We start from the raw sequence: 115343 nt of genomic DNA, 5'->3' as shown, positions 1-115343 counted from the left end.
ACGAACTCCACCTCGGCCACGGTTTCCTTGGCTACGACCCAGCCGTACGCGTCGAACGCGTATCCGTCGACTGGACCCGTCCGCGGGTAGTCGATGTAAGCAGCGGTGATCAGGTCATCGCTGGGGCACACGGAGATCCCGGATATCTCCACCGCCATGCGGCGATCCCGTCCCTCCTCGTCGAGCGGCAGGCACAACACCTACATCGCGTCGGAAACACCTGATCTGTCCCCGGGTCGCAGCAGCGCGGTCCGGACGACGGCTTCTTTACTGTCCAGAATTTGGAATATGACACCATTTCGGAATTCCTGGTGTCAACAGGCCGGACCTTTAAGACGCTAGGGGATGCTGCGTCGAACAAGCAGCTAGCTGAGTGACCAATCGGCATTACACAAAGCTCTTTTTCGGTAACCTACAGCGATGCAGTTTGCCGTCGCGATTGTTTCCCCTCCCAGCAATCCGACCGTCGGTGGAGCATTTCAAGAAGTCGCAGAGACCTTCCACTACGCCCTGCGAGCGCTCGGCCATGACTCTGTGCTGACCACCCGTCTCGACCTCGACGAGCGCCGCACCATCGTGTTCGGCGCAAATCACCTGGTCCACTACGGTCTGCCGGTGCCAAAAAACCCCATCTTCTACAACCTTGAGCAATTGGGTGACGACTCGCCGTGGATCGCAATGCCAGAATTCATCGACCTTTTCCGGCGTTATCAGAATTGGGATTACAGTCAAACCAACATCGAGTATCTCGCCGCCCTGGGACTGCCTCGGCCCGCCTATGTTCCGATTGGATATGTTCCCGAGCTGACACGGATCCCCCCTGCCGCCGAGGATATCGACGTACTTTTCTACGGCATGCTCAGCGAGCGCCGATACGCCGTTCTCAAGGACCTGCAGGACCGAGGTCTTCGGGTCAAATGGCTGTCGGGCGTTCTCGGGGCGAGCCGCGATGCCTGGATCGCACGCTCGAAGATTGTCCTCAACCTGCACTACTGGGAAGCGAAAATCTTCGAGATCGCGCGTGTGTCCTATCTGCTCGCGAACAGGCGAACAGTGGTCTCTGAGCGTGGTGCCGATCCGACGTTGGAGCGCGAACTCGAGGCCGGCGTTGTATTCGCGGACTACGACGAACTGGTCGATCGCTGTGTGGAGATGCTCGGCGACGAGCGCGCGCGACGCGAGCTCGCCGACCGGGGCTATCAGGCGTTCGCCGCTCGCGACCAAGCGGCCATCGTGGACCGCGCGCTGGCAGACCTCGACGGTGTCACCCACGAGACCGCAACGCGCGACGATGGGCGGATCGATGTGCGCCTCGAGGACCACGACCACAGCGCAGATCACCAGCTCCGCAACCGCAACCTGCTCAGGCATAAGTCGGAGCAGGAACGAGATCAGTTGTTGGCCAAGGTCGAACGCAATCCCGAGGATGCACGGTCGGTCTTGTTCCTAGCTCAGACCTGCTTGCAATTGGGCGACATCTATATCGCGCGTAAGTGGTATGCGCGGCGGGTTGAGATGGGCGGCTGCGATGAGGAGGTTTACTACGCGCTGCTTCGGCTCGCGGAATCGATGCAGCAACTCGGTGAACCGTGGCCCGACGTTGAAGACGCCTACTTGCGCGCCTGGTATTTTCGACCGACCCGCGCCGAGCCGCTGCTTCCCATCGCCACTGGATACCGGCAATCGCAGCGCTACCGGCTCGCTTACCTATTTGCGCAGCGCGCCGCCACAATCCCAATTCCTGATAACGACCTCCTTATCCCCGCGGAAATCGCTCAGGTTTACGCTTGGCGTGCGGCCGATGAGCAAGCAGTGTGCGCATCCTGGATCGGCAAGCACGCTGAGGCCTTCACACTGTGCCGGCGCCTGCTGGCCCGCCCCGACATTCCGGACCCCGATCGACAACGGATCGCAGCCAACCGCGACTTCTCGGTACCAGCCATGATCGAGGCCGCCGCACCCTACCCCGAAGCCGTGGTGCGATCCTTGACCACCGACCCCGGCGATGCCGAGATCACCGTCAGCCTGATCGCCGGACCAGACCGCCACGCCACCGAGCAAACCCTGAACTCGTTTCTGAACTGCTGTCGCGACGTGTCACGAGTCCGGCGCTTCCTGGTGCTCGACACTGGGCTGTCCGCCCGCGACCGCGCGAACCTACGGAGACGTTACGGTTTTCTGGAGTTTCCGCGTCGCAGATCGGGCGACGGGCCCGCAGCCCCGCTCGCGCAACTCCACGCCAAGATCAGCGGGCGGTTCTGGCTGCACCTGGGCGAAGGCTGGCAGTTTTTCGCGCCGGAGAACTTGATCACCCGCTTGACCGCGGTGCTCGACACCGAACCAAAGGTGTTCCAGGTGGGCATCAATTACGCCAACGCGGATAAGCTGACCGGCGCCAGCGCCGCCGAGCAGGCGATACGCCGGGCACCCGGCGCCGGCCGCTACTTGCTGACCGAGGCGATGACCCGCGGTCCGGTGATGTTCGACGTCGCGCGCCTGAACCGAGCCGTCGGTGTGCAAAACTGCGACCCCGATTCGCCCGCCCAACGTGGGCGATCGGCCGCCGCCGACGCCGGACTGCGCACCGCCACCCTTGATGAAGTGCTCTGTATCGCGGGTCTAGGTTTCTAGCGCTGCGAGGACCGCCCTGAACACCGCAGTCGGGGATGCACTAACGAGCTGCTAGTCGCTGGTGCCGGTCACCACTCATTTTCCGGCTCATAGTCGGAACCGGGAGATGACCCTGATCCACAACGACCAGTACACCCTCGGCTTACCGAGGGTGTACTGGTCGATCGCTCGTTGGTGCGGTTACCGCTTGGCGGTAGGCCACGGGCATTTGCCGTCGTTTTCGCCGATCAGGGTGACAACCGTCGCCTGCAGCGTCCCGCCACCATCCTTGGTTCCGGATGCGTTGATGCACTTGCCTTCCGCGATGGCCTGCGAAGTTCCTGCGCCGCCCTTTGTGTAGCGCGTCTGGTCGTTGCCATTCATGTTCATTTGAGCGGGTTTGCCGTTGCCGTCGGTAAAGGACACAGTGATGGTGTTACCCGAAACAGAAGTAACCGTGCCAATCACCGCTTGGACGGGGCCTGCCGACACCAGAGCGCCCGGTGAGCCGGACGCTATGGCCTTCGGTTGCGGGCACTTGCCGCCGTTACCCGCCGGGTTCTGTTGCACAGCTACGGCCTGGGCGGAGTTGGGGTTCGGGCCGGGCCGGTAATTAACTCTCACGCAGTTGCCGGCAGCGAAATCGCTCAACTGAGCGTTGGTGTACTCGATGATCTTGGCCGAATCGCTAACATCGACGGTGGCCTTCCCAGACTCCTGGGTGACTTGGACCGAGTTTCCAGACACCGACTCGACCAAGCCAAGAACCGTATCCTTCGCGTCCTTCGCGTTGGCGGCCGCCGGTGCCGACGTAGACGGGGATTTGGCGTCATCGTGCGACTTACTACACGCGCCCAGGGACAGCGCGGTTCCAGTCGCGACCGCAAGGATCGCGAATCCGGTCAGCCGGGCGGGCTTGAAAGTTAATTGCATTGAGAACCTTTCAATCGTCGGCCGCTTTGGCCAAGTCAGCGAATTGATCCACCAGCGGCGTTGATGAGCACCGGCGACGGCTCGCTCACAGACTACTGTGCTTATTTGCCCGATTGGGCCGAATCGTCCGGTATATCGGACGCGCGATCTCATGTCCGACAAAGGACAAACCACCCTTGTAGATGGCGCGCGGTCCGGAAAACCCACCCAGCTTCGTGCAGTCGTATCCCAGCGGCGTGCCGACCGACATATTCATCGCCGAAGTCATCTTCCCGAGCTCGTCACCTGGCTCGATCTCCAATTCCGTGGCGTTGACACCTTCACACTCTTGTTCTCGGCAATAGACGTGCACACGCTTACCGTGCTGGCGGTGTCGTCGCAACGCCTGAGCGGCTTATCCCAAACCGCAATCGAGGCTGAAGAACAGCCAATCGTTCAGCAGCTAGTCGCGTATCCCGCAATTGAACCACTCCACGAACCCGTTATGCGCCGGCTTGCGTGGCTCCTCGTACTGCTGTCGAGGCGCAGGTTCTCGCTTCACACCGCGACGGCGCGAGGGATGAACTTCGCGCCCCCATCGCAGGGCAATTCACCTGGCTTGTCCACGCTCGTCGACCATGGCTCGCACGCTGTAATAATCGCGTTTCCGCGCGCGCTATCGGTGTCGATGGTCTACTACATACCAGCGCCGTAACCATTACGTAGTCCATAAGCCCATAGAAACGAGAGGCTACCAGTGAATTTTGAAATAACGCGCGGAGCGCTCGATGTCGCCGGTTTTATGGAAGGGACGGCAAAGAGCTCCCGCTGGGTTGATATTCTCCGCCATTATGAGCGGCATCTATCAGAATTTAGGGGCTTAGATATTGAGATTCTGGAGATTGGGGTAGACACGGGTTTATCTCTTGAGCTCTGGAAACAGTATTTCACTAAAGCACGTTTTATAGGTGTTGACATTCAGCCTGCATGTAAGCGTTTTGAGGATGATCGTGTGACGATAGAGATCGGGTCGCAGGACGACCCAGATTTTTTGCTCGGATTGACGGAGCGATACAGCCCGACCATCATCATAGATGACGGATCTCATTTGGCGCACCATATCATCTTTACTTTTGAAAAATTATTCCCATCGCTGCCGCCAGGGGGTTTGTACGTTATAGAGGACATGTTCGTCCATCTCAGATCTAGGCCGAATACCTGGCTGGGAGAAACCGAGATATCTCCACCCGATTACCTTTTCGATGCGGTTCGATTTCTGTTTACCGAGAAAACTCCGCCTGTCACCGGACAAACCGCCCCCTCAATCAATCAGGGACCGCAGGGGGATCTTCGGGATAGCATAGAAGAAATTGCATTCGCCCCTCTCGGGGTTGCCTTCATCCGCAAGAATTCGGCGCCTCTTCCTATCGAGGACCGGGTCTCACTGGGCGAAGCGTACGCCCGGAGCAGGGGGCAGGCAGACCTATGGTGGAGACTTGCGGAATACACCCGGAGTAATGCAGGACCGCTTGATCGTGCCGAGGCGGCGGCACGAAACGCTATCGCGATGGCTCCGCGTTCGGCGGAAGCTTATCGCGTACTCTGCTTGACCCTCTACATGCAAGGCGACGTTAACGGTGCTATCTCCGCAGGAGCAAAAGCTGCTGAATTCGCACCAGACAACTGGATTTACGCGCATTTTCTCGGGCAGCTCTACCATTTGACACAAGATTTTTCAAAAGCCGAGGACTCTTTTAGGAAAGCCGGGGCTCTACGCGATCATGATCCGGAGATACGGCAGCGGCTAAACCAGGCTCTAGCTGCGCAGGGAAAGCCAGAAGAGTGAATGAAGTCAGGTGGACGATACTGCGGAATAACAGAACCACTGGCTCGTATCTGTAGCTACAAGGTTCGATCATCTCGCGACCGCCATCCGTCATCGATTTTAGAGGCGACTGGCCTGATCTGATTGTTTGGGCTTTTCGGTTGCGTTGGTCGAATTAGATTCGCCTCCGCTTGCCACTCACCGCGCCATAACAGAGGCGGATGGTCGCCTGAACTGGGAGTCGTCGCAGACCCATCGGGTCTGCGCTATCAATTGCGTCAGTGTGAAGTACAAGTGTCATCGATGACTGTCGGTCGAAGAGACGCAGCGACTGTTCGACGACAAGGCGCGAGATTCTTTCAGAAATCTCCGAGTGCGTTCCCTTCCGCGCGTAGACTCGTTGCAATGTGGAGAACATTTCTATTAGGCCCGCCGAATTTTTGCGAAATTGTTTACGCGACCAAGCACGAGTTCGACGCAGGCACGTTGCGGTGACCGAGCCCAAGGACATCCCTGCTGCTCAAGATCTGAATGATCGGACTGAGCAAAGCAAAGAGGTGGTGCCGAGCGAGGCTGAGCCGGCCGAAGCGCCGTCAGTGTGGCCGCAGGAGGATACGGAAGACATTGTCCCAGACATCAATCGCCGCTCCGTTCGGCAACGCTTGGCCGAGGCAGCAATATGGAGCGCACTTCTATTCGTTTTGGTCGGCGGAACCGTTTTAGCACTTGTCAACGTACTCAAGCAACCGCCGCGGCCGCCTGGCCAACCGCCCGCAAAAGGTCCCATTGATGGCACGTATCGCGTTGACCGCTATCTAGGCGAAGGCGCCACTCGTACACCAGATGGGACCGTTTCAACCCCCACACCAAAAAACAGCGTTGTCGAAACAGAATGGTGGGCTTTCCAATCCGCCTGCCCACCGCAATCGTGCATCGCGGTAGGCACACGGCTCGACAACACCACCCACACTCAGGTCGCGCCGAACATAGGCAAGCAGAAGATGCAATCGCTTCGTTTAATCAACGGGCAGTGGATCAGTGATCCCCCCAACCGCGTCTCACAGGATTGTGTAGCCGGTAAGCCGGGACATGACACGAGGCGCTCAACCATGGAATTGATGCAGCTCGCCGACGGCACATTCAAGGGTCAGGAATCCGATTTGATCGAATCGAACGAATGCGGTCGTTCCGGCACTGTGTCGACGACACCGGTTGTGGCGACGCGTCTTGGTGATTTACCTGCTGGGCTTCCACCGTTGAAAGCGAAATAGGACTCCGGCTAGTTTCGAGGCCAAGAGGCTTGGCAAGACCGCCGGGCAGGCTCATGGCGTTGCTAGTTGGTTCGGTTGCAACTTAGGAGCAATCGAGCTCGATTAACTTCGCTCACTTAACAGCGAAGTAGTGCGCCAGCTCGCGGAGCACGACGTGTCTGACCTCGCGGCGTAATCGTTCGGGGTCGCCCGCAGCGAGTCGCGTGATCGGCCCGCGAAAGATGCAGACCTTGGCCGGGAGCATTCCGCCCGGCCCGAATATGATTCCTCTCACGGCCCGCGGCGCGCCGCTATACATGCCGAGCAGCCGCCCGTCCGGAGGCTCATCCTCGACGAGGATCGCCACGTTGCCCACCTCCGCACGGAGATCGGCTGGTAAAGAGTTCAGCGCCTCGTCAATCGCAGCTTCGAATGGATCGTCGAGATCCGACTCCCGACCCGCATCCATCCGAGTAACAATGCCACAGCCAGACGAGCTAGAGCTGCAGAACAGCTTTCACCGCGCTCTGATCTGGAGGAGGCGGGGCACTCCGGCGTCCCTCGCGCCGGAGTGCTTGGTGTCAGGCCTTGATGGCGCGCATGCAGTCCCGCGCGATGGCCAACTCCTCGTTGGTCGGGACCACCAGAACGGCGATCGCCGAGGCTTCGGTGGAAATCCGCCGAGCGCCCTTGCCGGAAGCCGCGTTTCGCCGCTCATCGATCTCGATACCCAACCCCTCCAGCCCGCTCAGTGCATCCAGGCGCACCGTAGCGGCGTTCTCCCCGACCCCGGCGGTGAAGCTGATCGCATCGGTGCGGCCCAGGATGGCCAGGTACCCGCCGATATACTTACGCAACCGGTGAATGAACACGTCGTAGGCCAATCGTGCTGAGCTGTCGCCCGATTCGATCATCTGGTGCAGCCGACGGAAGTCACGCTCGCCGGCCAACCCCAGCAGTCCGGAACGGTGGTTGAGCATCGACTCGATGTCATCGACGCTCATCTCGGCCTCGCGATGCAGGTAGCTCACGATGCCCGCGTCGATGTCACCGCTGCGGGTGCCCATCACCAGGCCCTCCAACGGGGTCAGACCCATCGAGGTGTCGACAGGGCGACCGCCGGCGATCGCCGATGCGGACGCGCCGTTGCCCAGATGCAGCACAATCTGATTCAGCTTCTCCCATGGCTGGTACAAGAAGGCCGCGGCCTGCTGACTGACGTAGCGATGCGAGGTCCCGTGAAATCCGTACCGCCGAATATGCCACTTCTTCGCGAGTTCACGGTCGATCGCGTAGGTCGCCGCAGCGGCAGGCAGATCGTGAAAGAACGCGGTGTCGAACACCGCGACGTGCGGCACACTGGAAAGCATCGCGCGCGCGACCTCGATACCCTGCAAAGCGGGCGGATTGTGCAGCGGCGCAAGGACGGAAACCTGCTCGAGCTCGGCGATAACCGCGTCGTCGATGACGGTCGGCCGGTAGAAGACCGGCCCGCCGTGAACCACCCGGTGCCCGACGGCCGCCAGCCCGCAGGCGTTCAGGTCGATGCCTTGGTCGCACAACTTCTCGAACGCCACTTGCAGCGCCGCGCCGTGGTCGGCAACGCCAGACGAAGGTTCACCGATCTGCTCGACGATGCCGTCGGCCAGCGACGTGCCCGAATCAGGTTCGATCAGTTGATATTTCAGTGACGACGAGCCGGAGTTCAGCACCAACACCCGTCTAAACATGAATACCCTGAGCCTGGATCGCGGTGATCGCGATGGTGTTGACGATGTCTTCGACCAGGGCGCCGCGGGACAGGTCGTTCACCGGTTTGTTCAGACCCTGCAGCACCGGGCCGATCGCGATCGCCCCCGCGCTACGCTGCACCGCCTTGTAGGCGTTATTGCCCGCGTTCAAGTCCGGGAAGATCAGCACGGTGGCCCGACCGGCGACAGGCGAGTCGCGAAGCTTGGTGGCCGCCACCGAGGGCTCGACGGCGGCGTCATACTGGATCGGGCCTTCGACCAGGATCCGCTGTGCCCGGCTGCGCACCAATTCGGTTGCCGCCCTGACCTTATCGACATCAGCACCCGTGCCGGATTCGCCGGTCGAGTACGACAGCATGGCCACACGCGGTTCGATGCCGAATTGTGCGGCGGTCTGCGCAGCACTGATCGCGATGTCAGCGAGCTGTTCGACCGTCGGATCGGGGACGATCGCGCAGTCGCCGTAGGCCAGCACCTTGTCCGGCAGGCACATCAAGAAGATGCTGGAGACCGTCGATATGCCGGGGGCGGTGCGGATGATCTCGAACGCGGGTCGCACCGTGTGCGCGGTGGTGTGCGATGCACCGGACACCATGCCGTCGACCATCCCGTTGTGCACCAGCATGATGCCGAAGTACGACGCATCGTGGATGATCTCGTGGGCCTGCTCGACGCTGACGCCCTTCTTGGCGCGCAACTGGGCGTACTGTTCGGCGAACCGGTCACACAGGTCGCTGGTACGCGGGTCGAACACAGCAGCGCCGTCCAGGTCGACACTGAGTTCGGCAGCGCGGGAACGGATCTGGCTTTCGTCGCCAAGAATCGTCAGGTCGGCGATCCCCCGCTGCAGCACCCGACCGGCAGATTTGAGGATCCGGTCGTCGTCGCCTTCTGGTAGCACGATGCGCTTGCGATCGGAACGGGCCCGCTCGCGCAGCTGGTAGGTGAACATCTGCGGCGTGGTCACCTTGGGGATCGGAATCGCCAACTGCGCCAACAGGTCCGTGAGATCGACATGGCTGTCGATCAGTTCTAGCGCGGTGTCGATCTTGCGCTGTGAGGCCATGGTGACCCGTCCGCGGGCCGACCCGACCGCGCTGGCCGTTTCGTAGGTGCCCAGCGAGGTGGTGATGATGGGTAACCGCAGCCGCAGGCCGGCGACCAGTCTCTCGATCGATCTGTGCAATTCGAATCCGCCGTTGAGGATGATGCACGACAACGACGGAAAGCCCTCGGCCGCATGGGCACTCGCCACCGCCAACACCACGTCCGACCGATCGCCGGGGGTGACCACCGCCACGCCTTCGGCCAGCCGCTCGAGCACATGATCGGCCGTCATACCCGCGACCACGACGTCCATCACCTCGCGACTCATCAGCGCGGTGTCGCCGCTGAGCAGCGTTCCGGCGACGGCGGCCTCCAAGTCGGCCACCGTCGGCGCCACCAGCAGAGGCTCGTCGGGCACGGCGTAGCCTCTCGGAGCCAGAGGCCGCAGCGCTTCGACGATCGCGGTCAATTCCATAGGCTCACAACGGTTTGCGATCACCGCTGCGGTGTGGGCATGCTGGGCGTTCAGTTCGGCGAGGCACACTTCGACGGCTTGGGCGACTTGCTCTGCGCTGCGGCCCTTGGCCCGCACCGCCAGCACGACCGGCGCGCCGAGATTCACCGCGATGCGCGCGTTCACGCTCAGCTCGGCCGGGCTGGCCACGTCGGTGTAGTCGCTGCCGACGATGACAACGGCGTCGCACTCCGCCGCGACCGCGTGATAGCGCTCGACGATGTCGTCGATGGCGGCGTCGCGATCGGCGTGTAACTGCTGGTACGTCACGCCGATACAGCGCTCGTAGGGCAGGCCCGCGGTGGCGTGGGCCAGCAGCAGCTCCAGGATGTAGTCGCGGTCGTCGCCTGCCCGGCTGATCGGCCGGAACACCCCGACGCGGGCCACCGTCGACACCAGCCGATGCACGATCCCCAACGCGATCGTCGACTTGCCGGTGTCGCCCTCCGGCGCCGCGATGTAGATGCCGGGACTGGAAGCAGCCACGCTGCGGTCAGCCCAGCCGTCGCAACCGGGGCTCGAGGTCGTTGCGGAACAGCTCCAGGAAGCGGCGCTGGTCGTGACCCGGCGCATGGAACACCAGGTGGTTCAGACCCCAGTCGACATAGTCCTTCACCTTCGCGACCGCCTCGTCGGGATCGGAGGCCACGATCCAGCGCTTGGCGACCTGTTCGATCGGCAATTCGTTGGCCGCCTTCTCCATCTCGAGCGGGTCGTGAATGCTGGTCTTCTGTTCGGCCGTCAGCGACAGCGGCGCCCAGAATCGCGTGTTCTCCAGTGCCAGTTCGGGATCGGTGTCGTAGGAGATCTTGATCTCGATCATCCGGTCGATGTCGTCGGGATTCTTGCCCGCGGCCTCCGCGCCCTCCCGCATGGCGGGGATGAGCTTGTCCTTGTAGAGCTCCTCACCCTTTCCGGACGTGCAGATGAAGCCGTCGCCGGCGCGGCCCGCGTACTTGGCCACCTGCGGACCGCCCGCGGCGATGTAGATCGGGATGCCGCCGTCGGGCACGTCGTAGATGGAGGCACCCTTGGTGTGGTAGTACTCGCCCTCGAAATCGACCCGGTCGCCCAGCCACAGCTCACGCATCAGCCGCACCGATTCACGCAGTCGCGCGTAGCGCTCTTTGAACTCCGGCCACTCGCCTTCGTACCCGGTGGCGATCTCGTTGAGTGACTCGCCGGTGCCCACGCCGAGGAAGATGCGATCCGGGTACAGACATCCCATCGTCGCGAACGCCTGCGCGATCACGGCGGGGTTGTACCGGAAGGTCGGGGTGAGCACCGAAGTCCCCAGCTGGAGCCGCTTGGTGCGTTCACCGACCGCCGTCATCCAGGCCAGCGAGAACGGCGCGTGGCCACCCTCGTGCCGCCACGGCTGGAAGTGGTCGCTGACCGTAGCGCTGTCCATCCCGTGCTCTTCGGCGGCGACCGCCAGCTCGACGAGTTCGCGTGGCGCGAATTGTTCCGCCGACGCCTTATATCCAAGTTTGAGTTCAGCCACGATGTCGTTTCTACTCCCTCTTGTCTACGCTCTGGGGCATGGCACCGGTGTTGACGGCCGTCACCGAGCATGTGCATCTCGTCCAGGGTGGTGCGGTGAACTGGCTGCTGGTCACCGATGACTCCGGCGTGATGATGATCGACGCCGGCTATCCGGGCGATCGCGACGACGTGCTGGCCTCGCTGCGGCAACTGGGATATCAAGCGGACGACGTGCGGGCGATCCTGCTCACCCACGCCCACATCGATCACCTTGGTTCGGCAATCTGGTTCGCCAAAACCCTTGGTACCCCGGTCTATTGCCATGCCGATGAGGTCGGGCACGCCAAGCGTGAGTATCTGGAGCAGGCGTCGCCGCTGGATGTCGCGATGCGGATCTGGCGACCCCGCTGGGCGTTGTGGACGGCGCACCTGGTCCGCGACGGCGGGCTCAGCCGTGAGGGCATCCCGACCGCGCAGCCGCTGACCGCCGAGGTGGCCGCACAGTTGCCGGGTCACCCGATGGCCATCCCCACGCCGGGCCACACCGGCGGTCACTGCTCGTATCTGGTCGACGGCGTGTTGGCCAGCGGCGACGCGCTGGTGACCGGGCATGCGCTGCTCACGCGCAGCGGACCGCAACTGCTGCCCGCGATGTTCAGTCATGATCAGGACGGTTGCGTACGCAGCCTGGCTGCCCTGGCGCTGCTGGATACCGAGGTTCTGGCTCCCGGCCACGGCGACCTGTGGCGGGGTCCGATCCGCGATGCGGCCAATCGGGCAAGCGCATTGGCGCTATAACACCGGCCACATGCGCATCGGAGTCATGGGACACAACCCTTTTCAAAAACGTGGTCATATTCGATATCACCCGTCGGCACCCAGCGGTTCGGTGATACCGCATGCGTCGTCAAATCAGAAAGTCACTACATGCCCACTCGTTGAGACTCCTGAGGTTGGTGTGACGTGACGTCCCGGCTACGGCTCTTTCGCCAGCCCGAGGTGGTCTCGCAGTGTGTGGCCGCGGTATTCGGTGCGGAACCCGGCACGCTCCTGCAATAGCGGCACCACCTGGTCGACGAAGTCGTCCAGGCCGTGCGGAGTCAGGTGCGGCACCAGGATGAACCCGTCGCACGCGTCGCCCTGGATGTACTGGTCGATCTCGTCGGCGATCTGATCAGCGGTGCCCACGAACTGCTGTCGGCTGGTGACGGCGACGATCAACTCGCGGATCGACAGGTTCTCGGCCTCCGCGCGTTCGCGATAGCTGCGGGCTACCTCGAAGGGATCGCCGTGGCGGACGCGGCCCTGGGTGATGCTGATGTCGCCGGTCGGATCCTCTGTCGGCAGCGGCCCTTCGGGGTCGTACTCGGAAAGGTCGCGGCCCCAGATCCGTTCGAGCATCGCGATCGCCGTCGGACCGCTCACCTGTTGGTGTTGAATGTGCCGCGCCTTCTCGGCGGCCTCGTCAGGGTTGTCGCCGAGCACAAACGTCGCTGCCGGAAACACTTTGAGCTGGTCGGGATTTCGGCCGAAGGATGCCGCCCGCCCTTTCACGTCGGCGTAGTAGCGCTGACCGGCTTCCAGCGTCGAGTGCAGGGTGAACAGCGCGTCAGCGTAATGCGCGCCGAAGTTTCGGCCCTCGTCGGAATCGCCGGCCTGCAACAAGATCGGATGCCCCTGCGGGCCGGCGGGCAGCGTTGCGACTCCGCGCACGTCGAACTGCGCCCCGTGATGATCGACGGTCGCGACGCGGCCGGGGTCGACGTAGGTTCCGGCATCGATGTCGGCCAGCACGGCGTCGGGCGCCCAGCTGTCCCAGAAGTCGCGTGTCACGCTGAGGAATTCCTCGGCACGCGCATAGCGGTCGGCGTGGTCGAGGAAGCCGCCCCGCCGGAAGTTCTCACCGGTGAATGCGTCCGACGAGGTGACGATGTTCCAGCCCGCGCGACCCTCCGACAGGTGGTCAAGGGTGGCGAATTGCCTTGCCACCTCGAAGGGTTCGTTGAAGGTGGTGTTGATGGTTCCGGTCAGCCCCAGCCGATCGGTGACGGCGGCCAGCGCGGCCAGCACGGTGAACGTGTCCGGGCGGCCCACCACGTCCAGGTCGTAGATCTTGCCGCGATGCTCGCGCAGTCGCAGACCTTCGGCCAGGAAGAAGAAGTCGAACAGGCCGCGCTCGGCGGTGCGGGCCATGTGTACGAACGACTCGAACTCGATCTGACTGCCCGACGCCGGGTCGGTCCACACGGTGGTGTTGTTGACTCCGGGAAAATGCGCAGCCAGGTGAATAGGCTTGCGGTGCTTGCCTTCTCGGACCTTCATGTGCCGATTCCCCAACGCCGGGCCAGCAGCTCATGCGAGCGCAGCCGATCGCGGTGGTCATGGGTCACCGATGTGACGACAAGCTCGTCGGCGCCGGACAGCCGTTGCAGCGCGGACAGCCGCTCCGCGACCTCGTCCGGATCGCCGACGAATTGCGTCTCGAGTCGGTCTTTCACCACGGGCAACTGCTCGTCGGTGAGCGGTCGGGAGTCGCCCGGACGCGGATAAGGCACCGCCCCAACCCCGGTGCGGATGGAGTACACCCACTGTCCGTAGCCGGCCGCGAGATGTTTGGCCGTGGCGCTGTCTTCGGCGACGACGACATCAGCGGACACCACGACATAAGGTTCCTGGAGAGTCGCTGAGGGGACGAACGTATCGCGATATGCCTCAACCGCTTCCAGCGCAGTGGCCGGGGTGATGTGATAACTCGCGACGAACGGCAGACCGTACGTGCCGGCCAGCCGGGCGCTCTGCCCGCGGGTGCTGCCGAAAATCCACGGCCGCAGCCCGGACCGCTCCCCCGGAACCGCGTGCACGTCGAAATCGCCGGCCTTATAAGTGCCGTCGAGCATCGCGAGGATGTCGCCGAGCTGGTCGGCGAAATCCGGTGACACCGCTTCCGGCTGCTGCAGGATCTCCATCGTCGCCATCACACGCTCGGTGTCGAGCAGCCCACGCAGGTCGAACGGCAGCGGGATCACCACACCGTCGACTTCGCGCCACTGCCGCGGTGGACGATCCTTCTTGGCCGACGGCGGCTTGGGCTTGAACCCGGTGTCGCGCCGTTGCCCGCGGCCCAGGCCGAGGTCGATGCGGCCGGGATAAAACGCGTCGAGCATCCCGAAGCTCTCCACAACCGCAGCTGCCGTGGTGTGGCTCAGCTGCACGGCGGCGGCACCGACGTGAATTGTGTTGGTAGCGGCCGCGATCTGCCCGATCAACACCGCCGGCGCCGAACTGGCCACGCCGACGAAGTGGTGTTCGGCGATCCAGAACCGGCGATACCCCCACTGTTCGGCGCGCTGGGCCAGATCGATCGTGTTGCGCAGAGCCGTCGGGGCGTCACTGCCGTCGCTGATCGGCGACAGGTCCAGGATCGACAAGGGGACGGTCAAGGCTTCACCTCGGCATATCGGTTGGGCGCCACCGGCAGGCCGAGTCGCTGACGCAGCGTCTCGCCGTCGGTGTAGCCGGCGCGAAACACCTTGGCCCGCTGCAGCAGTGGCACCACGTGGTCGACGATCACCGGCAGGTCGGTGGCGTTGATGGCCGGCCTCAGCCGCGCCCCGTCGACGCCACGCCGCTGCCACTCCAGCAGCAGGTCGACCAGCTCGGCTGGGTTACCGCCGAAAATAAGTGCGTCTGAACCGAATTCGGTGTCGCCGCCGAACGTCACCACCACATCGGCGTACACCTTGAGGTGTTGGCCGCCGGCCGCCTTGACCTCATCGAGGATGGTGTCGAGTGTCGCATTGTCGGTCGGCGTGATGAAGACGAGATCGGCGCTGGCCGCCGCGAACTCGTAGATGCGTGGCGCATGCGCCAACGCGGCGACCACCGGCTGGCCCTGCGGCGGCCGCGGGGTGATCGACGGGCCTTTCACCGAGAAATACTTCCCGCGGAAGTCGACATAGTGCAGCTTGTTCCGGTCGATGTAGCGCCCGGTGGACGCGTCGCGGATGATCGCGTCGTCCTCCCAGCTGTCCCACAACCGGCGGACCACCTCGACGGCATCGGCGGCCTCGTCGAACAGCTCGTCGCCGTCCTGCGGTGCGGGGCGCCGCCCGAACAACGCTGCCTCGTGGGCGGTCGAGCTCACCCGGGGCTGCCAGCCCGCCCTGCCGTGCGAGATGTGGTCCAGGCTGGCGATGGCCTTGGACACGTGGAACGGCTCGGTGTGGGTGACGGTGGCCACCGGGATCAAACCGATGTGCCGGGTGACCGGCGCGATGCGCGCGGCGACCAGGACGGCGTCACCGCGACCGGCCAGCCGTCGCGGGCTGATGGGCTCGCGGCGTCCGGGCTGGGGCATCAGCGTGTCGTCGATGGTGAGGAAGTCCAGCAGGCCGCGCTCGGCGGTGGCCGCCAGCTCGGCCCAGTACCGGCCGCTGAGCACCGACCCGGTCCCGGGATCGGCGGCCAGCGTGCTGCGCCACGCCTGCGGATGCCAGCCGTACCCGTCGAGCGCGACCCCCAGCTGGAACTGGCCGGTCATCGCAATTCCTTGACGAAAGCGATCGGAAAGACCGGTCCGCGCGCCGCCAGCGGCTCGGCAAGACGCGTGTAGCCGAACGATTCGTATAGCGCCTCGGCCTCGGGCTGGCGGTGGCCGGTCGTCAGATACACCCGCCGGTAGCCACGGGCGGCGATGACGCTTTCCAGCTCCGCCAGCAGCGCGCTGGCCAGCCCCCGACGGCGATGCGCACTGTCGGTCCACACCCGCTTTAGCTCCGCTGTCTCGGCGTCGAATCGCTGGAACGCGCCCCCGGTGACTGGGGTGCCGTCCAGCTCGCCGATCAGAAAACCGCCGTCGGGAGGTGCGAATTCGCCGACCGGGACCGACGTCAACCAGGACATGATGGTCGGCGGCGTGCTGTCGTAGCGCTGCGCGTACTCGACGGCCAGTTCGTCGAGCAGCGGCTGGGCCCGCGCATCGTCGAACGCCACCGCCACGAAGCGGAGCCGTTGCGGCGGTGCAGTGTGTCGGGGTCGAGTCATCACTACATGTCTAACGTGTCGCCATCCGCCGCATTCCGGCTGTCAGGTCAAGACCGCGCGGACATAGCGGCCTGCGACCGGCGCCTCTTTAAGATCCTGACGACGCAAACCCGGCAGCCCGGTCGCGGTGAACAGGTCACCCAGACCCGTCACCACGGTTCTCCAGCCGAGCGCAGCCAGCGACTCCGCGGCGTCGTGATGCTCGTCGGGATAGGTGAGCTCGGCCATATCGCCGGTGAAACCGAATTCTCGCCAGCGATTCGCCAGCGCGTGTTCCTGGCTCGCGACCGGTGGTTGCCGTTCCGGCAGAAAGTCCACCGCCACGCGGCTGCCGGGCGCGCTCAACGCGTTGACGTTGTCGAACAGCCGGTCGTGGGTAGCCGGCGACAGAAACCCGATGAACAGTCCTTCGGCAATCCACACGGTCGGCTGGCCGGCGTCAAAGCCGAGCCGCCGCAATGCTTCCGGCCAGTCGCGCCGAAGATCGACACCCGCCGCGCGCCGGTGGGTGCGCGGCGTGGCGTTCAGGCCGCGCAGCGTCTGCGTCTTGAAGTCGATCACCTGCGGCTGGTCGATCTCGAACACCGTCGTGCCGGCCGGCCACCACAGCCGGTACGGGCGGGCATCCAACCCCGACGCCAGGATCACCGCCTGTCTGATGCCGGCCCGGCAGGCGTCCGTGACGAAGTAGTCGAAAAAGCGGGTGCGGACCGCGAAAAGGTCGGTGAGCAAAGCCAATCCGTTGTTATCACCGAGATCGCTCAACGCCAATTCACCGGTGGCCACCTTGGTAAAGAACTCCATCCCCACGGCGCTGACCAACGGCTCGGCGAACGGGTCGCTGATCATGCCCGCCCGGTTTGCCAGGGCCCGCGCGGTCGCCACCATGGTGGCGGTGGTTCCGACGCCGGTGGCCGGACCCCAGGTGTCGTTGTCTGTTCGGGTCACGGTCACGCCGACCTTTCACCGCGTCGCAGGAGCCGGGTCGACGCGCGCCACCCCAGCAACAGCAACGCGGTCACCGATGACGCCACGACGACGAAGCTCGCGGCGACGCCGGCGGCGGTGGCCTTCCGCAGCAGCATCCCGACCGCGACCGTGCACAGCCAGACCACCACCCCGGTGGGATAGACCGCCGTCGGCCTCCGCCAGGCCCGCGATATCAGCCACCCCAGCGCGGTGCCGCTCAGGAACGGCCACGCTGTCGTGGCGATGCCGGCGACGTCGATCCCCTCGTCGTGACTGCGGCGGCCGACCGCACAAAAAGCGAGCACGCAGGCCACATCGATGCCCAACCAGGCTGGACGACGCTCCATGCCGCGGTACCCTACGCCCGTCGCGACCGGCCGTCAGGGGTCATCATCACCGCCGGACGGCGGGGCGCTATCGCCGCTGTTTGGGACGGATACGCGCCTCGGTCGCAGTGAGCTGCACGCTGTGGCCTTCGGTGCAGTGCACCTGGGTTACCAAGGGCGCGCCGCAACCGTCGCCGTGCACCAGGTCCAGCCGTCGCGCGTCGCCCTGCAGCAGCATCCCGAACTCGACGAGGCTGACCAGTACCGGAAACAGCTGTCGGCCGCGCCCGGTGAGCACGTACTCGTAGCGGGTGCGCTGTCCGGGCGACTTGTACGGCTGCTTGGCCAGGACTCCGGCGTCCACCAATTGCTTGAGGCGCGTCGCCGCGATTTGCTCGGTGAATCCAGCCCGCTGGGCGAAATCCTCGAAACGTCTGGTGCCCCAGAATGCTTCGCGGAGCAGGATGAGCGCTGACCGGGTTCCGATGGTGTCCAGGGCACGTTCGATCGGGCAGACTTCCCGGTAGCCGGTTCTGTCACCGTCGGCCAGCCGACCCGTCAAAGTCATCGCGTCCGATGCTGTGTCCATGCCGCCACCCTACCCGCTGACCATACCTTTCCATAGCCAGATCGAGGGCCCGATGACGCTGTTGAGCAGGAAAAATGACACCAAAGACCGATGGACGCCGGCGACATATCAGCAGCCTGCTAGAGCTTGAAAGACGCAGTATCCCTTGCGATGTAGGCATTTCTCGACGACGTCATGTGGCACAAGCTGAATAGAGTATGGATGCCGCTCACCGGCGCAGGATCAGGCAGTTACTTGTCGCGGTGGCCAACAGCTTGCCGGCCGTCGTTTCCAAGGTTGCCTCGGCCAGTGCGGTTCGCCGGCCCAGGTGACGTACCGTGCCCGTGCATCGCACCGGTCCGGTGTCCACGCGTATCGCACCGAGGAAGCGCACCGACAGGTCTTGGCTGGTGTAACCCGTGCCTGCGGGGAGCAGACTATGCACCGCGCAGCCGGCGGCAGAATCCAGCAGTGTGCTGTACACCCCACCGTGTACCGAACCGATTGGGTTGTAATGGAATTCCGACGGCGTCATGCCAAACACCACGACGCCGGACTCGACCGACTCCAGCCTCATATCCAACATGTGCAGCAGCGGTGGTGCGGGCAGATTCCCGGCCTGCATGGCGCGGAGGTAATCCAGACCGGTCATTTCGGTGGCCGCCGTCGCACCGGTCAGCGGATCCTCCCAGCTGAAGGTTCGTGTGCGTAGCAGGCCATCCTGACCGCTGTCGGGTCGAGCTACGACGGTATCGGTCATGGTGTCACCTCTAACTCGGAACGGTTGGCGCGGAGGAACTCTCGCAGCGAGACAGGCGTGCGGCTGATCAGCCGGGTCAAATCGGTGAACTCGACCGACGGCGCACCCCGAGCCGCGACCGCGGCGCCGACGTTCGAGATATGCCCGGCCATCGCATGATTCACAACTCCGCCGGGATCACTCTCCGAAACGATGATGAGTTCCTCACGCCAAGTTTCGGGCGAGATCGGCTCGAAGCTGATCGGGCGTTCGAGCTCTTGGCTGAGGATCTCGGCGACCTCGTGGTGGTTGAGCAACTCCGACCCTGATGGGTAGCAGATCGGACCGTCGAACCGCTCGGGATGCAGCAGCGCGGTGACGGCGACTTCTCCGGCATCGCTGCCATTGATCCAGCCGACCGGCTTGTCGCTGAAACTGTTGCGCAGCTGGTTGTCCCGTCGGATCGAGTCACTGTGCAGCGCGAGGATGTTCTCATGAAAGATTGCGGCAACCCGCAGGATCAGCAGGTCGAGCCCACCCCAGGTCATTACTTCCTCGGCAAGCCATTGGGCACGACCGAGTTCGCTGGAATGTTGTGGATGTGCCGGCGCCATCGACATCACGACAGTCCGCACGGCGCAACCTGTTTCACGAACCGCGGCCGCGTAGTTGGCGGCCGCGGCGACGATGCCGTCGGCAACCGGGTAGGTAAAATACGCCAAGTCGACGTCCGCGAGCGCCGTGACGAGGGTGCGCCGATCATGTAGATCTCCGATCACCACTTCGGCACCCAGCGCGACCAGGGCATCGGTCCGCTCGCTTGGCGTGCGGGCCAGGATCCGCACCTGCCTGCCTTCTTCACGCAGGCGTCGCGCGACGTGCGCACCAGTGGACCCGTGACGGCCGGTAGCGCCGGTCACCAGAATGGGTGCGACTGATCCGGTCATCGAGGCTCCTCTGCTGTTGATAACCACATCGATAACCATCGATGCTGACTTTAGTATTGTCAAGTCAACAGCGAAGATCAGGTTCACTTACATGTTGGTGCACTGTGGTTTTAGATGACCGCTGCCTCAGGGGCAAACGCCAGCCGCGTCAGGAACGGAGTGGGCTGGCGTCTTCAGAAGAAGACTGATGCCAGCTCACAACTCATTTATTCCCGTCATCACGGTGATTCTTCGGCACGAAATTGGAATGGATGCTCACTTGAGTTAGTTAGAGCTAGATGTGACAGTGAATGCTCAAGAGAGGGACGGCTGATGACCACTGACTTCGCCTCGACACAGCCCACCGACGAGCAAGCGTTGCTCGTCACCGGAGCGGCCGGCCGGACCGGAGGGTACGCCGCGCAACTACTTCTCGAACGAGGGCATCGCGTGCGAGCCTTGGTTCACCGCTTCGATGACCGCGCCGCGACATTGCGCGACCGCGGCGCCGAGGTCATCGTCGGAGACCTCCACGACATCGACGCCGTCAGGAACGCCGCCAAAGGCGCCCGCGCGGCCTATTTCGTCTACCCGATCAGCCCCGGCCTGCTCGAGGCCACGACGACGTTCGCCCAGGCAGCCGCGGAGGCGGGGGTGACCGCAATCGTCAACATGTCCCAAATCTCAGCGCGCCGGGGCGCTGCGAGTGATGCTACGCGAATCCACTGGCTGGGCGAACGGATCCTGGACTGGTCACCGGTCGCTGCAACCCATTTGCGGCCAACGTATTTCGCCGAGTGGTTCACGATCTTCGGTGCGCAGAGTATTCGGGACGAAGGTGTGTTGCGTCTTCCCTTCGGCGACGGTCGGCACGCCCCGATCACGGCGGAAGACCAGGGCCGCGTCATCGCCGCGATCTTGGAGCACCCTGAGGACCACGCCGGTCAGGTCTATCCACTGTTCGGCGCCGTGGAGATGAATCACCACCAGATTGCCGAGGCCATCTCCGAAGCGTTGGGACGCCCGGTGCGCTATGAGCCGACAGACATCCCGACATGGATCGCCGGCATCAAAGCCCAGGGCTTTCCCGAATTCCTGGCCCAGCACTTGAGCAACGTCGCCGTCGACTACCGGAACGGGATCTTCGCGGGCAACAACGACCTCGTCGAACGCATCGGCGGAAAGAAGCCGACGACGGTTCAGGAGTTCATCACCGCCCATCTCGCCGCATTTAGCTGACCCGAAAGGTCAACGAGTGAGCCGACGTTCGCGGCGCTTCTTCAGACAGAAGATGTTCGGCGCGTGAATTGCTAGCGCCCAATTGACTACGGGCCGCTGAATTGTCGTTTCGCGGCGGTGTCGAGGCCCGACGTCATCGACTCGGCCGGATATCCTTTAGTAACGTGACCACAGCAGAGCAACCGCCGGAGTCACTGCTCTCGGCGATGGCGAAGGCACGCATCCCGGCAGACAACCATCCATTCATCCGCCGAGTCGCCAACGCGATCGGTATCGCTGAGTACCGCGCGGTCCTCAGCTCCGACAAACCGTACATCGTGGCCAAGAGGCGCGACGGTCAGCCGGATCTGCATATCTACCATGGCTATACGACCGGCTTCACCACCGAACAGGAAATCAACGGCGTCGCCGACAGCGGGACAGGGCGTGGGCCGAGTTCACGCACGGGGACCTGGTACGTCGAGCACCCGAAAAATCAAGTGCGCCTTGGCGGCAAACGTTCCGGCGACGTCCGGCGTGAGGGCAGCTTCTGCAGTTGCGGCATGCAGCGGTCGTTGACCGGAGTGTGCGTGAACTGCGACTAGGGATTACCGGCAGCAGCAGCCGCGCGGGCCAGTTCGGCTGTCACCGAACGTAATTGGCCGGCAGAATTCAGCCGTTCGGGGAAACCGATGCGGGTATAAGCGATTCCGCGTGGGGTGTGCACCTGGATGTCCAAGCCGTAGCGGTCGATACCGGTGCACACTGCGGTGTCGGTGTCCGGATAGCCGCCGAACGCGCGGGCCATGGCGGCCAGAGCGTCGGCGTGATCGGCGTTGAGGTGCGTGATCGCACCAGCCGCATTCGGGGTCACCGGATCCGGTGCCGCCGCGGCGTAGTCCTCGCCAGTGGCCGAATCCATTCGGCCGTAACCGCCGACCCAGCGCACCCGCTGGACGTCGAGCACCCAGAAGGTGAAGTCGCTGAAGTCGGCGAAAATCCGGCCGGCCGGAACCGCGTCGATATACGCGGTGCGGGCCGCGTCGCGCTCCACCGAAGAGGGCTCAAAGACGACGCCGGCCAAAGTGATTCGGCTGCTGTCCAGAAGATCCCCGCCGTTGCCCACCGCTACGATCGACAGGCTGGCCCGCGGGTCGCCGGCCAGATTGCGACCATGCTCGGCCAGATTCGACACACACAGCACCGGCTGTCCACCCAGCAACCCGTAGGTCACGAACGACGCCCACGGGTCGCCGTCGGCGGTCACGGTCGCCAACGTCGCGGCGTTGGTCGACGCCGCGATCGTGCGCGCCTGCTCGGCGGCTGACGGACGAGTCGAATGCGTGGGGGGCCGCAGCGGCGCAGGAGTCGACGGCGCATCGCCGGGGTCGCCATGATCGCGGGGCGTCACAACCGGCGACGCTACCGCTTCGACCGCTGCGATTACGTCGAACCGGACGCTGCGCGCATGCGCATCGAGCACCAGCGCGAAGGCGCTGGCGATGCCAACGCCGGCGAGGCCACTTCCCGACGGTGGCAGGATGAGGTGATGAGCACTGGCAAACTTCCCGACTTCAACCCGCAGGACCCCCTGGGATTGGATGGTTCACTGTCCGACGACGAGATCGCGGTGCGTGACACGGTCCGTCAGTTCTGCGCCGAGCATGTCCTCCCGCATGTCGCGGAGTGGTTCGAGATCGGCGATCTGCCGGTTCGCGATCTGGCCAAACACTTCGGACAACTCGGCCTGCTCGGCATGCATCTGGAGGGTTACGGCTGCGGCGGAGCGTCGTCGGTGCACTACGGCCTGGCCTGCACCGAGCTGGAGGCCGCCGACTCCGGGATCCGGTCGATGGTGTCGGTCCAAGGCTCGCTGGCGATGTTCGCGATCTGGCGATTCGGCTCGGAAGAGCAGAAGCAGCAGTGGCTGCCCGGCATGGCCGCCGGTGAGCTGCTCGGCTGCTTCGGGCTGACCGAACCGGACGCCGGATCCGACCCTGCGTCGATGACCACCCGGGCGCGACGCGACGGGTCGGACTGGATTCTCAACGGCCGCAAGATGTGGATCACCAACGGTTCGGTCGCCGATGTCGCCGTTGTGTGGGCCACGACCGACGACGGGGTGCGCGGTTTCATCGTCCCGACCAAGACGGCGGGCTTCACCGCCAACACCATCCACCACAAGCTTTCGCTGCGGGCTTCGATCACCAGCGAGCTTGTGCTCGACGATGTGCGCCTGCCGGACGACGCTGTGCTGCCCGAGGTGAAAGGCCTCAAGGGGCCGCTGTCGTGCCTATCGGAAGCGCGCTACGGCATCATCTGGGGTTCGATGGGCGCCGCCCGCTCGGCGTGGCAGGCGGCTCTGGACTATGCCGGCCAGCGCACCCAATTCGGCAAGCCGATCGCCGGATTCCAGTTGACACAAGCCAAACTCGTCGACATGGCCGTCGAATTGCACAAAGGCTTGTTGCTCGCGCTGCAGCTGGGCCGGCTCAAGGACAGCAGCGGCCTACGACCCGAGCAGGTCAGCTTCGGCAAGCTGAACAACACCCGTGAGGCGATCGAGATCTGTCGCACCGCGCGAACAATTCTGGGCGGCAACGGGATATCGCTGGAGTATCCGGTGATCCGGCACATGGTCAACCTGGAATCGGTGCTCACCTACGAGGGCACACCGGAGATGCATCAGCTGATCCTCGGCCAGGCCTTCACCGGTTTGGATGCCTTCCGGTGAACGCGCGCCTGGAGTACACCTCTGAGCACCGGCAGTTCCGCGATATGGTGCGCGACTTCGTGCAGCAGACCGTCGTCCCGGCCCACGAAGACTGGGAGAAGGCCGGCTGCGTGGACCGGTCGCTGTTCACCGAGGCCGGAAAGCTTGGGCTGCTGGCATTTTCGGTTCCAGAGGAGTTCGGCGGGGCGGGAGTCGACGACTTTCGTTACAACGCGATCGTGGTCGAAGAACTCCAGCGGGCCGGTGCGGCCGCCGAGGCAATCGCCTTGTCGCTGCAAAACGACATCGTGCTGCCCTACCTCACCGATCTGACCAACGCCGAGCAGAAGCAACGCTGGTTGCCGGGAGTCGTCACTGGCGAGACGGTCATCGGCATCGCAATGACCGAACCCGGCGCCGGGAGCGACCTGGCCGGGATTCGCACCACCGCGGTGCGCGACGGCGACCACTACGTGGTCAACGGTGCGAAGACCTTCATCTCCAACGGTCAGACCGGCGATGTGTTCGTCATCGCCGTCCGCACCGCGCCCGACCGGCACAAGGGCCTATCACTGCTGGTGGTCGAACCCGATACGCCGGGCTTCAGCCGTGGCCGGAATCTGGAGAAAATCGGTCTGCACGCCCAGGACACCAGCGAGCTGAACTTCACCGACATGCGGGTTCCCGTCGAGAATCTGCTCGGCGAGGAAAACCGGGGTTTCTATCAGCTGATGAACAATCTGCCCCAAGAACGGCTTTCGCTGGCCGTCGGCGCGGTGGCCGCCGCCGAAGGCGTCCTGGCCGAAACTCTCGGATACGTCAAGCAGCGAAATGCTTTCGGCTCCCCTATTTCCGGACTACAGAACACTCAGTTCGTGCTGGCCGAGTTGGCTACCGAAATCGACATTGCCAGAACCTATCTCGACGATTGCCTCGCCGAGCACCTGGACGGTGGATTGACCGCGGCCCGTGCCGCACGGTTGAAATGGTGGACCACCGAACTGCAGGTCCGCACCGCCGATCGCTGCCTGCAACTGCATGGGGGCTACGGGTACATGCGGGAGTATCCGGTGTCGCGCGCGTTCGTCGATGCCCGCATCCAGACGATCTACGGCGGGACGACCGAGATCATGAAGACGATCGTCGCGAAGGATCTCGGGATCTAGCACTGCGCTGCCTCAGGCGCTCGCGGCCATTCCGCCGATACCGGGTACGGCCTGGGCCTCGAAAGCGGACGGCATCCGCACGGCCGCCCCGACCAAGATCATCGCCGCGGCGGTCGAGGGGTCGACTTGCCACTGCGATCCGCTGCCGAATTTCAGTAGCTTGTCCCGGGTTTCGGTGTCGGTGATGAACATGATCCACACGGGTTCGTTGTTGTTGTCCATTGTATTTCCTTTTCGGCTATTCAGAGCGGGACGTGGTCGGGCACGAGGATTCGGCCGCTGTGCCGCCCTCGAAAGTCGTTTGTTTGGAATGCTTTTGCCTGCGCGATGGGTATCAGTCCGGACAGATTGGTGTCGATCTGGCCTCGGCGGAATTGCTCGTGCAGCAATTCCTTTGTCTCTTCGACGATCTTGGCGATCTGCCTAGGCTGCGCGTGGTTGAAGAAGTCCCGGCGGTTCCACCACAGCATCTTGGTTCGGTAGCGTTCGTCGGGGTATGGCGTGGCCGGAATGGCCGCCACCACCGGTCCGGAAGAACGCCAGGTGTTCAGAATGGCCGTCGCGGCCGTGCACATGCCGAACTGGAAATCCAGCATGACCATCATGTAGAAGCAGCTGCGCGCCAAGGCACTGGTGAGCAACGGATTCCGATCCGGGGCGTCGGTGACCCAACCCGCTTTCATCTCCAGCACGCCGTAGGGCACCCGATCGTCGATCATCTGCCGGACGGCCTGCTGGCCAGGTTGCCCGGCCCATTCCTCGATTGCATGTGAATCGTCGGCTGAGCGCAGCGCCTTGGCCCGCAGTCCGGCTACCACCTCTCCGGCTTCGTCGACGACGGCGCAGAACATGACAGTGTCCGCACCGTCGCGCAGCGCATCGATGTCGAGGGCGCCCTCGACGTCACGCTTGCGGTAGCTGCGGATGGCGCCGGCGGCATACTCGGCCCACAGATCGGGGTCGGCCGATGGCTGCGAAACTATGAGCGTGCCCTGGATGTCGGGGTCGTACCAGCGAAAGCCTTGCCGAAGGGAGAACCCGCCGACTGCTGTGCTCAACGCGGTGGCCTTCACCGATCTCCTCTCCGAACGTCAAACCGATGTTTGGTCATACCTGGCTATTTCATCCTTTTAGTATCTATATCACCCTTAGGAATACCAGAAGGTTTATTTCGACACAATAGACAGTCTGTTCGAATCGCTAGATGCGCCATAGCTAGCTGGGCGGTATGTAAGCCGTGCGGCGTTGCACCGCCCGGACGCCGCTGACCAGCAGCGATCGGCCGGGGTGTGCGGCCGTCCATACCCACGCAGCGTGGTTCCACGCCGGACTTGACACCTGTAAAGTCCGTCGGCATGGACAACATCAGGGGCAAAACCATCGTGATCACCGGGGCCGCCCGCGGCATCGGGTATGCCACCGCGCAGGCGCTGCTGGCACGCGGCGCCCGGGTGGTCATCGGCGACCGGGACATCGATGTGTTGGAGAGTGCCGTCGCGGGCATCAGCAGCCTCGGCCAGATCAGCGGCCATCCGCTTGATGTGACCGACAGGGAGTCGTTCGCGGCGTTCCTCGACAAAGCGCGGGCCGACGGTGGCGGCCACATCGATGTGCTGATCAACAACGCCGGCGTCATGCCGGTGGGCCCGTTTCTCGAGCAGTCGCCGCAGGCGATCCGCTCATCGATCGAGGTGAATTTCTACGGCGTGCTCACCGGCTGTCAGCTGGTATTACCGGACATGGTCAGACGGCGTGACGGGCACATCATCAACATCGCGTCGCTAGCCGGCATGGTCGCGGTGCCCGGCCAAGTCGTCTACGCCGGAACGAAATTCGCGGTCGTCGGACTGTCCACCGCGCTGTCTGACGAGTTCGCCCCGCACGGTGTCAAGGTCACGGCGGTGCTGCCGACGTTCACCAACACCGAGCTGATCTCGGGGACGACGCCGTCTTCGGCGCAAAAGCCGGTGGAGCCCTCGGAGATCGCCGCGGCGATCGTCAAAGTGCTGGACAAGCCGAAATCCCGAGTCTCAGTCCCGAGTTGGGGCAAGTCGTTCGCCGCGCTGGCCACGCTGCTGTCGGACCGCGGCCGTCGCTGGCTCAACAAGAAGATGGGCAACGATACGGTCTTTCTCCACCTCGACAACAACGCCCGCCGGGGTTATGAAGACCGAGCGCAGCACGCGACGGGCGTCGTCGAACACAAGGAGTGATCAGCGCCCGCGGGGCGCATACATGATCACTCCGACGCCGGCCAGACAGACCGCCGCACCGATCAGGTCCCACCGGTCGGGTCGAAATCCGTCCAGCGCCATACCCCACGCCAGCGAACCGGCGACGAACACGCCGCCGTACGCGGCCAACACGCGGCCGAACTGCGCATCGGGTTGGAAAGTCGCGACGAAACCGTAGGCGCCCAAAGCGATCACGCCGAGGCCGGCCCACATCCATCCGCGGTGTTCGCGAACGCTCTGCCACACCAGCCAGGCGCCGCCGATCTCCAAGACCGCAGCCAGCGCGAAGAGCAGGATCGACTTGGCGACGGTCATGGCCTACCCGACCGTTGCGGCGCTCAGGGTCCTGATGGTCTGCGATTCGTCGTTCTGAAACGCGGTTCCGTCCGGCCGCAGCAGGTCGTGGAACCATACTTTCGGGACCGCTGAGTACGGGTGCTTCCAGGAGTCCCACGGAAAGTAGGTCTGCGTCTTGCCCGCAACCAAACCCCAGTTGATTGCACCGACATTGTGCCGCTTGGCAATTGGCAGGATCGATTCGACCGTGCTGCCCTGCGGCCGGGCCATGTACTCGGTGCACAAGATGGGGCGGCCATGTGGGGTGAGCTCGCCGACGCGCGACTCGAAAGTCGACGGTCCGGCGTAGGAGTGAAAGCTGATCACGTCGGAGTTGGCCAGCTGGATGTTCTGGATCGTGGTGCGACTCGACGCGTCCGCCCACTCGCCGTCCCACACGCCACTGGTCAGCGGCTGCCGAGCGTCGACGGCACGCGCCCAGGTGAAGACCTGGGGAAGCAGGTCCGCCACCCGGTCGAGCTTGTCGCCGCGCTCGACACTGGCGTACTGCGGCGCGGGATTGTCGGGTTCGTTCCACACGTCCCAACCCAAAACCCGGTCGTCATTGCGGAATTGGGTCATCACGCCGGTGACGTAGTCCTGCAACGTGCGGGTGTAGCTCTTGTCGTCGATGCGATCAGCGCCCGGGCTCTGCACCCAGCCGGAGTTGTGCACCCCGGGGGTCGGCGCATGCTGGCGACCGACTTGGGGATGCGGATCCCAGCAGGAGTCGAACAACACGAACAGCGGCTTGATGCGATGCCGAGACGAGATGTTGACGAACTGTGCCAGGCGAGTTTGGAAGCCGCGGGCGTCCTGGGCCCACAACTGGTCGTGCAGGAAAACCCGGACCGTGTTCAGTCCGTGCAGTCGGGCCCAACCCAATTCGGTGTCGATGCGCCGCGGGTCGTAGGTGCCCGGCTGGAACATCTCGAGTTGGTTGATCGCGGTGGAGGTGATGAAGTTCGCGCCGACCGGCCACCCCTGGGCTTGATACCAGCGGTTGGCGCGGTCAGTCGACCACCTGCTGGACTCGGCGGAGGCACGCGGCGGCTCCGCCGAAGCCCGAGGCGCCTGAGCCAGAGCCGTTCCCGCCGCCAGTAAAAGGGGCAGCTTCAGAACAGTCCGGCGATACACACAGAGACGATAAGTTCCCGGAGACGCCGTTCCCGGTATTCGGCCAGCGCGTCGCGCGACTTGTTATCGCAGCGTCATCAATGCGATGCGGCCAGCATTCGTTCCAACGTCAGGGCCTGCGCGCCGGCCGTCATCGATGTCTGCCCCGAGGTGGCGACCATGGCCCACCGGCCGGGCACGACGGCGATCTCTTCGCAGGGCTGTTCTGCCGTCGAGAATTTCGATAGCAACGAGCGGATGTTCTCCGCGCTCGCCGTGGCCTCGGGGACCAGGACGCGAGTCGCCGCCCCCACACCGACAGCGGGATGGCGGGCCATGAACTCGCGCAGGAACAGTGCGCCGGTCACCTTGGGATTGATGTCCTGCACCGCGGCCACGACGGTGCCGCCGAACTTCCCGCCCAGCGTGCCGACCGCGAAGTCGACGCCGCAGTGCAACAGACCGAGCCGCTGGTGGAGGTCGTTCATCGTCGCCCGCATGCTTGTGTACAGGTTCGGGTCCAACCCCAGTCCGGCCCAGTCCGCGGCGCCGATGAACATGTTGCCCTTCCACGAGGTGCCACGCATGAACTGCAGAGTCAGCCCGTCCAGCAGCTCCCCCGAACGCACATGCGCCGACGGCGTCGTCAACACCGGTTCTCCACCGACGTTCCGCTGCAAGTAAGTGACATGGGCCTCCAGGACTTGATCGCCGCCCAATTTCCAGGCGGCGGTAGACAGTGCCTCCAGCCGCCGGCTGTCATTGAGTTCGATGTCCGGCACGATGCGTCCGCCGTTACCGCCATCGGACGGTTTCAAGCAAGCGTGTGTCAGCTCATAGCGCTCATGGAGAAGAGTTGCGGCGCAAAGGAATTCCCGAGTGAAATCACAGCGATTCGGCAGCCAAGGAACGGTATACCCCGGCAGCACTGGCAACGCCGATCCGAGTGCAAGGAACGCTTCGCTGACCTGATGCTCCCGTTCCAGGATGACCGCACCCGGCTCATCGGTCAGGTCGAGGCTCAGGGCGGATTCCACGGTCGGATGCAGCATCCCCTTGCGGTTCCACCGCGCCAGACGAGAGTCATTGGCGTCGACGCGAATTCGCTCCAGCCCGGCCATTCGGGCCAACCAGATCACCAGGACCTGGAATTCGGGCTCGAAGTCGTAGGGGCACACCACGGCCGAGGGGCGGTCGCGGAAGAACTCGATGATCTGACGCATCACCGGATCGCGGTCCCCGCCGTCGACCGCGCGGCGCAGCAGCGCCTGCGAGAGGTAGTAATAGTCGGCATCCGGAAGCGGCAGGCGAACAATGCCTTTCGCCGCAATCGCATTTCGCCATGGCCTGGTACGACCGACCACAAGGTCGCCGCTGCGGGCCAGGTAGAGGCCGCGGGTCTCCACGTAGGTGGTGAGATCGATGACCGGGCGACCGTCGGCCATCGCGGACAGGTCCGTCTCGAAACTCGATGCGTACGGCGTGGTGGAGTGCACCATCAGGCGAGGCTGGCCGTCGCCAGGCGCTGCGAATTCGACATGGTCGGACACCAGATCTGCCAGCTCGCCGGGCTCGACCGACAGCAGTTTTCGCGTCGCGATGGCGAAGTCGGTCTCGTCGAACCTCAGCGGGCCGGCGTAGCTTTGCCAAGCGATGTCACGACCGTCGACGACGACGGTCCACTCATAAAAATCGCCGGTCAGCGGATGAGCCGACGTCCGCGGCCGGCTGATGCATGAAATCACGCAAGTCTCTCCATCTCTGGCCCGGCGCAGCCAGGCAGGTAGACAGTGCGATGGGCACCGTCATACCGCTATCGAGCACACCTACTATCGCGTTACACACCGCGTCGCAGGTTGTGAAAGACCGAATCCGTCGGGAAAACTGAACGACGGCAAGGTGAACAACCGCTAGCTCAAGGCCCGATCGAGGTCGGCGATCAGATCGTCGGTGCCTTCGAGTCCGACCGAGATGCGAACGACGCCGTCGCCCAGGCCTATTGCCGCACGCCCTTCGGGCCCCATCGCACGGTGCGTGGTGGTCGCCGGATGCGTGACAAGGGATTTCGAGTCACCGAGATTATTAGAGATGTTGATCAGCTGCAGCTTGTCCAGCACGTCGAAAGCCCGTTGTTTGGCCGCGCTGTCGGGGACGTCGAGCTCGAAGGTCACGACGGTCCCGCCGCCGGACATCTGCCGCTTGGCCAAGTCGTACTGTGGGTGCGACGCCAGGTACGGATAGCGCACCCACCGCACTGCCGAATGACCCTCCAGGTATTCGGCGATCCGCTGCGCCGACGCGTTCTGATAGTCGACCCGAATCGCCAACGTCTCAAGGCCTTTGAGCATGACCCAGGCGTTGAATGCACTCATCGCCGGACCGGTGTGCCGCATCAGCTTCTGTACCGGGCCGTCGATGTACTCCTTGTCGCCGAGGATGGCCCCGCCGAGCACGCGGCCCTGCCCGTCGATGTGTTTGGTGCCCGAGTACACCACCACATCGACGCCGAGCGGAAAGCCCTGCTGGAGCAGCGGGGTGGCAAAGACGTTGTCCAGCACCACCTTCGCACCGGCGGCATGAGCGAGCTCAGTGACCGCGACGATGTCGACCAGCGACTGCATCGGGTTCGACGGCGTCTCGAAGAACACCGCCTGGGTAGGAACGGACAGCGCCTCCTGCCACTGCGACAGGTCGTCGCCGTCGACGAATACCACCTCGACACCCCAACGCGGCAGAATCTCGCTGCACACGACGAAACACGATCCGAACAGGCTGCGTGCGGCGACCAGCCGGTCGCCCGCCGCCAGCAATGCGCCCAATGAGGTGAATACCGCGGCCATTCCGCTCGCCGTGGCGAACGCCGCAGGTGCGCCTTCGATCAGTCGCAGCCGTTCCTCGAACATGGTGACGGTCGGATTGCCGTAGCGCGAATAGACGTAACGGTCGACCTCACCAGTGAAGGCCTTCTCCGCCTCGGCGGCGGAGCCGTACACATAGCCGGACGCCAAATAGATTGCCTCGGCGGTCTCTTCGAACTGCGATCGCAGGACACCGCCGCGGACCCCGATGGTGGCTTGGCTGACACCGTCGGGCAGTGGTTCCGGTGTGCGAACCGAGCGCTTGTCAGGGCGGGAGGAACTCATGTCTGCTTCCAGGGCAAACCGATTGCCCGCCAGCCACTTCCGCCGCGGTGACTGTACGCGTCGAGTTGCCCTTCGAACCCGTCGAGCACGTTGTAGGACGGCGCGATGCCGGCCTCGGTGGCAGCCTCTGCCGCCCCGATCGAGCGATTGCCGGAGCGACACAGGAACACCACGGGCCGATCGTCGCCGGCCGGGACATGCTCCAACAGGTCGGCGACGAAGTTGTCGTTGCGCTTGCCGTCGGCGCTGTTCCATTCGATGTACACCACATCGCGGCCCAAGCTAGCCAGGTCGGGAACGCCGACGAAGCGCCATTCAGCGTCGGTGCGCACGTCCACCAGCACTGCCTCGGGGTTCTCGCTGAGCAGCTTCCACGCCTGCTCGGGGGTGATATCTCCTGCGTATGGACGGTTTTGCGCTGTGCTCACCTGCGGTTTCCCCTGCTCGTCGACGAAGGTAGAAACAACAATATCTGTGCATGAACACAGGCCGAAATGCGGTCTGCGCGCCTTCGCCCTAGAGGTAGAGCGACCTGCTTGCTACGGTTCGTCGAGCGTACGCGTCCAAACCACCTCAGATTGTATCTATATTGTCGATACACGTTGTCGCGCAACGGGACTCGATGATGACCACCTTGCCAATTTACGGCACAGCGTTGTATGGTTACTTCGACACCTGCCGTCCGCTCCATCGCGGCTTCTCCGGTGGGCCCTGCGTCACAAGACCGTTGCCGGAGTGATCAGGTGGATCTATCGGCGAAAGCAGCCGGTCACGAACAAGAAGAAGACTGGCTGGCGCTGCCGAGGAGAAAGCGGCGGCGCCAGACATCGCCTGATTGTGGCTGCCCGTTCAGCGGCGCACAATTCACACCCCGAACGCGCTCTCGTACGTGCGGCCACCGCAGACCATGCTGAATCTTCACGAATACGCGGTTATCGCGCGCGGGGCGCCTTCGCCCCCCGCTCGAACTCCTTTTGTATGAATTCGATATGACCCGAAAGATTATGCGACGGAGACGGTCTCGGGATTAGTAGCGTGCGCAACGTGAATCGAACCCTCGTTGCCTTTGCGACCGCTGCCGCGCTTCTGTCGGCACCCACGGGAATTGCGTCAGCCGCGCCGAGCGCGACCATAACCATTCCCGACATTGTCAACCAGAACGCACGCGTCGCGCAGTCCAAGTTGACCAACCTGGGCCTCACGAACGTCGACTTCGCGTCGGCCACTACGAAGTATCAGAACGTGTTCAACCCGTCGAACTGGACCGTGGTTGGCGTCGAACCCGCAGTCGGCACAGCGGTTGCCGCTGGCGACCCAGTAATCCTCAAGGTCACTAAGCCGTGACCAGTCAACCGGGTGCGCCGGGCTGGTACCCCGACCCCTCAGGCCGAGGACAGCGGTACTGGGACGGCAACACCTGGGGTCCCCCGTCGCCCGACGCAGGCACCCCCAAGAAACTTCCACGCAAGCTATGGATTGGTATAGCGGTCGTCTTCGGAATATTTCTGATCGCTGCGATCAGCGATGACGGCAGCAGCAATAAGAGCGCGAGCACGTCGTCGTCGAGCAGCGCCGCCGCCGCTCTCAGCGCACCAAGTAGCACCAGCTTCCCAGCAGCCTCCGCAGCCCGAGATGGCCAGTTCGAGTTTCGCGTTTTGGGCGTTGACCGCGCGAAATCGTTCGGTGGTGAGACAGCGAAAGGCGAGTTCGTGGTCGTAACGCTGCACGTCGAGAACACCGGAAGCGACGCGAGGTCGTTCTACGGGGGCAATCAGAAATTGGTTGATACGGCGGGTCGGCAATACGCCGCCGATGGCCCAGCGATGTTCGGCGAAACCAGCGGCGACATCAACCCAGGATTTTCTATTGAGACGCATATGGCGTATGACGTCGTGCCGGGCACCGCTGTCCAGGGGTTGATTTGCCACGATTCAATGTTCTCCGGCGGCGCACGCCTCGCAGTTGTCGAGGGCGGATACGCAACCAATTGACCGCGACTTGGACACCCGAGCCCGGTCAGCTACGACGCGGCCACGGGGTGGCCCGCCGCGTTCAAACCGACCCCCCCTTCCCCATGTCGAAGGAGGCCACCCTGGCCTGCCCGATAGCTACACAGCAGCCATCAGGAAGTCCGAAACCTCACTGGCGTGGCTGCAGCCCGATGCGTGCTGGCCCGTCGATGAGTGAGCAGGGTGTGTCCCTTATCGAGCTGAAAGCACCCGTGGCGGGCAAGCGCTACCAGAGCCTGCGCAGCGCGGCCGACACCTCGCGGGCGCGGCTGCGTGCAGTCTTCACATCCGACCCGGTGACGACGGCCGCGCCCAGCGGGTGGCCCGCATCGCCATTGGGGGTGAACACCCGCACGTCGCTCTCGGGCACGCGAAGCGCATTGGCGAGCACGCCACCGAGCTCCGAACCGCTGGCCCCGTCGCTCCCGGTGTAGATCACTTCCGCGGCGCCCGGCGAAATCATGATGGTGTCGGTCGGTAAACCCAGGATGGCCCGGGCTTGCAGCTCGAATTCCGAAAGCCGTTGGGTGCGCAAGGTGACCAGGCCGCTCTCGAACGGCCGCGCGGTGACATCGCTGAAGTAGACCTCGTCGCCACGGACCATCAACTCCACCGCGAACACGCCCCGGCCGCCCAGCGACTTGGCGATGCGCGCCGCGATCGACTTGGCGGCGTCCAGCGCGAACGGGCTGAGATCTTGCGGCTGCCAGAACTCCTGCACGTCACCAATGGGCTCGCCGTGGCCGATCGGCGCGCAGAATTCGACCGTCGGACCCGTCGGCCCGATGCTGCGCACGGTCAACAGGGTCACGTGGAAGTCGACCTCGACCACCGTTTCGGCCAGCACTCGGCTATGGGCCAGCCGGCCGCCGGCGGAGACCGCACGCTGCCAGGCCGATTCGACATCGTCGGGCGTCAGGACGACCGACTGCCCCTCGCCGCCGACCGTCGCGACGGGCTGTACCCGCAACGGATATCCGGCGTGGTCCGCGATGGCCCGCAGTTCGTCGACCGATCCCGCGAACCAGAACGGAGCGGTGGGCAGGCCGAGTTCGTCGGCGGCCAGCCGGCGCAGGCCCTCCCGGTCGGCGGTCAGGCGCGCGCAGCGCGGGGTCGGAAACACTTCGGCCGAACCGCTGTCGGCTACAGCCGTCAGCGCGTCGGCGGCGATCGCCTCGGATGCCGCGACGACGACGTTCGGGTGTGCACGCCCGATCGCAGCGTTCAATTCGTCGGCGTCGGTCATGTTCAGCACCAGCGACTCGTCGGCCACGCCGTGCGCCGGCGCGTCGGCGTACCGCTCGACGGCGATCACCCGCGCGCCGAGCCGTTGCAGCGCCGTCGCCAGTTCGCGGCTGAACTCTCCGGAGCCCAGCAGCATGACCGTGGTCCGGTGGGCGTTGTCTTGCGGCTTGCCGTCAGTCACGTTGCCCAAGGATAGGCGGGCTCCTAAGGCTGACCCGGCAGCAGCCGGATCATCAGGCCGTTGGCCTCGGCCAACAGCGTCTCGCCGTCGAGCAGTTCACCACGGACGAAGGCCTTGCGGCCCTCGGTCGCGGCGACGTGACCGCGAACCACCAGCGGCGTATCCGTCGGGGTGATCTTGCGGTAGTCGACGTGCAGGAAGCCGGTGCGGCTGATCGGCCGGCCGGCCGCGTGCACGACCATGCCGAAGACATGGTCGAAAAGCAGCGGCAGCACGCCGCCGTGCACCGCGCCGTTGCCGCCGACGTGGAACCGGCTGAAGTGGCCCCGCATCTCCACCCCGTCCGGGTCATATCTGCTCATCGTCCACGGCGGTAACAGCAGGCTGCCCATCCCGGGCAACTGCGGTGAGCGGCCCGCCGGAGCCTGGCCTTCCGGAGCCTGGAACGGCGCCAGTTGGCCGGCCAGCGCTTCGGCGTGCTCGGCGGCCTCGTTCCAGAGGTCGTCGCTGGGGTCGGCGGACACCGCCAAGTCCTGCAGGCGCCGCATGGCCGCGACGAACCGACCGAACCCGGGACCCGGGCTGGCGGCGCCGTATTCCGGGAAGCCGCCGTGATGGTCGTAGTCGGGGTCGAGTTGTTCGGGGTTCTGCGGCGAATCCGTCACCGGCGGGCCGCCAGCACGTCGCGGCGGACGATCGTCTGGTCACGGCCCGGTCCGACACCGATGCACGAAATATGTGCTCCGCCAAGCTCTTCCAATCGCAACACATAGTCGCGCGCCTTCGCGGGCAAGTCGTCGAACTCTCGGGCATCCGAGATGTCCTCCCACCAGCCGGGCAATTCCTCGTAGATGGGTGTGGCGCGGTGCAGGTCGCTTTGGGTCATCGGCATCTCGTGGGTGCGCTTACCGTCGACCTCGTAGCCGACGCACACCGGCACGGTTTCCAGGCTGGACAGCACATCCAGCTTGGTCAGGAAGTAGTCGGTGATCCCGTTGACGCGGGTCGCGTAGCGCGCGATGACGGCGTCGAACCAGCCGCACCGCCGGCGCCGGCCGGTGGTCACGCCGAATTCGCCACCGGTCTTGGACAGGTATTCACCGTTCTCGTCGAACAACTCGGTCGGGAACGGGCCGGAGCCCACGCGGGTGGTGTACGCCTTGAGGATCCCCAACACGGTGGTGATCCGGGTGGGCCCGACGCCGGAACCGACTGCCGCGCCGCCGGCGGTCGGATTCGACGACGTCACATAGGGATACGTCCCGTGGTCGACGTCGAGCAGGGTGCCCTGCGAGCCTTCCAGCAAGACGATCTCGCCGGCCTCCAGGGCGTTGTTGAGCAGCAGCCGGGTGTCGGCGATGCGGTGCTTGAAACGTTCGGACTGCTCCAGCAGGGCATCGACGACGTGCGCGGCGTCCAGCGCTTTGCGGTTGTAGATCTTCACCAGCACCTGATTTTTGAATTCGAGGGCGGCTTCGATCTTGTGGGTGAGCAGCTCGGGGTCGAGGACGTCGGCGACCCGGATCCCCATCCGGGCGATCTTGTCCTGGTAGCAGGGGCCGATGCCGCGGCCGGTGGTGCCGATCTTCTTGCTGCCCATGTAGCGCTCGGTCACCTTGTCGATGGCCACGTGGTAGGGCATGAGCAGATGCGCGTCGGCGGAGATCAGCAGTCGCGAGGTGTCGACGCCGCGGTCGTCGAGGCCTTTCAGCTCGTCGAGCAAGACACCGGGATCGACCACCACGCCGTTTCCGATCACATTGGTGACGCCGGGCGTCAGCACTCCTGACGGGATGAGGTGCAGAGCGAAGTTCTCGCCGTTGGGCAGCACCACGGTGTGCCCGGCGTTGTTGCCGCCCTGGTAGCGCACTACCCACTGAGCGCGACCGCCGAGGAGGTCGGTGGCTTTGCCTTTGCCCTCGTCGCCCCACTGGGCGCCGATGAGGACGATTGCCGGCATGGCGTTTCTCCCGCTTGTTTGAGCCGCTTATGGTGTTCCAGCCGGTGACTCACATTAGCCCTGCGACGATGCGGGTACCGCAGGACCCGCTGACGAGCAGGGCAATCAGGCCCGCCCTGCACGATGCGGGTACCGCACGTCCCGCTGAGGAGCAGGGCAATTGGGCCGGCGCAGCTGTTTGCGAGGAGGAGACGGGCGATTGAGTTCTGACGTCGCCGTGGTGCTGTTCGGGGATTTGCGGGTACCGCGTGCACTGGCCGGGCTGAGGGTGGTCGATCCCAACGACCTCGACGCCGCACTCGGCTGGGCGCGACGCCTGGTGGTGGTTGGCGTCGACGCCGACCTCGCCGCGGTGCTGACCCGGCTGATGCGGGCCGAGCGACTCGACGTCGAGGTGGCTTACGTTCCGCGCCGGCGTACGCCCGCCACCAAGGCTTACCGCCTGCCATCCGGATGGCGGGCGGTTCGCCGGGCAACGCGCGGGTCAGCTCGGCGGACACCACTGATCCGCGACGAGACCGGCTCGGCGGTCGTCGGGGCGGTCCGCTGGCAACCGGCCCCCGACGCGCAGCGGCTGCACGGCGAGGCGGTCGTCGATGACACCGTGCTTTTCGACGGCGACGTCGACGGGGTGGTGATCCGGCCGACCGCGACGTTGCCCGGCCTCCGCGCCCGCGTGACGGGTTTGCGGTCGCGCCGCTGGGTGACCGGACGCGCGGCGCAGCTGGGCAGCGCCGGTGTGGCCGTGGTCCGCGATGGCGTCGCGGTGCCGCGGGCGGTGCGACGCTCGACGGTCTACCGCCACACCGAGGGCTGGTTGCCCGTCAGGTGAACGCCCGACCAGACTTCACAGCCGGTGACGGTAGTTTCGTCGCGTGAGCGCCCTTGAATCGCACCGCTCGGTGCGGCCCAGCCCGATATTCCTCGCCATCGTCGGCCTGACGGCGTTCGGGGGCACGCTGGCCTACCTGGACGGCGCCGACTCGAAAACGATGGCTTACGTGTCGGTGTTCGTCTTCGTGATCGCCGGCTGGGTTGTCTCGCTGTGCCTGCACGAGTTCGGTCACGCGTTCACGGCGTGGCGGTTCGGCGACCGCAACGTCGAGGTGCGTGGCTATCTGGATCTGGACCCGCGCCGCTACACCCATCCGTTGCTGTCGCTGGTGGTACCCGTGGTCATCACCGCGCTCGGCGGGATCGGACTACCTGGTGCAGCGGTATACGTGCAGACGTCGTTCATGACCGCAAAGCAGCGCACCCTGGTCAGCCTCGCCGGGCCGGCGGCGAACATAACGCTCGCGGTGGTGTTGCTCGGACTGACCGAGCTGTTCTTCGACCTCAAGCACCTGGTGTTCTGGTCGGGGGTGGCGTTTCTGGGCTTCCTCCAGGTCACCGCGGCGTTGTTGAACCTGCTGCCGATACCCGGTCTGGACGGCTACAACGCGTTGGAGCCGCATCTGAGCCCGGAGACCCAGCGTGCGCTCGACCAGTTCAAGCCCTACGGCTTCATGATCTTGATCTTCCTGATCTTCGCCCGCCCGGTGAACCAGGCCTTCTTCGGTTTCATCGGCTGGCTCTTCGAGCTGACCGGCGTGCCCACAGTGCCGGTGAGCCTCGGCATGCAACTGATCCAGATCTGGCACGCCTTCTGAGTCACTGAACGGGCTTTCGCCGAGATCGACGCTGGCGCGGAGGTCTCTCGCGAAAGTTCGCGCTGACGTCGATCTCGCCGACACCGAGGTCTTGCAATATATGCGTATTGACGCATATATTGTGGGCCATGGGCGCCGGCCACGATCACACCAGTAGCGGCACACCCGCACCCAGGATGGCGGTCGCCACGGCGCTGCTGTTCGGGTTCTTCGTCGTCGAACTGACCACGGCGCTCCTGATCGGGTCCATCGCGCTGCTCGCCGACGCCGGCCACATCCTCACCGACGTCGCCGCCACCTTCATGGGACTGTGCGCGTTGCTGCTGGCCAAGCGTGGCAGCACGTCGCCGGGCCGCACCTACGGGTGGCACCGCGCCGAGGTGTTCACCGCCGTCGCCAACGCCGTCCTGCTGGTCGGCGTCGCGACGATCATCCTGCGTGAGGCGATCACCCGCATCGGCCGAGCGCCCGAGGTGCCGGGCGTCCCGATGGTCGTGGTAGCGCTCGCCGGACTGGCCACCAACGCCGTCGTCGCGCTGCTACTGCGGTCGCATTCGACGCAGAGCCTGGCCGTCAAGGGCGCCTACATGGAGGTGATTGCCGACACCGTTGGCAGCATCGGTGTCCTCATCGCCGGCGTGGTCACCATCACCACGCATTGGCCGTACGCCGACGTCGTGGTCGCCGTCCTGGTCGCGATGTGGGTGCTGCCGCGGGCGCTGTCGCTGGCGCTGGGCGCGTTGCGCATCCTGTCCGAATCGTCGCCCAGCCACATCGATGTCGAGGAGCTGCGCGCCGCGCTGGGAGCCGTCGACGGCGTGACCGACGTGCACGATCTACACGTCTGGACACTGGTGCCCGGAAAGGACATGGTGACGGCCCATCTGACCAGTCGCGCAGACTCGTCGCGGGTGTTGCACGACGCTCAGGCGTTGCTGCATGCGCGCGGGCTGGATCACGCCACCATTCAGATCGAGCGGAACGAGGACGTCGGCGGGTGCGCGGCCGGCTTCTAGCTCAACCCGAGCGCGGCTCGAGCACCCGGGTCGCAATCGTCGAGTAGGTCCCGGCACCGGGCCTGTTCGTCGGTTTCACCGATCGCGTCGGCCGCCCGGGCCAGCGCGGCCACGCACCGCAGGAAACCTCGGTTGGGCTCATGCGAGTACGGCACCGGGCCGAAGCCTTTCCAGCCGTTGCGGCGCAACTGGTCGAGGCCGCGGTGATAACCCGTCCGGGCGTAGGCGTAGGCGGTGACCGCCTTGTCGTCGGCCAACGCGCCTTCGGCCAACGCCGCCCACGCGATCGACGCCGACGGGTGCGCGGCGGCGACGTCCATCGGGTTCTCACCGGCGTCCAGCGCGGCCTCGGCCTCGGGGTCGCCGGGCAAGGCGATCGGTTCAGGTCCCAACAGATCATGCATCGGCGTCATGGCGCTATTGTGCCGTGCTGCGTCTTTTCGGCCGATGCCGCCACCCGTCACCCGGCGTCGGGTCGCTAAGCTCCAATACGTATTTCGACTTCGAAGAGGACGGCAGCGCCTATGCCCAATTCATCAGGGCCAGACCCGGACGCCGAATCGGTCGAAGCCGAGGCTGAGACCGCCGTCGAACCTTCCGTCGACGCTGACGAAGAAGTCACCGAGAGCTACCAAGCGGCCGACCCGGCAACCGAAGTGATTTCGCCGTCCGCGCCCGAGCAACAGCCGCCCGCGGCGTCCCTACAGCGCGGAGAACGGCGGTACACAGCACCAGGTTTCGACGCCAAGGAAACGGCGATCATCAATGCCGCCAACGAGCCGGCCACCGAGGTCTTCGAGCCTGGCCGCCAAGACGGACTGCCGAGAACTGCTCTGCCGCAACAGATTCCGCCCCGGCTAGGCTCCAAACTGCGTCCGTCGGCGCAACGCAGTTGGGGCTGGGTGCTGGCGCTGATCCTGATCATCCTGGCGTTGGCCGCCATCGCGGTGCTGGGCACCGTGCTGCTGACCCGCAACGACGGCAAAACGCGCGCGTCACAGGAAGATCAGGTCCGCAGCACCATCCAGAGCTTCGACGCCGCGATCCAAACCGGCGACCTCACCGCACTGCGCAGCCTGACTTGCGGGAGTATGCGCGACGATTACGTCAACTACGACCAGCGGGAGTGGAGCGAGACCTACCACCGCGTCGCGGCGGCCAAGGAATATCCGGTCGTCGCCAACATCGACCAAGTTGTCGTGAACGGCAACCACGCCGAAGCCAATGTCACCGCGTTCATGGCCTACGCACCGCAGACTCGCTCGGCGCGCAGCTTCGATCTGCAGTATCGCGACGATCAGTGGAAGATCTGCGAATCCAGCACTGGCTGAATCTATTTGGAAACTGACTTGCCGTCGCAGTGCAGGTCGTTGCAGGCCTCGATAACCCGCTCGGTCATCGCCGCCTCGGCCTTCTTCAGATAGCTGCGCGGGTCGTAGACCTTCTTGTTGCCCACTTCGCCGTCGACCTTCAGCACGCCGTCGTAGTTGGTGAACATGTGCGCGGCCAGCGGGCGGGTGAACGCGTACTGGGTGTCGGTGTCGACGTTCATCTTCACCACGCCGTAGCGCAGCGCTTCCTCGATCTCCGACTTCAGCGAACCCGAGCCGCCGTGGAAGACGAAGTCGAATGGCTGGGAACCGTCCGGCAGCCCGAGCTTGGCGGACGCCACCTTCTGGCCTTGGTCGAGGATGTCCGGGCGGAGCTTGACGTTGCCCGGCTTGTAGACCCCGTGGACGTTGCCGAACGTCGCGGCCAGCAGATAGTGACCGTGCTCGCCGTGGCCCAGCGCGTCGATGGTTTTCTCGAAGTCCTCGGGGGTGGTGTACAGCTTGTCGTTGATCTCGGCCTCGACACCGTCCTCTTCACCGCCGACCACGCCGATCTCCACCTCCAGGACGATCTTGGCGGCGGCGGCCAACTTCAGCAGCTCCTGCGCGATTTCGAGGTTCTCGTCGATCGGCACGGCCGAGCCGTCCCACATGTGCGACTGGAACAGCGGGTTCTGGCCGGCGGCCACCCGCTCGGCCGAGATCGCCAGCAGCGGACGCACGTAGGTGTCCAGCTTGTCCTTCGGACAGTGGTCGGTGTGCAGGGCGACGTTGATCGGGTATTTCTCGGCGATGACGTGGGTGAACTCGGCCAGCGCCACCGCGCCGGTGACCATGTTCTTCACCCCGAGGCCGGAGGCGAATTCCGCTCCGCCGGTGGAGAACTGGATGATGCCGTCACTGCCCGCGTCGGCGAATCCTTTCAGCGCGGCATTGACGGTCTCGGACGATGTGCAGTTGATCGCCGGGAAGGCGTACTCGTTCTTCTTGGCGCGTTGCAGCATCTCCGCGTAGACATCTGGCGTTGCGATGGGCATGCGGCTTCCTTCCTGACGTGTCGCATCAGTATCGCAACACCCCCGGGGGGCCCGCAGCCCGCCCGGCAAAGGCCGGCGATCGGCGCCGGTATCTTGAACACGTGAAATCCACGAGGAAGGCCTAGTGGCTATGCCCAACATCCTCGACCCGATGTACTGGATCGGTCCCCAGGGACTGTTCGCATCGGCGGTGTTGCCGACGATCCTGGCCATCGTCTACGTCGAAACGGGCCTGCTGTTCCCGCTGCTGCCCGGCGAGTCGCTGCTGTTCACCGGTGGTCTGCTGGCCGCCCACGGCACCCTCGACATTTGGGTACTGGCGCCGGCGGTGGCGCTGACCGCGATCCTCGGCGACCAGACCGGCTATTTCATCGGGCGCCGGATCGGGCCCGCGCTGTTCAAGAAGGAAGACTCGCGGTTCTTCAAGCAGCACCACGTCACCGAGTCGCACGCGTTCTTCGAGAAGTACGGGCCTGCGGCGATCATCCTGGCCCGGTTCATGCCGTTCGTGCGGACCTTCACCCCGGTCGTCGCCGGGGTCTCCTACATGCGCTACCCCGTCTACCTGGCCTTCGATATCGTCGGCGGCGTCCTGTGGGGTGGCGGCGTCACGGTCGCCGGCTACTTCCTGGGCAACATCCCGTTCATTCACCAGAACCTGGAAAAGATCGTCCTGGCGATCCTGTTCGTGTCGATGATTCCGGCGTTCATTGCGACCGGCCGGGCGTACCTGAAGCGCAGGCGGGCCGCCAAGGACGACAAAGAGCAGCTGACCGTCGCCGACTGAGGGTTTCCGAGTCGCAGCAGGTGGTCGTGCCCTGCTCAGGTCATAGCGGTGAATGCTTGGAACAGTTCGATGATGCCTTGCCAGGCCTCTGACGGCGTCGGGTCCGGCGAGGGTAGGAACCCATAGAGGTATCCCGCGTCGGCGACTTCAGTCAACGACGGGTTCTCCAGCAGCGGAACGATTTTGTAGGTGTCGGGGTTCGCCAGATCGGCGAAGAAGTTGCTGACCCCTGTCTGCAGTCCGGCGCCCAGGGCAGTGGAGAGTTCGCCGAGATTGATGTTCGGGAGAAACCCGGCAGTGCTGACGACGTCGGCGTCGCCCGGCGCCCACCCCTGGTAGATGCTGCCGTAGCCGAGGTTCACCAGAATCCGGGTATCCGGCTCGAGCAGGTCATACAGGGGCTGTCCAAGGATTGGGATCAACCGCAGGGGATCCAGCAACGGCAAGGTCTCGGACGGGATGATGTAGTAATTGACCATGGTGTCGGCCGCTGAGGTCGGCAATTGGATGGCATTGCTGATTTGGTCCGCGGTGAGGCTCAAATACGTGCCGTGCTCGTAGATGAACCCCAGCGACGAGTTGAGATCCGAGAGCAGATCGATCGGATACCTGGGGGAATCGGCGACACCGTCGTACTCGGCGGTGTAGACGTCGGTCGGGTACAGATCGTTCGGGGTCGCGACGTTGGCCTGCAGATACGCCGGGTACAGATTGCTGGTCACGATCTCGGAGCCGCCGTTCGGATTGGCCGGATCGCCGATAAGCACGAAGTGCACGTCGTTACTCGGCACACCCTGGCCGGCTAGCTCGCGCATCACCTCGGACGAGATCGAGGCGCTCTGCGAGTAGCCGAAAACGACGGCCGGGTTCTGCGTGCTCAAGTCTCCGTTGTTGTATTCCTGCAAGATCGTGGAGTCGAGAATCTGCTCGCCCCGCGATTGCGATGTGGGACTTACGTTTTCAGGGGTGAATAGCGACTGCAATGTGCCGGTGAAGCCGCGCGGCTGCAGATACAACGCGTTGGCGGCGTCGAGGTAGAGCTGACTCGGTTGCGGAATGCTGGTTCCGCCCATCAACAACGCCGTGCCGTCCCCAAGCGGCAGATCCGCGCTGGTGTCCGCCAGTTGCACCGCATTCGTCCGGGTGGGGATCGACGTTGTTGTCGAAGGTGACAAGCCGGCCATGACGGCGGCAAAGACGCACGTTAGAAAACCGAGAGCCCGCATGTCGCATCCTTTCACGGCACCCGGACGACAGTACTACACGAGTACAATTAGACGTCGACAATTATCGGTCGGCGACGGTGTCAGGCAGGCTTGAAGCCCATCGCCACGCCGTTCATGCAGTAGCGCAAGCCCGTTGGCTGGGGCCCGTCGTCGAAGACGTGACCGAGGTGCCCACCGCAGCGGCTACACAGCACCTCGGTGCGCGACATCCCCTCGCTGTTGTCTGGCCGCTCGAGGACCGCGTTGTCCAGAGCCCGGTAAAAACTCGGCCAGCCCGTTCCGCTGTCGAACTTGGTCGTCGACGAGAACAGCGCCTGGCCACAGCCTGCGCAGGTGAAGGTCCCAGACCGGTGCTCGTCGTTCAGCGGGCTGCTGTGCGGGGCCTCGGTGGCCGCGGTGCGCAGCACGGCGTACTGCTGCGGGCTCAGCAGCTGCCGCCACTCGTCGTCGGTGTGGTTGACCTCAAACGTTTTGGCCGGACCGCTCGGAGCGCCGGTTGCGGTGACAGCGGTCAATGCGCTGGCGCCGGCGAGCACCCCGAATGCAGCGCCGAGCAGAACGTTACGTCGAGTGGTCATGGCTTCCACCATACGACTGAAATGTCAGACGGCGACTTTGAAGTCGCAGCCGGTCTTGGAGCGGACGTCGTCGACCGTCACGCCGGGATGCAGTTCGGTGAGGGTGAGTCCGTGTTCGGGCTCGACGTCGAACACACACAGGTCGGTGATGATCATGTCGACCACGCTCTTGCCGGTGATCGGCAGCGAGCACTGCTTGAGGATCTTCGGGCTACCGTCTTTGGCGGTGTGATCCATCACGACGATCACCCGCTTGACGCCCGACACCAAATCCATTGCGCCGCCGGGCCCTTTGACCATTTTGCCGGGCACCATCCAGTTGGCCAGGTCGCCGTTCTCGGCGACCTCGAGACCGCCCAGGATGGACAGGTCGATGTGGCCGCCGCGGATCATCGCGAACGAGTCGGCGCTGCTGAAGAAGCTGGATCCGGGCAGGCTGGTGACGGTCTGCTTGCCCGCGTTGATCAGATCGGGGTCGACGTCGTCCTCGGCCGGATAGGAGCCGATGCCCAGTAGCCCGTTCTCGGACTGCAGAGTGACCTTGATGCCCTCGGGAATGTAGTTGGCCACCAAAGTCGGAATGCCGATGCCCAGGTTCACGTAGTAGCCGTCGCGCAATTCGCGCGCGGCACGCCGAGCCATCAGCTCGCGAATTGGGCTGTCGCTCTTGACTTCAGCGCCGCCGCTGGTGGTGCGGAACTCGATGCGCTTCTCGAGATTGACGCTCTCGATGACGCGGTCCACGTAGATACCGGGGGTATGAATCAGGTCGGGGTCTAACTCACCGACCTCGACGAGTTCCTCCACCTCGGCCACCGTCACCGTGCCGCAGGTGGCGATCATCGGGTTGAAGTTGCGTGCGGTCTTCCGGTAGACCAGGTTGCCTGCCTTATCGCCCTTCCAAGCCTTGACGATCGCAACATCGGCGCGAATGCCTTCTTCCAGAACGTATTCCGTGCCGTCGAAGACCCGAGTGTCTTTGCCTTCGGCGAGGTTGGTCCCGAAGCCGGTGCGGGTGTAGAAGCCGGGAATGCCCGCGCCGCCGGCACGCAGCTTTTCGGCCAGCGTGCCCTGCGGCGTCAGCACCAGATCGAGTTCGCCGGCCAGCACCTGGCGTTCGAACTCCTTGTTCTCGCCGACATAGGACGCAATCACCCTGTCCACCTGGCGCGCCTTGAGCAGCAGCCCCATGCCGAAATCGTCGACGCCGGCGTTGTTTCCGACGATCGTGAGGTTCTTGACCCCGCTGTCCACCAAGGCCTGGATCAAGTTCTCCGGAATGCCGCAAAGGCCGAAACCGCCTGCGGCGACGGTGATTCCGTCCTTGAGCAGGCCATCGAGAGCCGACACGGCGTCGGGGTGGACTTTACTCATTGCTCATCCCTTCATAGGCCGCCACGGCGTGGGCTGCCTCCATCAGTGTCCAACCGGAAAGCTGCACGGATAGGTCCCGCTCGGGAATGTCCGATTCGGTCACCGCGCCGCCGACGAACTGGGCCTGCTGCCCTCCGGTCGTCGGTAGCTCGGCGGTCTCGTTCCACGACGGGCCGAAAAGCGGCAGCCCTTCCACGGTCTGGCGGTTGTCCCACGCCGCCTGCGCTGACGTCAGGACAATGTGGCGGGCCGCGTCGCGAGCCTTGACGTCGGCGGCGGAGTCGCCGGGCAGTGTCGTGGCGACAAACGCCAGGTAGCGGGCGGTGATACCGGCGAACAGCCCGCCGTCACCGCCGCCGGAGCCCCGTAGCACCCCGCCCGGGGCCATGTGTTCGTCGACCGCGGCGACCAGGCGGTGCACGCGAGGCGCGTGCCGGTCGTCATGGGTGCGGACGGCCAACTCGGTCTCCAGGCCGAGAACCACGCCTTGGCAGTAGGTGTACTGCGCGCGGACCAGCGAGCCCGCCTTGATGCCGTCGAACAGCAGGTGCGTCTCGGGGTCAATCAGCGTCTCGTCGATCCAGTCGGCCATCTGCTGCGCGCGGCGCAGCCGGTCGCCGTAACGCGCCAAGAAGATGCCCGCCGGACCGTTGGCCGGGGCATTGAAGAACTGGTCCTGCTTACGCCACGGGATGCCGCCGCCGTCCTCGGGCACCCACGCGTTGACCAGTTGGTCGTTCAGCCTCTTCAGTGCGCGCGGACGGTCCACCCCGGCGATCCGGGACCCCCGCTCCAGCGCAAGCGCCAGCCAGGCCATGTCGTCGTAATAGTTGTTGACCCAGGATCCGTTGTTACGCAATCGGTGTGAACGGATCTGCCGGTTGATCTTGATGCGCCGCTCTTCTTGCGGGTCGCGCAGTTCCGCGTCGATCAGGCAGTCCAGCAGATGCGCCTGCCACCAGTAGTGCCAGCCGCCGAACCACCGGTCGCGCCGGGTCGGCGGCCAGGCCACCACGCCGAGTTGGGTCCCCGGCAGGGCCCACAGCCGTTTCAGGTGCCGTCCGGCGATGGCGGCTTCCGCGCTGACCGCCCGGTTGACCCATACCTGATCCATGCCTGCAGATCCTGCCCTATGGGCCAGGCGCGCAAGCGGGCATCCTTCCGGGAAGTTTCAGTCCTGGAAGGATGCCCGCCGAGGGTGCAGGTCGATCATGCCTTCTCGGACGTCAAAGCCGGGACATCTCCCGCGCCATGCAGGCGTCCTCCAGATAGGAGTAGCGCTTCGGGTAGTCGCGGCGCACTGGACGACCTTTTTGCATCGAGGGAGCAAGCGCGAGCCGGACGGCGGAAAGCCGGACCCGGGTCGTCTCGAACCAGCGGCGCTTGCTCGCCGGGCGTGCCCGCAGGGCCACAGCCGTGCTGAGCGCGACCTCGCGTTCGGTGATCAGGACCGGCGCCGGCGACACCAATCGCTCTCGCATCTCGTCGAGGTCTGTGACTACGAGGTTCTCGGTGATCATTTCCATCCTCCGTCCTTGAGTTCCGTTACTGGAATCCTCGATCCGGATGGGTCCGTCGATGTCAGTGACGCACTACTGATATTTCGAGGCGTTACGCCGTGGTATCACCGGAGGGCGATCAGTAATGGAGTTGACGCGGTGTCATTCCCGGCGCTGCGGCAGGAGCGCCGCAAGTTCGTCACGGCTGGACGTGCCGGTCTTGGACATCGCTTTGTAGATGTGGCTTTCGACGGTTCGAACCGACAACGTCAGCCGTGTCGCGACATCCCGGTTGGACAGCCCTTGCCCGACAAGCATCACGATTTCCCGTTCGCGGTCGGTTAGCGGCAGTCGTTCGACAGCCTTGCACAGGGCCGGAGTGCGGGCGCCGCCACAGTGCTCGGCCAACGCCTCAGCCCTTGCCGAACATCCCAACGCCGACCCGCGTAAGTCATGGTGCCGATAGGTCAGCGCTGCGTGCGCTGCCGCGTCGACAGCAGCGATGAGGTCACCCATATTCTCGAATTCTGCTGAAACCGCAGCTAATTCGGTGCCATTGTCGTCATGCATGGCTTCAGCGAAGCGGGCCGCGATGCCGGCGCGGGGCCCTTCGACGATAGCTGAAAGTTCTCGCAATCGAGGCCCGCAGGTACGCTCCCCGAATTGCGTGGCTGTCTGTAGACACATCACTTCAGGAGCGAATTGGCCATTGTCTTTGGCTGTTTCAGCGGCAGCGAGCGAGATCGCGATTGCTTCACTGACGGCGCCCTGCCCGGCGGCCAGCCATGCCTTGGCGATCGCGTATTCGTAGTCGAGGTATCGCCAGCTGGGATGGCAGAGTTGTCCGAGTGCCCCGAACCGGGCGGCCGCCGCGTCGATTGAGCCCCGCATGGCGAGCGCCGTCGTGAGCGGAATCTGGCATCGATAACGCCAACGGTTGGAGTCGGTGGAAGCTGTTGCCGTTTCGATGGACTGGGCCAGAAGCGAAATCGCCGCGTCGAGTCGCCCGGAACCGAGGGCCACTCTGCCCAACGCAAGAGAGCCGACCTGGAAGGACTGAAATGCCTGAAACTCGATTTGACGTTCCCGTATCGTCTGCGCCGGTGCATCGGCATCGGCGATATGGCCAGCCAGAAGGAGGGCGCCGATGTGGGCGTCGGTGATGATGACGAACGAGCGGATCGGAACCGGGTAGCCGGCCTTCGCCGCTGCCGCGGCTTCGCCGGCACGGCCCGCTTCTCCAAACGCAAGGGCGAGGGCCCAGGCGGTCACCCGCTGGGCGACAAGGTCGGGCAGCTCCTGCCAGATGAACTTGCCGGCTGACTCGATGGCCGCGTGCGGCTTGCCCATCGCCGCCCAATACACCGTCAGAAATGCGTCGATACAGCTGCGAGCCGGTGGGCCTGCTGCGCGGGATGCTTCGTCGATGAATTCTTTTGCCCCTGCCGGGTCGGCCAAAGTGAAGAGCCGATTGGTGGCCTGCAGGAACGCCATCCGCCCGTACATCACGTCGGCCAACTCCCCTGTCTGGATGCCGGCGAGCAGAGCATCGGCTTCCTCGCCACGACCTGTGCACGACAAGGCATAGGCGCGAATGAGTTTCGCGTTCGCGGCCCCTCCTGCCAGGGTCGCTGCCGCCGCGAGTCGGTCGGCGAGGGGGAATTCCCACAGCCAGACCGCGCCACTGGCCGCTCGAACAAGCAGGTCCGGATCCGGCTCGAGGTCCGAGTCGATGCTGAGGGTGGCGCGGCGGACCACCACATGCATCTCGTCACGATCGTCCGACGCGGCGAGTTCGGCGGCGATCAGACCACGCAGCCGTCGTAACCTTGTGGCGGCAGCCCGATTTCGTCGAACCTCCCCGTACAGTGGGTGCGCCAACCTCGCCTCGACCCGATCGCCTATTTGAGCGAGAGCGATGAGGCCGCGGATGTCCGCCTGCTCGACCGCGGCCGAGTCGGTTATCCGGGTGAGCGACCCGAGCTCGATGGGTTCGCCGACGGCAAGGGCGTCGATCACGTCACTGACCGAGCTGGGCAAGCCTCCGATCCGGCCTTCGACAAGTTCGATCAGGCTGGGCGGCAAGATCGGATCTCCAAGCCATCGCCAGGAGTCGTCCTGCATCACAAGCCGTTCGTCGGCGACCTCCTGCTCGACGATATTGCGCAAATACAGCGGATTGCCGCGGGTCAACGTCCACAATCGATCAGCCGCCGGCGGATCCACCGGACCGCCCAACGTTGCCGAGACGAGCGCGGTTGTTTCGGCTTCCGACAGCGGTTGCAGGTCGAGGCGGTCAAGCTGCCCGCCGTCCCATAACTCCAGCACCCCCGCAGGAATCGATTCACCCTGGCGGATGGTGAGCAAAACCTTGGCAGCGCGGCGCTGAATGATCTGGTGCACAACGAATGTCGAGAGATCATCGAGCAGGGCCACATCATCGATGCCCAACACCACTGTCTTGCCAGAAGACGAGGAAGTCAGCGACGCGATTGCGTTACGGATCAATTCGAGGTTGTCGTCACCGGCAGACTCGGTCCATGAGGACAGCGCTGCCAACGGGATCGACCGCGCAGAGGACGTGCCCACTATCCACCGGACTTCGCACCCTCGCGACCCGGCAGAACTCAGCGCTTCACGCGCGATCCGGCTTTTGCCCACGCCGGCAGCCCCGCACACCACGACCCCGGCCAAGTCCGAGTCGAAAATTGCGGCTTCGATGAGCCGCTGTTCCTTCGAGCGGCCGGTCAGCGGCCACGTCAAGCGCACCCGGACAGCTTAAAAGCGCCGACCGGGTGATAGGGCGAAAGATCAGTATCCGTCTACTGGCATGTCTTCGCGGTATCGGAGCAACGATTGCGTCGCGATCAGCAACCGCAAACGCCCAGCGAGGAGCCCGTCATGGCCGTCGACACGATGTATACCCGCAGTTGCCCTGATGTCTTCGACGCGGGGTTCCCGATCCTGGCCTACGACCAGCTGGACGATCCCGAAGAGGCGCACCGACTCATCGCGGCCGCCCGCAGTCGAGCGCCGATCGCGATCGGAACCCACGGCCCGGAAATCCTGTCCTACGAGCTGGTTCGAACCGTGCTGCGCGACCCCCGATTTCGGATGCCGAAAGGGATGTTCCTTGCCGGCCAAGGCATCACGTCCGGAGCTATCTGGGACCGTGTCACCGCGAGCCTGATCAGTCTGGACGGTGAGGAGCATCAGCGCCTTCGTCGCCTGGTGTCGAAGGCCTTCACGCCTCGGGCCACCGCACGGCTGCGCTCGACGATCATCGATGTCATCACCGAACTCGTTGGACACCAGATGATCCGCGGGCGCTGCGACGTCGTGGTCGACATCGCGCGTCGATATCCAATTCCGATCATTTGCGCGCTGCTCGGCACACCGGCAGAGGACTGGGAGTTGTTCTCGGATTGGACCGACGACATCTTCAAGGCGTTCAGCTGGAACGTCGCCAGCGAGTCGGACTCCATCCTGGGGGCTTGGGCGGCGGTCGACGCCTACGTCGACGATATGGTCGCCGACCGCCGCGCCGCGCTGACCGACGACCTGATCTCCGAGCTGATCCGCGCCGAGCATGACGGCGATCACCTCAACGGCGACGAGTTGCGCATGCTGGTCGTGGGCTTACTGATTGCCGGCACCGATACCACTCGAAATCAGCTCGCGGCCTCCGTGCAGGTGCTGTGTGACAATTCCGATCAATGGGCACTGCTGGGCCGGCACCCCGAGCTGGCCGCCAACGCGGTCGAGGAAACCATGCGACACTCCCCGATCGCCTGGGGCACCCTGCGCATAGCCCTCGAGGACGTCGAACTCGCCGGAGTCGTCATCCCGGCCGGCACATTGGTCGTCGCCAACACCGCCTCGGCCAACCGCGATCCCAGCGTCTACCACAACCCCGAGCAACTCGACATCACCCGCGACGGCGCCCCCATGCAGACCTTCGGCGCCGGCATGCATTACTGCCTCGGCGCTAACCTGGCGCGGCTCGAACTCGCCGAAGCCCTGACGGTCATGACACAGAAGATGCCGAACGCCCGGCGCACCGGACCGGCGCCGTGGAAACCGTTGACCGCCATCACTGGACCCGCCACGCTGCCCATCGAATTCGACGTCACGCCAGGGCATTAGCGGATCGGCGCCCTACCACGCCTGAGCGATGTTTCCGTGTTGGCTGATCCAGGTATGCATCGCGATACCCGCCGCGACCGCGACGTTGATGCTGCGGGTCGAGCCGAACTGTGCAATCGACACGGTCAGCGGGGCCAGCGCCCGAGCATCCTCGCTGATGCCGGGGCCTTCCTGGCCGAACAGCAGCAGACAGTCGCGCGGCAGCGTGGTCTGTTCCAAACGGGCGGCGCCGGGCACGATGTCGACGGCGACCACGGTCAGGCCCGCGTCGGCGGCGAAGCTGAGCAACTCGGCGGTGTTGTCGTGATGACGCAGTCGCTGGTAGCGGTCGGTGACCATGGCGCCGCGGCGATTCCAGCGCCGTCGGCCGACGATGTGCACGGTGTCGACGGCGAACGCGTTGGCGGTGCGGACCACCCCGCCGATGTTGGCGTCGTGGCCGAAGTTCTCGATGGCGACGTGCAGCGGGTGCCGGCGGGTGTCGATGTCGGCGACGATCGCCTCGCGCGTCCAGTACCGGTAGGCGTCGACGACGTTGCGGGTATCGCCGTCGCGCAGCAACGCCGGGTCATACTTCGGATCGTCGGGCAGCGGGCCGGTCCACGGGCCGACTCCGCTTGTCCCGACGCCCCATTCGGTGGGACCGACCTCGCTTACGTCCGCGCGACGATGCGGGCCGGAACGGCCCGAGGAGGAGGCGGACGAGTCGCTCACCGGACGGTCCAGACCGCGGCGTGAGTGCCGACGACGGAGACGGTGGCGTACAGCAGCGCCTCGTTGAGGTCGCCTTGGGTGCACAACGACGCGTTGACATGCACGGCATCCAGCGACGCCTCGGGCAGGATCAGCACCGACGACCCGTAGGCCGAGCAGGCCGCGCTCAGACCGGGCGCAGGCAGCGTCGGCGAGGCGAGCAACATCATCGGCCCGCCACGGGCCGCGGACTCGTCGCGATACTTGGCCGCGATGGTGTCGGCGTTCAAGCCGAGCAGCATGTACCCGCTGCCGTTGAAGGCGGCGGGGTCGCCGAGCGAGGCCTTCGTCAGCTGGGTGCCGTCGGCGCGCCACGCGTCGACGCTGCTGGTCTTGACCACCATGCCGGTGTCGCTCTCCTTGGTCGGCAGCAGCCCGACCGGAAACGCGGCCGGGTAGGCCGCGGCGGTGTCGGCAATTCGGTCACGGGGCGAGTAGAGATACACCCCACGCACGGCGCTGCGGTCCTTGAGCGGACCGAGGCACACCGTACCGGTCAACCGCTTGCCGCCGGGCGCGGAAAGCGATTGGATGACAAGATTTTTCATGTCGTCGCAGCTACCGATCCCGGCGACTTCCATGGGGTGCGCCAGCGCGCCGTACAAGCCGAAGCGAATATCGCGGGCATCGGCATGCGGCTTGGCCGGGTCGCCCGGCGCCCCGTCGACGTCGACCAGCACGTAGTCGTCTTGCCAGCGCAGATTCGACACCGAGGTGTTCCAGCCCAACACCGCCAGCGCCTCGCCGAGTCGAGCGGTTCCCGCGCCGTACACCAGGTCACGGTGATTGCCGCCAGAGCACGCCGCGCAGAGCGCGAGCGTCGCCACCAACGCGAGAAGGCTTCGCACGACGGCTAACTCAGCCCGAGGTCCGCCAACCCCAGCACGCTGCGGTATGGAACACCCTCGGCTTCGATGGCTTCGGCCGCGCCCGTAGCGCGGTCGACCACGGTGGCCACGCCGACCACGTGTGCGCCGGCGTCCTGCACGGCGCGCACCGCCGTCAGCGCCGACGCGCCGGTGGTGCTGGTGTCCTCGACCACCAGAACGGGTCGACCCGCAATGTCAGGTCCTTCGATAAGGCGTTGCATGCCATGGGTTTTCGTCGACTTCCGAACGACGAATGCATCGATCGGGCGGCCGGGTGCGTGCATGACCGCGGTGGCAACCGGGTCGGCACCCAGGGTCAGGCCGCCGACTGACGCGTACTCCCAGTCGTCGGTGAGGTCGCGGATCAGCCGGCCGATGAGCGGGGCGGCCCGGTGGTGCAGCGTGGCCCGGCGCAGGTCGACGTAGTAGTCGGCTTCCTTGCCCGACGACAGCGTGACCCGGCCGTGTACCACCGCCAATTGGCGGACCAGGTCGGCCAATTCGGCGACTTCAGGTGCGGCCACGGCCCCGACCGAACACGCTTGTGGCGGCGCGCGCCAACGTTCGCGGCACCATCCGGCTGGCGGCGGTGATCGCTTTGTACTGCAGTCCGGGAATGATGACCACGTTGCCGCGGGCGACGTCGGACAGCGTCTCCCGGACCACGTCGTCGACCTCGAGCCACATGAACGACGGCAGCGAGGTCATGTCGATGCCGGCGCGATCGTGAAACTCGGTGTGCACGTATCCCGGACAGACGACGTGTATCCCGACGCCGGTGCCGCGCAACCCGACGGCCAGACCTTCGGTCAACGACACCACGTACGCCTTGGACGCCGAATACGTCGACCCGCGGCCGGACAGCAGGCCGGCCACACTGGCGACGTTGATGACGGTGCCGACACCGTTGTCGATCATGGCCGGCAACGCGGCGCGGGTCAGCTGCATCACCGCGGTGACGTTCACGTCGAGCTGGGACTGCAACGTCGCGGGGTCAGCGGTCCAGAAGTCGCCGGAGGTGCCGAACCCCGCGTTGTTCACCAGCACGTCGACGCCGCCCGCGAGACGTTCGGCGACCTCGGCCCGGCCGGCGGAGTCGGCGAGGTCAGCCGGCAGCACCTCGACGTTGCAGCCGCCCTCGTTGGACAATTCGGCAGCCAGCTGGTTGAGCCGGTCGGCGTTGCGGGACACCAGCACCACGTCATAGCCGTCGGCCGCGTAGCGACGAGCGAAACCCTCGCCGATTCCGGAGGTGGGCCCGGTGATCAGGGCAACGCGACGAAGCACGGCGCCAGTGTACTTAGCGCCCCGTGCGGCTCAGATTCAGCGCTGGTGATGTGAGGCCTGGTGGCCGTTTCGACTCGTCGGCGGGCGGCGGATCGGTTCCTGACGCGCCGTCGGCGGAGTGGCGGCGGCCCGCGATGTGGAACCGCTTTCATGGGTGGGGGACTCGGCGTGCCGCTGCGGCGTTTCGGCGCGGCCGGCGGGAGCCAGCGGACGGCTGGGAGCCGAATTGCGGCGTGCCGACGGTTGCGGCGCCCCGGCTGCCGGCGTGGACTGCGGCACCGGTGGCAGCACCCGCAGCAGGTCGTTGAACTGGCGCACGGTGCGCAGACCCTCGTCCCACTGGGCGCGAGTGCTGCCGATCGGCATGCTGACCAAGGTCCAGTTCTGTTCGTTCCACATGATCTCGGCGCAGTCCGGGGCGGTGTGCGCGAAGGTGACCATGCGGCGGTCGCAGGCGCGACGGGCGGCGTCCAGGTTGGTGGAGTAGACCATCCGCGGCCCGATCGCGCCGAGCAGCCAAATGTCGTTCTCCCGAGGCTCTTTGAGACCTTTGAGCCGGACGTCGACGACGACGTTGGTGCCCACCTTGCGGTGCAGGGCGATCACCGTGGCGACTTCTTCGAGGTCGAAGATGAAGACCGCCTCGCCGCGGATCTGGCCGAGCACTACGTTGCGCGCCGGGATGTTACTGCCGACGGTCGACATCACGCCGCGCTTCCAGCGCTTGAGGATCTCGGTGGATTCCTGCTCGTAGTCGAATCCGTGCGACCGTGCCCACGACTTACGGCGCCGTCCTCGTCCACGGCGGCGGTCGATGTCGACGTACAGCAACACCGCCGCACCGACGAAGCACAGCGCAGAGAGCGTGAACCAAAGGGGAACCATCGCCACGTAGCGTAACCGCTGTTAGCCCCGAAGCGGGAATGCGAGCAGGTCACAACAGAATTAAAGTTTGCTACCGCTTGAGCGTCTGTGTCGACGCCCAAGCGGTAGCCACCTTTTAACCCAACACCAGCGAGTCGCCGTCGGCGCTGACGTTGACCGGCACGACGTCGCCGTCGTGAACATCGCCGGCCAGCAACAGCTTGGCCAGCTGGTCGCCGATGGCCTGCTGCACCAGCCGACGCAGCGGCCGGGCACCGTAGACCGGGTCGAACCCGCGCTGGGCCAGCCACTGCTTGGCCGGCAGTGACACCTCCAGCGCAAGGCGACGCTGCGCCAGCCGCTTCTGCAGCTGGGCCAGTTGGATGTCGACGATGGACACCAGCTCGCCGGGCTCGAGGCCGTGGAAGATGATCACGTCATCGAGCCGGTTGATGAACTCCGGCTTGAACGCCGAGCGCACCGCCGCCATCACCTGCTCCTCGCTGCCGCCTGACCCGAGGTTCGATGTCAGAACCAAGATGGTGTTGCGGAAGTCGACCGTGCGGCCCTGTCCGTCGGTCAGCCGGCCCTCGTCGAGCACCTGCAGCAGCACGTCGAACACGTCCGGGTGGGCCTTTTCGATCTCGTCGAACAGGATCACCGTGTACGGACGTCGCCGGACCGCCTCGGTCAGCTGACCGCCCTGGTCGTAACCGATGTAGCCCGGCGGGGCGCCGACGAGCCGGGCGACCGAGTGCTTCTCGCCGTACTCGCTCATGTCGATGCGGACCATCGCCCGTTCGTCGTCGAACAAGAACTCCGCCAGCGCCTTGGCCAGCTCGGTCTTACCGACACCGGTCGGCCCGAGGAACATGAACGACCCGGTCGGCCGGTTCGGGTCGGCGACCCCGGCCCGACTCCGGCGCACCGCGTCGGAAACCGCCGTCACCGCCTTCTTCTGCCCGATGACGCGCTTGCCCAGCTCGTCCTCCATCCGCAGCAGCTTGGCGGTCTCGCCTTCCAACATCCGGCCGGCGGGAATGCCGGTCCACGCCGACACCACGTCGGCGATGTCGTCTGGGCCCACTTCCTCTTTGAGCATCACGTTGTCGCGGGCCTCGGCGTGCGGCAAGGCAGCGTCGAGCTTCTTCTCGACTTCGGGGATGCGCCCGTAACGCAGCTCGGCGGCCTTGGCCAGGTCGCCGTCGCGCTCGGCGCGATCGGACTCGCCGCGCAGCGTGTCCAGTTGCTCCTTGAGTTCCCGGACCACGTCGATCGCGTTCTTCTCGTTGTGCCACCTGGTGGTCAGCTCGGCCAGCTTCTCTTTCTGGTCGGCCAGCTCGGAGCGCAGCTTCTCCAGCCGCTCCTTGGACGCGTCGTCTTCCTCCTTGGCCAGCGCCATCTCTTCGATCTCGAGTCGACGCACCAGCCGCTCGACCTCGTCGATTTCGACTGGCCGGGAGTCGATCTCCATCTTCAGCCGGCTGGCTGCCTCGTCGACCAGGTCGATGGCCTTGTCCGGCAGGAACCGCGCCGTGATGTAGCGGTCGGACAGCGTGGCCGCGGCCACCAGCGCGGAGTCGGTGATGCGCACACCGTGGTGCACCTCGTAGCGATCTTTCAGCCCGCGCAGGATGCCGACGGTGTCCTCCACCGACGGCTCGCCGACCAGCACCTGCTGAAAACGTCGCTCCAGCGCGGCGTCCTTTTCGATGTACTTGCGGTACTCGTCGAGGGTGGTGGCGCCGACCAGTCGCAGCTCGCCACGGGCCAGCATCGGCTTGATCATGTTGCCGGCGTCCATCGCGCCCTCGCCGGTCGCGCCGGCGCCGACGATGGTGTGCAACTCGTCGATGAACGTGATGATCTGCCCGGCCGAGTTCTTGATGTCGTCGAGCACGGCCTTGAGCCGTTCCTCGAACTCACCGCGGTACTTGGCACCGGCCACCATCGAGCCCATGTCCAGGCTGACGACGGTCTTGTCCCGCAGGCTCTCGGGGACGTCACCGGCGACGATGCGCTGCGCCAGGCCTTCGACGATCGCGGTCTTACCGACACCGGGTTCGCCGATCAGCACCGGGTTGTTCTTGGTGCGACGGCTCAGCACCTGGACGACGCGACGAATCTCGTTGTCCCGTCCGATGACTGGGTCGAGCTTGCCTTCACGGGCGCGCTCGGTCAGGTCGGTGGAGTACTTCTCCAGGGCTTGGTAGGTCGCCTCGGGGTCGGGGCTGGTGACGCGGGCGCTGCCGCGAACCTTCACGAAGGCCTCACGCAGCGCCTGCGGCGACGCGCCGTGGCCGGTCAGCAGCTTGGCGACGTCGGAGTCGCCGGTGGCCAGCCCGACCATCAGGTGCTCAGTGGAGACGTACTCGTCGTCCATCTCGGTGGCCAAGTGCTGCGCGGTGGTGATGGCCGCCAGCGAGTCACGGGACAGCTGCGGTTGCGTGTTGGAACCGCTGATCTGCGGCAACCGGTCCACGAGGCGCTCGGCTTCGGCGCGGACGGTGGAGGGCTCGACGCCGACAGCTTCCAGCAGCGGCGCGGCGATCCCGTCGTTCTGAGTCAGCAGCGCCGACAGCAGGTGAGCCGGCTTGATCTCAGGGTTGCCTGCGGCGGTCGCTGCCTGCAGCGCCGACGTCAGGACTGCCTGCGTCTTGGTTGTCGGGTTGAAAGAGTCCACGACACTCCGTTCGGGTCAGAAGGGGGTACTGAAAATGCTTGTCGCGTTGTTCAACGCCGTCAAGGTTGAGTCTGTTCCGCTCAACCTTAAGAAATTTCAGGCGAACTGTAAACCTTCAGTTATTCGAACGTATGATCGATCGGTGAGCGGCCTGGCGTCGATCGGATACAACGGGCAACCGGCCCGCAACCCGTTCCGGGTGGTCCGCCCGCCGATCACCGTGCTGATCGACCTGACAGTGCTGTTTCCGCGCGAGCCACACCGCTCGGGCCGGTTTCACGCCAACGGCCTGCAGTTGCACAAAGTCGTCGAGGGGCGGCTGAGCTGCTGGGGCATGTGTGAGCAGGGCGACTGGTGGGGGCTGGTCACCTACCCGATCGCCTATGGGTCCAAGCGCAAGACCGTCACGCACTGGGTGCCGGCCTGGACACTGCGGCGCAACGATGCGGGCGCGCCACGCGCCCGCTGAGGCGCGGCGCCATCAGGTCCGGCGGCGCAACGATGCGGGCGCGCCACGCGCCCGCTGAGGCGCGGCGCCGCTCGTCGGCTAATCGTTGAACGTTGTTCAACAGTCAATGCGAAGATGCTGCTCGTGACAGGAAGTTGGGTCTCCTCGCTGACCACCCTCATCCCGCTGGCGCTCGTCATCGCGATCTCACCGCTGTCGGTCATTCCGGCGGTGCTGGTGCTGCAGACGCCGCGGCCCCGGCCGACCGGCCTTGCCTTTCTCGGCGGCTGGCTGCTGGGCCTGATCGTGCTGACCGCCATCTTCGCCGCGTCGTCCGATGCGCTTGGCGACCTGCGCAAATCACCACCGACGTGGGCGTCGTGGCTGCGCATCGTCCTCGGCTCGGCGCTCATCGCGTTCGGCATCTACCGCTGGCTGACTCGTGAGGGGCACACCGAATCACCGCGCTGGATGCGGTCTTTCGAGACGTTGACGCCCTCGCGCGCCGTGCTCATCGGGCTGGCACTGGTGGTGGTCAGGGTGGAGGTCCTGACCATGTGCGCCTTGGCCGGTCTCGACATCGGCAGCGTCGACCTCGGCGTGGCAGCCAAACTGCTCACCGCGGCGATCTTCATCGCCGTCGCCGCATCCACCGTCGCGATCCCTGTCCTTGCCTACGCCGCCGCCGGTCACCGCCTCGACGAGACGATGGCACGCCTCAAGGCGTGGATGGAGAAGAACAACGCCGCGCTGCTCGCCGCGATCCTGGTGTTGATCGGCCTGATGGTGCTGCACAACGGCGTCAAGGCGCTCTGACCGAGTTCGGCTCGACCGCGCCTAAAATCAGCGGCCGTGAGCCTCAACGACCGGGATGCGCTGGCGGTATTGCACGCCGTCATCGACCCGGCCGACGGCAACGGGCTGATCGGGCGGTTCTACGCGCGGTGGTTCTCCTTCGAGGCGTCGCCGCGTGATCTGTTTCCACCCGACATGGCCGCCCAGCGGGCCACGTTCGCGCACGCGCTGAACTGGGTGTACGGCGAGCTGGTCGACCAGCGCGCCGAGGAGCCGGTGGCTTTTCTGGCCCAGCTGGGACGCGATCACCGTAAATACGGCGTGCTTCCCGAGCACTACGACACCCTGCGTCAGGCGCTGTATACGACCTTGCGCGACGAGGTGGCCGAGGCGTGGACCGACGCCGTGGGCGCCGCCGCCGAGCAGTCGCTGAACCTGATCACCGGGGTGATGCGCGGCGCCGCCGAAGCCGAGCTCAGTCCGGCTTGGTGGGACGGCACGGTCGTCGAACATCTGCGGGTATCCCGCGACCTGGCCGTGGTCCGGCTGCAGCTGGACCAACCGATGCCCTACCACCCCGGCCAGTACGTCAATGTCGCTGTGCCGCAATGCCCGCGGCGATGGCGATACCTGACACCGGCCATCCCGTCGGACGACACCGGTGCCGTCGAATTTCACGTCCGCGCTGTGTCCGGCGGCCTGGTCAGCAATGCCATCGTCAACGAGACGCAGTCCGACGATCGCTGGCGGCTGTCGAACCCGCACGGCGGCTTGCACGTCGACCGCGACGGTGGCGATGTGCTGATGGTGGCCGGCAGCACCGGGCTGGCGCCGCTGCGCTCGATCATCATGGACCTCACCCGGTGGGGCGAGAACCCGCGGGTGCACCTGTTCTTCGGTGGCCGCTACCCCTGTGAGCTCTACGACCTGCCGACGCTGTGGCAGGTCGCCGCGAACAACCCCTGGCTGTCGGTGACTCCGGTCTCCGAGCGCAACGGCGACCCCGCCTGGGCGGCCGACTATCCCGACGTGACGCCGCCGCGAGGACTGCATCTGCGACAGACCGGCAAGCTGATGGACGTGGTCACCCGCTACGGCGGCTGGGGCGACCGGCAGATCCTGATCAGCGGCGGACCGGAGATGGTCCGCGTCACCAAGGCCGCGCTGATGGCCAAAGGTGCGCCGCCGGAGCGCATTCAGCACGACCCGCTGTACCGCTAGCCTGAGCGTCGTGAATATCGTCACGCTGCGCGATCCGTCGTCGCCCATGCAAGCCCAGTTCGTGCCGGACGCCGGCATGATCGGCATCTCGCTGACCGACACGGGCACCGAACTGCTCGGCCAGCGGCGCGGATTGGACGCCTACGTCGCCAACGGCAAGACGATGGGCATCCCGATCCTGTATCCGTGGGCAAACCGATTGGGCGCCAACACATATACGGCAGAGGATACGACGGTCACGCTGACGGCCGGTCAGCACGGCGTCCGCGCCGATCCCAACGGCCTGCCGATCCACGGCGTGCTGGCCGCCTATCCGAACTGGCGGGTGACGCATGAATCGGGCAGCGAGCTGACTGCCGAAGTGGACTTCAATGACGAAGACCTGCTGGCCAGCTTTCCGTTTCCGCACCGCCTGGCGGTGACCGTCTCGCTGTTCGAGCGGACGCTGCGGATACGCAGCTCCGTCGCCCCGACCAGTGAACGCGCGGTCCCGCTGTGCTTCGGCTTCCACCCCTACCTTCAGCTGCCCGGCGTCCCGCGCGCGCAATGGGTCATCGAGACGCCACCGCTGCGGCACCTCACGCTCGACGGGCGGGGCCTGCCGACCGGTGAGACGACACCGCAGCCGGCGACCACGGAACCGTTGGGCGACAAGGCCTTTGACGACGGATACGACGAGGTTGCCGACGGCGCGGTGTTCGCGGTGTCCGGCGGTGGCCGCCGGATCGAGGTGCACTTCGAGCAGGGCTACCCCGCGGCGCAGATCTTCGCGCCGCCCGGCGAAGACGTGGTGTGTTTCGAGCCGATGGCCGCGCCGACCGATGCGCTGCGCCGCGGCGGCTACCGGTCAGCGCAGCCCGGCGACTGGGGCGTTGCCGAATTCTCGATCCGGGTCAGCTGATCAGGCCGGCTGAAGTCGCGTTGTCACGGCATGGCCTCGGCCCAGTCGATATGACCCTCGAACTCACGCGAATTCGCCATATCGCGGTAGCGGTCCCGGAGATCCGCATAGGCCACCGTGTCGCCGCGAGCTCGCGCGAGCAGAGCCTGCATCTGTAGCAGCCAGATGTCGCGCACCACAACGCCTTCGGTTGGCGTGCGCGCGAGGCGATCGATTGCCGCCTTTGCTTCGTCCACATCATCGGGGGTCCCGCGGTCCAGCAGTGTCTGCACCAAGGCACCCGTGGTGGCAACTCCGTATATAGGTGGCCGTCCGTCGCGAAAGAGGTGGTCGACGGCGCCGCGCATGCGCGCAATGGCCTCACCGTGATCGCCACGTCGAGCCATCTCACGCGCCAAACACACGGTGAGGAGCGGTAAGTCGCAGAGGTTGTGCTTGCGGCGTAGGAACACATCGCTGACCTCGGTCAGGATCTCGCGTCCACGGTCTCGCTCCGCGGGCGCATGACGATGCACCAACGCAACACCCAGCGCCAGCCGGGCCTGCGCCAAAGCGAGGTCGTCACCGGACCTTTCAGCTTTCCGCAGGGCGTCCTCGATCTCCCGCATCGCGCGATCGTCGGGTCGCAGCACGCCATTCAGGATTCCGGGAGTGTAGACGTAGAAGGTGGCTCTGGCGTAGGCCGTCGGATCGGCACTGCGGGCCATGGCCAACCCACGACTCAGGTCATCGCGCCATCCGGGCTCGCCCACTGAATACCGCGCATTACCCCGCGCATAGATGACGGCGGCCAACGGGGACCCGATGATGAAATTGCCTTTCGACGGATCGCCGTCAGCCAGGTCGATGACGACTTGCGACCATCGCAGCACGTCGGCCCAATCGCCGCCTTCACCCTTGACGTAGATGGCCAGCGGTGACAGCCCGACGGTCAAATTCGGATCGCCGATAGATTCGATCAGGGCCATCGCTTCAGATGCCAGCTGAGATGCCTCGCGCATCCGGTCCCGAAACATGCGATCGATCGCTAAGCCTGCCATGGCAATGGCCAGTGACGACTTATCACCGGCGGCGGCACACAGCTCGCGTAACTCCTCGAAGCGGTCGCCGGCATCGTCGACACTGGCTCGCCAGGCAATCCCACACAACATGGTGCGCGGAGCGATGCACATGGCTGCCCGATTCGGATCCCCGCCCGGCAGGGCGTCGGCGATCTGGGTAGCGCGTTCCCAACTCAGGCGCGCCGCCGTGATGTCACGGTGGGTCGCCCAGGTGGCGGCCCGCATATGCCAGCCGTAGGTCGCCTCGAGATCCCCCGCGGCCTCCAAATGCTCGGCTATCAGGGCGGCGTGTTCGTCGGCCGCCGCCGGGTCACGCGATTCGATCGCGGAGGCCACCCGCCGGTGTAGCTCGGCACGATCAGATTTCAGTTGTGACTCGTAGGCCACCGTGCGGATCAGCGGATGATGGAATACGTATTCTGGCTCGCCGCTGAACCGTGTTTGATCGATGAGCTGAGCTGCTACCAAGTCGTCCAGGATCGGGTCAATCCCCACGGTTTGCAACAGGTCCGGGCTGAAACGCGAGCCGATCACCGCCGCTGCGCACAGCGTGCGTTTGGCGTTCGCGGCTAGGCGGTCGATGCGCGCGGCGATGGTGGCCTGCAACGTAGCCGGCACGCTGACCTCGGCGACCTCTGCCGTCGACACATAAGCACCGTGGGTACCGCGCAGTACACCTCGTTCGGCTAGGTCACGCACCATCTCCTCGACAAAGAATGGATTCCCGGCGGCCCGTCCGGCGATGAGATCGGCCAGCGCGCCGACTGAGGGGTCCGGCCCGACCAACTGGGAGACCAGCGCCGCGGTCTCTGAATTATTCAGCGGCGCAAGGGCTATCGTCTGAGAACCGCCCACCTGACTCAGCACACCCCGGTACTCCGGCCGGTAGGTGAGCAGAACCAGCGACGGCGTCTGCGGAACCACCGCAACGAAGTCGGCCAGCATCGACTCACTGACCGCATCCGTCCAGTGCATGTCCTCCACGATGAACAGCGCCGGTCGGGTGCGAGCCAGCTGGGCGGTGTTGATCAGCGCGGTCAGCCGACGCCGCCGCGCGTCCGGACCGATCGCCGGTAGCGCGGCATCCGGATCGGCGATGCCCAACAGATCGTCGAGGAGTTGCAAGTCCTCCGGCTCGGCGTCGGCAGCTTGAGCCCGCACCTTGGCGCGGGCCGCCGCGTCGTCCAAATCCGCCACGCCGGTGACCGCTCTCAGCAAATGTGCGACCGCGTGGAAGGGGATGTCGCTGGCGTGCGATTCGCAATAGGCGCTGAAGACTTCGACGCCCCGGGCGGCGGCCATTGCTGCAACCACACGCACCAGACGGCTCTTGCCGATGCCCGGTGTACCCGCCACGCTGACCACCGCCCCGTGGCCGTCGATAGCGCGTTCCAGCAGGCTCTCGATGGCGGCGGTTTCCCAGCGCCGACCGACCAGATTCGACTCGGCACGCCCGAGCTGACGCTGCCCCTCCGAGACTCTCAACAACCGCCTGGTCCGCACCGGTTGTTCGGCGCCTTTGATACGGACGAATTCGATATCCCCGAGTTCCGCCGCGCCCTCGACCAGCCGCGCGGTCGAGTCGCTGAGCATCACCCCACCCGGAGGCGCGACCGACTCCATCCGTTGAGCCATGCCGACTTGTTCGCCAATAGCCGTGTAACCCAAAGCGCCCGAACCGATTTCACCGGCAATCACCTCGCCGGAGTTGATGCCGATTCGCAGCCGCAGGTCGACGGCGTCGCGGCGCGCAACGTCGGCCGCCAGCAATGCGACCTCTTGGTGAATGCTCAGTGCCGCCAGGCAGGCGCGCAGCGCGTGGTCCTCCAACGCGACCGGCGCCCCGAAGACCGCCATAATGCCGTCACCGGTGAACTTGTCCACCGTGCCGCCATAGCGCCGCACCACCGCGGCGCAACGCTCGACCAGCTCGGTCATGATTTCTCGCAACCGCTCGGCGCCCACGGTCACCGCGATGTTCATCGATTGCACGACGTCGGCGAACAAGACCGTCGCTTGTTTGTACTCAGCCCGTTTCGAGGCAACCGACACGGCAGTGCCGCACTCGCTGCAGAACTTCGCGCTCGACTGCAGGTCTGCGCCGCACGTCGTGCACGTCGGCGTGGCCGTCATGCGCCAACGATAGGGGGTTACCGGGAGCACAGACCACTATTGACGCACTGTTGGTAGTTAATTCATCACTGACGGTGAGTCTGCCTTCAGGCGCTGACCAGGATCTTCGCAGCGCTAATTGACAGTCGCCCAGAAGCGGGTGAGCGCGTCAGCGGCACGCGCCGGATCTTGCACCATCCACCAATGCCCGAGCCCGTCGAGCACCTCAGTGCGTGCACCCGCCCGCTCTGCGGCCCGGCGGCGGATCGCGTCGGAGCCGACGAACGTGTCCTCGGTGGCAAGAAGTGAAAGTCCCGGCCTGGCGTGGGCGTTCGCCAACGACCGACCTGCCTCGGCCATCGCAGGTTGGCGGGCCGAGCGGTACAACAGCAGGATCGCCCGAGCCATCTGCGGACCCTGACCTTCCGCGATCGACTCTGCGACGTTGCGGGTGATCCCGCGAGCGACCAGCTGTTCAGTCCGATCGTGGAGGCTGCCGCCGAACATGGCGTCGACAAGCTTCTCTCCGTCGCCGGGCGTCTGCCAGACCTGGGCGAGGTCGTGCCACACATAGTCGGGGTCGAACAGCCCCACCACGTCGCTGGCCCAACTGCGCACAAGCTCGGGTCGATGCATGATCACGTTGATCAAATGCCCGCCACCCCAGTCGTGACCGACGGCGTCGACAGGTTCGTCGAAGCGCTCCAGCTCAGCTTCGAGCCAGTCACGGTAGGCGAGATAGGTCGCCGAGAAGTCCTCGGGCAGTGGCGAGCCGAATCCCGGCGGGGACAAGGGCACCACGTCGTCGCGTCCGAGAACGTCGATCAACGGACCCCAGATTGCAGCGGTCTCCGGATTTCCGTGGATCAGTACGACCGTCATGGTGGTCAGCGCCGCGGCTTCCAGACCACCACCGCGGTGCTCTTGGGCACCACGGCGAGGTCACGCCGCTGGTTGGCCCGCAGCGTCTCGATCTCGGCGGCCATCTCCTTGAGCCGGGACTGTAGCGCCTCGACCTGGTTGGTCAACTCGATAATCCGTTTGATACCAGCCAGATTGACGCCCTCATCCTGAGACAGCCGTTGCACTTCGCGAAGCAGGTCCACGTCGTGCTGCGAATAACGGCGTCCACCACCGGAACTGCGCGTGGGGCTGACCAGGCCGAGCCGGTCATATGTGCGCAGCGTCTGGGCATGCATGCCGGCCAACTCGGCGGCCACCGAGATCAGGAAGGTCCTGGCGTCGGATTCTTTGCGACTCTTGGCCATCAGCGATTACCCGCCCATCCGGCCCGGGGATCGAAGCCACTGGACCGCTCGGCGACCGCGTAGGCCTCCAACGCCTCTTTGGCGGCGCCTTCCAGGCTGGGCGGGACCGCGACCTTCACGGTGACCAGCAGATCGCCCTGACCGCCGGAGCGCTTGGGGACTCCGCGGCCACGGACCCGCAGGATCCGGCCGTCGGCCGTGCCCTTGGGCACCCGCACACCGACTTTGCCATCCAGCGTAGGAACCGAAAGCGTTGTGCCCAAGGCTAATTCGGTGAAGCTGACCGGCACGGTGACGGTGAGGTCGTCGCCGTCACGGCTGAACACCTTGTCCGGCCGCACATGCACGGTGACGTAGAGGTCGCCCGACGGCGCGCCCCGCAGTCCGGCTTCACCCTGGCCAGCCAGCCGGATGCGCTGGCCGTCTTCAACGCCCGGCGGGATCCGCACGTTGATGGTGCGGCTACGGGTAGTGACGCCGGTGCCTTTGCACTCGTCGCACGGGTGCTCGATGATCGAGCCGCTCCCCCGGCATTCGGCGCACGGCTCGGAGAAGCCGAAAGCGCCTTGGTTGCGGTTGATTACGCCCGCGCCGTTACACGTCGGGCAGACCTTCGGGCTGGTACCCGGCCGGGCTCCGCTGCCGTGGCAATTGGTGCACGGCGCCGGGCTGGTCAGCCGCAGCGGCATGGCCACGCCTTTGGTGGCCTCCATGAAACTCAGCTCGGCTTCGGTCTCCAGGTCGTTACCGCGACGTGGGCGGCTGGGACGCGGCGACGCGCCACGTCCGCCGAACAGACCGCCGAACAGGTCACCGATGTTGGCGCCGCCGGTGCGGCCGGCGGCGTCGAACAGATCGTTGAGGTTGAACTCGGCCCCGTCACCGCCCCCGCCGAAGCCGCCGGCGAAATCGCCGCCGTTGAATCGGCGTCCACCGAATCCGCCCCCCGCGAAGAGCCGACGGGTTTCGTCGTACTCCTTGCGCTTGGCCGGATCGGTGAGCACTTCCTTGGCCTCGGAGACCGCCTTGTAGCGATCCTCGGCCCCCTTATTGTCCGGGTTGCGGTCCGGGTGGTTTTCGGCGAGCAGCTTGCGGGCCACCCGCTTGATCTCGTCCTGGCTGGCGTCAGAGGAGACGCCCAGCTCCTTGTAGAAGTCCTTTTCAACCCATTCTCGTTGGGCCATATTGCGTCACCCCCTTCCGCCTTTCTCAAGTTGTCCTACCGTCGTCAATTCCCCGACGGTTCTGATTCTGCGTTCTGCTCACCCTCGTTTGCGTGCTTATCGGCCGTGTCGGTTGCCGTGGCGTCGTCCGCCACCGTGTCGACCACCCCGACCAGCGCGTGCCGGAGCACCTGGTCGCCGAGTTTGTAGCCCTGCCGCATGACGTTGCCGATCACCGGCCTGGAGCCTTCGCCGCCGTCGCCCTCGTGCTGTACGGCCTCGTGCAGCGCCGGGTCGAAGTCGTCGCCCTCAGCGGCGAACGCCGTCAAGCCAAGCCCGGTCAGCACGCCGACCAACTTGTCGGCAACCGCCTTGAGCGGACCCGAATCCAGGTCGCCGTGACTGCGTGCGCGCTCGAGATCGTCGAGCACGCCTAGCAATTGGCTGACCACCGCGGCCTTAGCCCGCTCGGCGGTGGCCTCCTGGTCGCGCAGCGCCCGCTTGCGGTAGTTGGCAAAGTCGGCCTGCACCCGTTGCAAATCGCCGAGCAGTTCGGCCGCCTTGTCGGCTTCCTCCGGAGTTTCGCCTGCGAATGCCCCGGGTGCCGCCCCCGCAGGGGCGGCACCGCCGGCGACATGTCGTACTTCACCGGTCTCGGGATCGATCCGCCGTTTGTCAGTGACGGTTACCTGTTCGTGCGGGTTGCCTTCGGTCACTGGCCCTCATGGTCGTCATCGACCACCTCCGCGTCGACCACATCGTCGGCTCCGGCCTGACCGGGCTCACCGGCGCCGCCGGCGGCCTGCTCGGACTGGGTGGCCTCGTAGATGGCCTGACCGAGAGCCTGCGACTCCTGGCCCAGCTTCTCCATCGCGGACTTGATGGCGCCGATGTCGGTGCCGCCCAACGCCGTCTTGGCTTCGGCCACTGCGGCGTCCACCTTGTTGAGCGTGTCCTCGGGAACCTTCGAGCCGCCTTCGGCTTCGCGCTGCTCCTTGACGAACTTCTCCGTCTGGTAGACCAGCGTCTCGGCCTGGTTGCGGACGTCGGCTTCCTCGCGACGCTGACGATCTTCATCGGCGTGCGCCTCGGCGTCTTTGATCATCCGGTCGATCTCTTCCTTGGACAGGCCGGAGCCTTCCTGGATCTTGATCGTGTTTTCCTTGCCGGTGCCCTTGTCCTTGGCGGTGACGTGCACGATGCCGTTGGCGTCGATGTCGAAGGTGACCTCGATCTGCGGCACACCGCGCGGGGCCGGCGGGATACCGGTCAGCTCGAAGGAGCCGAGCAGCTTGTTGTGCGAGGCGATTTCGCGCTCACCCTGGAAGACCTGGATCTGCACCGACGGCTGGTTGTCGTCGGCGGTGGTGAAGGTCTCCGACCGCTTGGTCGGAATGGTGGTGTTGCGCTCGATCAGCTTGGTCATCACGCCACCCTTGGTCTCAATGCCAAGGCTCAGCGGCGTAACGTCAAGCAGCAGAACGTCTTTCACCTCACCCTTGAGCACACCGGCCTGCAACGCGGCACCGACCGCGACGACCTCGTCGGGGTTGACGCCCTTGTTGGGCTCCTGGCCGCCGGTCATCTCCTTGACCAGATCCGACACCGCGGGCATGCGGGTGGAACCACCCACCAGCACCACATGGTCGATCTCAGACACTGCGATACCGGCGTCCTTGATCACCGACTGGAAGGGCTGACGGGTGCGGTCGAGGAGATCCTGAGTGATCTTCTGGAACTCCGCACGGGTCAGCTGCTCGTCGAGGAACAGCGGGTTCTTGTCCGCGTCGACGGTGATGTACGGCAAGTTGATCGAGGTGCTCTGCGAGCTCGACAGCTCGATTTTCGCCTTCTCGGCCGCTTCACGCAGCCGCTGCATCGCCATCTTGTCCTTGGTCAGGTCGATGCCGCTGGTGCCCTTGAACTTCTCCACCAGCCAGTCGACGACGCGCTGATCCCAGTCGTCGCCGCCGAGATGGTTGTCACCGGAGGTCGCACGGACCTCCACGACGCCGTCGCCGATCTCCAGCAGGGACACGTCGAACGTGCCGCCACCGAGGTCGAAGACCAGGATGGTCTGTTCCTTCTCGCCCTTGTCCAGGCCGTAGGCCAGCGCGGCCGCGGTGGGCTCGTTGACGATCCGCAGGACGTTCAGACCGGCGATCTGGCCGGCTTCCTTGGTCGCCTGACGCTGGGCGTCGTTGAAGTAGGCGGGGACCGTGATCACGGCGTCGGTGATGTCCTCACCGAGGTAGCTTTCCGCGTCACGCTTCAGCTTCTGCAGAATGCGGGCACTGATCTCCTGCGCCGTGTAGTTCTTGCCGTCGATCTCCACGGACCAGTCGGTGCCCATGTGCCGCTTCACCGAACGAATGGTCCGGTCGACGTTGGTCACCGCCTGGTTCTTGGCGGGCTGGCCGACCAGAACTTCGCCGTTGCGCGCGAACGCGACGACGGACGGGGTCGTCCGGGCACCTTCTGAGTTTGCGACGACGACGGGGTCGCCACCCTCGAGTACGGAGACGACGGAGTTGGTGGTCCCGAGGTCGATACCGACCGCACGAGCCATAGTGGATCCTCCTGATAAATCGAGCTGTGTAAGCACTACGCTGCTGAGTGAACCGCGCTCAAGACTGCCTTCGGCGAAGGGCCGTTGTCAAGCCAAGGTTGAGTCTAACTCACTCAATGTTGTCAGACGGGTCAACGGGAGTACCGACAGATTTGTTCCCGGGATGCCCGGGCGCTGATTTCGCGCCGTCGGCGCTGGTGCCGCGGATCCCGCGATCGTGGCGATCACCGGCGGGCCTCGACAGTCACCCGGGTCCGCGTAGCCGGTTCGGGCTGGGGCACCAAGAGTTTGATCCCGATCGGTTGAGGCGGACATCACACCGTGGGATAGTTTCGCCACCACTCGTTAAGCGGTCGTGCCCGGCGCCGCAGCATTGCCCCACGACGATAGGAACTCAATGCCACCGCCGCCCAGTGCGCCCGACCCGGCAGCGGGCGATCGTTCCGCTGCGCTAGCCCGCGAAGACGCCGGTTATCACCACGATCTCAGCAACCGCCAGATGCAGATGATCGCGATCGGTGGCGCGATCGGGACCGGGTTGTTCATGGGCGCAGGAGCACGGCTCGCATCCGCAGGACCCGGCTTGTTCCTGATCTACGGGATCTGCGGCGCCTTCGTGTTCTTGATCCTGCGCGCTCTGGGCGAACTGGTGCTGCACCGCCCGGCATCGGGCTCGTTCGTGTCCTATGCACGTGAATTCTTCGGCGAGAAGGCAGCTTTCGTTGCGGGCTGGATGTACTTCCTGAACTGGGCGATGGCGGCCATCGTGGACAGCACCGCGATCGCGAGCTACTTCCACTATTGGACCGTGTTCCAGGCGGTCCCGCAGTGGACGCTCGCACTCGTCGCCCTGGCGGCCGTGGTATCGGTCAACCTGATATCGGTCAAGGCCTTCGGCGAGTTCGAGTTCTGGGCGGCGCTGATCAAAGTGCTGGCCCTGATTACTTTCCTGGTCGTCGGAATCGTCTTCCTGTTCGGCCGCTTCAAGATTCAGGGCAAGACGACCGGGCCCAACCTGTGGACTGAACACGGCGGGTTCTTGCCGACCGGCCTGTTGCCGCTGGTGCTCGTCACCTCTGGGGTGATATTCGCTTACGCCGCAGTCGAACTGGTCGGCACCGCGGCCGGGGAAACCGCCGACCCGGAGAAGGTCATGCCGCGCGCGATCAACTCGGTGATCGCCCGGATCGCGGTCTTCTACTGCGGCTCAGTCCTCCTGCTGGCTCTGCTGCTGCCCTACACCAGCTACAAACACGGCGAGAGCCCAGTCGTCACCTTCTTCTCCAAGATCGGTTTCAGCGGCGCCGGCTCGCTGATGAACGTGGTGGTGCTCACCGCCGCGTTCTCGAGCCTGAACGCCGGACTGTATTCCACCGGCCGGATTCTGCGATCGATGTCGGTCAACGGCAGTGGTCCGGAGTTCACCGGGCGGATGTCGAAAAACGGCGTGCCCTATGGGGGAATCCTGCTGACCGCCGTCATCGGGCTGTTCGGCGTCGTGCTCAACGCGGTCAAGCCGAGCGAGGCCTTCGAAATCGTGCTAAACATCGCCGCTGTCGGGGTGCTCGCGGCCTGGGCAACGATCGTGGTCTGCCAACTCCGCTTTTACAGCAAGGTGAAGGCCGGTGCGTTGCAGCGGCCGCATTTCCGGATGCCGCTCACCCCGTACAGCGGCTATGCAACGCTGGTTTTCTTGCTGGCCGTGCTGGTGCTGATGGCGCTCGACCCCGAGAAAGGGCCCTGGGTGATCGCGGCGCTGGTGGCCGCCGTTCCCGCCCTGATCGGCGGGTGGTTCTTGGTTCGTGACCGTGTTACCAGCACGGCCGCGCTCGACGAGCCCGCCGCCGACGTCCCCGAACTGGCGCCGGAGTAATAGAGCAGCTGCTCTGTTACTGTGGCGGGGTGCCTCGCCCGCGCGTGTATGAACCGGACCAAGTGCTGGACGCCGTCGAGTCGCTGGCCGTCGCATCAGGGCCCACCGCCGTCACTATTCGTGCCATCAGCGCCGCCGTCGGTGTATCGAACGGCGCGCTATACCACACGTTTGAGTCGCGCTCAGGCCTGATGGCGCGCGCGTGGATACGCGCCGGACGACGGTTCCTCGCCGTGCAGAACGCATTGGTCGACCGGGCGCTGGTTGACGGTGACCCGCAGGCGCCAGTTGCGGCCGTGGTGGCCGCCGCCGACGCGCCCGCAGTCTTCGCCGAGCGGTATCCGGACTCCTCCAAAGTTCTGCTGACGGTGTCTCGCGAAGAACTCTTGGATTCGGATCTGCCCGACGACATCGCCATCGAGCTACGTGATCTCGATCGATTGCTGGTCGGCTTGCTGATCCGGCTAGCGGTCGGCCTCTGGGACCGCAAAGATTCGCGCGCCGTCGACACAATCACTACCTGCATCGTCGACCTGCCAACCGCCATCCTGTTGCGCCGCAACCGCCTGGCCAACCCGACAGCCCGCGAACACCTGCGGGCGTCGGTGCGCGCGGTCCTCGACGTCGGTCCACCGCCCCTCAAGAAAGGAACATAGTCGTGGGAATCAGCCTGAGGCACGAAGAGAAGGTCGCCGTGCTCGATCTCGGCGACACCGACAACCGTTTCTCCCCTGACTTTCTCGACGAGATCAACGGGTTGCTCGACGAGGTGGTCGGTGCCGGGGCCCAGGGTTTGGTGACGACCGGTGGCGGCAAGTTCTATTCCAACGGCCTCGATCTGGATTGGCTGATGGCGCACGGCGACCAGACGCAGTGGTACGTGGGACGGGTGCAGGCCATGCTGGCCCGTTTCCTCACCCTGCCCGTCCCCACCGCGGCCGCCATCGTCGGTCACGCGTTCGGCGCGGGGGCGATGCTGGCGGTGGCACACGACTTTCGGGTGATGCGGGCCGACCGAGGCTTCTTCTGTTTCCCCGAAGTGGACATCCGCATCCCGTTCACGCCCGGGATGGCCGCGCTGATCCAGGCCAAGCTCAGCCCGCAGGCAGCGGTCGCCTCGATGACGACCGGACGGCGCTTCGGCGGCGACGACGCGGCGCGCCTAGGCATCGTCGACGCCGTCGCGGGCGAGGACGCGGTGACCGCCGCGGCCGTCGACCTGCTGCGCCCGCTTGACGGCAAAGATCCCGGCACGCTGGGCGCGATCAAACAGACCATGTTCGGCCCCGCGGCCCAGGCGCTAACCGCCAGTAGCTAAGAGCCGCAGAGCAATTAGGACCTCGCGCAAAGCCTGGACATCGCGAGGTCAGGCGCAGCTGTGGCCGACCGTCGGTTACGTTGGAGGCATGGCGACCAGGTTTGCGACGGCTGACGAAGTCGGCCTTTCCGAGTTGCTCGATTTCGTCCGGCCCCGACACCGCATGGTGCTGACCAGCTTCCGCGCGAACGGATCGTTGCAGAGTTCGCCCGTCACCGGTGGCGTCGACGACGAAGGCCGGCTGGTGATCTCGAGCTACCCGCAGCGAGCCAAGTGCGCCAACATCAGGCGCACTCCGAAGGCCAGCGTGGTGGTGCTCTCCGACGAGTTCAACGGGGCGTACGTGCAGGTCGACGGGGACGCCGAGATTATCGATCTGCCCGACGCCGTCGAACCGCTGGTCGACTACTACCGCGCGATCGCCGGCGAGCATCCCGATTGGGACGAGTACCGCAGCGCGATGACCAAGCAGGGCAAGTGTCTGATCCGGATAACCCCGCGTAGCTGGGGCCCGGTGGCGACGGGCGGGTTTCCCCCGCAGTAGCCGGGGTGGTCTCTGGCTGACATGCCGGTGAAACGCACGGGCCGGGCGCGTCACTGGGGCCACTTGCGTTACTTCATGCGTACGCTGGCTCTGCGATGTTCCCGCCCGGATTCACGACCAAGACGGCAGGTGGCCGGCTCATGCTGGCAGGCCTGTTGTTGAGTGCTGCGCTCGCCGGCGGATGCAGTTCGGACACCGAGGGTAAGCCGGTCGCGGCTCCCGGCGCGGGGCCGGCCGAGCCGTCGATGCCGAAGGCCAAGCCGTCGACCACACTGCCCGTGCCGTCGAGTGCCAATCCGCCCGCCGGTGCGATTCCGCTGCAGCCCGACGCCAACGGCCGCGTCTTCATCGAGACCAAATCCGGCCAGACCCGCTGCCAGATCGACAGCGAAAGCGTGGGCTGCGAAGCAGAGTTCACCAATTCGCCGATGCAAGAGGGCGAACACACCAACGGCGTCAACATCACCGCGACCGGCGACGTGAAATGGGTGCTCGGCAATCTCGGTGACATTCCCACCGTTCCCATCGACTACCAGACCTACGACGCGGACGGTTGGACGATCGCGGCCACTGAGAGCGGCACCCGGTTCACCAACCAGCACACCGGGCACGGCATGTTCGTCAGCATCGAGAAGGTCGACACCTTCTAGGCAGCATTAGTCTGGCTCGCCAGTGAAGGGCGCGATGCCCACTGCCCGTCTATGCTTCACGACACGTCCCCCGCCGACCACCGGGAAGCATCCCAAAAAGACGACCCACACCGTAGCGATGAGTGAACTGACCCCTAACGACGTACGCCGCTGGGATTCCACGGCGGTACGCAACGTATTTCAGGCCGCAGGAGCGCGAGCGGACACCCTTAATCGACTCGGCGAAAACCTTGATCAGGTCGATGCTGAACTGCGAACCTGGGAGGGAGAGGCCGGGGACGCATTCCGGGTGGAAATCGGTAAAGCTCGTACAGACATCGAGTCTGACGGACGTGCGTCCCACCGGGTAGCCGCCGCAGTTGCTACCGCATCGCAAGATGTAGACGCCTGCAAGGCAGCTATGCGCGAAATCGACGAGACTGCCGAAGCCAACGGCTGGACCATCACCAACGGCTGGAAGGTCGACATCGGGGATACCTGGCTGCTGATGGGCGCTGAAGTGGCAGAGCTACAACGGCAGATTCTCCAGTCACAACTCGACGCGCTCAAAATTCGAGCTCACGCGACCGATCACGAACTGGCCACCGCACTGCGTGCGGCCGTGGGGGAGGCGCAGGTGGACGAGCGTGGACGCGACTTGCACGATCCCGCAAACGCTTTGCTAAATGCGCCGATGGATGCCGAACGTCGGAGCAACGAGGAGGAGGCCTTCGCGCGGGTGTACGGACACCCACCTGTCAGCGCAAATGACTGGCTGATGGCCGCCGCCCTCGACCCTCACAGCTATCTGCCGAAAGACCATGGCGTTGCTCCGCAGATCGTCGCGGGACGGTTTACGCCCCAACCCGGCAGGGGGGTGGTTCGGTCGAACATGTTCATTCCCACCGATCAGGTTCAGAACGTTGCGAAAGACGCCACTGACGTAGAACAGGGCAGACTGTTCCCGATGAATTTCGGCGACAATCGCGGCCCGAGCGCAACCGCGGACCCCGAAGCCTCTCGCGTGTCGATGTTCGTCGACTACGACCACGGCTTAATCGTGGTGCGCCAGAACCCCACTGGCAATGTCGACGGAAGTCGCGGCGGAGCCGCTGCCGACGTGCCGAGTGTCCACGTGGCCGAGGCACCCGACGGACGACTGACGATCGACTACAACGCGCACGACGCCTACGAGAACGTCGCGGGCACGGCAGCGGGGATGACCGTCAACGGGCACGTCACCTTGAGTCCTCAGCCCGGCGGGGCAGTCTCCCTCGGCGGAAGCACCACAATTTACCCAAGTATGGAGACCTATCAGTACCGCGATGGCCAACCTCCAGCGCAATTGCAATGGAACCCTGCGAATTCGGGCAGCGAGTGGGGACCGAGTACCAGCCTTGCGCGTCATCACTGGGTCGGCGACGCGACGATCCCGACGGTACGACCAGATATGCCGGGGTGGCAGTGGGAGCTGGAAAACCTCAATCCATTTGAGGGCGATCCCTTCCTCTCGCACACCACGCAGCTCGCTGACCCGTTTTCGGGAGGCATTCCCGCAGTGGCAGCGGGGCGATGAGCCGGCTCCGTCTGATCAAGCCGTCGCCTCTGCGAGCGGTGGTGTCGACGACTGCCGTCGCAATCGTGAGCTGTTCGGTGACTGGGATCGCACTCGCCGTCGGGTATACGCACGGACTCACCGACCCCGCTCCAGTGGGCGAGTACATACGCCTGTTCGTCTCCTTCATCGTCCTTTGGGGCCCGACGTACCTGCTGTTCTTCTGGTGGATCACCATCCCCGCCCTGATCGGTCTGGGTGTACTTGTTGCTTCGCTGCGTCGCGGAGATGCCCCGAACGAGCCAGCGACCCCTCGACCAGACGGACCGGCTTCGGTCCTGGATTAGTCTGGCGCTCGTGGACTTTCGGGTATTCGTTGAACCTCAGCAGGGCGCCAGCTACTCCGATCAGCTTGCGGTCGCGCAGGCCGCCGAATCTTTAGGTTTTTCGGCGTTTTTCCGGTCCGACCACTACCTGGCGATGAGCGGCGACGGCCAGCCGGGGCCGACCGATTCCTGGGTGACGTTGGCCGGGATCGCCCGCGAGACATCGTCGATCCGGCTCGGCACGCTCGTCACGTCGGCGACGTTCCGCCATCCCGGTCCGCTCGCCATCTCGGTGGCTCAGGTCGACGAAATGAGCGGAGGCCGAGTCGAATTCGGGATCGGCACGGGTTGGTTCGAGAAAGAACACCTCGCCTACGCGATCCCTTTTCCGTCGCTGCGGGAGCGGTTCGCTCTGCTGACCGAGCAACTCGAGCTGATCACCGGTCTGTGGACCTGCCCGGTCGGTGAGACGTTCGACTACGCCGGAGCGCATTACGCCGTCAACGATTCGCCTGCGCTGCCCAAGCCGGTGCAGCGGCCGTGTCCGCCGATCATCATCGGCGGATCGGGCGCCAAGCGGACTCCGCGCCTGGCCTCGACGTTCGCCGACGAGTTCAACGTGCCGTTCGCGCCGCGGGACGCCATCAAGACCCAGTTCGAGCGGGTTCGCGAAGCAGTCGATTCGGTCGGCAGAGCCGCCGATTCGATGACCTACTCGGCGGCCTTCGTCGTGTGCGCCGGACGCCACGAAGCCGAGATCGCCCAGCGGGCCGGCGCGATCGGCCGCGAGGTCGACGAACTGCGATCGAATTCGCCGCTGGCCGGCACGCCCGCCGAGATCGTCGATCGCCTCGGACCGTACGCCGAGCTCGGCTTGCAGCGGGTGTATCTGCAGCTGCTGGACCTGTCCGACCTCGAACATCTTCAGCTTTTCGCCGACGAGGTGCAGCGGCAGCTCTGACGTAGCATCGGGGCGTGACTGGCGAGGGGTCTGACGGTCCTGACGAGGACCCGAGCGAACGGCCGACCCGGATGGCGAACTACAACGCCGACGGTTCACTGCAGGAAGTCCTCGACGAGGAGCCTCTTCGCGCCGACGAGGGCGCCGATGGGGTCGAACCCGATTTGGCGCCGAACCCCTGGTACAAGAGTCGGGTGCTGCTGGGACTGTGGGTCGCCGCGGTCGTCCTGCTCCTCGTCTTGATCGTCTACGGCATCGTCGAGATCTCCCGCGGCGGCGGGGGTGGCAGCACGTCCACCACCACGTCGTCCACGTCGTCCACGTCGTCGACCACCTCGACCCATACGTCGACGACGAGCTCGTCAACGACCACCGAGCCGCCACCGTCGTCGGAGACGCCCGAACAGACACCCGAGCAAGCGCCGCCGCCGCAGCAGGGCGGCACCTCCCCCGCCCCGGCAGAGCCGACGCATCATCACCACCACTTGCCGCACATCCCGTGGCCGCCGCACTTCTGAGCCGCGACTCGACGTTATAACTGCCAGCATCCGGCACTAGGATGGGCGCACGTGACCGGATACGGCCCTCCAGACGATCCCAGCGAAGCCCCGACCGGCTATTACGACTACAGCGGCGCCGCAGAAGGCGAAACGCAACCGGGTGGCCGGCCGTGGTATCGCAAGCCCATCTTTTCGGTCATCATCGGACTGTTCGTCGCGATCCTGCTCGGGCTGGCGATTTACCTCATCGCCGAGAAGACCAACGGACACGGCGGGGGCACCACCCCCACTCCTACGTCGCCGACGTCGTCGACCGGGACCACCACGACGGTGACCACGCCCGCACCCACGACAACCGAGCCGGCCGCACCGGCTCCGACGACCACGCTGACCTTCCCGCCGTCCACGACGGCGCCGACGAGCGCCGCACCGACGACCGCCACGAGCACCGACAGCGAGCACCACCATCACCACCATCACGACGGCGGGATGCCGTAGCCGTGGAGGGTAGCCGGCGACCGGACGACGTCGAGAGCTTTCCGACTCGCGATTTCAGCATCGACGCCGCCGACAATCCCTCGCCCTGGTACCTGCAACGATGGGTCCTCGCCCTGTGGGGTCTGGCAGTGGTGATCCTGATCGCGACGATCATCTACGGTCTGACCGTCCTGGCCAGAGGCAACGGCGGAGGCCCACCGGCGCCGACCACCACCCACCCGTCGACCACGTCTTCGTCGCGGCCGACGAGCACGTCGCCGACACCGTCGTCAACGTCACCGACCACCACCACGGACACCGAAACCACGATCGAGCCCACACCGGAGCCGACCGCTGGGCCCTGGACATCGCAACGCCCACGCCACCGCTGGCACCGCAGCAACCTGCCTCCGCTGCCCCCGCTTCCGCACTTCTAGCCGATCAAGTTAGGGCATCCTTCGTCGCGGAGCCCCCGGCGGAGATGTCACTATGAGCAGGCTTACACGGCGTGAGCAGGCGCAGTACTAAGTTACTGACTGGTAACATTGCGTAAGTTACCGGCCAGTAACCCAATACCGAATCCTCTGGGGAGACGCTTCCGTGCAGACGCAGATGCTGATCAGATTGATTGTCGGCTTGGGTGGGACGGCGGTCATCGCCTTGCTCGCACTCCGTCGAGTCCTCTGGCTGGTCAAACTCACACTGTCCGGTCAGCCCGTCACCGGCCGCACCCACGACATCGGTGCGCGCCTCTGGGCGCAGGTCTCCGAGGTGTTCGGCCAGCGCAAGTTGCTGAAGTGGTCGGTCCCCGGTGTGGCGCACTTCCTGACCATGTGGGGCTTCTTCATCCTGGCCACCGTCTACGTCGAGGCCTACGGAGCGCTCTTCAACGACCACTTCCATATACCGATCGTCGGCCGGTGGGACGTGCTGGGCTTCTTGCAGGACTTCATCGCCCTCGGCGTGCTGTTCGGCATCACCACGTTCGCCATCATCCGGTTGCGCTCCGAACCCAAGGAGTACGGCCGCTCGTCACGGTTCTACGGCTCGCACACCGGCGGCGCCTGGCTGATCCTGTTCATGATCTTCCTGGTCATCTTCAGCTTCTCGATCTTCCGCGGCGCTTCGGCGGTCACCGGCACCCTCCCCTACGGCTGGGGCGCGTTCTTCTCGCACGGCATGGGCGTGCTCATGCAGCCGCTGGGAACCGCCGCCAACGAGTGGATCGAGACGTTCGCGCTGCTCGCGCACATCGCCGTGGCACTCATCTTCTTGCTCATCGTGCTGCACTCCAAGCACCTGCACATTTTCTTGGCGCCGATCAACGTCACCTTCAAGCGGCTGCCCGACGGCCTGGGTCCGCTGCTGCCGCTGGAGTCCCACGGCAAGCCGATCGACTTCGAAGATCCCCCCGAGGACGCCGTTTTCGGCCGCGGCAAGATCGAGGACTTCACCTGGAAGGGCAACCTCGACTTCGCCACCTGTACCGAGTGTGGACGCTGTCAATCGCAGTGCCCGGCCTGGAACACCGGTAAGCCGCTCTCGCCCAAGCTCGTCATCATGGACCTGCGTGATCACTGGATGGCCAAGGCGCCCTACATCCTTGGCGAAAAGAAGGCCGAGCCGCTCGAAGGACTCGACCTCGAGACCGCTCACGAAGAGGGCCACCACGTTCCGGAATCCGGGTTCGGCCGGGTTCCCGGTCACGGACCCGAGCAGGCCGCCCGTCCACTGGTCGGCACCGCCGAGCAAGGTGGTGTGATCGACCCCGACGTGCTGTGGTCCTGCGTGAACTGCGGTGCCTGCGTCGAGCAGTGCCCGGTGGACATCGAGCACATCGACCACATCGTCGACATGCGCCGCTACCAGGTGATGATGGAGTCGGAGTTCCCCTCGGAGCTCTCGGTGCTGTTCAAAAACCTTGAGACCAAAGCGAATCCGTGGGGCCAGAACGCTTCCGACCGAACCAACTGGATCAGCGAGGTCGACTTCGACGTGCCGGTGTACGGCGAAGACGTCGACAGCTTCGACGGGTTCGAATACCTGTTCTGGGTGGGTTGCGCGGGTGCCTACGACGACAAGGCCAAGAAGACCACCAAGGCGGTCGCCGAACTGCTCGCCACCGCAGGAGTGAAGTTCCTGGTGCTGGGTACCGGCGAAACCTGCAACGGCGACTCGGCCCGTCGCTCGGGTAACGAGTTCCTGTTCCAGCAGCTGGCCGCGCAGGCCAAAGACACTCTGGACGGACTGTTCGAGGGTGTTGAGACCGTCGACCGCAAGATCGTCGTCACCTGCCCGCACTGTTTCAACACGCTGGGCCGCGAATACAAGCAGCTCGGCGCGAACTACTCCGTGCTGCACCACACCCAGCTGTTGAACCGGCTGGTGCGCGACAAGAAGCTGGTGCCGGTGAGCCCGGTCTCGGAAGACATCACCTACCACGACCCGTGCTTCCTGGGCCGGCACAACAAGGTCTACGAGGCGCCTCGCGAGCTGATCAACGCGGCCGGCGCGAAGCTGACCGAGATGCCGCGGCACGCCGATCGCAGCTTCTGCTGCGGCGCCGGCGGTGCACGTATGTGGATGGAAGAACACATCGGCAAGCGGATCAACCACGAGCGTGTCGACGAGGCGCTGGCCACCGGTGCCACCACGGTCGCGACCGCCTGCCCGTTCTGCCGCGTGATGGTCACCGACGGTGTCAACGACCGCCAGGAAGAGGCCGGCCGCGAGGGCGTCGACGTCCGCGACGTGGCGCAGCTACTCCTCGAGTCGCTCGACCGCGACAGCATCACGCTGCCGGAAAAGGGGACGGCCGCAAAGCAAGCCGAAGAGCGTGCGGAAAAGGCAGCCCCCAAGGCGGAGGCCGCGCCCGCCGCGACCGCACCGGCCAAGACCGAAGAGAAGGTCGACGCCACACCCGAGAAGGAAGCCAAGGCCGTCACCGGGTTGGGTATCGCCGGCGGCGCCAAGCGACCTGGAGCCAAGGCGGAAGCGCCGGCGTCCGAGGAGAAGCCGACGCAGGCAAAGGAATCTGCAGCCCCGGTGAAGGGGTTGGGTATCGCCGGCGGTGCCAAGCGACCCGGAGCCAAGAAAGCGGACGCAAAGCCCGAGGCCGCAACGGAATCCGCGCCGGCGCCCGAGCCGGAGGCCAAGAGCGAGGTGGCACCCGTGAAGGGGCTGGGCCTGGCCGCCGGAGCCAAGCGACCCGGTGCGAAGAAGGCGGCAGCGGCACCGGAGGCGAAGCCTGAGCCGGCTGAGCAGACCGAAGCCACGTCGGAGCCGTCGCCAGAGCCTGAAGCCAAGGCCCCCGCTGCTCCCGTCAAGGGACTCGGCATCGCCGCAGGCGCAAAACGACCGGGTGCGAAGAAGACCGCCGCTGCGCCCGCAGCGCCCGAATCGAAGCCCGAGCCGAAGCCTGAACCGGAACCGGCCGCGGAGCCGAAGGCCGAGTCGACGCCGGCCGAAACCGGCAACGGTGACGCCGCGCCGCAGCCTCCCGTCAAGGGGCTGGGCATTGCCCGTGGTGCACGTCCGCCAGGTAAGCGCTGATCAGGATTATTAAATAGCTGGACAGCCGTGGCACCATTGTTGACGTGACCACTCACCAGCTGCCATGGCAAACCGCGGGGCATCAGCCGCGGCAGCGCACCTTCGCGCAGTCATCGAAGCTGCAGGATGTGCTCTACGAGATCCGTGGGCCGGTGCACGATCACGCGTCGCGACTGGAGTCCGAGGGGCACCGCATCCTCAAGCTGAACATCGGCAACCCGGCGCCGTTCGGCTTCGACGCCCCCGACGTGATCATGCGCGACATGATTCAGGCGCTGCCGTACGCCCAGGGCTACTCCGATTCCAAGGGCATCTTGCCGGCCCGGCGCGCGGTGGTCACCCGCTACGAACTCGTCGACGGTTTCCCGCGATTCGACGTCGACGACGTATACCTGGGCAACGGTGTCTCCGAACTGATCACGATGACGCTGCAAGCCTTGCTGGACAACGGCGATCAGGTGCTGATCCCGGCGCCCGACTACCCGCTGTGGACGGCGTCGACATCGCTGGCGGGCGGCACCCCGGTGCATTACCTGTGCGATGAGACTCAGGGCTGGCAGCCGGACATCGCCGACATCGAGTCCAAGATCACCGAGCGCACTAAGGCTCTGGTGGTGATCAACCCGAACAACCCGACCGGCGCTGTCTACAGCCGGGAAATCCTCACGCAGATGGGCGATTTAGCACGCAAGCATCAACTGCTGCTACTCGCCGACGAGATCTACGACAAGATCCTGTACGACGACGCACACCACATCAGCATGGCGACGGTCGCACCCGACGTGTTGTGCCTGACGTTCAACGGGCTGTCAAAGGCCTACCGGGTCGCCGGGTACCGCGCCGGATGGCTGGCGATCACCGGACCCAAAGAACATGCCAGCAGCTTCATCGAAGGCATTCATCTGCTGGCCAATATGCGGCTCTGCCCGAATGTCCCTGCCCAGCATGCGATTCAGGTCGCGTTAGGCGGGCATCAAAGCATCGACGACCTGGTGCTGCCGGGTGGGCGACTGCTCGAGCAGCGCGACGTGGCGTGGTCCAAGCTGAACGAGATCCCCGGGGTGTCCTGCGTCAAACCGGCCGGCGCGCTGTACGCGTTCCCTCGGCTGGATCCCGAGGTGCACGAGATCGTCGATGACGAGCAGCTCGTGCTGGATCTGCTGCTGCAAGAGAAGATTCTGGTGACTCAGGGCACCGGATTCAATTGGCCCGCACCGGATCACCTGCGTATCGTGACGCTGCCATGGTCGCGGGACCTTGCCCGAGCCATCGAACGGTTGGGCAACTTCCTGGCCGGCTACCGTCAGTGAGGCACCCGGTCGGGCCGGCTACACCTCGATAGCGATCTCGCTTAATCGGCCTTCGGTCAATGCCTGTGAGCGGCCTGCCGATCATTTGAACTTTCTATGAGTTTGCCCGCCGAGGGCGCGCCTGCGTGACTCTGACGGGCAAGATTGGTTATATCTGCGTCGGTGCTTTCTCGCATTGGCTAGTCCACACAGCCGTGGCGACACGAGTTGGTTTGTGGTGCAGACGATCTGGTTGCAAGGGTGACGGGCGAAGCGATTAGGAATAGGTCGAGGCGCCATCTCATCGCGGGTTCGCGACAGCGCGTTTCAACACCCGCACACTCACCGCAACTGCCACGATTTCGCGGCAGATCGAGCCGTTCGCAAAGGAGAACTGCAATGCCATACCGATGTACATCGGCGGTGACGATGTCGGACGCACAGTCCGTACGCATCGTCGCCACTGCGGAGCGCTGACATGGACTTCGGCGCGCTACCACCGGAGGTCAACTCCGGCCGAATGTATTCCGGACCCGGCTCGGCGCCGCTGCGCGCCGCGTCGGCTGCGTGGAATCTGCTCGCCGCCGAGCTCGAGCAGGCAGCCACCGGTTATCAGTCGACCATCGACACTCTGGCCGACGACGAATGGCGCGGCCCCACATCGGCATCGATGGTCGCCGCCGTCGATCCCTACATCACCTGGATGAACACCACCGCGGCCAAAGCCGGCCACACCGCGAGCCAGGCCTCGGCGGCCGCAACCGCCTACGAGACCGCGCACGCGATGACGGTGCCGCCCCCTCTGGTCGCGGCCAACCGCGCGCAATTGGCCATGCTGGTCGCCACGAACGTCCTGGGTCAGAACACCGCGGCCATTGCCGCGAACGAGGCGCAATACGGTGAGATGTGGGCGCAGGACGCCGCGGCGATGTATGGCTACGCCGCGAGTTCGGCCTCGGCCGCATCGGTTCAACACCTCACCCCGCCGCCGGAGACCGCCAAACCGACGGCCGCCGCCCAGCAGGGATCCGCGGTCGCCCAGGCGACCAGCACCAGCGCAGGCGCTGGGGTGCAATCCCAACTGCAGCAACTGATCTCCGGAGTCCCGTCGTCGCTGAATCAGCTCACCTCACCGGTATCTGCGGCAACGAACCCACAAGGTTGGCTCGGCCGACTTCTCGACTTCCTCGACGGCGCGGACGGGAACTCGATCGGAACGTTCCTGAACTCCTCCTTCGTGAACGGTTTCGTGTCGGGCTCATACGTCAGCCCCGCGATCGTCACACCAGCGATCACCAGCGGGTTAGCCGACATCAACTCGTTGAACCCAGCCGTCGAGTCGGCGCCCGGCGGCACCGGCGTCACCGGCATGATCACACCTGCTGCGGTTCCAGCTCCGGCGCCGGTGAGCGTGCCGAACGTCGGCGTCTCGGTGAACACCTCCGGCAGCACGCTGGTCGGCAAGCTGTCCGTCCCGCCGACGTGGACGGCGGCGGCGCAGGTGGCCAACCACAGCGGCGTCACGTATGCCGGTGGCGGCTGGACCAACGCCGTCGGCCCGGCCGGCGGCGGCACGGAAGCCGTGCCCGCCGGGATGCCCGGGATGCCCGGGGCATCGGCGGCCCGCTCCGGCGGATTCGGTCACGGCCCCCGCTACGGCAACCGCCTCACCGTGATGGGCCGCCCGCTCTCCGGCGGCTGATCACCAGCGCCGCTCCAGCAGATCCAGCAAGTAGCCCCCGTAACCGGATTTCAGCAGCGACTTGGCTCGCTGTGCCAGTTGCTCGTCGTCGATGAAGCCCATCCGCCACGCCACTTCTTCGGGGACGCTGACCTTCAACCCCTGGCGTTGTTCCAGCGTGCGAACGTAATCGCCGGCGGCCGACAACAGGTCGAAAGTCCCGGTGTCCAGCCACGCGGTGCCCCGGGCCAGCACCTCGACGGACAGCCGCCCTTGGTCGAGGTAGGTTCGGTTGACGTCGGTGATCTCGTATTCACCTCGCGCAGAAGGCTTTAGACCGCGGGCGATCTCGATCACGTCGTTGTCATAGAAGTACAGGCCCGGCACCGCGTAGTTCGACTTCGGCGTCTCGGGTTTCTCTTCGATCGACAACGCAATACCGTCGTTGCCGAATTCGACCACCCCGTATGCCGACGGATTGGCGACCCAGTACGCGAAAATTGCTCCGCCATTGATTGATTTGAGGCGCTGAAGATTGGTTCCTAGTCCGGGCCCATGAAAGATGTTGTCGCCCAAGGCCAGTGCCACCGAGCCATTTCCGATGTGGCCAGCGCTGATCACGAATGCCTGCGCCAGACCGTTGGGTTGAGCTTGCACCGCGTAGCTGATGTTGATGCCGAATGCGCTGCCATCCCCTAGTACTCGCTGGAAAGCGGGCGCGTCCGGAATGGCGGTGATGATCTGGATATCGCGGATGCCGGCCATCATCAGCGTGGACAGCGGATAGTAGATCATCGGCTTGTCGTAGACCGGCAACAGCTGCTTGCTGACGCCCAACGTGACCGGATGGAGCCGCGTGCCCGCGCCGCCGGCCAAAATGATCCCTCGCATGCCTGTCATATCAGTCGACGAGGTCGGCGTCGGTCAACTCGGTCGCGGCCAGCGCGGCCGACAGGTCGTCATGCCGGAACACCGAGGTGACGTGATCATGGACCACCCGAAAGGCGGCTGCGGCAGTGCCGTTGGTGATGTTCTGTTCGACAACGACGACGCCGTCGTGAACGTAGATCCTGCCCACCTCGGCTTTGGGCGGATGGGCGGACGCCCATTCGCGCAGCGCGGCGTGGCCTTGCGCGGCGCCGTGCGCGTCGCCCACCTCGATGTCATCGCTGGACAGCGAGATCAAAGTGTCGAGGTCGGACGCGTTCAAAGCGTCGTGCCATGCCAGTACGGTGGCAATCTCCGATGTGGTCATGACGTGCAACGTACCGTGTACGTCTGGAGCGGTGGCCGAGATCCCAGCCAGAGTGTCCGGTTACCCGGTCACGCGACGCGGCGCCCCAGGCAGTGCACCCGCCAGCCGGCCTGCTGCCAGCGCCGCACGTCCAGGCAGTTGCGGCCGTCGACGACGACGCGCGCCCGCACCCGATCGGCAAGCACGTCGGGATCGAGTTCGACGAACTCCGGCCACTCGGTGAGCACCAGAACCGCGTCGGCGCGGTCACACGCTTCCTCTACCGACACCGCGTAGTTCAGCGTGGGGAACAGCCGCTGGGCGTTCTCCAGCGCTTTGGGGTCATAAACGTTGACCGCCGCGCCGTTGAGTTGCAACTGGCCGGCGACGTTGAGCGCCGGTGAGTCGCGGACGTCGTCGGATTCGGGCTTGAATGCGGCGCCGAGCACCGCGATGTTGGCGCCCAGCAGCGATCCGCCGCAGGCACCGGTCGCGATCTCGACCATCTTGGTGCGGCGGCGCATGTTGATGTTGTCGACTTCCCGCAGGAAGGTCAGCGCCTGGTCAGCCCCCAGCTCGCCGGCGCGCGCCATGAAAGCGCGGATGTCTTTCGGCAGGCAGCCACCGCCAAAACCCAGGCCGGCGTTGAGGAATCGACGCCCGATCCGTGGGTCGTGGCCGAGCGCGTCGGCCAACAGCGCGACGTCGGCGCCGGCGGCTTCGCACACCTCGGAGATCGCGTTGATGAACGAGATCTTGGTCGCCAGAAAGGCGTTCGCCGAGACCTTGACCAGCTCCGCGGTCTGCAGGTCGGTCACCAGGAACGGAACGCCGGCGTCGAGCATCGGCGCGTAGAGTTCGCGGATCGCGGCCTCAGCACGCGTCGACCCGTCCTGTACGCCGAGCACGATCCGGTCGGGCCGCAGCGTGTCCCGTACCGCGAATCCCTCCCGCAGAAACTCGGGGTTCCAAGCGATTTCGACGTCGACACCTGCGGCCTCGCGAGCCCGCTGAACGAGTTCGGCGGCGGTCCCGACCGGAACCGTCGATTTGCCGATAATCACCGAGGGCCGAGTCAATCGCGTTGCGAGCGAGTCGATTACAGCGTGGACATGACTGAGGTCGGCACCGTACTCGCCCCGCTTCTGCGGAGTGCCGACGCCGAGAAAGTGCACGTCGGCGAATTCAGCGGCCAGGTCATAGTCGGTGGTGAACCGCAAGCGCCCGGCTGCGATGTTGTCTTGCAACATCTTTCGCAGCCCAGGCTCATAGAAGGGCACGTCACCGCCAGCCAGCTTGGCGACCTTACCAGGATCGATGTCGACGCCGACAACCTCGTGCCCCAGTTCGGCCATCCCCGCAGCGTGGGTAGCACCCAGATAACCCGTTCCGAAAACGGAGCACCTCATACACCCGTGTGTAGGGCGCTGCAATGATCTGACGGCATCGCTCTCCTGAGCGATGGGCAAACGTCAGGTGACGGTTTGCAGTCGACGGCTAAAAGCCCAGGCCGGGAGCGCCCGGTCAGTGGCCGAAGCCGAAGCCGCCGTGGCCAAACCCGCCACCGCCGAAGCCACCGTGGCCACCGCCGAAGCCGCCGCCACCGCTGCCGTGGCCGCCGCCACCGCCCGGACCGGGGAAGCCGCCGCCGGGGTTACCACCACCGCCGGGAGCCCAGGGCCCGCTGGGCGGCCCGAATCGGGGGCCGCCGAAGATCCCCGGTATCGGGATCGGCACCGGGACAGGGGCAACAACCGGAGGCGGCGGCGCAGCAGGCGGCGGAGCCACCGGCTCGGGCGCGACCGGCGCCGGTGCCGCGGGTGCAGGCGCGGGAGCTGGGGCCGCCTGCACGGGTGCGGGAGCCGGTGCCGCGGGTGCTGGAGCCGGGGCCTCGGGAGCAGGTTCGGGCGCCGGCGCCTCGGGAGCCGGAGCCGGCGCAGCGGGTGCAGGTGGTGACGCCGGGGCCGGGGCTGCGGGCGCGGCAGGTGCCGGCTTGGGAGCCACCGCCTGTTGTCCCGGTTGCGGCCGTACCGCGGCGGTCGGACGCATGCTGACCGCCAGGGCGACCAGCAACGCCGCGGCACCCACCACGAAGATCGCCGCGACCGCGCTGGCCACCAGGACAAGCGGCCTGCGGCCGCCGTCAGATGGACTGTCGGCGACGCCGGTGTAACCGGTGTACGTACCGGTCTCGAAATCCGCCTGCTCGCCGGCGAATGCGGTGTAGGCGTCGACGTCGTCGTCGGCCACCGCGCTGTAGGCCAAGGCCTGTTCGCCTGAGGCGTTGTCGACAGCGACGTCGAAGTAGCCCGGCGCGACCGCGTAAGGGTTGATGAAGCCGGTCCCAGGATCCTGTGCGTAAGCCAGGGCCTCGGTGGACGAGGAGAACAGCGGCGCGTTGGCCGAAGCCAGGGCCGCGCCACGGGCCAGCGCGGTCTCCGGCTCTTCGGGCGCGCTGACGATCATCCCGGTCACGGCCTCGAGCTGCGATTTGAGCGGGGTGATGTCGACGCCCGAACCGACCAGGAACAGGCCGTCGGGTCGCGTGCCCAGCGAGTCGGCGCCGGACGCCAACGCGGCCAGTTCGGCGAGCGAGTTACCGCCCGGCGTCAGCGGTTGGCGCTGCACCTCGGTGATCGACCCGTCGGCGGTGTTGACCACCGCCAGCGTCGCGGTCTCGGGCTCGACGAACAGCAGACCGGTCTGCGAATACCCGACCGAGCTGCCTACCACTTGGGCCAGCGCCGCCGCCGCCAGGAACGACGACACCAGCATCACGTTCTCGACCTTGCGTGCCGCCAACGCGTCACGCAGCGCCGCGGCGTCGACCGGATCGGTCCAAGTGACGCCCGTCGAGCGTAATTGATAACCGCTCTCGGCGGCGCCTTCTTGGGTGCCCAGGATCGCCGATACGACTTGGTCGGCCGCATTGATCGTGGGGGCGTCGGCCGCCACGCTGACGTCGAAGCCTTCTTCGTCGACGGTGGCGCCATCGGCGTTTTCACCCTCGACGAGAACCATGCGGACCGCGTTGGGTGCCATTGACACCCCAAGGACGGTGTCCACTTCTCCTCCAAGCTGTTCGCCCGCTCACCGGGTCAAAAGGATTGCCGGGGTTCCTCAGGTTCTGGCAGAAGCGGCGCGGATCATTGTCCGTTTGGTTGCCACTTCGACTTTACCGACGGCGGAACCGAGCGGCCATGGGCTGACGGCACAATCCCCATGGTCATTTAGTGGCCGTGGCCGCCACCGTGACCCCAGCCGCCGCCGCCGTGACCCCAGCCGCCACCGCCGCCGTGGCCCCAGCCGGGTCCGCCACCATGTCCCCAGGGACCGCCCTCGCCGCCGCGGTCGCCGCCCCACGGGCCCGGGGCGGGTGGGCCGAACAACGGAGGTAGGCCGGGTATCGGAATCGGTATGGGCGCGGGCACGGGCGCCGGGCCGGGAACGAAGGCAGGGGCCGGCGCCGGGCGCGGAACGAACACCGGTGCCGGCGCTGGGGCCGGATGGAACGCGGGGGCCGGCGCCGGGGCCTGCACAGGCACGGGTGGGGCCGCCACCTGCGCCTTGGGCAGCGGGGCCGGTACCGGATGAGCCGGGGCGACCACGTTGTGGCTGAGGCTGGGCCGCGAGCTCGCCGACGGCCGGATACTGAACGCCAACGAAATCACCAGGGCCATCACACCGGTCACGAAGATGATCAGCACGCTCATCGCCGCCAAAAACGGTGTGCGACTGACGTGTTCGTGCTCCATCGCGTTGAAGTCGGGGTACATGCCGGTGGTGAAGTCGTTGTCCTCGCCGGCGAAGGCGTCGGCGCCCATTTGGGTGTACACCGCGGCAGAGTCGTCGGCGACGGCGCTGTAGGCCAACGCGTCTTCGCGCGGCTCAGCGGCGACGGCCTCGGCGACCGCGAGGTATCCCGGCTCGTGGACGTGCGGGCTGACCGCACCGGTACCCGGGTCGAGCGCGTAGGCCTGCGCGGCCGTCGACGAGGCGAACAGCGGCGCGTGTGCCGACGCGAGTGCCGCGCCACGGGCCAGCGCCATCTCGGGCTGCTCGGGCACGCTCAGCGGAAGCGAAGTAGCGCCCTCCAGCGCCGGCTTGATCAGCGGAATGTCGACACCTGAGCCGATGACCAGGACTCCGTCAGGCTCGTCGTCGAGCCGCTCGGCGGCGGAGACCAGGTCGAGCAGCTTGGAGACGGCCTGGTCGTCGTCGTCAGGCAGAACCTCGCGGTGGACTTCGGTGATCGACCCGTCGTTGGTGTCGACCAAGGCCAGCGTCGCGGTTTCGGGCTCGACATACAGCAGCGCGGCACGGGCGTACCCCGTCGCGGCGCCCATCGACTGGGCCAACGCCGCCGCGGCGAGAAACGTCGAGACAAGCATCACGTTCTCGACCTTGCGGGCCGCCAACGCGTCGCGCAGTTCGGCCGCATCGCGCGGGTTGCTCCACGTCACACCCGTGGACAGCAGGTCGTAGCCGGCCTCACTGGCACCTTCGCGGGTGCCGAGAATTGCCGCGACCACCTGATCCGGAGCGCGCATGGTTGCCGGGTCTTCGCTGTCGGCGACGACGAAATTGTCCTCATCGACGGTCGCGCCGTCGGCGCCTTCTCCCTCAACCAGCACGATGCGAACCGTCGTGGGTGCCATCGACACCCCAAGTACGGTATCCACCAGTCCTCCAACATGTTTTGCCAGCTATCTGCGGTCGTGTCAGAGAAGCGCACCTCTGAGGTGGCTGAACACGAAAATCAAGCGCCGCACTCGTGCGCGGCGTTCAGGCCCGCAGAATTAGCTGTGCTCGGTGAAGTCCCGGCCGGGAGCATTGGTCGATGCCCCCCGGCTGACCCTTCGCAAGCCGATTTTACCGCGTCGCGAGCAATGCCGCTGCGGACTAGTGGTGTCCGCCGCCGCTGTGGCCGCCGCCGCCGAAGCCGCCACTGTGGCCGCCGCCACCAAATCCACCACCACCGAAGCCGCCTCCGCCGAACCCGCCTCCGCCGAACCCGTGGCCACCGCCGAAGCCGCCGCCCGGGCCGTCACCGATGCCGCCGCCCGGGCCGCCACCGAAGCCGCCCAGACCAGGGATGCCGCCGAAGCCGCCGCCGGGCATACCGCCAAAGCCCGGGTTGCCGCCGAAACCGCCACCGGCGGGCGGACCACCGATTCCTGGGCTACCTGCAGGCGGTCCACCGATTCCGGGGATACCGCCAAAGCCGCCCGAGCCCGGATGCCCGCCGAAACCGCCCTCTGGCGGGCCACCGAATCCCGGACCGCGAACGGTGTCCGGCGGTCCTCCCGGCGGCTCGAAGCCCGGCAATCCGGGAAGATGCATTGGCGGCTCGGGCACGACAGGGACGGGGCCCTGCGGTGCCGGCAGGTGCACCGGCGGCTGATGAGGATGGCTCACCGGGGGCTGCTGCGGCGACGGGAGCCATATCGGCGGCTGCGGCGACGGGACATGCACCGGCGCAGGGCTCGGCACGTGCAACGGAGCGATGTGAATTGGCGGGCTGGCCGGAATCGGGAGCGGGACGATGACCGGCGCTGGGGCCGGGATCGGCGCGGGCGGCGCAGCGGCCAGAACCGGCGCGGGCGCCGGAGCCGGAATCGGTGCGCGCACCGGCGGAGCCACCACCGCGGGTGCTGGAATCGAATGAGCTTGCGGCACAGGCGCGCTCACCGGCGCCGGCGCGGGGGCAGGCGCAGGGCGCGCTGGCTCGATGAGGCTTTGCAGCGGGCGGGGCAGAAGGGCGACACTCGGCCGAACACCCAGTGCCAGTGCGACTTCCAGCGACAGCGCAGCGGCCACCACGACGACGGCCAGCATGCTCCCCAGGAGCACGAGCGGTCTGCGCTCGGAGCCGCCGTCGAAGAGTTCGTCGTGCGGGAAGCCCGCCGCGGCGGTGGGGGCCTCAGCTTCCTCGTCCGACATGGCGTCCATCGAGGCGGTGTGGACGTCGGCTTCTTCATCTGGCACGGCGCTGTAGGCAAGGTCATCTTCACCCAGTTCGGTGCCGAACGGAACATCAGGCACTGCAAGGTATCCCGGGGCGACGGCATACGGATCGATCGCACCGGTGCCGGGGTCTTGCGCGTACGCCAACGCCGCCGTCGACGAGGCGAACAGCGGCGCGCTGGCCGATGCCAGCGCCGCGCCCCACGCCAACGCGGTCTCCGGCTCTTCGGCCGCTGTCACGGGAAGCAGCGTCACCGTTTCCAGTTGCGGCTTGATCGCGGCGACATCCACCCCGGAGCCGACGATGAACACGCTTTGCGGGCGCGTCTCCAGCGCTTCCAGACCGGCCACCATACCGGCCAGCGCGGCGATCGTGTCGGTGCCCGAGACCGACTCTTTGTGGACATCGGTGATGGAACCGTCGGCGGAGTCGACGATGGCCAGCGTCGCGGTATCTGGCTCCAGGAAAAGTAAGGCGGTGTGTGCGTCACCGACGGTGCTGCCGACCATCTGGGTGAGGGCGGCCGCGGCCATGAACGCCGATACCAGCATGACGTTTTCGACCTTGCGGGTGGCCAGCGCCGAATGCAGTGCGGCGGCGTCCACCGGGTCGGTCCAGGTGACGCCGGTCGATCCGAGCGCGTGACCGGCTTCGGTGGCGCCCTCTCGGGTGCCCAGGATTGCCGAGATCACCTGATCGGCAGCGCTGAGCGTTGCCGCTTCATCGTCGGTGGCGATGTCGAAGGTGGTGTCCTCGATGGTGACGCCGTCGGCGTTCTCACCTTCGACCAGCAACATCCGGACTGCTGTCGGCGCCATTGACACTCCGAGCACGATATCCATGGCGGCCTCCAAGAACCTGCGCAGCGCGCCACGGGTTTAGGCGGAGGGGACACCGCGTCCGGCGCTACAGATAAATATTCACTGTGGAAGCTGTGCGCTGAGACAGGCTAACTTAAGTGGACCTTATGAAATTTTGATACGACCGTGATGGAGTCGGTCCGCGCTGGCCCTGATATTTCGAGCCGACCGACGCGCTGCCGTACGGATGTTCGGCCGGGCTGGTCAGGCGCAGGATGCACAGCTGACCGATTTTCATACCCGGCCACAGCGTGATCGGCAGGTTGGCGACGTTGGACAGCTCCAGGGTGATGTGACCGCTGAACCCGGGATCGATGAAGCCGGCGGTCGAATGTGTCAGCAGCCCAAGGCGTCCCAGCGACGACTTGCCCTCCAGCCGGCCCGCCAAATCTTCCGGCAGCGTGCACAGCTCCAACGTCGAACCGAGCACGAATTCCCCGGGATGCAGCACGAATGGTTCGCCCTCGGCCGGTTCCACCAGGCTGGTCAGCTCGTCTTGTTGCTGCGCGGGGTCGATGTGCGTGTAGCGGGTGTTGTTGAAGACCCGAAACAAACTGTCGAGACGGACGTCCACGCTGGACGGCTGAACCAGGGCGTCGTCGAACGGGTCGATTCCCAACCGGCCGGCAGCGATTTCGGCCCTGAGGTCGCGATCGGAGAGCAGCACGCGACGAGCGTAGCCGCTCATGTTGGTCGACGGCGCGACGTTGGATGTTAGCCTTCCGGAGCAACATTGCCGATGTAGTTCAATGGCAGAACATCAGCTTCCCAAGCTGAATACGCGGGTTCGATTCCCGTCATCGGCTCCACAAAATCGCTAGTCATCCGGTGTCATTAGCATTGCAAACGAGTCCCTTGTGTCGATTCTGACCGTACCTTGACCGTGACGCAGTGAAGATGCGCATTCACATTCGTTTGCTCCACTCCGAAAGGCCATGTGCGTGTGGGGTGGAACTGGGGGGTGGTGTGTCGATGTGCGGCGTACCGCGGAACCAACACGTGTTCCACGCACCGGCGGCTCGACGGCGGACCGTCCCCGCTATCCCGCACGTCCAATCGGGATGGTCCTGCTAGGAGCGCAGTCGGACTGAGCCATGATTACCGGGTGGACGCCGAGCCTACTGAAGGACTCTTTATCGGCGTAGGCGTCGACCACTACACCAGTCCCGACCTACCGGACTTAGTCGGCTCGGCCGATGAGGTTCAAACGATCGCCGAACTGGTCGGCGACCACTTCGGCGTCCGTATCCTTCGCGATGCCGACGAAGCAGCGGTACAAGGCGCGCTGCGCGACTGCGCAGGCCACTTTTCGGACGACGAGGGCGGCGTCGTACTTATGTGGTCCGGCCACGGCGCCCCGGGTGCCGACTCGACTAGCGTCCGCCTACTGGCCCACGACAGCCGCAACGATTCCAGCGGAGGGATCGACGCCGTTGAAGTCGCCAGCAAAGTCGCCGCCACCGGCGCCCATCAGATCCTTTTCATCGTCGATACCTGCCACGCCGGCAATGCAGTCGACTCGGTGGTGCGGCTCTACAACCATTTCCGCGTCAATCCCCCGGCGGGGCAGTGGTGCTGGTTCGGGCTGCTGGCGGCCTGCGGCCCCGAGAAAGTACGTCAGCATGTGCTGGGGCCCGCGCTGGAACGCCTACTGCGAGACGGCCCACGACCCGACGGCGCACACGCACAAGACATTCGACGGCGCTGGTCAACGCATCATCGAATGATTCGCGGTGACGATCTCTGGGACGCGCTGATCAAGCAGTGGGACCGCACAGCCGCAACCACCGAACCGAAATTTGCCCAGACCGGCGATGCACGGCCGTTCATACGCAACCCGCTGTGGTCGGCGACCACGGGTCCGCTTTCCGTGGCTGAAGTGCTCACCGGTATGCCGACGGTATCGCCGTTCTTCGGCCGACACGTCGAGGTCGCAACAGTGTCCAGCTGGCAGGATCAACACCAACACGGCGTATACGTCATCACAGGCGCCGCAGGCAGCGGCAAGTCGGCCCTGCTGCACCATGCTCTGTCCCTGAACACCGGTGGCGAAAGCGTCGCCGCAGAGACGGCGGCGGCCGTGATCATCGACGTCGGGGGCCTGACCACCGAAGCGATCGCAGCGACCATCGACCGCGTCCTGGTGGCGCGTAGCCTCTTGGAGGAAACGGCTGCGTCGCGCAACTCGTTCGAGCTATGCGGCGGGCTCCAGCGCCGGCGAGACGCAGGCGCGCCGGTGCCGGTGATCGCCCTCGACGGATTGACCGAGGCGACCGACCCCAGCCACGTCATCGAAGCGTTTGTGACACCTTTGAGTACAGTGACCGCGGTCATCGTCACGACCCGACCGACCGCAGTCAACGTGCCCCGGCAGCGGCGTGCATCCCAGCCCCCACAATGGGCGGCCGCGGGCGAAGCCGCGGACCTCGTCCCGATCGCCGCCCTGCTCGCCGGGCCTGACCGCGTCCTCGATCTCGAGAGCCCCCAGAATCAGGCATCGGGGTGGCGCGCCATCGACGAGATGCTCGACGATCAGCTCAGTCCCGCCGCGCCAGACCACGACCCGGCCGGCGCAATCACAGCGCTGCGCCAAGCACCTCGCGGCGAGGGCCCGCCACCGTTCGTGCTGGCCAAACTCCTGATCGATTACGCGCGTGAACCATGGGCGAGCGCAGAGCCGACGCGCGATGGTATCGGTGGCGCACTGGGTGCCGCCTTGGACCAGCTGGTCGCTCGCGCGTATGACGAGTCGAAGCTACCCGCCGCAGTGGATTTTCTGAACGTGTTGCCATACGGGCTCGGTGCGGGGCTACCAGAGGGTGAGTGGTTGGCGATCGCCAACGCAACCCGCGCACCGGACAGGCAGGAACTTAAACGCGATGATCTGGCCGACGTGCTCGCCCCGCTGGGCGCCTACATCGTGGAGGACTCCGAATCAGAGCAGGCGGTGTACCGCTTCGCTCACACGTTGATCGCGCAGCACTTCGCCGTGCGCGCATCCGCCCGCGACGAGAACATGGCCCTTCGGATCGCCACTGCGCTGGTCGGCGAATCCGACGTACCTGACTCCCCGCCGACCTCCACGCGCAGCCCTCATCTAGACCGCTACCTCTGGAGATACGTAGCCCGCGCCGGCAGGCGCGGGCTGGAGCTGCTACGCGAAAAGCGGTCACTGTCGAAAGATTTCGCTGCAGCGGCACTAGCTGTCTCCATCGACGCCGCCGAGCGCGGTGACATCAGCGGCGCACTATCCCTCGCCGAGCAGGCCACCTCTACTGCCGAGCGCCTCACCGGACCCGATCGTGAACAGCAGGCAGCTCCGGCGCTGGCACACCTAGCCACCCTCTACAAAACCACCGGCCAGATCACCAGAGCCGTCCAGACCGGACGCCGCGCCGTTGCGGCCTACAACCAGCTCGTACGTCAGCGACCAGAAGTCGTAACCGACCTCGCGGCCGCGGCACACAATCTGGCGGGTGCACTGATGGATGCCCAGGACAGGGAAGCCTCCTCCGTCGCCGCACAAGCCGTGGAACTAGAGGAGCAATTCCTTCAGATCGGCGGCGACAACCGCTACCGCCTCGGTGTCGCCCGCAACGTTCTAGCACTGGCCTTGAGCTTGGAAGGACGCCTCGACGAGGCCGTGCAGGCCAGCCGCGGCGCCGTCGAAGCAATTCAACTTTCCGTCAATGCCACAGGGACACAACGTGATCGAGCCGCCCTGGCGCAAGCCCTGCAGAACCTCGGCAGTCACCTCGCCGACCGAGGCGACGTCGTCGAGGCCTTGACCGTCACCGAACAAGCCCGCGGCATCATGTACGAACTCGTGACCATCGACGACATGTGGCGGCCCGCTATGCTGGAGACACTCAGCGATCTCGGTGCGCGATACAGCCAAGTCGGACAAGGCGACCGCGCACTCACCACCACAGCAGAAGCAGTGAGCGGCTACCAGGCTATGACGTCGCTCACTGCCGCCGAGACTGTAAATTACGCTGGGGCACTGACGAATTACGCAAATATGCTGCTCGCATCGGGACGGGCGGAAGCGGCGATGAGTCCCGCCCGCGCAGCTGTTGACATGATGCGCAACGTCGCCGATCGCGAAGAGGCTATGCGGCCCGCCCTCGCGCTGATGTTGGACAACTACGCCAACACGCTGACAGTGACCGGCCACCACAGCGAGGCATTGCAGGCCAGCGAGCAGGCACTGAGCTATTACCGCGCCGCGCGGGACGACAATCCCAGCCTCGACAATGACGTGGCCCGGGTGCTGTCGAACTACTGCCAGCGTCTGGCGGCGGCCGGTCGGTTCCCCGGGGCGGCAGCGGCCGGCGCCGAGGCGATCAACCTGTACGAACAGTTATCGACGGGCAACCCCCGCAACGACGTGTACGCGGCCACCACCCGTGCTTTCACTGCGATCTACACCGTGCGGGCCGGAAATGCGCGGGCGGGCATGCTGTTGGCAGCTCAAGCCACCCGTCAGGGCGAGCAGCTACTGGCAGGGCAGTTGATGTCGCGCGAGGAGCTCGCGACGATCTATATAAGCGCCACCAAAGCAGCCGAGCCTAATCCCGCACAGGCCATCCGCTACGCGGAGCGCGTCGTGCAACTAATTCGCGAGGACGGCCTGGACCGCACACCGCAGTATGCCACCGGGCTGCGCAACCTCGCCGCCCTACACGGGATGGCCGGCCGTATAGAATCCGGCCTGGCCGCCATCGCCGACGCCGTCGCGCTTTGGACTCAGCTGCTCGACGTCGACAGCTCGCACCGCGACGGCCTCGCCTCGGCGTTGGGCATTCAGGCGCGTCTCCAGCTGGAGTATCGCCAGCCGGCGAATGCTCGCGATACTGCGATTGCCGCGATTGAACACTATCGGCTTATTCCCGAGCTAGGCGTCGACGACGTCGACACCTGCGGCAAGGCATTCGCCACACTGGCCATCGCGCTCGACGAACTCGGCGACGACTTCGACCTGCTCGATCAGCACCTTGCCCAATCCCTGGAAAACCTGGACGGACCAAGAAGAGCGCTCTTGCTGTATACCGTCGTCAACGGACTACGTCTTGGACATCCGCGGGCGCCTTCGTGGATCCACACGGCCATAGACGAACTTGGCACCGCCAATCCGATGCTGCTCCTTCACATCCGGCGGCTCACCCGCAAAATCCGCGCCACCGGCCGGGTCCAGTTCGACCTGCTGTGGCAGCGATCCACCGGGACAGACCTGCCAGCATGGACAGCCGTCGATGAACAAAAGATCGAATGGGCGATGCGGTGGGTTTCAACCCCGGACTACGCGACCGCCGAAGCCTTCCTGCGACAAAACAATCACCTGCTCGGCGACGACTACGACAGCGCCATCGATGAAGCCGTTCTCGTCGTCGATCCTGCACGCGCGTCAGCGCTGCGGGATATCCGCGACCGACTCCGCTTCAATCCATTTATCAAGCCAGAAGCTATTGATGGAGGCATCGAGCGCGCCAAGCTCGACGCCGCCTACAGAAAGAACATCGCGGAGAGGAACACCTACGATCTCGCAGAACGGTTCCTCGAAGCCGACCTGAACCAGCGCATCGCCTTGCTCAGCCAGTACGCCGAGGAACTACGCGGCGACACTGTGGTTCGACACCTCCGTGCGCGCGCCGACAGTCCGCGCGCGGCGGCAGCAGTCAACCTCATCGAGCTGAGCCGCATCCCGCTGCACACCGAGGTCGCCGCGGCCGCGCCCGATGCTAATCAGACGGAATCACTGCTTGCGCACATCGCCGAAAACCACGACATCAAAGTGCTCCGCCGAGCGGCCGCCGTTCTGATGAGCTACGCCATTGAAGCCGCTAAACCCGAACTCACCGTGCCCGTCTCGTTCTACATGGGCGTGACCCTGCTGGACCCTGAGATCGACCCAAAGGCCGCTTCGCACGGGCGAGAGCTCATCGCGGCGGCCGCGGAAGCCACGCCGACGCGGGTAGCCGATTGGCTACGGCTATGTGAACGTCTGGCGCAAGCCAAACCCGAATTCAGCCAAGCCGCACAGATTCTCGTCGAAACGGGAGGTGAAGATGGCTGACAACGACCTCATCGTGGTGATTCCCGGCATCACCGGAAGCACCTTGCGATTTGATGGCACTGAAATATGGTCCTCGAAGCCAACGACAGTACTCGCGACGCTAGCCACGTTCGGCAAGCATATCCGGAAGCTGAAGCTACCCAACGACATCGGTGACCGGGCCCCCGAGGACGGTGTCGAAGCAGCAGAGCTGATTTCAACCCTGCGTTTCATTCCGGGCCTGTGGACACCTATTCACGGCTACGACAAGCTCGTCGAACGACTTCGAGCCACCCGCGTACGCGCTAGTGCTGGCCTTCAGGAGTTCAACGACCTCAATCCTGTTCTCTTCCCCTATGATTGGCGACTCTCCAACCGCCACAACGCACGACAATTACAGATGTGCGCCGAATCGGCACTCGACCGCTGGCGCGACTGTGCTCCACAAAACCGGGACGCCAAGATCATCTTCGTATGTCACTCCATGGGCGGCTTGATCGCCCGTTGGTACATCAGCAAGGAAGGGGGCGCGCCACACACGCGCAAGATGATCACGCTCGGCACACCCTACCGGGGAGCGATCAAAGCCATGTCTGTCCTGGTGGATGGACCGATGCCAAAATTGGGCCGATTTGGCGAACACCTCCACGAGACCGTGCTTTCTTTCCCATCGGTACACCAGCTGCTACCGAGTTACGCATGCGTCAATCACGGTGACCGAGAACTCGAATACCTTGTGGACCAGACAACCTCGGTGCTGCCAAGCACTCTGTGCCGCGATGCGGCCCGCTTTTATCAAGAGCTTGAAGACGCTGAATCCGAAGATGTCGGCAATCTCGCGCGACGCCACGCTATCGTTGGCGCTAAGCAGCCGACGACCGCGTCCGCCGCTCTCATTGGCGGGCGTTACGTGTTTTCAAATCTTCTTGGTGATAGCGACGTTGCCGGTGATGGCACTGTGTCAGCGGCTTCGGGACCCAAAGGCGTTCCGCTCGATGATAATTCGATTAGACGGATCGCGGACAAACACGGCCATCTGCAGTGCAACAACGCGGCGCTCGATGAGGTCGAGTCCGTTGTGTCATCAGCACCGGTGATTGTCAAAGCCGTTCCTGCCGAGGACTATTCGGTCACAGTGCCGGAGTTACTTTCGGTCGGAGACCCTGTGACGGCGACTATATCGTCACCGGCGGGACGTCGAAGCGTCCTTGTGACGGTGCGCAACGAGCACGGGGCAGTGGTTGAAGAGGTGGAGAAGGTGTTGCGACAAAGCGCAGTCGAATACCGGACCGCTCCACTCGACCCCGGCGCCTACAGTCTGGAGGTACGAGAAGTGGCAGACGTAGCATCAACTACCGGTGTTACCTCCTCGTTCCTGGTCTGGCCCCGGTGAGGGCCTACTTCGCGTTTCAGACCGCGTGAGGATGCACAGAATGAGCAGCGGTCGTCTGCGAGCACGGTCTCGGCCTCTTTGCACCGCGGCTCTCCCACGCAGTCCAAGCACATCGAATCCGCACCTGTGATGTCGAACTCATTGAGGAGCGGGTCAGTGCAGGGCTTCACCATTCCATTCTGGCTGCCATGTCAGCGCGTGGCGCCCTAAGACCGAGCCCTGACTCGTGTCGAGCCATCCAAATAATCGCGCTCGGTGGCAGCGGGCTTTGGCGTAGTCATCGGTGACGAGCCCGGCGGAGCGGCACCACATTCAACGTAGCGGTTGGTGTGCTTATGGCTTCGAGGGCCGCCATGGTCTCCGAGTGATCGTCATCGAACAAGTGCGTGTAGACCGCCAGCGTCGTCGTCACCTTTGCGTGGCCCATGAACCGGCTCAGTTGCAGCGGCGGAATTCCCGCCGCGACGCACAAGCTCGCGTAAGTATGGCGCAGCGCGTGAAACTTCAATGCTGGCGGCAGCACCGAGTCGTCGCCGCCAATGCGGTTGGCGCGTAACACCGCAGGACGGAAAACGGCTTTGTAGAACGTCTGATGACGAATCGAAGCCGACCAATCCAAGACCAAACGGTCGGCTGCCTGTTCGACCGGCAGCGCAGCCAGCGCCTCGCTCGCGGTCGAGACCATACGGTTGCCGTAGGCGTCGGTAGCCCGCTTGCCGGTCGGTTTGGCCGGTCGCAGACTCACCGCGCAGAACAGCGGCGCGGTCGGCTCGTCGCGACGCGGGTGGTCGGCCAGGTACTCGCGAAGCAATTCGGTCGTCGCCGTCATCAACGGCACCCGGCGACGGCTGCCCTTGGTCTTCGGCGTGTCGTAGACCAGCGCGCCGTCGACTGTAATCATGGTTCGCTCGACGTGCAGCAGACCGGGCTTGGTGAGTGCGCTCGAATTGATCGACCGGTCTGGTAACTCGACATCGCCGACTTGCAAACCCGCCAGCTCGGCGGCGCGCAGACCCGACCACGCGGCCAGGTGGACCATCACGTTGCACGGCCAAGGCGTAGCGTTGACCAGCGCGGCCACCTGATCAGCGGTGAGGAACATGTCGGGATCGTCGACCACGCCGGGTGTCCCACCCGCCGCGCTTCGCTCGCTCGGAAGCTTCACATGATCGGCCGGATTGACCGTGAGCCGGCCATCTGCCACTGCCTGCGACAGTATCTGTCGCACAACGAAATAATGATGTCTTACCGTCGACGCCGACTTGCCCGCCTTGGCGAGGTTGCCTACCCAATCCGCTACGTCGGCGCGCATGATCTCGTTGACCGGACGATCGCCGAAGGTCCTTCTGATCGAAAGGTCGGCTGTGCTGGCACCGTCAGCGTTGCGGCGGGCTCTAATCTTGTCTGACAACAGGTTTACATATTCGGCACGGGTGCGCGGCTTGAGATCGTGACGACTAGCAAGCCATTGTGCTGCAACCACGCCAAAGGTCTCACGGCCACGCTCGCGCAAGCTGGCCGGTGATTGTCCTTGCGCCAATTGTCTTTTCACATTGTCTAGCTTGTCTTCTGCCAGCTCACGAGTGTCGAAGGTCTCGCGGTACTCACGGTCGCGTTCATACCAGACTGCTTGGTATCTCTTGATCGGCTTACCCTTGATGCGGCGCGATGACTCGCGGACCCTAATGTGCATAGGTCAGCCTCCCCTCTTGCCCAGACCCGGCAGCCCACCGCCGACCACCTTGACCGACGTACGCAGCGCCTTCTTGATCGGCAGTCCGCTACCAGGACATGAAAGTCCGCGCTTCGCCTTGTGTGGTCGGAACTTGCCTTCGTTCACGTTTATGAGCTTCAGGCACTCGGGACACATCTTTTGCACAAGTTCTTGCCTTCCCGTGCTGCTTGCTTGGACAGCACTTCCGGCTGACCAATTGCAGCGTAACAGCGAGACAAGCTGAATACGTGGCGAGATCTGGAGCTGCCGAAGCGGCATAGTATGCACACCCACAACGGATTTCGCGTTACGATGCTTGGTTAGTACTCCTAATCTGACCGTCGTTTGACCGTGTGGATGCGAATTTTGCCCGCCCAGTCGCGTACCGACCGGACCAGCGCTTCCGCTCGCCGAGCTAGCATCCGAGCTGCTGCGCGGCGCATTGCGATCCTGCTGTGGCTCCGCGACCTCAAGCGGCACCATCCCGACACCGTGCGACGTCGCCTAACGCAAACATATGAACGCTGGTTCTGAGGCAACTTTTGTGACGCGTCGATCCGGTGGTTTCGGTCCTGCTTTGAAACTCGCTTGCCTTGTCTCAGAACTAGAGTTTTGCAGACCCTGTGTCGGCGCGGCGCCGCGTGCTGGCGATGCGACGCCCAGCGGCTCGATGGTGCGACTCTCGCTTGTGTAGACATCAGTCGCTGTCCAGCACCTTTGCGAGCATGTCTTCGATCTCGCGGATCGCCCGCTCCATGCCAGCTTCGGGGCTGTCAGCCCCTCTGATCATCGCGGCAGCCGCGGTTATGGCAAGTTCGTGGAACACGAGTTCCAGGTCTGGGACATCGGCGGCATTTTCGTGGTTGGTCTCGTAGTTCGGCTCGTCGACGATATCCGTCCGCGGCGCACCGCCAGCCATTTTAAGGTGGTCGAGTATCAGGCGGAGCGCAAAGACTTCGGCGGCCTTCTCTTCGGTGCTTGGGGTGTCTGCGGTCACGATGTTTCTCCTCTTTCTCTTTGTCTTTCTCTTTCTCTTTTTCCGCCGGCGGGATGCCGGTGAATTCTTCTGTGCGGCTGGTAACCGACGATCTCGGCGTCGATTGGCTCGTCACCTGCGGCGGGCAGCTCTCGCGGACGATCCGCCAAAGGTCGTCTGTGGTCTACGTCGGAATCGTCGGGGAAGCCTCGAGATCGTCGAAAATCGGCACGTGAGCCGGATTCAATTACAGCCAAGCCGTCGAATATCTGTTCATAGGGTTTTGGCGGTCCGACTTCCACTTCAACCGCGGTTCTCGCCCCTAGACCCGCCCTGTCGAGGACATCGCGAATCGCAGCCAGCTTTACAGAATCGGCCACGTTATCGTCGGTCGCCATCTTCAGTAGTTCGCAGGCCACCCGATCGGCAGCTTCCTCGATACGCTGTCGCGCTTTGCGTTTCACCTGCGGAGCCTTCGCTCCATGGAAATCGCACACGTTTGTTCCAAGGCGGGCGGCATTCTTGCATCGATCACCGTTTTTCCGATGTGCCGTGCATCGGCGCCCCGGATGGGCGCTGCGTTCCCAGCGGTCGATAGGTGCCGCGCCCGAAAGGTCAGTCATCATTGCTTCCTTCCGCGTCAGCCGGCCCACACCGGCCCGCCGAAACAACAATTCCAAGGCAACAGTTCCTTATAGCACTTCTGCCCTTGGCAGGGTTGCGCCTGCCAGGGCGGATAGCAAAGGGCACCAATTCACAACAATTTCGCTCCGGACTTGTTGCGACAGTCATCGTCAGCCGCCCTTTGGCAGCAACCCCAAAATTGTTGCCACTGTTGTCCTGCATCGTTGTCAGCAACCCGCTAACAACAGTTTCGACATTAATTCCGCGCTGACCTACGCGAACACCGGACTCTCGGGTGCGTAAGTGTTTGCTCGCCGACGCCGACAACCGTGGGCGACCCGCCGCCGGCAGGGTTATCCGCAACCTCTGCGCGCACAGCTCCGCCGTGGTGCTCATGGTGTGGCCCCCGGCAGCGGGTCGGCACCCCAAGTCTGGCGCGATTCCGCCAACGTTGGCGTACCCTGACCCAGAAACCATATCCTTCGGGTCACTTTGCGCCTCTTGGTCGAGTCGCGGGGATCGGTTTCCTCGCGCGCAATCGATTTATCTACGATTAGTCCACACTCCTGCGCCTTAGCCCACATCTCTTTCAGTGTCTTCTTTGGCAGTTTAGTGTCTAGACTCAATGCGTCGAGAATGGCGGTTTGGGTCATATTCGGGTGAAGACTCACATAATGACGAAGATGGATTTGAAGATCTTTGTCGTCATTGAATCGCATTCTCGGTGAAGCCGAGTTGATGTTGTCCGGTTTAGGTAGTGCTTCGGCGACATCCCAAGAGATGTCACCGGTATGACAACCCAAATCGTGATTGAATGGTCCGAGATGCCAATCAACCTTCCATTCCGTTCCGCTCCATTGCCGAGAGCCGAATCCGACTCGCATCGAAAATTCGCCATTAACGACATCGGGCGTTTTATTGTGATGGCGAGTGATCCAACTGTCAGCATTTTCGGCCTGCCCCGCCATCGAGATATTGTCCAGATCGAGAGTCTTCCCTGCCGTCGATCGGTAATGGTCGGTCAGGAGGGAAACGACGTCTTCGCCGCCCGCGCGGACCAGCTTGTGATAAGCGTCGATCACCTGACCGCGTTCATAGAGATTGGCGGCGTTTACTTCGGCGGGATGAAAATTATAAAAGCTTTCCATCAGAACTAAAACGGGCTGGTGGCGGTCCAGCAGCCGCTTGATTTCGTCGCGCAACCGGTCGCTGTCCAGCGGCGCAGCGCCGAACTCAGTGACCAACGGAAACCGCGGATCTTTCGCCACGTCACGGGGATCAACATCGTACGCACGACACATCCGTTGTAAAGTGCGGAAAATGTAGTTCTCACCGCCCTCACCGACGATGTAGAGAACTTTGCCGGGATGGCGAACCGCAAACAACTGGCTGCGGTAGAGATTGATTTTCGTCGCAACGGCCAGCGCGATTGCTATGTTGTCGTGGGTTTTTAGCGATTTCTTGGGACCAGCGTTTGGTCCCCAGGTGTCGCGGCACAGCACTTTGCCCACGAGGAATTCGAGCGACTCAACCGGCTTGGCCCACTCGGTCGGTCCATACTCTCTGAAGATCCGCTGTTCGCCCGAATCATCATGCAGTTCTGAGCCGTTCGTGATCGGATCCGCGGTCGGTCCTGACTTCGCCGCTGCCAATACGCTTCTCGTTCTCGACCTGCTCATGGACTCGTCGTAACCCGTGTCACTCGTTCGGCTTCCCGACATTACCTGCGCCCCCGCAGTTTCCGCCCCGCACCGTGTGTGCGTGCATCTGCGTCTGCCGCACCGTCCTGCGGTCCCCACGCCAGTAAGTCGTCTTCGCTCATGTCTAGGGCTTCGCCCACGGCGTGGCAGATCGAGCGTGCGAAGTCGTCGAGGTCCAGCTCCAACCCACGCTCTGCGTACGCGGCCGCGGCTGCCGCCTCGATCTCGGCGACGGCACGGGAAAACGGGTAGCAGCCCGCACGGGCCTTGTGGGCTGCTATCCACAGCGCACGGTGGAAGGCCGGCCGCGTCTGCCCTCCGTATTTTGCATTGCGCACATCATCAACGGTTCTCGCGAGCGCACCGGGGTGCTCATCGAATGTCCACTCGGACGCTACCGTCGTGATGTCTTCAACGTCGGGGCGCGCGCCCTTCCGCCGTGGCCTGCGGTACAACGCCGCCAGCCATTCGGCCGGCAGTTCTGGCAACGCTTCGCGGGAAGGCAGTTTCCCCGAACTGATCTCGTCTCCGTCTGGACCATAGACCTGGTACGGCATTCCGGTGTGGTGCAGTCCACCAGGAGCCACTACATAGCGGAGGTGCGGCTGTATCAGGTCCACGTCGCCGTAGCCACCGCTTGGTGTCTTCAATGATCCTGCGCCGCGCCAGTCGGGCGGGGTGGCGTAGAAGCCGATGCCCGACCGGCTCTCGCATCCACGTGCGGTAAGGACAACGGTCGGCGGCAGCGGGCCAAGGCGGTCGGAGTGTTCCCCGATGGTGACCGCGCCGCGCTTGCCGTTGTGAGCATCGGTGTCGATTCCGACCACGCCCTGAGGCAGCCGCGCGCCGATGTTGAGGATGCCGCGCTCACCGCCCAACGCCATGCGCCGGATGATCCTGCGCGGCATCGCCTTAATCTCGGCAGAGGTTGCATTGCGCGCGCCATAGCCGTGATAGCCGCGACACCATGCGATCTTGTGGGGTGGTAGGTCGGCGCGGTTGGGGTCAACACGCCCGGTCGGCACGCAGCCGTAACCGTGTTCGAGATTCTTCAAGGCGCGGCTGACGAAGTTGTCGGCCTCCAACCCGTTGTACTCGACCGCGCACTTACCGTCGCCAGTGCGTTCAACGACCGCACCGTACCGGTCGGGCGCGATGCTGCCATTCAGTAGCGGTTCCTCATTCACGCCTTGGCTGCCCTGCCTCGGCTACGCGAAAGAGCCCACCTGACAAGGCTTCTCTCGCTATAGACACACGCGCCCGAAATCAAGAAGCTCTCCAGTGACCTGTCGGCAGTCGCCGATGCAATCGCGAACTTCCTGACCGGGATGCCGAGTGATGTTAGGAATCTCATCGCAGCATCCTTGCCTTTGATAGTCGGTAGTGAAGAATAGTGTTGTAGTTCCTGCTCAAATTCTGACGAAAGCACGGCAGGCGATGACAGGCCGGTTATTTCGGGCATGGGCTGACTTTCTATGACGAGTGTGCCGGCTCAGCCGGCGGAAATGCGGTCAATACACCCATTCTGGAACGGGAATGACATTCGTGTCAACTCAACCAGCGTCACCGCATGTTAGCTGGTAGACCATTGCCCATATTCGACAGTCATCGCTCATCGATACCCCGCTGACCTGGTACGACGCAACAGAACAAACTTAATTCCGTTGCTTTTCCTGAGCTGTTTCTTTTCTTTTAGCGAGCGCTGTCTTTCTTTTTATGTCAACACCTTGGAGAAGATTCCAGATGTGCTGTAACGAAGCCCTTCGCAATCGATATTTCTTGATTTCAGAGATCTGAGGAACATTCGAGCGTTCATCGATCCAGTCTTGTTGCATGTCTGGTAGAACAGCATCAAATTTGGTTTCTGACGGAAAAATCGATTCTGTCGTTTTTCGGTCTAATCGCACCGGCTCGGCCAGTCCGATCCACACCAGGAGCTCGGAGTTGGTCGCTCAGCGGCCCACACAGCCCGCTGCAACTGGCCACGTAATCAACGATACCCGCTGGTACGTCTCCCCGACTCGCTTTGCCCTGTGGGACACAGGATTTCAGGAGAAGCACCCTAGAATGGAAGTTACGGATAGAACAGATTTCGAGGTGAAGGATGATCGCACCCAACACTCAGCACGGGGTCACCTCCAGTGGAGACAGCTGACCGCAATGGCTAAGCGACGCACGTACAAGCGCGACGGGCGGGGCCGGTTTGCGTCGACCGGTAGCACCCGAGTCAAGCGGATCGGCCGCAAGATCAACCGCCGCCGCCCCCGCTACGTGCGGGGAAGCCTCGGCAAGACGGTGCGTGTCGGACGCGTCGGCCCCGGCGGCGAATACGCAGGTGTGCACGTTGGCGCCAAGTTACGTACAAGGCGTCGCGGCGAGTACTACGTGGGAGTTTCAGCAGGCCGCAGAATCGCGACAGCGTTTTCGGCGTACTAGTGGCGTGTCTCCTGTCGTCGGCGTGAAGCTGCCGCAACTGTGCATCCGTCAATTGTTTTCCGACGTCACCACACAAGCTGGAGGTAATGGCTCGCTGAGCGCTGACAGCAGCTCAGCGACCGCGGTTCGCACCTCGCGTGTCATCGCACCGCGCTCATCGAGATCGACTGCGTATTCCCACGGCCAGATTCGTGTCAATTCCAGGCTAGGACGAAGATGGACATCGCGGCGGCCGAGACGGTTGATGAATGCATCGAGCTGCTCGTCATCTTCAGGTCCGGCGTATTGGCGGTTCCGAAGCCAAGGCCACAGGCTCGATCGGAGCTCCTCGCGAGGGTGTGCGCCGATCCGGGCGAAATCGTCGCCGCACCAGCGCTGTATGTATTCGCTGGCCTCCAGGCGACAATGCGGATAGAGCCGTAGGGCGGCGGCGGCGCTACGAAACGCGAGGTGCAGGTTCGGCCGTGCAAACCAGACCGCCCGACGTTCTGACAGGAACTGCACGAGCCTCTCAGCCCTGCCGGTCCGGTACAGAGCCTCGGCTTGGGGTTTCAGTTCGGCCAGCCAAGTGCGCAGGATGAGATTATCGCCGTGTTGCTGCAGACAGAGTCGCTGCGTCGACTTCGTCCCGATCGTCGCATCCAGCATCACCCAGCCGCCGATCTCGGGACGCGCCACGGGCCGCACCGCCCCAATGCCGGTGGCCTCCCGCAGGAGGGCCGTAAGGCGACTTCCGCGCTGATCGTCGTCGTCGGCACGACCGAGCGTGGTGAAGGGCAGCGCGTGAGCGGACCGGTCCTCTGGGGATTCGGCGAGATCTTCTCTGTCTGCGTGACCGATTGTCTGGGCATCGCCGCCATGAGCAGTGGAATCCGGGTCATCCACAACATGAGGCCCGGGAGGTGTTAGCGCTGGCTGACGCTGTTCACGGTTAGCCGCGTACAGCGGTTCGGGCTGAGGTGGAACCGCCGACTCACTTGCAGCGGCCCCTTCGACGCCGCGTGTGAGCATCTCGCTCTCGAGGTCGCTTTCGGGGCTGAGCTGAGGTCCTGGCCATATTTGCGTGATTCGGCTGGTTAGCCAGGTGCCGCGTTCGTTTACAGAGTGTTCGTCGAAGTGCTCCGGATAGTCGTGCACAACGGTTGTGTTGAGTTTGAGTAGGCTGTACTGAACCAGGCTGCGGCGCTTGTCTTTCGGCTCGTCGGGTGCATGCCATGGCAGGTTGGAGAGGCTCGAGTTGAGAGGACCCGTGGTCAGGGTCAGGTTGCCCAGCCTGTGAAGATGCGTACTTCGCCACGCGGTTGGGTCGTTCTGGTTTCCGTCGAGCGGCCAGTGCGATTCCCACGCCTGCGGAATGATGTGCTCAAGTGTGAGCTTGCTCGGGGCAGCGAGCCCTTGCTCGACCTTATTGTCGGCAATACGCAGATGCTCTTCGATTCGCCAGAGCACCATCACCAATCGGTCTTGACGCCGCTGACCATACATGTCCTTGTTGCGCAGGGCCGCGTACAGGTCGTCATCACGCGGCCATCGGTTCGCGGGGGCGGTCTCCGCCGCTAGCCGGCTCTGGAGGACAGCGTCAGCATGGGTTATGTCCTTCTTGATCTCGCCGACCAAAGCGGCCGCCAGCCGGTTGTAATTTTTGGTGGTCCAGCCGCAAAGCATCCTCCGTACGAGGAAACTCTCGAGTATCGCGAAGGCTTGTGCGCGCCGCTCGGCAGAAATCTGATCAGTGCGCAGTAGCAGCAGCGCGATCGGCATCAAGGTCGTGGTGTCGAGCAGTTCTAGCATCTCGACGAACCGCCGGTCAGGACTGCCCGCCTCGGCCGATTGGAATTGTCGTAGGGCGGCCGCGTCGCGTGCGAGGGTGGGTATGAGTTTGGCCATCGGCGGGCAAGTCGCAGGCTGGAGAATCCGCTTGCGGAAAATGTCGAAGAGTTCAGTCGAGGGCACCGGTTCAGCCAGCTCGGCTACGAGCCAGTACTGCAGGAACATATCTCCGTTCTTCGTGAAAAGCCGTCCAGCGCGGCGGTCTTCGCGCCAGTAATCACGGTCGAGCTCCGGTGCCCAATGGGCGTGATAGAGGTGGTCGGTGTCAACTTGTTCGCGAGCCGCCTCTAGAAATACTGCGTTTTTGAGCAGGTCCAACGCGATAAGTGGTGTGCCACGACCGTTGAGCGTCTCAAAGATGACCTGGGGACTGTCGCCATCCTCCAGCCGGATTGAGACCAGCTTCAAGAGGTCGCTGAGGCTCACACGAAGGGCTGCGAATTGCTTGTTCGGGGACAATTCTGCTTCATCACCGCCGTCGTCGGTCACCCACGCTTCAATCTGCCGGCAGAAGAATGCGTAAGCTTCTTGAATTTCGTTGTTCGGGTCGTCCGGCACCTCGTCCGACGTTCCGTGCGATTCCATGACGGTCACGAATGCCGCGCGGTTCGCGTTGGTAGGCCAAACCTTGAAGCGTTCCTCACCCTTAGCCAAAAGAGGATCGTTCGCGGTTAGCCGCCGCAGCAACTTTCCTTCGTCTGGACAGCCACTTACCTCTGCGGTACGAGCAGCCGCAGCCAGCAGCAGCTGCAGGGTTGTCAGGCGCTGCTGTCCGTCGATTACGAGGAACCGCTGCGGGGAACCCGGGGGATTCTCCTCCTGCTGGATGACGATCGCGCCCATAAAATGCACGGGTGACTTCGCGGTCGCGCCCTCGAACACGACGTGATTAGCCACTGTGGCGATGTCGTCCCATAGTGGCGCCCACTGCCGTTCCTCGGTCCAGACGTACGGCCGCTGATACAGCGGAATGACATACCGGACATCCAGCTGGAACAACTGGGTCAAGGTCCTCGTCTCGGCCTGCATTAGCGGAAGAATACCCAGGGCGAACCGATCTCTACCGGCCGCCAGTGGCACGAGCACGCTATTGAGATCGGTCTCCTTGGACAGCAACCTGATGTGCTCGCAGCCAGTCCTGATCGTCTGTGGCGGTGTCACCAACGTTGGGTGCTATTGAATGGTTACGTTGCAGCGCAGGTCCGTCACGACATATCCAGTGATGCTTCGCGGATATAGGTGATTCCGAACGCGACGACCTGCCTAAACTCCTGGCGGCGGGTGCCGACGTCGAACTGGCTGCCGGACCCTTTCTGGAAGATGTCGAGGCCCCTTCCGAGGAGGATCTTCCAGCCATTGTCGGCCCGGATGGATCGATCATGGATCGTCTCGTCCCACCGCACGTTGAATTTGATCCCAACTGAGGCTGCCCCATCTTGAATCTCCTTGAGCATCAATAGGTGCTGCTTCTGGAAGTCGCTGGTGTCTTCCTTAGTCACGAGCGTCACCGAGATCTCGTCGGCTGGGTCCTTCGCGGAAGCTAGTAGGCCAAGTAGGTCAACGAGGTTCCGGCCTTGGTGTGGCAAGCGGATGTAGGGATCAACAATGGTGATCTCGGTTGCGCCGCGGAGGTAAGGGAGCAGAAGGTTTTCGTAGGAGACGCCGCGCTGGTTTTCCTGGAATTCGCGGTGACCCTCGAATAGCAGCGCGAGCTCCGGCGTCGCATCGACGGGCGTAACGGGAGTCTCAGCCTCCTCGCCTTCCGTCGAGTCATCGAGCTCGCTATCCGCTCGCCGCTGCTGGTGGTAGTACCTCGGGTATTCATCCTCTTCGAGCGTTGTGACAGCGTGCCGTTCGCCAGCTTTGTCGAGGTAGCCGAAATTCACATCCGCCATCGTGCTGTCGATGCGAAGAATCTGATCCTTGACGCGCTTGCGGCCCTCGATGGCAAATCGGAGGATCTCCTCTATTTCCTCCTTGGTCGCCTCCCCGTGGGGGTAAAGGATTTTCATCAGGCCGGAGAAGGTCTTGTGGATGCCATCGCGATCACGGGTGGAGATGTCAGAGCCCAGGGTGAAATGCTGCTGGTAGCGGTCGGAGTAATCCGCGTTGCGCATCGACTTGAGAACCTCAGCGATGTAATCGACGACGAATCCGTAACCATCGGAGAACATCTCGCCGCGTATGGTGTCGACTTCCCATCCGGGGATATAGAAGTGCAGTCGGTCGAGGTAGGCCGAGTCGTGGTAGCTCTCGGGCAGCTCGTCGAAAAGGTCCGAGTGCTTGAGCATGTAGGGCACATTGTGCGACGTGTTACCGACGAAGACCATCGAAGCCTCGGCGCCGAGCGTCTCGACACCGCGTGAGAACGATTTGTTCGCCATGTAGTTCTTCATGATGTCGACGAGTGCCTTGTCGGTGCGCTTCTTCTTACCCGCGAACTCGTCGAAAGCGACGACGTCCCAATAGCCGACCAGGCCGATGCGGCCGTTGGAGTTGTTGACGAAAAGCTTTGGGACAGTGACTTCGCCGCCGGAAATGAGCATGCCGTGGGGTGAGAACTCCGAGAAGATGTGTGACTTGCCAGTGCCCTTGGGCCCGAGCTCGACGAGGTTGTAGTTGCGCTCGACGAACGGGATGAGACGTACAAGCTGGATAAGCTTCGCCCGGCGGCCGAACAACGCTGGGTTGAACCCGATCGACTGGATCAGGAGATCCATCCACTCGTCGGTAGTGAACTCACGGCGAGCCTTAACATAGCCTTCGAAGTCGAAGTTCGAGAGCTGGATCGGCTTGATGGAGCCGAGAATCCACGGCACGACTCGCGGATTGTCACCGTGGGAGTACTCGATATCGCAAATGCACCAAACACCGCCGACGAGGAGCTTCTGGTGGGCCGTGATCGTGGCTGGCTCGACGAGAACCTGCTTGATACCCAGGTTGGCGAACTCGGCCTCGTAGACGTCGTCTTTCTCGTTGAGAGTGACGGTGATCTTGTCGATGACCTTGTGGCGCCCTCGCTCGCGAATCGTTGACTTCACCAACTCGGACTGATTCCGGTGCACGTAATGGTCAGCAAGGATCTGCCGGACCGCATCGATACCCGCCTGGATGGTGGCCTCGTCGTCGGAGGCAGCGTACTGACCGAGTAGATACTCCAACACGTAGGTCGGCACAATCGCGTTGCCCTTAACCGCCTTAACCAAGTCCTTGCGTACGACGACGCCTGCGAAATGGTCGTTGATCTTGCGGTCGAGCGCCGAGGGAGCCGGCGGCACATTGGGAGCTGCTTCCTCTATGACCTCCTCGCTGATCTCACTGACTTCGCTCATTACTGCTCTCCTTAGAAGTCGAAGTCCGAGGCGAAAGACCGCTTGAGCGTGTATATCGCCTTGGCGTAGATGCGCCACTGGTTGGTGTTAGGAATGCGCTCTTCGAGACGGAACTCGATTGCGCGGTTGTTGTAGTCGTTGGCGTCCTGGCTGAGCAGCATGTGAGCGTTCTGGTAGCGATCACGTTTGTCGGTCGACGTTTGATCAAAGGTCAGCTCGATCTGGTTCGAGATCAACTTCTCACTGACGTAAAGGCCCGCACGAACTGTGCGCGGCTGTACCTTCTCGCTCACCGGCTCGGACTGGAACAGGCGAACGACGACCTGACCCGTGGTGATCTTGTCGGATTCCGGCCATACCTCGACGTTGACCAGGCGGGTGTCGCTCTTGCGTTTCTTGTTGACAGCGAGAACCGGCACGACGATCTCCTGAAGTGTCGCGCCGCCGTGGACGTATCGCGAACCCCCGCCGGCTAGGCGCAGACGGTGGATCGACTTGGGGATCTGTACCTCAAGGTCGCTGTCGAGCCCGATCTGCACGGAGTTGAACGTATTGAATGCGATGTCCACCTTCAGGCCGTGCCCGAGAACGTAGCGGCGGTTGACGACCTTGATGTCGTCGCCCTGTGGCTGAGTCGTGAGAAAGAACGAGTCAGCGAGTGCTTCTTCTTGGAACAGGAATCCATGGTCAGCGGTGATGAAAATGTTAGAGGCGTTGGCGCTGGCCAACTTCTTCACGAGATCGACGATGTCGCGCAGGGTGTCCTCGACGGCCTCGAAGACCTGGCGCTCAGTGCCAGGCTTGTCTCCGGTGGCGTCAATGCGATTGTGGTAGACGTACAGGACCCGATTGGCTTTGTAAAGTTCCCTACGCTCGTCTGCGCTCAGTGCCTTGAAGTCCTCGGCCTGGACCGCCGAACCGCCCACGCTCTCAAGGATTTTTCCGCGAAAGGCAGTTCCATTGGTGGGCTGGTCGTCCACCAGCACGGTCTTCGCATCAGGCGAATGTTTCAACGTCGAATGCGGAAGCAGCGCTGCCATTCCCAGTTGCGTGTAGCTCGGCAGCACGCCGAGTACTGCGTCAAGTGAGGCGTCGAAACGATCCTCCTGACGGATGCGAGAGCCAAGCTCCTCGGCCACCTCATAGCGAAGCGCGTCGGAGACGATTACCACGGCCTTCTTGTCGCCGTCGCGCACCAGCGGCTCGACGTAGTCGGCATAAAAGCAGGCTTGCGATCGAAGCGCAGACGACCTCCAGTCATCCGCCTCGTCCATCTTCTGCTGCCAAGCATTGCCCAGCTCGTAGACGAATTTGTTGGTGTAGCGCTTCTCGACCTGCTCGCGCAGAGCTGCCAGGGGCTTGGGGTACTCGGCAGTGCGGGCCGCATAGATGAACTGCCGATAGAGCTGGTCGACGCGGAACCACTCCCGCCGATAGCGCTCCAGTGCCTCGTCGAACGACTGCGCGGCGAGGTTTAGCGACGCCAGTTCAGCCAGTAACTCTGACGCGCTGGCGATGGCCGTGTAGAGCTGTTTGTAGCCATCAATCCACACGCTTCTTTGCCGTGCGCGCACGACCTTGGCAACTTCGTGCGCGGTGACGGTCTGCTCAGCCACCGCGCGAGCCAGGTCGCTGATGATCTTCTGGTCGGTCTCCTCGAAGAGGTCGACGGACACCAGGTCGCGGAAGCTCGCATCCTCGATGGTTGAGGCGTAGTCGAGGTCGTGTGCCGCGCGCTTGGCAAGCGTGGCGAGAGCATCCTGGCTCCGCCGGTCGTTCCGGAGGCTCGCGAAGTCGAGCTGGATGTTTTGAAGGCCGCCCGGTCGATCCGACTCGAAGCCCTCGATCGCCTTCCGGAAGATCCACAACACGAGATCATCGACGCTCGGCGACGGAGACTCGTAGCCGTAAATGGAGGCAACGCCACGCCAGTAGAAGTCGTCCAGTCCGTAATCGACGAGTGCGTCGTACTTGTTTTGCTGCCCCCTGGCGTTCTCCACCAGAAGCGTGCGGGTGATCTCCAAAAGACTGTGCTCGCGCTGCCCGAGCACGACGGCGGTGATCTTCGCCCGAAGCTTGGCTGCGTCGTCCTCGGGGTTCAGGAGCGCCTTAAGACTCTGAACGCGCTTGGTGGCATTGAAGAATTTCTCGTGGGCCTGGACTACATCGTCGATGCCTTCGGCAGTGAGCCCGAGATCCTGGGCCACAAGAGACATACGGTCCGCCGTAAAGACTCCGTAGGCCAACTCCAGATCCAGCAGCCAGTTCCCAATGCCGGCAGGGACCTGTCCGGAGCGGTAGACGAGAAACTTCCCTGTCGGCTCGTCGTGCAAGAGCCTGTTCTTGATCCCGTATTCGTTGTTGGCGACCCGGATCGTCTGCACACCCGGCAGGTCGAGGCCATCTAGGTCCCCGGTGTACTGGCCTTCCGGGTCATACCAGAAGACGATGCGGTAGCCCTCGAAGCGGCGCTCCAGATGCGGGCGAATTGTGGCCACAGTGCTCACTCAGCAGTCTCCAGTCCCGGGATCTTCTTCAGCGCTGCGCCGAAAATCGGGTAATTCACCTTCACACCGTCGTCCAGATCGAT

Annotated in this window: 100 protein-coding genes and 1 tRNA gene (2 of these 101 only partly in view); 38 read left to right on the top strand and 63 right to left on the bottom strand. The window is 64.6% G+C overall.

Translation table 11 applies throughout. From position 1 onward, the window contains the following. Nucleotides 1-158: the 5' end (the start) of a sulfotransferase family protein gene (locus G6N27_RS19055; RefSeq protein ID WP_163779035.1), read on the bottom strand. The gene continues 1135 nt to the left of window position 1, outside the view; the window shows 158 of its 1293 coding nt (coding positions 1-158); the start codon lies at nt 156-158; its stop codon lies off the left edge, out of view. A 262-nt stretch (nt 159-420) separates the two neighbouring features. Between G6N27_RS19055 and G6N27_RS19050 the strand changes: the two genes are divergently transcribed. Then, nucleotides 421-2631, top strand: a complete 2211-nt coding sequence (locus tag G6N27_RS19050; protein ID WP_163779032.1) for a glycosyltransferase family 1 protein — start codon at nt 421-423, stop codon at nt 2629-2631. 180 nt (nt 2632-2811) lie between these two features. Here the strand turns inward: G6N27_RS19050 and G6N27_RS19045 are convergent, their stop codons facing one another. Next, a complete protein-coding gene (locus G6N27_RS19045; RefSeq protein ID WP_163779029.1) occupies nt 2812-3369 on the bottom strand; it encodes a DUF5666 domain-containing protein in 558 nt (185 codons plus the stop codon). A gap of 910 nt (nt 3370-4279) precedes the next feature. Here G6N27_RS19045 and G6N27_RS19040 point away from each other — a divergent pair. Both G6N27_RS19040 and G6N27_RS19035 read left to right on the top strand, forming a co-directional pair. Further along, nucleotides 4280-5368, top strand: a complete 1089-nt coding sequence (locus G6N27_RS19040; protein WP_163779026.1) for a hypothetical protein — start codon at nt 4280-4282, stop codon at nt 5366-5368. A 470-nt stretch (nt 5369-5838) separates the two neighbouring features. Next, entirely contained in the window at nt 5839-6618 is a 780-nt protein-coding gene (locus G6N27_RS19035; protein ID WP_163779023.1) for an Rv2253/PknI dimerization domain-containing protein, read from the top strand. Nucleotides 6619-6730: 112 nt separating this feature from the next. Here the strand turns inward: G6N27_RS19035 and G6N27_RS19030 are convergent, their stop codons facing one another. The 4 genes from G6N27_RS19030 to fgd form a co-directional block, all read right to left on the bottom strand. Beyond that, on the bottom strand, nt 6731-7066 hold the full coding sequence (locus G6N27_RS19030) for a metallopeptidase family protein (protein ID WP_163779020.1): 336 nt from the start codon (nt 7064-7066) through the stop codon (nt 6731-6733). Between the two features lie 112 nt (nt 7067-7178). Beyond that, nucleotides 7179-8327, bottom strand: a complete 1149-nt coding sequence (locus G6N27_RS19025; protein ID WP_163779017.1) for an acetate kinase — start codon at nt 8325-8327, stop codon at nt 7179-7181. Beyond that, nucleotides 8320-10482 (bottom strand): phosphate acetyltransferase, encoded by a 2163-nt coding sequence (pta, locus tag G6N27_RS19020; protein WP_163779013.1) that lies wholly within the window; start codon nt 10480-10482, stop codon nt 8320-8322. Before pta ends, G6N27_RS19025 begins: the two co-directional genes overlap by 8 nt. Beyond that, nucleotides 10403-11413 carry a glucose-6-phosphate dehydrogenase (coenzyme-F420) gene (gene fgd / locus G6N27_RS19015; protein WP_163779010.1) on the bottom strand — a complete coding sequence of 337 codons (1011 nt, stop codon included), beginning with the start codon at nt 11411-11413 and terminating at the stop codon, nt 10403-10405. Before fgd ends, pta begins: the two co-directional genes overlap by 80 nt. 38 nt (nt 11414-11451) lie before the next feature. Here fgd and G6N27_RS19010 point away from each other — a divergent pair, with 38 nt between their 5' ends. Beyond that, nucleotides 11452-12192, top strand: coding sequence for an MBL fold metallo-hydrolase (locus tag G6N27_RS19010; protein WP_163779007.1), 741 nt, complete (start codon nt 11452-11454; stop codon nt 12190-12192). Between the two features lie 177 nt (nt 12193-12369). Here the strand turns inward: G6N27_RS19010 and G6N27_RS19005 are convergent, their stop codons facing one another. From G6N27_RS19005 to G6N27_RS18965, 9 genes are all read right to left on the bottom strand, one after another. Then, entirely contained in the window at nt 12370-13716 is a 1347-nt protein-coding gene (locus G6N27_RS19005) for an NtaA/DmoA family FMN-dependent monooxygenase (protein ID WP_163779004.1), read from the bottom strand. After that, a complete protein-coding gene (locus G6N27_RS19000) occupies nt 13713-14834 on the bottom strand; it encodes an LLM class flavin-dependent oxidoreductase (protein ID WP_163779001.1) in 1122 nt (373 codons plus the stop codon). Before G6N27_RS19000 ends, G6N27_RS19005 begins: the two co-directional genes overlap by 4 nt. After that, nucleotides 14831-15934 (bottom strand): LLM class flavin-dependent oxidoreductase, encoded by a 1104-nt coding sequence (locus tag G6N27_RS18995; RefSeq protein ID WP_163778998.1) that lies wholly within the window; start codon nt 15932-15934, stop codon nt 14831-14833. Before G6N27_RS18995 ends, G6N27_RS19000 begins: the two co-directional genes overlap by 4 nt. Further along, complete coding sequence (locus G6N27_RS18990; RefSeq protein ID WP_163778995.1) at nt 15931-16437, bottom strand: GNAT family N-acetyltransferase; 507 nt, start codon at nt 16435-16437, stop codon at nt 15931-15933. The genes G6N27_RS18995 and G6N27_RS18990 overlap by 4 nt, the downstream gene beginning before the upstream one ends. Before the next feature lie 42 nt (nt 16438-16479). Continuing rightward, nucleotides 16480-17385, bottom strand: a complete 906-nt coding sequence (locus G6N27_RS18985; RefSeq protein WP_163778991.1) for an SAM-dependent methyltransferase — start codon at nt 17383-17385, stop codon at nt 16480-16482. Between the two features lie 2 nt (nt 17386-17387). After that, nucleotides 17388-17753, bottom strand: a complete 366-nt coding sequence (locus tag G6N27_RS18980) for a DUF3054 domain-containing protein (protein WP_163778987.1) — start codon at nt 17751-17753, stop codon at nt 17388-17390. Nucleotides 17754-17820: 67 nt separating this feature from the next. Next, nucleotides 17821-18321 (bottom strand): winged helix-turn-helix transcriptional regulator, encoded by a 501-nt coding sequence (locus G6N27_RS18975; RefSeq protein WP_232064685.1) that lies wholly within the window; start codon nt 18319-18321, stop codon nt 17821-17823. 208 nt (nt 18322-18529) lie between these two features. Continuing rightward, entirely contained in the window at nt 18530-19060 is a 531-nt protein-coding gene (locus G6N27_RS18970; protein ID WP_179963303.1) for a PaaI family thioesterase, read from the bottom strand. Continuing rightward, nucleotides 19057-19986, bottom strand: a complete 930-nt coding sequence (locus G6N27_RS18965) for an NmrA family NAD(P)-binding protein (RefSeq protein WP_163778984.1) — start codon at nt 19984-19986, stop codon at nt 19057-19059. The genes G6N27_RS18970 and G6N27_RS18965 overlap by 4 nt, the downstream gene beginning before the upstream one ends. Before the next feature lie 312 nt (nt 19987-20298). Between G6N27_RS18965 and G6N27_RS18960 the strand changes: the two genes are divergently transcribed. Then, complete coding sequence (locus G6N27_RS18960) at nt 20299-21204, top strand: NmrA family NAD(P)-binding protein (RefSeq protein ID WP_163778981.1); 906 nt, start codon at nt 20299-20301, stop codon at nt 21202-21204. Between the two features lie 164 nt (nt 21205-21368). Further along, a complete protein-coding gene (locus G6N27_RS18955) occupies nt 21369-21788 on the top strand; it encodes a hypothetical protein (RefSeq protein WP_232064683.1) in 420 nt (139 codons plus the stop codon). Here the strand turns inward: G6N27_RS18955 and G6N27_RS18950 are convergent. Next, a complete protein-coding gene (locus G6N27_RS18950) occupies nt 21785-22594 on the bottom strand; it encodes a HugZ family pyridoxamine 5'-phosphate oxidase (protein ID WP_163778978.1) in 810 nt (269 codons plus the stop codon). The genes G6N27_RS18955 and G6N27_RS18950 overlap by 4 nt on opposite strands. A 138-nt stretch (nt 22595-22732) precedes the next feature. On the opposite strand from G6N27_RS18950, the gene G6N27_RS18945 reads away from it, so the two are divergent. Both G6N27_RS18945 and G6N27_RS18940 read left to right on the top strand, forming a co-directional pair. Then, nucleotides 22733-23917, top strand: a complete 1185-nt coding sequence (locus G6N27_RS18945; protein ID WP_163782005.1) for an acyl-CoA dehydrogenase — start codon at nt 22733-22735, stop codon at nt 23915-23917. Beyond that, a complete protein-coding gene (locus tag G6N27_RS18940) occupies nt 23914-25062 on the top strand; it encodes an acyl-CoA dehydrogenase family protein (protein WP_163778975.1) in 1149 nt (382 codons plus the stop codon). The genes G6N27_RS18945 and G6N27_RS18940 overlap by 4 nt, the downstream gene beginning before the upstream one ends. Nucleotides 25063-25074: 12 nt before the next feature. Here the strand turns inward: G6N27_RS18940 and G6N27_RS18935 are convergent, their stop codons facing one another. Next, nucleotides 25075-25284 (bottom strand): hypothetical protein, encoded by a 210-nt coding sequence (locus G6N27_RS18935; RefSeq protein ID WP_163778973.1) that lies wholly within the window; start codon nt 25282-25284, stop codon nt 25075-25077. 20 nt (nt 25285-25304) lie between these two features. After that, a complete protein-coding gene (locus G6N27_RS18930) occupies nt 25305-26135 on the bottom strand; it encodes a hypothetical protein (RefSeq protein ID WP_163778970.1) in 831 nt (276 codons plus the stop codon). A 282-nt stretch (nt 26136-26417) separates the two neighbouring features. Between G6N27_RS18930 and G6N27_RS18925 the strand changes: the two genes are divergently transcribed. Then, nucleotides 26418-27275: an SDR family oxidoreductase gene (locus tag G6N27_RS18925; protein WP_163778967.1), complete on the top strand. Its 858-nt coding sequence runs from the start codon at nt 26418-26420 to the stop codon at nt 27273-27275. Here G6N27_RS18925 and G6N27_RS18920 read toward each other — a convergent pair whose 3' ends face one another. From G6N27_RS18920 to G6N27_RS18900, 5 genes are all read right to left on the bottom strand, one after another. Next, a complete protein-coding gene (locus G6N27_RS18920) occupies nt 27276-27611 on the bottom strand; it encodes a YnfA family protein (RefSeq protein WP_163778964.1) in 336 nt (111 codons plus the stop codon). It lies immediately after the preceding gene. Between the two features lie 3 nt (nt 27612-27614). Continuing rightward, nucleotides 27615-28769, bottom strand: coding sequence for a cellulase family glycosylhydrolase (locus tag G6N27_RS18915; protein WP_163778962.1), 1155 nt, complete (start codon nt 28767-28769; stop codon nt 27615-27617). Nucleotides 28770-28846: 77 nt separating this feature from the next. Continuing rightward, a complete protein-coding gene (locus G6N27_RS18910; protein ID WP_163778959.1) occupies nt 28847-30493 on the bottom strand; it encodes a hypothetical protein in 1647 nt (548 codons plus the stop codon). A gap of 165 nt (nt 30494-30658) precedes the next feature. Further along, nucleotides 30659-31891 carry an O-succinylhomoserine sulfhydrylase gene (locus tag G6N27_RS18905; RefSeq protein WP_163778956.1) on the bottom strand — a complete coding sequence of 411 codons (1233 nt, stop codon included), beginning with the start codon at nt 31889-31891 and terminating at the stop codon, nt 30659-30661. Further along, nucleotides 31888-32319 carry a rhodanese-like domain-containing protein gene (locus G6N27_RS18900; RefSeq protein ID WP_163778953.1) on the bottom strand — a complete coding sequence of 144 codons (432 nt, stop codon included), beginning with the start codon at nt 32317-32319 and terminating at the stop codon, nt 31888-31890. The genes G6N27_RS18905 and G6N27_RS18900 overlap by 4 nt, the downstream gene beginning before the upstream one ends. 616 nt (nt 32320-32935) lie before the next feature. On the opposite strand from G6N27_RS18900, the gene G6N27_RS18895 reads away from it, so the two are divergent. Next, nucleotides 32936-33235: a PASTA domain-containing protein gene (locus tag G6N27_RS18895; protein ID WP_163778949.1), complete on the top strand. Its 300-nt coding sequence runs from the start codon at nt 32936-32938 to the stop codon at nt 33233-33235. Then, a complete protein-coding gene (locus tag G6N27_RS18890; RefSeq protein WP_163778946.1) occupies nt 33232-33882 on the top strand; it encodes a DUF4352 domain-containing protein in 651 nt (216 codons plus the stop codon). Before G6N27_RS18895 ends, G6N27_RS18890 begins: the two co-directional genes overlap by 4 nt. Before the next feature lie 244 nt (nt 33883-34126). Here the strand turns inward: G6N27_RS18890 and purT are convergent, their stop codons facing one another. The 3 genes from purT to G6N27_RS18875 all read right to left on the bottom strand — a co-directional run bounded on the left by purT (nt 34127) and on the right by G6N27_RS18875 (nt 37286). Continuing rightward, nucleotides 34127-35281, bottom strand: coding sequence for a formate-dependent phosphoribosylglycinamide formyltransferase (gene purT, locus G6N27_RS18885; protein ID WP_163782003.1), 1155 nt, complete (start codon nt 35279-35281; stop codon nt 34127-34129). A gap of 68 nt (nt 35282-35349) precedes the next feature. Then, nucleotides 35350-35991 carry a PaaI family thioesterase gene (locus G6N27_RS18880; RefSeq protein ID WP_163778943.1) on the bottom strand — a complete coding sequence of 214 codons (642 nt, stop codon included), beginning with the start codon at nt 35989-35991 and terminating at the stop codon, nt 35350-35352. Beyond that, nucleotides 35988-37286 carry an adenylosuccinate synthase gene (locus tag G6N27_RS18875; RefSeq protein WP_163778940.1) on the bottom strand — a complete coding sequence of 433 codons (1299 nt, stop codon included), beginning with the start codon at nt 37284-37286 and terminating at the stop codon, nt 35988-35990. Before G6N27_RS18875 ends, G6N27_RS18880 begins: the two co-directional genes overlap by 4 nt. 199 nt (nt 37287-37485) lie before the next feature. Between G6N27_RS18875 and G6N27_RS18870 the strand changes: the two genes are divergently transcribed. From G6N27_RS18870 to G6N27_RS18860, 3 genes are all read left to right on the top strand, one after another. Further along, complete coding sequence (locus tag G6N27_RS18870; RefSeq protein ID WP_179963302.1) at nt 37486-38118, top strand: peptidase M50; 633 nt, start codon at nt 37486-37488, stop codon at nt 38116-38118. A gap of 43 nt (nt 38119-38161) precedes the next feature. Then, a complete protein-coding gene (locus G6N27_RS18865) occupies nt 38162-38938 on the top strand; it encodes a site-2 protease family protein (protein ID WP_163778937.1) in 777 nt (258 codons plus the stop codon). A 128-nt stretch (nt 38939-39066) separates the two neighbouring features. Beyond that, complete coding sequence (locus tag G6N27_RS18860; protein WP_163778935.1) at nt 39067-39954, top strand: cation diffusion facilitator family transporter; 888 nt, start codon at nt 39067-39069, stop codon at nt 39952-39954. Here the strand turns inward: G6N27_RS18860 and G6N27_RS18855 are convergent. Then, nucleotides 39951-40367, bottom strand: a complete 417-nt coding sequence (locus tag G6N27_RS18855) for a DUF3151 domain-containing protein (RefSeq protein ID WP_163778932.1) — start codon at nt 40365-40367, stop codon at nt 39951-39953. The genes G6N27_RS18860 and G6N27_RS18855 overlap by 4 nt on opposite strands. A gap of 111 nt (nt 40368-40478) precedes the next feature. Here G6N27_RS18855 and G6N27_RS18850 point away from each other — a divergent pair, with 111 nt between their 5' ends. Further along, a complete protein-coding gene (locus G6N27_RS18850) occupies nt 40479-41285 on the top strand; it encodes an Rv0361 family membrane protein (RefSeq protein WP_163778929.1) in 807 nt (268 codons plus the stop codon). 2 nt (nt 41286-41287) lie between these two features. Here the strand turns inward: G6N27_RS18850 and fbaA are convergent, their stop codons facing one another. Continuing rightward, nucleotides 41288-42322, bottom strand: coding sequence for a class II fructose-bisphosphate aldolase (gene fbaA, locus G6N27_RS18845; protein ID WP_163778926.1), 1035 nt, complete (start codon nt 42320-42322; stop codon nt 41288-41290). A gap of 130 nt (nt 42323-42452) precedes the next feature. On the opposite strand from fbaA, the gene G6N27_RS18840 reads away from it, so the two are divergent. After that, nucleotides 42453-43109, top strand: a complete 657-nt coding sequence (locus G6N27_RS18840; protein ID WP_163781999.1) for a DedA family protein — start codon at nt 42453-42455, stop codon at nt 43107-43109. Nucleotides 43110-43144: 35 nt separating this feature from the next. Here G6N27_RS18840 and G6N27_RS18835 read toward each other — a convergent pair whose 3' ends face one another. From G6N27_RS18835 to G6N27_RS18810, 6 genes are all read right to left on the bottom strand, one after another. Then, nucleotides 43145-44335 carry a PE-PPE domain-containing protein gene (locus tag G6N27_RS18835; RefSeq protein ID WP_232064680.1) on the bottom strand — a complete coding sequence of 397 codons (1191 nt, stop codon included), beginning with the start codon at nt 44333-44335 and terminating at the stop codon, nt 43145-43147. 80 nt (nt 44336-44415) lie between these two features. Continuing rightward, entirely contained in the window at nt 44416-44913 is a 498-nt protein-coding gene (gene msrB, locus G6N27_RS18830) for a peptide-methionine (R)-S-oxide reductase MsrB (RefSeq protein WP_163778923.1), read from the bottom strand. A 24-nt stretch (nt 44914-44937) separates the two neighbouring features. After that, entirely contained in the window at nt 44938-46287 is a 1350-nt protein-coding gene (locus G6N27_RS25555) for a 3-oxoacid CoA-transferase (RefSeq protein ID WP_163778921.1), read from the bottom strand. After that, nucleotides 46280-47401 (bottom strand): glycoside hydrolase family 76 protein, encoded by a 1122-nt coding sequence (locus G6N27_RS18820; protein WP_163778918.1) that lies wholly within the window; start codon nt 47399-47401, stop codon nt 46280-46282. Before G6N27_RS18820 ends, G6N27_RS25555 begins: the two co-directional genes overlap by 8 nt. A gap of 112 nt (nt 47402-47513) precedes the next feature. After that, nucleotides 47514-47807 carry a hypothetical protein gene (locus G6N27_RS18815; RefSeq protein ID WP_163778916.1) on the bottom strand — a complete coding sequence of 98 codons (294 nt, stop codon included), beginning with the start codon at nt 47805-47807 and terminating at the stop codon, nt 47514-47516. 141 nt (nt 47808-47948) lie between these two features. After that, nucleotides 47949-50555, bottom strand: a complete 2607-nt coding sequence (locus G6N27_RS18810) for a helix-turn-helix transcriptional regulator (RefSeq protein ID WP_163778913.1) — start codon at nt 50553-50555, stop codon at nt 47949-47951. 132 nt (nt 50556-50687) lie between these two features. On the opposite strand from G6N27_RS18810, the gene G6N27_RS18805 reads away from it, so the two are divergent. Continuing rightward, on the top strand, nt 50688-51932 hold the full coding sequence (locus tag G6N27_RS18805; RefSeq protein ID WP_163778911.1) for a cytochrome P450: 1245 nt from the start codon (nt 50688-50690) through the stop codon (nt 51930-51932). A gap of 12 nt (nt 51933-51944) precedes the next feature. Here the strand turns inward: G6N27_RS18805 and G6N27_RS18800 are convergent, their stop codons facing one another. The 6 genes from G6N27_RS18800 to clpB all read right to left on the bottom strand — a co-directional run bounded on the left by G6N27_RS18800 (nt 51945) and on the right by clpB (nt 58388). Then, entirely contained in the window at nt 51945-52646 is a 702-nt protein-coding gene (locus G6N27_RS18800; protein ID WP_163778909.1) for a TrmH family RNA methyltransferase, read from the bottom strand. Continuing rightward, entirely contained in the window at nt 52643-53533 is an 891-nt protein-coding gene (locus G6N27_RS18795; protein ID WP_163778907.1) for a hypothetical protein, read from the bottom strand. Before G6N27_RS18795 ends, G6N27_RS18800 begins: the two co-directional genes overlap by 4 nt. 5 nt (nt 53534-53538) lie before the next feature. Then, nucleotides 53539-54078 carry an orotate phosphoribosyltransferase gene (gene pyrE / locus G6N27_RS18790; protein ID WP_163778903.1) on the bottom strand — a complete coding sequence of 180 codons (540 nt, stop codon included), beginning with the start codon at nt 54076-54078 and terminating at the stop codon, nt 53539-53541. Next, nucleotides 54065-54841 carry an SDR family NAD(P)-dependent oxidoreductase gene (locus G6N27_RS18785; RefSeq protein ID WP_163778900.1) on the bottom strand — a complete coding sequence of 259 codons (777 nt, stop codon included), beginning with the start codon at nt 54839-54841 and terminating at the stop codon, nt 54065-54067. The genes pyrE and G6N27_RS18785 overlap by 14 nt, the downstream gene beginning before the upstream one ends. Before the next feature lie 36 nt (nt 54842-54877). After that, a complete protein-coding gene (gene ttfA, locus G6N27_RS18780) occupies nt 54878-55726 on the bottom strand; it encodes a trehalose monomycolate transport factor TtfA (protein WP_163778897.1) in 849 nt (282 codons plus the stop codon). 115 nt (nt 55727-55841) lie between these two features. After that, entirely contained in the window at nt 55842-58388 is a 2547-nt protein-coding gene (gene clpB / locus G6N27_RS18775) for an ATP-dependent chaperone ClpB (RefSeq protein ID WP_163778894.1), read from the bottom strand. A 142-nt stretch (nt 58389-58530) separates the two neighbouring features. Between clpB and G6N27_RS18770 the strand changes: the two genes are divergently transcribed. The 4 genes from G6N27_RS18770 to G6N27_RS18755 all read left to right on the top strand — a co-directional run bounded on the left by G6N27_RS18770 (nt 58531) and on the right by G6N27_RS18755 (nt 61753). After that, nucleotides 58531-58857 (top strand): hypothetical protein, encoded by a 327-nt coding sequence (locus G6N27_RS18770; RefSeq protein ID WP_163778890.1) that lies wholly within the window; start codon nt 58531-58533, stop codon nt 58855-58857. 114 nt (nt 58858-58971) lie between these two features. Next, nucleotides 58972-59652 (top strand): GAP family protein, encoded by a 681-nt coding sequence (locus tag G6N27_RS18765; protein ID WP_163778887.1) that lies wholly within the window; start codon nt 58972-58974, stop codon nt 59650-59652. Nucleotides 59653-59688: 36 nt separating this feature from the next. Further along, nucleotides 59689-60852 carry an FAD-binding oxidoreductase gene (locus G6N27_RS18760; RefSeq protein ID WP_163778883.1) on the top strand — a complete coding sequence of 388 codons (1164 nt, stop codon included), beginning with the start codon at nt 59689-59691 and terminating at the stop codon, nt 60850-60852. A gap of 10 nt (nt 60853-60862) precedes the next feature. Beyond that, nucleotides 60863-61753, top strand: a complete 891-nt coding sequence (locus G6N27_RS18755; RefSeq protein WP_163778879.1) for an aldose 1-epimerase — start codon at nt 60863-60865, stop codon at nt 61751-61753. Between the two features lie 23 nt (nt 61754-61776). Here G6N27_RS18755 and G6N27_RS18750 read toward each other — a convergent pair whose 3' ends face one another. From G6N27_RS18750 to dnaK, 6 genes are all read right to left on the bottom strand, one after another. Further along, nucleotides 61777-64947: an AAA family ATPase gene (locus G6N27_RS18750; protein WP_163778875.1), complete on the bottom strand. Its 3171-nt coding sequence runs from the start codon at nt 64945-64947 to the stop codon at nt 61777-61779. Nucleotides 64948-65061: 114 nt separating this feature from the next. Then, nucleotides 65062-65808 (bottom strand): alpha/beta fold hydrolase, encoded by a 747-nt coding sequence (locus tag G6N27_RS18745; RefSeq protein ID WP_163778872.1) that lies wholly within the window; start codon nt 65806-65808, stop codon nt 65062-65064. Between the two features lie 5 nt (nt 65809-65813). Beyond that, nucleotides 65814-66194, bottom strand: a complete 381-nt coding sequence (locus tag G6N27_RS18740) for a heat shock protein transcriptional repressor HspR (RefSeq protein WP_163778870.1) — start codon at nt 66192-66194, stop codon at nt 65814-65816. Then, nucleotides 66194-67378, bottom strand: a complete 1185-nt coding sequence (gene dnaJ, locus G6N27_RS18735; protein ID WP_163778867.1) for a molecular chaperone DnaJ — start codon at nt 67376-67378, stop codon at nt 66194-66196. Before dnaJ ends, G6N27_RS18740 begins: the two co-directional genes overlap by 1 nt. A gap of 44 nt (nt 67379-67422) precedes the next feature. Further along, nucleotides 67423-68073, bottom strand: a complete 651-nt coding sequence (gene grpE, locus G6N27_RS18730) for a nucleotide exchange factor GrpE (protein ID WP_163778864.1) — start codon at nt 68071-68073, stop codon at nt 67423-67425. After that, the gene (dnaK, locus tag G6N27_RS18725; RefSeq protein ID WP_163778861.1) at nt 68070-69926 is read right to left on the bottom strand and encodes a molecular chaperone DnaK; all 1857 of its coding nucleotides are present in this window, start codon (nt 69924-69926) and stop codon (nt 68070-68072) included. The genes grpE and dnaK overlap by 4 nt, the downstream gene beginning before the upstream one ends. Nucleotides 69927-70323: 397 nt before the next feature. On the opposite strand from dnaK, the gene G6N27_RS18720 reads away from it, so the two are divergent. From G6N27_RS18720 to G6N27_RS18655, 14 genes are all read left to right on the top strand, one after another. Continuing rightward, complete coding sequence (locus G6N27_RS18720) at nt 70324-71799, top strand: amino acid permease (protein WP_163778859.1); 1476 nt, start codon at nt 70324-70326, stop codon at nt 71797-71799. Between the two features lie 29 nt (nt 71800-71828). Next, the gene (locus tag G6N27_RS18715; protein WP_163778856.1) at nt 71829-72455 is read left to right on the top strand and encodes a TetR/AcrR family transcriptional regulator; all 627 of its coding nucleotides are present in this window, start codon (nt 71829-71831) and stop codon (nt 72453-72455) included. A gap of 2 nt (nt 72456-72457) precedes the next feature. Then, nucleotides 72458-73117: an enoyl-CoA hydratase-related protein gene (locus G6N27_RS18710; RefSeq protein ID WP_163778853.1), complete on the top strand. Its 660-nt coding sequence runs from the start codon at nt 72458-72460 to the stop codon at nt 73115-73117. 88 nt (nt 73118-73205) lie between these two features. Further along, the gene (locus G6N27_RS18705; RefSeq protein WP_163778849.1) at nt 73206-73661 is read left to right on the top strand and encodes a PPOX class F420-dependent oxidoreductase; all 456 of its coding nucleotides are present in this window, start codon (nt 73206-73208) and stop codon (nt 73659-73661) included. A 95-nt stretch (nt 73662-73756) separates the two neighbouring features. Next, nucleotides 73757-74311, top strand: coding sequence for a hypothetical protein (locus G6N27_RS18700; RefSeq protein ID WP_232064677.1), 555 nt, complete (start codon nt 73757-73759; stop codon nt 74309-74311). A gap of 118 nt (nt 74312-74429) precedes the next feature. Then, nucleotides 74430-75866 (top strand): WXG100 family type VII secretion target, encoded by a 1437-nt coding sequence (locus G6N27_RS18695; RefSeq protein WP_163778846.1) that lies wholly within the window; start codon nt 74430-74432, stop codon nt 75864-75866. After that, on the top strand, nt 75863-76192 hold the full coding sequence (locus G6N27_RS18690) for a hypothetical protein (RefSeq protein ID WP_163774192.1): 330 nt from the start codon (nt 75863-75865) through the stop codon (nt 76190-76192). The genes G6N27_RS18695 and G6N27_RS18690 overlap by 4 nt, the downstream gene beginning before the upstream one ends. A gap of 10 nt (nt 76193-76202) precedes the next feature. Next, nucleotides 76203-77132 (top strand): LLM class F420-dependent oxidoreductase, encoded by a 930-nt coding sequence (locus G6N27_RS18685; RefSeq protein WP_179963301.1) that lies wholly within the window; start codon nt 76203-76205, stop codon nt 77130-77132. Nucleotides 77133-77146: 14 nt separating this feature from the next. Then, nucleotides 77147-77650 carry a hypothetical protein gene (locus G6N27_RS18680; RefSeq protein WP_163778839.1) on the top strand — a complete coding sequence of 168 codons (504 nt, stop codon included), beginning with the start codon at nt 77147-77149 and terminating at the stop codon, nt 77648-77650. A gap of 51 nt (nt 77651-77701) precedes the next feature. Further along, nucleotides 77702-78130 carry a hypothetical protein gene (locus G6N27_RS18675; RefSeq protein WP_163778837.1) on the top strand — a complete coding sequence of 143 codons (429 nt, stop codon included), beginning with the start codon at nt 77702-77704 and terminating at the stop codon, nt 78128-78130. Nucleotides 78131-78132: 2 nt separating this feature from the next. Further along, a complete protein-coding gene (locus G6N27_RS18670; RefSeq protein WP_163778834.1) occupies nt 78133-78546 on the top strand; it encodes a hypothetical protein in 414 nt (137 codons plus the stop codon). 163 nt (nt 78547-78709) lie between these two features. Next, entirely contained in the window at nt 78710-81661 is a 2952-nt protein-coding gene (locus tag G6N27_RS18665; protein WP_163778831.1) for a heterodisulfide reductase-related iron-sulfur binding cluster, read from the top strand. A 17-nt stretch (nt 81662-81678) separates the two neighbouring features. Continuing rightward, the gene (locus G6N27_RS18660) at nt 81679-82971 is read left to right on the top strand and encodes a pyridoxal phosphate-dependent aminotransferase (RefSeq protein WP_163781993.1); all 1293 of its coding nucleotides are present in this window, start codon (nt 81679-81681) and stop codon (nt 82969-82971) included. Nucleotides 82972-83428: 457 nt separating this feature from the next. Beyond that, the gene (locus G6N27_RS18655) at nt 83429-84652 is read left to right on the top strand and encodes a PPE family protein (RefSeq protein WP_163778828.1); all 1224 of its coding nucleotides are present in this window, start codon (nt 83429-83431) and stop codon (nt 84650-84652) included. On the opposite strand, the gene rfbA is transcribed toward G6N27_RS18655, so the two are convergent. The 7 genes from rfbA to dcd form a co-directional block, all read right to left on the bottom strand. After that, nucleotides 84653-85522: a glucose-1-phosphate thymidylyltransferase RfbA gene (rfbA, locus tag G6N27_RS18650; RefSeq protein ID WP_163778826.1), complete on the bottom strand. Its 870-nt coding sequence runs from the start codon at nt 85520-85522 to the stop codon at nt 84653-84655. A 10-nt stretch (nt 85523-85532) separates the two neighbouring features. Next, on the bottom strand, nt 85533-85886 hold the full coding sequence (locus G6N27_RS18645; protein ID WP_163778823.1) for a nuclear transport factor 2 family protein: 354 nt from the start codon (nt 85884-85886) through the stop codon (nt 85533-85535). A 68-nt stretch (nt 85887-85954) separates the two neighbouring features. Beyond that, nucleotides 85955-87274: a UDP-glucose dehydrogenase family protein gene (locus tag G6N27_RS18640; RefSeq protein WP_163778820.1), complete on the bottom strand. Its 1320-nt coding sequence runs from the start codon at nt 87272-87274 to the stop codon at nt 85955-85957. Between the two features lie 115 nt (nt 87275-87389). Beyond that, the gene (locus tag G6N27_RS18635) at nt 87390-88931 is read right to left on the bottom strand and encodes a DUF7159 family protein (protein ID WP_456320141.1); all 1542 of its coding nucleotides are present in this window, start codon (nt 88929-88931) and stop codon (nt 87390-87392) included. Nucleotides 88932-89095: 164 nt separating this feature from the next. Then, nucleotides 89096-90547, bottom strand: coding sequence for a DUF7159 family protein (locus G6N27_RS18630; RefSeq protein WP_372513055.1), 1452 nt, complete (start codon nt 90545-90547; stop codon nt 89096-89098). 220 nt (nt 90548-90767) lie between these two features. Then, nucleotides 90768-92675, bottom strand: a complete 1908-nt coding sequence (locus G6N27_RS18625) for a DUF7159 family protein (protein WP_163778817.1) — start codon at nt 92673-92675, stop codon at nt 90768-90770. Between the two features lie 112 nt (nt 92676-92787). Further along, on the bottom strand, nt 92788-93360 hold the full coding sequence (gene dcd, locus G6N27_RS18620) for a dCTP deaminase (RefSeq protein ID WP_163778813.1): 573 nt from the start codon (nt 93358-93360) through the stop codon (nt 92788-92790). 68 nt (nt 93361-93428) lie between these two features. On the opposite strand from dcd, the gene G6N27_RS18615 reads away from it, so the two are divergent. After that, a tRNA-Gly gene (locus G6N27_RS18615) sits at nt 93429-93502 on the top strand. A gap of 371 nt (nt 93503-93873) precedes the next feature. Here G6N27_RS18615 and G6N27_RS18610 read toward each other — a convergent pair. Continuing rightward, on the bottom strand, nt 93874-94044 hold the full coding sequence (locus G6N27_RS18610) for a hypothetical protein (RefSeq protein ID WP_163778811.1): 171 nt from the start codon (nt 94042-94044) through the stop codon (nt 93874-93876). A 729-nt stretch (nt 94045-94773) separates the two neighbouring features. On the opposite strand from G6N27_RS18610, the gene G6N27_RS18605 reads away from it, so the two are divergent. Together G6N27_RS18605 and G6N27_RS18600 are read left to right on the top strand one after the other, a co-directional pair. Continuing rightward, complete coding sequence (locus G6N27_RS18605) at nt 94774-98769, top strand: hypothetical protein (protein ID WP_163778809.1); 3996 nt, start codon at nt 94774-94776, stop codon at nt 98767-98769. Further along, nucleotides 98762-100141, top strand: coding sequence for an esterase/lipase family protein (locus G6N27_RS18600; protein ID WP_163778807.1), 1380 nt, complete (start codon nt 98762-98764; stop codon nt 100139-100141). The genes G6N27_RS18605 and G6N27_RS18600 overlap by 8 nt, the downstream gene beginning before the upstream one ends. Before the next feature lie 277 nt (nt 100142-100418). Here G6N27_RS18600 and G6N27_RS18595 read toward each other — a convergent pair whose 3' ends face one another. From G6N27_RS18595 to pglX, 9 genes are all read right to left on the bottom strand, one after another. Then, nucleotides 100419-101834, bottom strand: a complete 1416-nt coding sequence (locus G6N27_RS18595) for a tyrosine-type recombinase/integrase (RefSeq protein ID WP_163778806.1) — start codon at nt 101832-101834, stop codon at nt 100419-100421. A gap of 718 nt (nt 101835-102552) precedes the next feature. Continuing rightward, the gene (locus tag G6N27_RS18590; RefSeq protein ID WP_163778804.1) at nt 102553-102852 is read right to left on the bottom strand and encodes a hypothetical protein; all 300 of its coding nucleotides are present in this window, start codon (nt 102850-102852) and stop codon (nt 102553-102555) included. Continuing rightward, nucleotides 102849-103454 carry a hypothetical protein gene (locus G6N27_RS18585; protein ID WP_163778802.1) on the bottom strand — a complete coding sequence of 202 codons (606 nt, stop codon included), beginning with the start codon at nt 103452-103454 and terminating at the stop codon, nt 102849-102851. The genes G6N27_RS18590 and G6N27_RS18585 overlap by 4 nt, the downstream gene beginning before the upstream one ends. A 393-nt stretch (nt 103455-103847) precedes the next feature. Beyond that, the gene (locus tag G6N27_RS18580; RefSeq protein WP_163778799.1) at nt 103848-105107 is read right to left on the bottom strand and encodes an AAA family ATPase; all 1260 of its coding nucleotides are present in this window, start codon (nt 105105-105107) and stop codon (nt 103848-103850) included. A 68-nt stretch (nt 105108-105175) separates the two neighbouring features. Then, a complete protein-coding gene (locus G6N27_RS18575) occupies nt 105176-106240 on the bottom strand; it encodes a bifunctional DNA primase/polymerase (RefSeq protein WP_163778797.1) in 1065 nt (354 codons plus the stop codon). 1399 nt (nt 106241-107639) lie between these two features. Next, on the bottom strand, nt 107640-110450 hold the full coding sequence (locus tag G6N27_RS18570) for a DUF262 domain-containing protein (protein WP_163778794.1): 2811 nt from the start codon (nt 110448-110450) through the stop codon (nt 107640-107642). A 176-nt stretch (nt 110451-110626) separates the two neighbouring features. After that, on the bottom strand, nt 110627-112753 hold the full coding sequence (gene brxL / locus G6N27_RS18565; RefSeq protein ID WP_163778791.1) for a BREX system Lon protease-like protein BrxL: 2127 nt from the start codon (nt 112751-112753) through the stop codon (nt 110627-110629). An 11-nt stretch (nt 112754-112764) separates the two neighbouring features. Next, nucleotides 112765-115260, bottom strand: coding sequence for a BREX-1 system phosphatase PglZ type A (gene pglZ / locus G6N27_RS18560; RefSeq protein WP_163778788.1), 2496 nt, complete (start codon nt 115258-115260; stop codon nt 112765-112767). Next, a protein-coding gene (gene pglX / locus G6N27_RS18555; RefSeq protein WP_163778783.1) for a BREX-1 system adenine-specific DNA-methyltransferase PglX crosses the window boundary here: on the bottom strand, nt 115257-115343 show its end. Its footprint extends 3462 nt past the window's final position; the window shows 87 of its 3549 coding nt (coding positions 3463-3549); its start codon lies beyond the right edge, outside the window; the stop codon is at nt 115257-115259. The genes pglZ and pglX overlap by 4 nt, the downstream gene beginning before the upstream one ends.

It is taken from the genome of Mycobacterium cookii (genome assembly GCF_010727945.1).
Lineage (GTDB): Bacteria > Actinomycetota > Actinomycetes > Mycobacteriales > Mycobacteriaceae > Mycobacterium > Mycobacterium cookii.
Note: the sequence above shows the minus strand (reverse complement) of the source record. Positions and strands in the feature narration are given on the sequence as shown.

Coding starts and splice junctions, on each gene's coding strand:
- G6N27_RS19050 (WP_163779032.1), top strand. CDS start 421: ATGCAGTTTGCCGTCGCGATTGTTTCCCCTCCCAGCAATCCGACCGTC.
- G6N27_RS19030 (WP_163779020.1), bottom strand. CDS start 7,066: ATGGATGCGGGTCGGGAGTCGGATCTCGACGATCCATTCGAAGCTGCG.
- G6N27_RS19025 (WP_163779017.1), bottom strand. CDS start 8,327: ATGTTTAGACGGGTGTTGGTGCTGAACTCCGGCTCGTCGTCACTGAAA.
- pta (WP_163779013.1), bottom strand. CDS start 10,482: ATGCGCCGGGTCACGACCAGCGCCGCTTCCTGGAGCTGTTCCGCAACG.
- G6N27_RS19010 (WP_163779007.1), top strand. CDS start 11,452: ATGGCACCGGTGTTGACGGCCGTCACCGAGCATGTGCATCTCGTCCAG.
- G6N27_RS19005 (WP_163779004.1), bottom strand. CDS start 13,716: ATGAAGGTCCGAGAAGGCAAGCACCGCAAGCCTATTCACCTGGCTGCG.
- G6N27_RS18995 (WP_163778998.1), bottom strand. CDS start 15,934: ATGACCGGCCAGTTCCAGCTGGGGGTCGCGCTCGACGGGTACGGCTGG.
- G6N27_RS18990 (WP_163778995.1), bottom strand. CDS start 16,437: ATGACTCGACCCCGACACACTGCACCGCCGCAACGGCTCCGCTTCGTG.
- G6N27_RS18980 (WP_163778987.1), bottom strand. CDS start 17,753: ATGGAGCGTCGTCCAGCCTGGTTGGGCATCGATGTGGCCTGCGTGCTC.
- G6N27_RS18975 (WP_232064685.1), bottom strand. CDS start 18,321: ATGGACACAGCATCGGACGCGATGACTTTGACGGGTCGGCTGGCCGAC.
- G6N27_RS18970 (WP_179963303.1), bottom strand. CDS start 19,060: ATGACCGATACCGTCGTAGCTCGACCCGACAGCGGTCAGGATGGCCTG.
- G6N27_RS18965 (WP_163778984.1), bottom strand. CDS start 19,986: ATGACCGGATCAGTCGCACCCATTCTGGTGACCGGCGCTACCGGCCGT.
- G6N27_RS18960 (WP_163778981.1), top strand. CDS start 20,299: ATGACCACTGACTTCGCCTCGACACAGCCCACCGACGAGCAAGCGTTG.
- G6N27_RS18945 (WP_163782005.1), top strand. CDS start 22,733: ATGAGCACTGGCAAACTTCCCGACTTCAACCCGCAGGACCCCCTGGGA.
- G6N27_RS18935 (WP_163778973.1), bottom strand. CDS start 25,284: ATGGACAACAACAACGAACCCGTGTGGATCATGTTCATCACCGACACC.
- G6N27_RS18925 (WP_163778967.1), top strand. CDS start 26,418: ATGGACAACATCAGGGGCAAAACCATCGTGATCACCGGGGCCGCCCGC.
- G6N27_RS18920 (WP_163778964.1), bottom strand. CDS start 27,611: ATGACCGTCGCCAAGTCGATCCTGCTCTTCGCGCTGGCTGCGGTCTTG.
- G6N27_RS18905 (WP_163778956.1), bottom strand. CDS start 31,891: ATGAGTTCCTCCCGCCCTGACAAGCGCTCGGTTCGCACACCGGAACCA.
- purT (WP_163782003.1), bottom strand. CDS start 35,281: ATGCTGCTGGGCTCCGGAGAGTTCAGCCGCGAACTGGCGACGGCGCTG.
- G6N27_RS18875 (WP_163778940.1), bottom strand. CDS start 37,286: ATGCCGGCAATCGTCCTCATCGGCGCCCAGTGGGGCGACGAGGGCAAA.
- G6N27_RS18860 (WP_163778935.1), top strand. CDS start 39,067: ATGGGCGCCGGCCACGATCACACCAGTAGCGGCACACCCGCACCCAGG.
- G6N27_RS18855 (WP_163778932.1), bottom strand. CDS start 40,367: ATGACGCCGATGCATGATCTGTTGGGACCTGAACCGATCGCCTTGCCC.
- G6N27_RS18850 (WP_163778929.1), top strand. CDS start 40,479: ATGCCCAATTCATCAGGGCCAGACCCGGACGCCGAATCGGTCGAAGCC.
- fbaA (WP_163778926.1), bottom strand. CDS start 42,322: ATGCCCATCGCAACGCCAGATGTCTACGCGGAGATGCTGCAACGCGCC.
- G6N27_RS18840 (WP_163781999.1), top strand. CDS start 42,453: ATGCCCAACATCCTCGACCCGATGTACTGGATCGGTCCCCAGGGACTG.
- G6N27_RS18835 (WP_232064680.1), bottom strand. CDS start 44,335: ATGCGGGCTCTCGGTTTTCTAACGTGCGTCTTTGCCGCCGTCATGGCC.
- msrB (WP_163778923.1), bottom strand. CDS start 44,913: ATGACCACTCGACGTAACGTTCTGCTCGGCGCTGCATTCGGGGTGCTC.
- G6N27_RS25555 (WP_163778921.1), bottom strand. CDS start 46,287: ATGAGTAAAGTCCACCCCGACGCCGTGTCGGCTCTCGATGGCCTGCTC.
- G6N27_RS18820 (WP_163778918.1), bottom strand. CDS start 47,401: ATGGATCAGGTATGGGTCAACCGGGCGGTCAGCGCGGAAGCCGCCATC.
- G6N27_RS18815 (WP_163778916.1), bottom strand. CDS start 47,807: ATGATCACCGAGAACCTCGTAGTCACAGACCTCGACGAGATGCGAGAG.
- G6N27_RS18805 (WP_163778911.1), top strand. CDS start 50,688: ATGGCCGTCGACACGATGTATACCCGCAGTTGCCCTGATGTCTTCGAC.
- ttfA (WP_163778897.1), bottom strand. CDS start 55,726: ATGGTTCCCCTTTGGTTCACGCTCTCTGCGCTGTGCTTCGTCGGTGCG.
- G6N27_RS18765 (WP_163778887.1), top strand. CDS start 58,972: ATGCTGCTCGTGACAGGAAGTTGGGTCTCCTCGCTGACCACCCTCATC.
- G6N27_RS18750 (WP_163778875.1), bottom strand. CDS start 64,947: ATGACGGCCACGCCGACGTGCACGACGTGCGGCGCAGACCTGCAGTCG.
- G6N27_RS18745 (WP_163778872.1), bottom strand. CDS start 65,808: ATGACGGTCGTACTGATCCACGGAAATCCGGAGACCGCTGCAATCTGG.
- G6N27_RS18740 (WP_163778870.1), bottom strand. CDS start 66,194: ATGGCCAAGAGTCGCAAAGAATCCGACGCCAGGACCTTCCTGATCTCG.
- dnaJ (WP_163778867.1), bottom strand. CDS start 67,378: ATGGCCCAACGAGAATGGGTTGAAAAGGACTTCTACAAGGAGCTGGGC.
- dnaK (WP_163778861.1), bottom strand. CDS start 69,926: ATGGCTCGTGCGGTCGGTATCGACCTCGGGACCACCAACTCCGTCGTC.
- G6N27_RS18720 (WP_163778859.1), top strand. CDS start 70,324: ATGCCACCGCCGCCCAGTGCGCCCGACCCGGCAGCGGGCGATCGTTCC.
- G6N27_RS18705 (WP_163778849.1), top strand. CDS start 73,206: ATGGCGACCAGGTTTGCGACGGCTGACGAAGTCGGCCTTTCCGAGTTG.
- G6N27_RS18700 (WP_232064677.1), top strand. CDS start 73,757: ATGTTCCCGCCCGGATTCACGACCAAGACGGCAGGTGGCCGGCTCATG.
- G6N27_RS18695 (WP_163778846.1), top strand. CDS start 74,430: ATGAGTGAACTGACCCCTAACGACGTACGCCGCTGGGATTCCACGGCG.
- G6N27_RS18690 (WP_163774192.1), top strand. CDS start 75,863: ATGAGCCGGCTCCGTCTGATCAAGCCGTCGCCTCTGCGAGCGGTGGTG.
- G6N27_RS18655 (WP_163778828.1), top strand. CDS start 83,429: ATGGACTTCGGCGCGCTACCACCGGAGGTCAACTCCGGCCGAATGTAT.
- rfbA (WP_163778826.1), bottom strand. CDS start 85,522: ATGCGAGGGATCATTTTGGCCGGCGGCGCGGGCACGCGGCTCCATCCG.
- G6N27_RS18645 (WP_163778823.1), bottom strand. CDS start 85,886: ATGACCACATCGGAGATTGCCACCGTACTGGCATGGCACGACGCTTTG.
- G6N27_RS18640 (WP_163778820.1), bottom strand. CDS start 87,274: ATGAGGTGCTCCGTTTTCGGAACGGGTTATCTGGGTGCTACCCACGCT.
- G6N27_RS18625 (WP_163778817.1), bottom strand. CDS start 92,675: ATGGATATCGTGCTCGGAGTGTCAATGGCGCCGACAGCAGTCCGGATG.
- G6N27_RS18600 (WP_163778807.1), top strand. CDS start 98,762: ATGGCTGACAACGACCTCATCGTGGTGATTCCCGGCATCACCGGAAGC.
- G6N27_RS18595 (WP_163778806.1), bottom strand. CDS start 101,834: ATGCACATTAGGGTCCGCGAGTCATCGCGCCGCATCAAGGGTAAGCCG.
- G6N27_RS18585 (WP_163778802.1), bottom strand. CDS start 103,454: ATGACTGACCTTTCGGGCGCGGCACCTATCGACCGCTGGGAACGCAGC.
- G6N27_RS18570 (WP_163778794.1), bottom strand. CDS start 110,450: ATGCAGGCCGAGACGAGGACCTTGACCCAGTTGTTCCAGCTGGATGTC.
- brxL (WP_163778791.1), bottom strand. CDS start 112,753: ATGAGCGAAGTCAGTGAGATCAGCGAGGAGGTCATAGAGGAAGCAGCT.